We start from the raw sequence: 115,097 nt of genomic DNA on the forward strand, positions 1-115,097 counted from the left end.
GGTAGTGTGGGGTTTCCCCATGTGAGAGTAGGTCATCGTCAAGATTAAATTCCGAAACCCCTATCTGCGTATGCAGGTAGGGGTTTTGTTTTGTCCGCAGGAAAGTTCGTACAGCAACATCGGACGGCTCCCGGCTGTCACAGTCTCCCGACAATGCTAAGGTTCGGCCCTAGCTTTTGTATTTTTCCAAGGAAGCCTTTATGCCGGACGCGACGTCCCTCAGTGCTGGTTTTATGGTGGTTCACGGTAATCGCCTGGACGAGTTGCGCAGTCTGGTGGTCAGCTGGATGCGCCGCTACCCGTTGGCTCCCTTGGAAAATGAAATCGCCCTGGTACAGAGCAACGGCATCGCCCAGTGGCTGAAACTGGCTCTGGCTGAAGACCCTGAAGAAGACGACATGGGTGGCTGCGGCATTGCGGCAGCCATCGACGTTCAACTCCCAGGCAGCTTCATGTGGCAGCTCTATCGCATGGTTCTGGGTCGTGATGAAATTCCGGTCAAATCCCTGCTCGATAAAGCTCCACTCACCTGGCGTCTGATGCGTCTGCTTCCCCAGTTGATCAATCAACCGCACTTCGAACCGCTGCAACGCTTCCTTACCAATGACACTGACCTGCGCAAACGCTACCAGCTGTCCGAGCGGCTGGCTGATCTGTTCGACCAATACCAGGTATACCGGGCCGACTGGCTCGAAGATTGGGCGGACGGTCGTCATCAATTGCGAAACGGCCGAGGCGAAGCCAAGCCCCTGACCCCAGCCAACTGCTGGCAGGCAGAGTTATGGCGTGCTCTGTTGCTGGATGTGGGTGAGCAAGGCATGGCGCAAAGCCGTGCCGGTGTTCATCAACGGTTCATCGAGCGCATCAACAGCCTCGACGTGGCCCCCAGCGGATTACCTTCCCGGGTTATCGTTTTCGGGATCTCCTCTCTCCCGGCGCAAGCGCTCGAAGCTCTCGCCGGACTGGCGCGATTCAGCCAGGTTCTGCTTTGCGTACACAACCCATGTCGTCATCATTGGGCAGACATCGTCGCCGATAAAGACCTTCTGCGGCATCAATACAAGCGCCAGGCTCGCAAGAGCGGAATGCCTGTCGTGCTTGATCCGCAAACCCTTCACCAACATGCACACCCGCTATTGGCGGCATGGGGCAAGCAGGGGCGGGACTACATCAATCTGCTCGACAGCTACGACGATCCCAACAGCTACCGCTCGGCATTCCGTGATGGGCGCATCGACTTGTTCAGTGATAGCCAGCCACAAACCATGCTCAACCAGTTGCAGGACGACATCCTTGAACTGCGCCCCTTGAATGAAACCCGCGAGCTCTGGCCGGCTGTCGATCTCAATCAGGACGAATCCATTCGTTTCCACATCGCCCATAGCGCCCAGCGCGAAGTGGAAATCCTCCACGATCAGTTGCTCGCACGCTTCAGTGCCGATCCAGACTTGAAGCCTCGCGACATAATCGTGATGGTTCCGGATATCGACAGCTACGCTCCGCATATCCGTGCAGTCTTCGGTCAACTTGATCGCTTCGATCCGCGCTTCATCCCCTTCACACTGGCGGATCAAGGCCAGCGCGGTCGTGATCCACTGCTGATTGCTGTCGAACATCTACTCAAACTGCCCGACAGCCGTTTCCCCGTCAGTGAGATCCTCGATTTGCTGGATGTTCCTGCACTGCGCGCTCGCTTCGGTGTCGAGGAACGTGACCTGCCCACCCTGCATCGCTGGATCGAAGGCGCTGGTATTCGCTGGGGAATGAATGCCGAGCAGCGCGCGGGTCTGGGTTTGCCTCAAGAACTGGAGCAAAACAGTTGGCGTTTTGGCCTGCGCCGGATGCTGCTTGGTTATGCCGTCGGCAGCGCCGCTGCTTGCGAAGGCATTGAGCCTTACGACGAGATTGGCGGTCTGGATGCTGCGCTCATCGGTCCTTTGGTTGCGCTGCTGGACGCGTTGGAGATTGCCCATCAGGAACTGACTCAACCTGCACCGCCTAAGCAATGGGGCGTCAGGATGCAAGCTTTGGTGCAGTTGTTCTTCCAGGCCAGCAATGAACATGACGACTACTTGCTGGGTCAACTCGAAGAACTGCGGGAAACCTGGCTCGAGACCTGCGAATCAGTGGGCTTGCATGATGAGCTGCCCTTGACCGTGGTCCGTGAAGCCTGGCTGGCAGGCCTCGACCAGGGCCGGCTGTCCCAGCGTTTTCTGGCCGGAGCCGTCAACTTCTGCACCTTGATGCCGATGCGGGCGATCCCCTTCAAACTCGTCTGTCTGCTCGGGATGAATGACGGAGATTACCCGCGTGCACAACCGCCGCTGGACTTTGATCTCATGGGCAGTGATTACCGCCCGGGTGATCGTTCCCGGCGCGAGGATGATCGCTATCTCTTGTTGGAAGCCCTGTTGTCGGCACGTGACCAACTCTATATCAGTTGGGTCGGCCGTAGTATTCGGGACAATAGCGAGCGCCCAGCCTCGGTACTGATTGGTCAACTGCGCGATCATCTTGCCGGTGGTTGGCGATTACAGGTCGACAGTGAAAAGCTGCTGGAGTCCGTGACTCAGGAACACCCGCTGCAACCTTTCAGCGCTCGCTATTTTCATGAAGGTAATGACCTGTTCAGTTTCGCAAGCGAGTGGCAGGTGCTTCATCAAGCCAGTGAACAGGCAACGGACATCAAGCCCCTTGATGCCTATGTTCAGGAAGAGCCGCTGAGCCTCGGTCAATTGCAGGATTTCCTGCGCAATCCCGTGCGACATTTTTTCAGTCAGCGACTCAAGGTGTTCTTCGAAGCGGCTGAAGCCCCCTTGGCCGACGAAGAGCCCTTCGTACTCGACGCTCTCCAACGCTATAGCCTCAGTGACAGTTTGCTCGAAGCGGCGCTCGGGCAACTGGATCACGTCGATCATGCGCTTGAGGCCCAGGCAACGCGTCTGCAAAACAGCGGGCTCTTGCCCATGGCCGGTTTCGGCGAATGCCTGCAGCGAGAGTTGATCGAGCCGCTGCCAGATCTGTTGCAGCGTTATCAACAACTCCTTACGTTGTGGCCAACGCCGCTGACTAGTGCGTTGCCTGTGAATCTGGAACTGGAAGGCCTGCGCCTGGAAGGCTGGCTCAGTGGCCTGCACCAGCGTGCGGATGGTGGCCTGTTGTCGATTACCACGATTCCCAACAGCATTGGTTCGATCAAGACCCGCAAGTGGCATCGGCTGACGCGACCTTGGGTCAATCACCTGGTCGCTTGCGCCAGCGGCATGTCGATGACCACCGCGCTGGTCGCCAGTGACGACAGTCTGCTACTGGCCCCTTTGGAGCAGGGCGCTGCACGTCATGCCTTGAGTAACCTGTTGCAAGCATGGCAAACCGGCATGCGCCAACCCCTGCCGATTGCCGTGAAAACCGCCTTCGCGTGGCTCTCTCAAACTGACCCGGCCAAAGCCGACGCCGCTGCTCGCAAGGCCTATGAAGGCGACGGTCAAACCACCGACGGCGAACGCCGCGAAAGTCCGGCACTGGCACGACAGTTCGCTGATTACGACGCGCTGACCGCCGAGGAGACTTTCCCCGATTGGTGCAACGCTTTGTACAAACCGATGCTTGAAGCCCCCTGGCGTTCATTGACCAGCGAGGAGGCGCGCTCATGACCACGAAAACACCGCTGGCCCTGGCTTTTCCCTTGAGCGGCAGCCAACTGATCGAAGCCAGCGCCGGTACCGGCAAGACGTTCACCATTTCTGCGCTGTACTTGCGTCTGGTCCTTGGTCACGGTGGCGAATCGAGTGGGTTTGGGCGTGAACTCTTGCCGCCGCAAATCCTCGTGGTCACGTTCACTGATGCCGCGACCAAAGAGCTGCGCGAGCGTATTCGTACCCGACTGGCCGAAGCGGCCCGATACTTTCGTGACGAGACCCAGGCACCCGATAGCCTCATCGCGGAGTTGCGTGACCAGTACCTCCCGGAACAGTGGTCCGGCTGTGCAAACCGTCTGGACATTGCCGCGCAGTGGATGGATGAAGCCGCCGTCTCGACCATTCACAGTTGGTGCCAGCGCATGTTGCGTGAGCACGCGTTTGACAGTGGCAGCCTGTTTACCCAGACCCTGGAAACCGATCACAGCGACTTGCTGGGTGAAGTCCTGCGTGATTACTGGCGCCTGTTCTGCTATCCGATGCAAGGTGATGCGCTGAACTGGGTGCGGGGTAATTGGGGAGGGCCAGCGGCGTTATTACCGCGAGTACGTAGTTTATTCGCCAGTGAGCGTGACAGCACTGAAGGCAAGGAGCCTGCCGAGCTGATCGCCGAGTGCTTGCAGGAACGGCGACTGGCCTTGCTCGAACTCAAGATGCCCTGGCGCCAATGGGCGGACGAACTGCTTGCCATCTGTCACCAAGGTGTTGCGAGCAAAAGTGTCGATGGTCGAAAGATGCAGGCACGTTATTTCGAACCCTGGTTCGAAAAGCTCAAAGCATGGGCCGAAGATGAATCCCTTGAGCAACTGGATATCGGCACGGGCTTCACTCGCCTGACGCCTGACGGCATGGCCGAAGCCTGGAAAGGCGCCGCCCCCAGTCATCCGGGGCTGGACGCCATGCCCGGGCTCAAGGCCAGCCTCGACGGCTTGCCAACCCCCGACGCGGCCGTTCTGCAACATGCTGCGCAATGGGGCGGGGCACGGTTCGAAGAAGAAAAACGCCGCCGCGCGGAAATGGGCTTCGACGACATGTTGCTGCGGCTCGATGCGGCGTTGCAATCCGAGGGTGGTGAACGCTTGGCGACCTTGATCCGCGAACAGTTTCCGGTGGCGCTGATCGATGAGTTCCAGGACACCGACCCGGTGCAGTACCGGATTTTCGAAAGCATCTATCGCATCGAAGACAACAACCCTGAAGGCGGCCTGTTTCTGATCGGCGATCCCAAGCAAGCGATCTACGCCTTTCGCGGCGCCGACATCTACACCTACTTGCGAGCCCGCCAGGCCACCGCCGGCCGTCTGCATACCCTGGGTACGAATTTCCGTTCCAGCCATGGCATGGTCAATGCGGTGAACCATGTGTTCGAGCGCGCGGAGTCTCGTGAGCTGGGGCGCGGCGCGTTTCTGTTTCGTGAAAAGAACGGTGAGAACCCGGTACCGTTCCTGCCCGTCGAGTCCCAAGGGCGCAAAGAAGTTCTGCACATCGATGGCCAGCTCGTGCCGGCTCTGAACATCTGGCACCTGTCCGCCGATCAGCCGCTGTCCGGCGTGGAATACCGACAAAAACTCGCCGCCGCGTGCGCCAGTGAAATCACCGCGTTACTTAATGGTGGCCAGGAAGGTCGGGCAGGTTTCATTGAGAAGGACATGGACTTCCGGGGCCTGCTACCCGCGGACATCGCGATTCTGGTTCGCGACGGCAAAGAGGCCCAGGCCGTGCGGGGCGAACTGTCTGCACGCGGGGTGCGCAGCGTTTATCTGTCGGACAAGGATTCGGTGTTCGCCGCTCAAGAAGCCCACGACCTGCTGACCTGGCTCAAAGCCTGTGCCGAGCCGGATGTCGAGCGACCGCTGCGAGCCGCATTGGCCAGCATCACGCTGAACCTTTCCCTGGCGGAACTGGAGCGGCTGAATCAGGACGAACTGGCCTGGGAAGCGCGGGTCATGCAGTTCCGCGGTTATCGCGAGCTGTGGCGCAAGCAAGGCGTGCTGCCCATGTTGCGGCGCTTGCTGCATGACTTCCAGTTGCCTCGATCGTTGATCGCCCGCAGCGACGGTGAGCGGGTACTGACTAACTTGCTGCACCTGTCCGAGTTGTTGCAACAAGCCGCTGCGGAGCTTGATGGCGAGCAAGCGCTGATTCGTCATTTGTCCGAGCATCTGGCGTTGTCCGGTCAGGCCGGCGAAGAACAGATCCTGCGTCTGGAAAGCGACGAGCAACTGGTTAAGGTCGTGACCATTCACAAGTCCAAGGGCCTTGAGTATCCCTTGGTGTTTCTGCCGTTCATTTGCTCGGCAAAACCGGTGGATGGCAGCCGTTTGCCGCTGCATTACCACGATTTAAACGGCAAGGCGCAGGTGACCTTGAAACCGACTGCGGAGTTGATCGCCCTCGCCGATGATGAACGTCTGGCGGAGGATCTGCGTTTGCTCTATGTCGCCCTGACCCGGGCGCAACATGCCTGCTGGCTGGGTGTGACCGATCTCAAGCGCGGCAATAACAACAGCTCGGTGCTGCACCTTTCTGCATTGGGTTACTTGCTCGGCGGTGGTGCCCCTCTGGCCGAGTCCGCAGGTTTGAAACGCTGGCTCGAAGACCTCCAGCAGGACTGCCCGGCGCTTCTGTACGGTGATATGCCGCCAGCGACGGCCGAGCATTACCATCCGCCACGCAATGACGCGACGTTGCTTGCGCCGCTGATACCCAAGCGCAAGGCCAGTGAAAACTGGTGGATTGCTTCGTACAGCGCTTTGCGTATCGGCGACAGTCTGAGCGTGGGCAGTGACGAGGCCCCGGAGAATCCGCAGGCGCAAAAGCTCTTTGACGATGAACGTCTCGATCCGCAGGCGCCACGAGAAGTGGCCGTCGGTGGTGCCGATATCCATCGGTTCCCCCGCGGCCCCAACCCCGGCACCTTTCTCCATGGTTTGCTGGAGTGGGCCGGTGATGAAGGTTTTTCTGCTGCACCACAAGTCGTGGAAGATGCCATTGCCCGCCGCTGCAACCGCCGAGGCTGGGAAGGCTGGATCACCACGCTGAGTGATTGGTTGCAGCACTTGCTCAAGTCTTCGTTGCACCTCGGCGGGGGGCAGCCTCCGGTCGTGTTCGAGCAGCTCACTCAATACCGCGTCGAGATGGAATTCTGGTTCGCCAGCCATAAAGTCGACGTGCTCAAGCTCGATGAACTGGTGCGCCAATACACCCACAACGGCGTCGCCCGGGTCGCCGCTGAACCGGTCTCGCTCAACGGCATGTTCAAGGGTTTCATCGACTTGACGTTCGAACACGACGGCCGATATTACGTTGCCGACTACAAATCCAACTGGCTGGGCCCTGATGACGCGGCGTACACCGAGCAGGCCATGGAGCAGTCGATTCTCGACAATCGTTACGACCTGCAATACGTGTTGTACCTGCTGGCCCTGCATCGCCAGCTCAAGGCGCGGCTTGCCGACTACGATTACGACCGGCATGTCGGTGGCGCTCTGTATTTGTTCTTGCGCGGCACACGGGCATCCACCCAGGGCGTCTATTTCTCCCGTCCGCCCAGAGAGCTGATCGAGCGTCTGGATCGGCTCTTCCAGGGCAAGCCAGAACCCAAGGCCGAACCCGCCTGGGAACAGGGAGTATTGTTATGAGCCGCACCTTCGCCGATTTGCTGCCCACGTCATTGGCAGCCGAAACCATGGCGGATCTGGCACCCCTGAGTCGTGCCGATGACTTGTTGCTTTTACTCTCGCGGTGGGTCGAACGTGGCTGGCTGCGGGCGCTGGACAAAGCCTTCGTGGCCTTCCTCCACGAGCTTGCCCCCGACGACGATCCGTTGGTGTTGCTTGCCGCCGCATTGACCAGCCACCAACTGGGTCACGGCCATGTCTGCCTGGACCTGTTCGAGACGCTCAAAGAGCCGGATTTTGCCCTGTCGCTGCCACCCGAAGGCGATCTGCAAAGTGGCGCGATGCTGTTGCCGTCGCAACTGCTTGAGGCGCTGGATGGCGCCCATTGGTGCAAGGTCCTGGCGTCCAGCCGTCTGGTGGCTCTGGCGGTCGATGGTCGTGAGGCTGCGCAATCACGGCCCTTGGTGTTGTCGGGCAAGCGCCTGTACCTGCGTCGCTACTGGGTTTACGAAAGACGCATCGACAACGCCCTTCGCCTGCGCCTGGCTGAACACGAAACAACGCCGAATGACTTGCCCCAGCGACTCACTGGTTTATTCGGTCCAGCCAGGCCCGGCGAAGTGATCGATTGGCAGAAACTCGCCTGTGCCCTGGCTACCCGCAGTGCGTTCAGTATCGTCACCGGCGGCCCGGGGACCGGTAAAACCACCACGGTCGTGCGGTTGCTGGCATTGCTCCAGGCGCCAGCGGTGGAGGCCGGCAAACCGTTGCGAATCCGCCTTGCCGCACCCACCGGTAAAGCGGCGGCACGGCTGACAGAATCCATCAGCCAGCAAGTCCGGACGCTGGAAGTCGATGAAAACGTAAGAAACAAGATCCCCTCTGACGTGACTACCGTGCACCGCCTGCTTGGCAGTCGCCCCGGTACCCGGCACTTCCGTCACCATGCCGGTAATCGCTTGCCGCTGGATGTGCTGGTGGTGGACGAAGCCTCGATGATTGACCTGGAGATGATGGCGAACTTGCTCGACGCGATGCCGGCTCATGCCCGGCTGGTGTTGCTCGGTGACAAGGACCAACTGGCATCGGTGGAGGCCGGTGCCGTGCTCGGTGATTTGTGCCGCGACGCCGAGGCCGGTTGGTACAGTCCGCAGACGCGCCAGTGGCTGGAGACGGTCAGTGGTGAAAGCCTGCTGGCCAGCGGTTTGCAGGAAGACACTGACGCGACTCACCCCCTGGCCCAGCAAGTGGTGATGCTGCGTCACTCGCGCCGGTTCGGTGAAGGCAGCGGCATTGGCCAGTTGGCGCGATGGGTCAATCAGCAGCAACCGGAGGAAGCCCGCACGTTGCTGGCTGCTCGAAGTCACGCCGACGTGTTTTCCCTGCCCCTCAAAGGTGAGCACGACCGGGCGCTGGAACACTTGCTGCTCGAAGGCCATGGCGACGGACCGCAAGGTTATCGCCACTACCTGAGTGTGCTTCGCAGCCAGCGGCCACCGCTCGACAGCCTGCTCGAAGACTCCCGCTGGACCGATTGGGCGCGTCAGGTATTGCAAGCTTTCGACGCCTTCCAGTTGTTGTGCGCGGTACGCAAAGGGCCATGGGGCGTGGAGGGATTGAATCAACGTGTAACCGCCGCGCTGCTCAAGGCTCGAGTGATCGACAGCGACCAGCAGTGGTACGAAGGTCGCCCGGTATTGATGACGCGTAATGACTATGGCCTGGGGTTGATGAACGGTGATATCGGTATTGCCCTCAAACTGCCGGAACGTGATGGGCCTGAGGCTGGCAAGCACGTACTGCGTGTAGCGTTCCCGCGCAATGATGGCCAGGGTGGCGTGCGATTTGTTCTACCGAGTCGACTCAACGATGTCGAGACGGTTTATGCCATGACCGTACACAAATCCCAGGGCTCGGAGTTTGCCCATACGGCGTTGATTCTGCCGGATGCGCTGAACCCTGTACTGACCAAGGAGTTGATCTACACCGGGATCACCCGGGCCAAGAACTGGTTCACCTTGATCGAGCCACGGGCCGGAGTGTTTGAGGAGGCCGTGCGGCGCAAGGTCAAGCGCTTGAGCGGGTTGATGCTGGAGTTGGACGATGGGGTTGAGCCGAGCCATCGATAGGCTGGCGTGTACGCCGGAAACTGTCCGAAGTGCCGTAGTGCACCGCCTCGCTGGGGGGTAAACGCTATGCTATCGTTGCGACATTATTTCGTAACATCGAAGAGAATCCCCGCATGAAGGTGGCTGTCTGGACGACAGGGCGCGTCGTTAGCCGCAAGCAAGTGCTGCTCGCGGGGCTCCTCTGCTTGCTGACCGGTGTCGTGTTCGCTCAATCGGAAACCCCGGTGAGCATGGCCGACCAACGTGCCGGATCGGTCACTCAGGTTGTCCTCGGGATTCTCAGTTATGCGCGCTGGCCTGTTGAGCCTGCGCAACTGCGCCTGTGCGTGGTCGGCCCCACCGAATACACCGACGACCTGGTCAAGGGCACAACCCAAGCCACCGGCCGGCCCGTCACTGTGCGCCGGCTGTTGGCCGACAATCCGTCGATCGTCGGTGAATGCGATGCGGTGTACATCGGCAAATTGACCGACGACGAGCGCCGCCAACTCTTTGCTTCGCTGACAGGACGCCCGGTGTTGAGCATCAGCGAGAGCGATGATCAATGCACCGTCGGCAGTCTGTTCTGCCTCAGGGTCACTGATGATCAGGTATCTTTCGAGGTCAACCTCGATTCCGTCGCCCGTAGCGGCGTGCGCATTCACCCCAGTGTGCTGCAACTGTCCCGCCGCAAGCCGGCGGCGCCATGAGTCTATTCAAACCGGGTAGTCGTCCAACGTTGCGCTCGGTCATTGGCCGGGGACATTTGATCGTCGCCTTGGTCGCCGTGGCCATGGCCAGCGTCTCGCTGACACTGCTGGGTGTATTGGCGTTGCGGGTGTATGCCGACCACAACCTGCACCTGATCGCACGCTCGATCAATTACACCGTGGAAGCCGCGGTGGTGTTCAACGATAAAGCCGCTGCCACTGAGGCCCTGGCATTGATCGCCTCTACTGAAGAAGTCGCTGACGCCAGGGTGCTGGATGAAAAAGGCCGGTTACTGGCCCGTTGGCAGCGACCGGAAAGCGGCTTGCTCTCTGATCTGGAATTGCAGCTCGCCAAAGCCTTTCTGGAAAAACCCATCGACATGCCGATCGTTCATCAAGGTCGGGAAATCGGCAGCATTCAGCTCACCGGTCACGGTGGCAGCTTGATGCGTTTTCTGCTCAGCGGCCTGATGGGCATTATTCTGTGTACAGCCATCAGCGCCTGGGTCGCACTCTATCTGGCACGCCGACAACTTCGCGGGATCACGGGGCCTCTGCGAAGCCTGGCCGCCGTAGCCCACGCCGCCCGCAGCGATCGAGCCTTCGACCGGCGCGTGCCACCCGCCGATATCGCTGAACTCGACAACCTGGGCAACGACTTCAATGCCTTGCTCGATGAACTCGAGTCCTGGCAGACCCACCTGCAAAGCGAAAACGAAACCCTGGCGCACCAAGCCAGCCACGACAGCCTCACCGGATTGCCAAACCGTGCGTTTTTCGAAGGCCGTCTGATGCGTGCACTGCGCAATGCCCACAAGCTCAATGAGCGCGTGGCTGTGCTGTTTCTCGACAGTGACCGGTTCAAGGAAATCAATGACAGCTTCGGTCATGCCGCCGGCGACGCCGTGCTGGTTGCCGTCGCCAGCAGGGTTCGGGCGCAGTTGCGTGAAGAGGATCTGGTGGCGCGGCTGGGTGGTGACGAATTTGCGGTGTTGCTGACGCCGCTGCATAAAACCGAAGACGCCGAGCGGATCGCTGACAAGATCCTTGCCAGCATGGAAGAGCCCATCCCGTTACCGGGTCATACCCAGGTCCTGACTTCACTCAGTATCGGTATCGCCGTGTACCCGGATCATGGTGCCACCCCGGGCGCATTGCTCAATGCCGCCGATGCGGCGATGTACCAGGCCAAGCGCCTTTCCCGAGGTGCGCAGCACACGTCCGGGGCGGAGCACCCGGTCGCCCACGTACACACCAGGAGCTAAATTGCCGTGTTCTCAATTACCCAGCGTTCCCCGCGATTTTTCGCAATCACCTTGTTCATGGCCGTCCTGGCATTGACCGGGTGCCAGACCGCACCGCAAAAGGGGCTGACCCCGGCGCAAATCACTGTACTCAAACAGCAAGGCTTCGAGCTGACCGATGAGGGCTGGGCGTTCGGTCTATCCGGCAAAGTGCTGTTTGGCAGTGACGATGACAGCCTGAACGCCGCCAGTACCGGGATCGTCCAACAGATCGGCAAGGCCTTGCTGGGTGTCGGCATCGAGCGAGTGCGGGTCGACGGTCACACGGATGCCTCGGGCAAAGAGTCCTACAACGAACAACTTTCCCTGCGTCGCGCGAAAAGCGTCGGCAAAGTGCTGACCACGGTGGGCATGAAAGAAGAAAACATCCAACTGCGCGGTCTTGGCAGCAGTCAGCCGGTGACGTCGAACGACACCGCCTCTGGCCGCACCGAAAACCGCCGGGTATCGATCGTGGTGAGCGCCGATTAGTCGGCGAACAACATCTCCCGGCTTTCGCCCATCAACAGACTCTGATTCTGCTCGGTGACAGAACGGATGTAATCCCACAACAGGGTGATCCGCTTGAGCTTGCGCAGGTCCTCGCGGCAGTACATCCAGAACTGCCGCGTGATGTTGATCTCTTCCGGCAACACCGGAAGCAAGCGCGAGTCCTGCGCCGCGAGGAAGCACGGCAGAATCGCCAATGACCGTCCTTGCTGCGCCGCCACGAATTGTGCGATCACGCTGGTGCTGCGCAAGTTGGCGCTGGCGCCGGGCAACACATTCGCCAGGTACAACAGCTCCGAGCTAAACGCCAGATCGTCGACATAACTGATGAATGAATGCTTGCCTAAATCTGCCGGGCGGCGGATCGGCGGGTGCTTGTCCAGATAATCCTGCGTCGCATAAAGCTGCAGTTTGTAGTCGCAGAGTTTGCAGCAGACGTAAGGGCCATGTTCCGGGCGCTCCAGGGCGATGACGATGTCCGCCTCGCGCTTGGACAGGCTGATGAAGTGCGGCAGCGGCAGGATGTCCACCGAGATCGCCGGGTAGGCGTCGACAAAATGGCTCAGCTGCGGGGTGATGAAAAAACTGCCGAAGCCTTCGGTGCAACCCATGCGCACATGCCCGGACAGCGCCACGCCGGAGCCTGAAACCTGTTCGCAGGCCATGTGCAGCGTGCTCTCAATCGATTCCGCGTAACCGAGCAATCGCTGACCTTCGGTGGTCAGGACAAAACCGCTGGTCCGGGACTTCTCGAACAGCAGCGTACCCAATGCGGCTTCCAATGAACTGATGCGCCGCGACACGGTGGTGTAGTCCACCGCCAGGCGCTTGGCCGCCGTGCTGGCCTTGCGGGTGCGGGCGACTTCGAGGAAAAACTTGAGGTCATCCCAGTTCAATGAGCCTAACGACGTGATGTTTTTTTGCATGATGGACCGGCTTTTATGTGCGTTCTTATTAGAAGTTTGCACATCTATACTCCAAAAACAGTCCGACAACCAATTCGCGACACACGCCTCATCTCAAGGCTGCTTTCTCGCCTTGGCTCTCAAGATAGTTCTCTAGATAACAACAACGTCCCGGAGACCCAACATGAACGCATCGCTCACGCCAAACGAAACCACTGTGCAAACGGTCAAGCTGTTGATCGACGGCGAGTGGGTCGAGTCCCAGACCACCGAGTGGCACGACATCGTCAACCCGGCCACCCAGCAAGTGCTGGCCAAGGTTCCGTTCGCCACCGCGCAGGAAGTGGACGCTGCGATCAGCGCTGCCCATCGTGCTTTCCAGACCTGGAAGCTGACGCCGATCGGCGCGCGGATGCGCATCATGCTCAAGCTACAGGCGTTGATTCGCGAACACTCCAAGCGCATCGCCGTGGTGCTCAGCAACGAGCAGGGCAAAACCATCGCCGACGCTGAGGGCGACATCTTCCGCGGTCTGGAAGTGGTCGAACACGCTTGCTCCATCGGCACCCTGCAAATGGGTGAGTTCGCCGAAAACGTCGCCGGCGGCGTCGATACTTACACCCTGCGTCAGCCCATCGGCGTTTGCGCCGGCATCACCCCGTTCAACTTCCCGGCGATGATTCCGCTGTGGATGTTCCCGATGGCCATCGCCTGCGGCAACACCTTTGTGCTCAAGCCGTCCGAACAGGACCCGATGTCGACCATGCTGCTGGTGGAACTGGCGATCGAGGCCGGTGTTCCGGCGGGCGTGCTCAACGTGGTGCATGGCGGCAAGGACGTGGTGGACGCGCTCTGCACCCACAAAGACATCAAGGCTGTTTCCTTCGTCGGTTCGACTGCGGTCGGTACTCACGTCTACGACCTGGCCGGCAAACACGGCAAGCGTGTGCAATCGATGATGGGCGCGAAAAACCATGCTGTGGTTCTGCCAGATGCCAATCGCGTACAAGCACTGAATGCGCTGGTTGGCGCCGGTTTCGGCGCAGCGGGCCAACGTTGCATGGCCACGTCCGTGGTGGTGCTGGTGGGCGCGGCCAAACAATGGTTGCCGGACCTGAAAGCGCTGGCGCAAAAACTCACCGTGAATGCCGGCAGCGAGCCGGGCACTGACGTTGGCCCGGTGATCTCGAAAAAAGCCAAACAGCGGATCCTCGATCTGATTGAGAGCGGCATCAAGGAAGGCGCCAAGCTGGAGCTGGATGGTCGCGACGTCACCGTTCCAGGCTTCGAGAAGGGCAACTTTGTCGGCCCGACCCTGTTCTCCGGCGTGACCCCCGAGATGCAAATCTACACCCAGGAAATCTTCGGCCCGGTGCTGGTGGTCCTGGAAGTCGATACCCTCGATGAGGCCATCGCACTGGTCAACGCCAACCCGTTCGGCAATGGCACCGGCCTGTTCACCCAAAGCGGTGCGGCCGCGCGCAAATTCCAGACCGAAATCGACGTTGGCCAGGTCGGCATCAACATCCCGATTCCAGTGCCGGTCCCGTTCTTCAGCTTCACCGGTTCGCGCGGCTCCAAACTGGGCGACCTCGGTCCGTATGGCAAGCAAGTGGTGCAGTTCTACACTCAGACCAAGACGGTCACCAGTCGCTGGTTCGATGACGACAGCGTCAACGACGGTGTGAACACCACCATCAACTTGCGTTAAGGAGCGGGACATGAAAATCGCTTTTATCGGTCTCGGCAACATGGGCGCGCCGATGGCGCGCAACCTGATCAAGGCCGGCCACGCACTGAGCCTGGTGGACCTGAACAAAACCGTTCTGGCGGAGCTGGAACAACTGGGCGGCAGCATCAGCGCTTCGGCCCGTGAAGCGGCGCAAGGCGCGGAACTGGTGATCACCATGCTGCCCGCCGCTGTGCATGTCCGCAGTGTCTGGCTGGGTGAGGACGGCGTTCTCGCCGGTATCGGCAAAGGCGTGCCAGCCGTGGATTGCAGCACCATCGATCCGCAGACTGCGCGCGATGTGGCAGCCGCTGCGGCCAAGCAGGGCGTGGCCATGGCCGATGCGCCAGTCTCTGGCGGTACGGGCGGTGCGGCGGCGGGGACGCTGACTTTCATGGTCGGCGCCACGCCTGAACTGTTTGCGACCCTGCAACCGGTGCTGGCGCAGATGGGCCGCAACATCGTTCATTGCGGTGAAGTAGGCACCGGGCAAATCGCCAAGATCTGCAACAACCTGCTGCTGGCGATTTCCATGGTCGGCGTCAGTGAAGCCATGGCGCTGGGCGATGCCCTCGGCATCGACACCACCGTGCTGGCAGGAATCATCAACAGTTCCACCGGGCGTTGCTGGAGTTCGGAGATGTACAACCCGTGGCCCGGCATCGTCGAAACGGCACCGGCCTCGCGCGGTTATACCGGTGGTTTCGGTGCCGAACTGATGCTCAAGGATCTGGGGCTGGCCACTGAGGCGGCACGTCAGGCGCACCAACCGGTGGTGCTCGGCGCGGTGGCCCAGCAGTTGTATCAGGCGATGAGCCAGCGTGGGGAGGGTGGCAAGGACTTCTCGGCGATCATCAACAGCTATCGCAAACCCCAGTAAGAAGTTTTTCCGGGGAGTGTGATTAAAGGCTTTTGTGGCGAGGGAGCTTGCTCCCGCTGGTTCGCGAAGCGGACCTGATGCCCGTGAACGAGGTGCGTCAGATAAAACGCAGTTGCTGATTTTACGGCTGCTTTGCAACCGAGCGGGAGCAAGCTCCCTCGCCACAAGGAATGCGTATTTACCGGGAGACCACGTCGGGTGGTCTCCCGGTTTTTTGTATCAGGCAAACACGAAATACTTGCGCACGGTTTCAACCACTTCCCACGTGCCTTTCATCCCCGGCTCAATGACGAAAATATCACCAGCACGCAGATGGATCGGCTCTTTGCCTTCCGGGGTGATGATGCAATACCCCTCGCGGAAATCGCAGTATTCCCACTTCACGTATTCCACATACCACTTGCCCGGCGTGCAGATCCAGGTGCCCATGATCTTGCTGCCGTCTTCGCTGGTGTAGGCGTTGAGGTTGACGGTGTGCGGGTCGCCTTCGAGTTTTTCCCATTTGCAGGCGTCGAGCACCGGCAGCGGATGAGTGTCGCGAAGAACGGTAATAGGTGCGGTCATGTGGACTCCGGGGCAGTGGATTAGAGAACTGAAGCCGCACCCTATAGCGCCCCGCACTCGGTCAGTTGTCTGTGCTCGACACTCAGTTACCCAGAAGCGCTGTGCCGATTTGCCTGATCGGCTTCTAAATCCTCAAGGCGCATTATCTAAGGGCTAGGTTGAAAGTTATGAAGTTATAACTGTTTTCTTATCCGGTTTTTATTATTGGTACGTCTGTGCTGTCAGCCAGAAGTTAATACTTTCGAGCCTCTCTCTATTTAGCCGGCGATACAGTGTGCACCCCACCATACGCAGCCTTTGTTAAGTAAATAAGTCAAAAGGCATGGGGCTTCGCACCAATCGAGTGCGGTGCGCAGGCCTGTTAGGACGTCTGTCTCAAGTGGTTAAAAAACTTTGAATAGTTCGTTGACTCTCCCCTTAAGGGCAGAGTTTAGATTTCCGCCGCGTCAGAAGTTGCTGTGGGAAAAGTTACTTCTCACATACGGAATTTATGAAGCAATCACGATATAGGGAGATAGAGATGAACAATCCATTGGAGTTGGAAAACGTCATTGTCAGCACCCGCGAGATCCTCGCGCAACTGTTGGTAATGAGCGCCGATGATATCGATGAGAACAGCAGTATCGTCGAGGATCTCAGCGCCGATTCGCTGGACATCGTCGACCTGAGCTTTCAACTGGGCCGTCAGTATGGCTGCACCTTGCCCAAAACCAGCGTGCTCGATCACGCCGTCGCTGTCTGCGGCGACGCCGGCGAGTTCCTGGCCGGCGGTCGCATCACTGAAAACGGCAAGGCCTTGCTTGAACAGAGCCTCAGCGCCTACTCCCCGGATCAACTCCAGTCCGGTATGCAACCGGCGCAGGTATTTGCCGCCACCACCGTGCGCAACTGGGCGCAACAGTGCCGCAACCTCTTCAACTATCTGCCGCAGAACTGCCCCGATTGCGGCGCTCAAAAAGCCGTGCTGAACGAACGTCAGCAAGTGGTCTGTGACGCGTGCAGTGCGCGGCTGGTGCCGGCCGACGGCGACGAGGTTTCACGCCAACTGGTGGAGCAATTTGTGGCCACTCACGTCAAAGAGACGGTGTAGGAGTTCTCATGCGGGCACGAGAAGTCTATGTGACCGGATTCGGTCTGGTGGCGCCCATGGCACTGGACGCCGCCACGTTGTTCGAGCGGATCTGCCAGAAGCAGTCCTGTGTTCGCGAACATCCACGGTTCAAGGCGCTGGGCTTCAACAACAGCGCCGCCGGGTTTATCGATGACGGCCAGTGGCAGCAGATCGCCGCGGGTTTCGGCGGCAATGCTGCGCTGCATCCACGGCAAAGTGTGCTGGCCGAGTTCGTCGTTCGACAAGCCATTCAGCATGCCGGTCTGACCCCGACAGCCTTTGCTCACACCCGCAGTGGATTGTTCCTGGGTGCCAACAAGTACTGCGCGGACAGTCACGATCTGCACCGGGCCAGTCGCTGCATGGATGAGTCCGGGCGTGTCGATCTGGATCAACTGCTGGATAACCCGGCGGCGTCGAGCGCGGTCTTCGGGCGCCGGGTCGATCAGCAGACCCAGCACCTGGCCGAGATGCTCGGTATCCGCGATCACATTTCGACCCACTCCGATGCCTGCGCCGCCGGCACCATGGCGATCGGCAGCGCCTACCGGGCGATCGAGCGCGGTGAAATCGACCTGGCCATTTGCGGTGCCGTCGAACTGATGGCCAACGAGTTGCCGTACTACATGTTCAACAGCCTGGGCGCGCTGTGCCAGGCCGACCTGCCGGCAAGCGAGCAGAGTCGACCGTTCATGCCGGACCGCTGTGGCTTCGTGATCAGCGAGGGCGCAGCCATGATCATTCTCGAATCCGCCGAGCATGCGCAACGTCGCAAAGCCGCGCCGTTGGGGCGCGTGCTGGGTTACGCGAATATGTGCGAGGCACAAAAAATGACCTCCAGCAGCCGGGACGGCAGCAAATACGAGGAATGCATGGAAGCTGCAATCGAAGACGCCGGGCTGCTCAGCAGCGCCGTGCAACACGTCAACACCCATGGCACGTCTACCCAGGCCAACGACAGCTGCGAGGCTTTGGCCTTGCAGCGCGTGTTCGGCGAGTGCCAGGAACATGTGACGTTCACTGCCAACAAATCGGCCATCGGTCATTCCCTGGCGGGCAGCGGCGCGATTGAAGCGGTGCTGTCATTGATCAGCCTGCGGGACGGCGTGCTGTTGCCGACCTTGAACTACGATCACGATCGCGCCGAATACCCCTCATTGAAGTTTCTCAGCGAGCCGGTGCGTCAGTCGATCAATGTGGTGATGTCCAATTCGTTCGGGTTCGGCGGCGTCAACAGCTCGCTGGTTCTGGGGAGGGCATGACATGAGCATTGCCGTTTTCATCCATTCTGCCGCCGTGCTGAACGCCGCCGGCAGCGAATGTGCCGACCTGCTCGGAACGCCACCTTCGCCGCAACCGCTGGCATTTGACGCGACGCGACGGGCATACCCGCTGCCGACACCGCGTCTGGCCAGCGATCTGTTCGACCGCAAAATCCAGCGTAGCGTCGAACCACAAGGCCTGCGGCTTTTGCATTGCACGGCGCGCCTGGCGCCCGCGCTGGCGGCCCTGCAACTGCCTCCGGCACGGATTGCCCTGACGGCGGCCATTCCAGAAGTCGACGCGCCAAGCCCTTGCTGGGACGCGGTGCAAGCGATCGGCGAGCAACCGCAAAAGCCACTGGCGCAACTGTTGGCCAATACACCGCCGCTGCATGCCCTGATGCTGCTCAACAGCAGCGTGATGGCCTACGTGGCCGAAGCGTTGCAATGCCACGGGCCGATGGGTGGGTTCTGTTCCCAGGAAAACGCCGGGCTCGATGCCTTGATCGAAGCCTGCCAGCAAATTGTCGAGCAACGTGCCGAAGCGGCGCTGGTGGTCAGCAGCAGTCCGAACCTGACGCCCGCCCTGTATCTGCGTGAACCCTATCAGGCAGACGAGCCGACTTATGGCGAAGGCGCCGCGGCACTGCTGCTCGGCTCGACGCCTTCGCGCACCAACCCGAAGGCCTTGCGCATTGCCGGGTTCGCTCGGGGTTACAGCGCTGATCCGCAACGGGGCGCAGCGGTTGCCCGGCGGGTGATCGACCAGGCACTGAGCCTGGAAAAACTGTGCCTCGGTGACGTCCAGCAAATCGTCGCCAATCCTGAGGATGCGCAACTGATGAGCCTGTTCGCCGACCGACCGCAGGACGTTCGCAGCACTCATGCCATGACCGGCGATCTTGGCGCCAGCGCCTTGCTGACCGAAATCGCGCTGGCCTTGCACCTTACCCACAACGCTTCGGCGACACCGGGCTATACGCTGTTGGTCAGCCATAGCCGCGCCGGTCATTGGGGCGCCTTGCTGCTGGCCAGTGAAACCATGGAGAAGCACACATGAGTGCGACACGGATTGTGATTACCGGCATGGGCGCCGTGACCGGGTTCGGTTTCGAATGGCAGACCCTCTGGGAAAAAATGCTTGGCGCCGAACATTGCGTGCGTCCATGGCAGCCCGACGGGGTGGAAGACGGCACGTTCCCGGTGCGCTACGCCGCGGCCGTGGATATGAGCCTGTTGCCTGAGGCCCTGCAGGACCACCCGGCCTGGACCGTTGCATTGGAAAAACGCAGCCGTTTTGGCTGGGTGGCCGCCACCCAAGCGGTGAAAGACAGCGGACTTGCTCTTGAAAAGCTACGTGAAGCCGCCGTGCTCTGCGCTTCGGGCGCGCCCCAACACATGCTGGCCGACATGCTGTTGACCCAGGCACCGGATGGCTGCACCCCGGGCTGGCAACACCTGATGCCCCGCGCCGGGCAGGTCAGTACCGAGGGCTCGCTGCGTCAGAGCAATGATCGACTGGCTCGGGTGATTGCCGACGGTTTGGGTTGCGAAGGCCCGGTGATCAATATCAGCAGCGCATGCGCCGGAGCCTCCCAGGCCATCGGCAATGCTTTTCAGATGATTCGTCGCGGTGAAGTGAACGTGGCGATTGCCGGCGGCGCCGATTCGGTGCTGAACCTCGACACCATGGCCGCGCTGTACCTGCTCGGCGCGGCATCGAGCGAACAGCGCTGGGGTGTCGATTTGTGCCGGCCATTCGACCGTGATCGCAGTGGCCTGATTGCCGGCGAGGGCGGTGGTTTCTTGGTACTGGAAAGCCTTGAGCATGCGTTGGCGCGAGGAGCGACGCCGTATGCCGAAGTGCTCGGTTTCGGCAGCAGCCTGGACGCCTACAAAGTCACCGCCCCGCAACCCGAAGGTCGGGGCGCGGCGCTGGCGATGCAAGCCGCGCTGGACGACGCCGGCCTGCGTGCGCAACAGATCGATCTGATCAACGCCCACGGCACCTCGACGCCGCTCAATGATGTCGCCGAAACCCTGGCGATCAAAAGTGTGTTCGCCGAGCACAAGCACTACCGGTCCCTGGCCATCAGCGCCAACAAGTCGCAGTTCGGGCATTTGATTGCCGCCGCCGGCGCACCCGAATGCATGGTCACCGCGCTGGCGTGCCTGAACGATCTGGTCACTCCGACAGTGAACCTGCATGAGGTCGATGAGCAATGCGACCTGGACTATTGCGCCGGACAAGCGGTCAGCCGCCGGGTGGATTTTGCCTTGAGCAACTCCTTCGGTTTTGGCGGCCTCAACACTTCGCTGGCCTTGGGCAAATATCGGGAGCACGGACAATGACGGGCGCTACTGTGCGCGTTGCCATCGCCGGCAGCGGTTGCGTATTACCCAGCGGCTGGGGCGTGCAACGCTTTTGGTCAGCGGCCAGTGAAGCCCGCAGCGGTATCGCTTTGCTGCAGTCGAAACTGTTCCACAGTGAGCGCGTGACGGCGTTCGGGCATGTCAGTGATGAAGACCATCAAACCAGTCGCCAGGACGTGGCCCAGAACCTCCAGCGTTACTGCCCGCCGGCCGTGATCTGGGGCGTCAGCGCGGTGCGTCAGGCGTTGGTCGAAGCCGGGCTTGAACCAGGCAATGACGGGCTGCGCTACGGCCTCTATTGCTGCCAGGGCGGTTATACCCATCCGTCGTTGGCGGCCTATGGCGAGTTGCTCCACGAGTGCCGCGATGAGTCCGGTGCCGACATGCGGCGCCTTGCTCAACGGGTGTTGCGGGAGCGCGCGCTCGACCCGTTCCTGGTGCTCAAGAGCCTGAGCAACGGCTTGCTCGGGGTTGTCAGTCTGGCGCTGAAACTGGAGTGCGAATGCAACGCCTACATGCAAGGCGTGGCCGGCAATCTGGCGGCGTTGCGCGAGGCATGCGCGGCGTTGCAAAGCGGTCGTATCGATGCGGCGATTGTGGTCGGTGCCGGCAGTGAACTCGATCCGTTGGCGCTGGCCGCACTGGCCGAGGCTGGCGTGATCAGCACCGACGGTTCGCAAACCTTGCGTGCATTCGATCGCCAAGGCTCGGGTGGGATTGCCGGTGAAGGCGCGGCGGCATTGATTTTGCGCCGGGCCGACGACCTACCGGATGGGCCGCAGACCTGCCTGTCGGGACTCACCGCCCATCCACGACTGGGGTCGTTGAACCTGCCGGACAAACAGGTCGATCTGCTGGTCAGCAGCGCCAGTGGCGATCCGCACAAGGACACCGACCTGGCACGGACGCTGGCCCGCGCCGGTGCCTCGCATATCACCAGTAGCGTGCCGGTGACCGGCATTCTCAGCGGCGCGCCGAGCCTGGTCGACCTGATCCTGGCCCGTCATGCACTGCAGGACCAGCGTGTGCCGCCGATCATCGGGTTGCAGCAACCGGTGGAACCGCAGCTGCCGTTTGTGCTCGGTGAGGGCCGGGACGCGGTGCTGCGCGACTGCCTGATCATCAACCGTGACGACAACGGTTTCAGCGCCTGTTACCAGCTCGACTATCAGGCGGCCGGTCAGCCGTTTTGAACGTAATGAATCGCTTCTATTTTCTGATCAAGGGATATGACTTTTATGGATTACCGCGATTACGTACGACCTAAATTCGTTGAATTGATGCAGGCCCTGGGCCTGGAATGCCAGTTCCACCGGGCGCTGGGCAGCAAGCTGTTTTACCTCGACAAACAAGGCGCAGAGGTGACCGTCACCGACTTTCTGGGCGGTTACGGTGCGGCGTTGTTTGGCCACAATGACCCGCAGTTCGTCGACCAACTCTGCGGCCTGTTGCGCGCCGATGTGCCGTTCAATGCGCAGATGTCCGTGCGTGGCGCCGCCGGTATGCTGGGGCGCGAACTCAGCGAGGCGTTCAATCGGGAGTTGAACAACAACGAGCGCTACATTTCGACCTTCTCCAACAGTGGCGCCGAATCGGTGGAAATCGCCGTCAAGCATGCCGAATACCGCCGTCAGAAAACCTTGCAGAAGCAGTTCGACGAACGGGATTTCGCCCTGGCCAACCTGACCGCCAGCGACAAGGCCTATGTCGAACTGGACGTTGATGACCTCGACCTGCCGGCCGGATTACTGCCGGAAAATCTGTCTTACGTGACCGTGCGCCAAGTGGTGGAAGCGGTGCGTCAACACAACCTCGCGCAGTTGCATGTCGAGCCGGTATTCGTCGCCCTTCGCGGCAGCTTTCACGGCAAACTGGTGAACACCGTCCAGCTGACGTACGGCAAACAGTACCGTCAGCCGTTCGCCCGTTTTGGTCTTAACGTCGAGTTCATCGATCCGCAGCAACCCCAGCAGCTCTTGGATTTGCCGGCCCGCCACACGCGGCATTGGCTTAGCCTTGAGTGGAGCGGCGAGACCTTGCAGGTACGTCGTGACGCTTTCAGCGCGATCACGGCGGTGTTGCTCGAACCGATCCAGGGCGAGGGCGGCATCAACGAGTTCGCCAACGAGTTCTACCTGGGCCTGCGTCGCCTGTGCAACGAGCAGCAATGCCCGCTGATCATCGACGAAGTGCAATCGGGTTTCGGCCGCACCGGCACTTTGCTCGGCGCCAGCCATTTCAACTTGCAGGGCGATTACTACTGCCTGTCCAAAGCGTTGGGCGGTGGCCTGATGAAAATTGCCGCGACGGTCATCCGTGCCAGCCACTACGAAAACGATTTCAGCTACATCCACAGCTCGACCTTCGCCGAAGACGATGCCTCGTGCCATATCGCCCTGTCGGCATTGCGCCGCTTGTTTGCCAACGACAGCGCGATGCTCAAGGAGGTGAACAGGAAAGGCGAATACCTCAAGTCGTCATTGCTCGAACTCAAAGCCGCGTACCCGGACGTGATTGCCGACGTGCGTGGTCGAGGGTTGCTGCTGGGGTTCGAACTGCACGACTTGACCGGCACCAGTTCGCTGGTGCAGGCGTCGGCGCAGTACAACGATGCGCTGGGTTACATCATTGCCGGCTACCTGCTGCAATTCGAATCGCTGCGGGTCGCGCCGTCGGGCAGCAACGCCAACGTGATTCGCCTGGAGCCGCCGGTGTGCATCACCTTCGAGGAAATCGACGGCTTGATCGGCTCGTTGCAAAAGGTCTGCGACATGCTGCGTCGACGCGATGCCTTCCCGCTGGCGGCCGGGGTGTGTGCCGACAGCATCCCCGAAGTACCGGCCCGCGAGGTGAGCTTCAAGGAACCTGAAAACCTCCCAAAGCCTGACGAGAACGTTCGCGTGGTGGCGCGCGTGGCGTTCATCAATCACCTGATCGATTCAGACATGCTCAGTGATGTTGACCCGTCGCTGTCGACCCTCAGCGCCGAACAGAAGCGCGAGTTCATCAAGCGTATGGCCCCGGAGCGGCGTGCTGCGCCAATCGGCCCGGTGCTGATTCGTTCGAAACTTGGCACCGCCGTGGAATTCACCCTGTACCCGTTGTGCATGGACTCCGATGCCATGGCTGCGTACATCGCCAGTGGCGACCTGGACACCATCCGCGACGAAGTCAGTAATCGCATCCGTGATGCCCGGGCGGATGGCTACAGCGTGGCCGGTCTGGGCATGTACACCTCGATCGTCACCAACAATTGTCAGGCGCTGAAAATCCCCGACATGGCGCTGACTTCCGGCAATGCGCTGACCATCGGCATGGGCCTGGAAGCGATCGAGCAAGGTTGCAAGCAGCAAGGCCTGGAACTGAGCCAACAGACGGCGGCGGTGGTCGGTGCGGCGGGCAACATTGCTTCGACTTACGCTTCGTTGCTGTCCACCAGTGTCGAACACCTGATCCTCATCGGCAGCGGTCGCGACGGCTCACTGCGGCGCCTGGAGAAGACCGCCCAGCTGATTTACGCCGAGGCCGCCCGCGCGATTCTCAAAGGTGTCGCCGAGCACGACCGCCTCGCCAGCCGCTTGCAGAAACTCGACGGCATCGACGCGTTGTTACAGGCCCACGGTGCTGGCGCGGACCTCGGTTTGCGAGTGCAGCGTCTGGTCGAAGAGCGCCTGGGTGCGAATGCGTTCATCACGGTCAGCAATGATCTTGAGGTGCTGAAACAGGCGCGCATCGTGCTCTGTGCGGCGAATGCCCCTCAACCGTTTCTCGGTGCCGATCACTTCGCCGAAAACAGCGTGATCTGCGACATCGCGGTGCCGCTGAACGTCGATCAGAACCTCTCCGGGCAACGGGCCGACGTGTTGTACATGCACGGCGGGATTGTCCAGACACCGTTGGGCGATGGCCTGATTCGTAACGTGCGCGCCTACCTCAAGGAAGGCCAGTTGTATGCCTGCATGGCGGAGTCGGTGTTGATGGGGTTGTCCGGGATGAAACAGCACTACTCCTACGGCGATATCAGCCGCGAGCAAGTGCAGCAGATTCGTGCCCTGGCCGCGACCCACGGCTTCAGCCTCGCGCAGTTCAAGACTGACAACTCACTCTAAGGAACGGTCATGCCGAATAAAGTAGCAGTGGTGACCGGTGGCAGTCGTGGTATCGGCCGGGCGATTGTCCTGGCCCTGGCCGGCGCGGGCTATCAGATTGCATTCAGTTATGTACGCGACGAAGTGGCCGCCATGTCCTTGCGCGACGAGGTTCAGGCACTGGGCCTCGAGTGCCTGGCGCTGCAATGCGATGTCAGCAGCGGCGACAGCATCAAAGGCTTTTTCGAACGGGTCGACGAGCATTTCCAGCGCGTCGATCTGCTGGTCAACAACGCTGGCATCACCCGTGACGGGTTGCTGGCGACGATGCCAAGCCGCGACATCGTCGAGGTGATCCAGACCAACCTGATCGGCACCTTGCTCTGCTGTCAGCAAGTGGTGCCGGGCATGATGCGCCAGCGCAGCGGTTGCATCGTCAACATCAGCTCGGTGGCAGCGCAGAAACCCGGCAAGGGGCAAAGCAACTATGCCGCGGCCAAGGGCGGTGTCGAAGCGCTGACCCGTGCCCTGGCAGTGGAACTGGCGCCGCGCAACATTCGGGTGAATGCGGTGGCGCCGGGCATCGTCAACACCGAAATGAGCACGGCGCTGATCGGCAGCCAGGAACAGGAAATCCAGTCACGGTTGCTGATCAAGCGTTACGCCGAACCTCATGAGATAGCCGAGGCGGTGCTGTACATCGCCGATCGCGGTTTGTACCTGACGGGTGAGGTCCTGCCGGTCAACGGCGGGTTGAAGATGCCATGAGCCGGACCATTCTGATTACTGGTGCCGCCAAAGGCATCGGCCGGGCGGTGGCAGAAAATTTTGCCGCCGATGCCGGGCACCGCTTGATCCTGCTGGATCTGGATTTACCGGAACTGCAACGCTGGGTCGACGAGCAACACGGACAGATCAAGGCCCGTGTCGAAACCCATTCGGCGAACATTGCCGACCTGGAGGGCATGGAAGCCTTCTTCAAAATGCTCGCCAAACAGGTGGACTACGTCGATGTGCTGGTCAACAGCGCCGGCATCTGCAACGAGAACGAACCGGAAGATTTGCACAACTGGCACAAGGTGATTTCGGTCAACCTCAACGGTACGTTCTACGTCACTTCTTTGTGCCTGCCGTTGATGCCGGACCGCGGGCGGATCATCAACATGTCGTCGATCCTCGGCCGCGCCGGCAAGGTCCGCAACACCGCGTACTGCGCTTCCAAACACGGCATCGTCGGCATGACCAAAGCCCTGGCGCTGGACCTGGCACCACGGTTGATCACCGTCAACGCGATTCTGCCCGCATGGATCGACACGCCCATGCTGCAAGGTGAACTGGCGGCGCAAGCGGCCATTGCCGGGCTGACCCAGGAACAGATCCTGCGCAACGCCAAGAAAAAACTGCCGATGCGCCGCTTCATTCAAAGCGAAGAAGTCGCGGCGATGGTGCGTTACCTGGCCAGCCCCGAAGCGGGCGGGGTGACCGCGCAGAGCCTGGTGATCGACGGTGGTGTCGGGTTGGGAATGTAACCATGCCGGGATCACACATTAACCGCGCCGCGTGGGCGTTATTAGCCTGCATGGTCGCGCCGCCGGCGCTGGCTGAATTGACGGTCGACGACCTCAAGCCGGATTACGCCGACGCCGAGGTCGGCGTCGCCACCGCGTTGCGCCTGCACGGTGACGACCAGATCACCCAGAAGGCCATGTATTTCAAGGCCAACCTGGAAGACAACTGGGACGGTGGTTACTACAAGGCCAAAGGCCGGGTGCGTTACGACGCCCGGTATGACGGCAACAATCCGTACAGCGAACGGGCGCGGGACAAATACCGCTTCGACGCCGACTGGCGGCATTTGTACTGGGGCCAGTCGGTGGGCGACGGCGAGGTGACTGTCGGCTGGCAGCAAGTGGTCTGGGGTCGTGCCGATGAGTTGCGGGTGCTCGACCAGATCAACCCGGTGGACTATCGCGATGGCCTGACTCCGCTGCTGGAAGACAGCCGGATCGCGGTGCCCATGGTGCGGTTTGCGCAACCGGTGGGCGAGTGGGAACTGGAGGCGCTGTGGGTCACCGACTTTGTGAAAAACCAGCCGCCGGTGGCAGGCAGCGAGTTCGACGCGCCGCTGTTTGCCGCGCCGGATCCTCAGTATTTCCTGCTCGATTCCAAGCCCGGCTACGACGGTGACAAGGGCTTTTCGTATGGCCTGAGCGCCAACGGCCGGATCGGTTCGGTGGACACCAGTTTCGTCGCACTGAACGCGCGCCAGCAGGACCCGGTGTACGCCGTCGAAGGCCTGGCCGATGACGGCCGCACGCGACTGGAACGCCAGTTTCCCCGTTACACCATGGGCGGCGCGGGGCTGGCGATCGACGCCGGTCACAGCATCGTGGTGCGCAGCGAAATTGCCTGGTTCGACAACTGGCGGGTGACCAATCCGACCCGCGCTTACGGCGCCGACAGCACCTCGATGGTCAAGTCGTTGCTGGGCGTCGACTACTTGCTGCGTGACTGGCTGATTTCCGTGCAGTGGCAGCAACAGCAATTGCTCGACTGGCAGGACGGCATGCTGCAAGACAAGCGCGAGCACCTGTTCACCTTATCCGCCGAGGGCACCCATTGGCAGGACCGACTCAAGAGCCGGCTGGTGGTCGCCGCCTCGCCACCGTTTAACGACGATGCGCTGTTGCAAGGCATCTTCACTTACAAACCGGTGGACTGGATCAAGCTCGGGCTGGAAGTGGATGTGTTCTTCGGCAAGCCCGACAAGCCCTTCGGCGAGTATGACAACCGCGATCAAGTGCGGTTGTCCGCCGGTTACCTGTTTTAACCCTATGACGCCTGCGTGCCCCTGGCGCATGGGCTCGACCATATTCATCTGACGAAAAGGGAAGTTCCCATGTTGCCGCTATTCAAAAGTCTGACCGCCGCCGCATTGATCCTGAGCGGCGCTTGCGCCACCGCCGCCGACGGCAAGAATGCCGATGAAATCATCCGCCAGGTGCGGGATCGAAACGACGGCAAAAGCTTCATGTCCCAAGTGTCGCTGATCCTCCACGACAAAAAGGGCAATACCCGGGTTCGCGAGTTCACTTACCTGCAAAAGGATTACCCGGACAGCGACAAATTCAGCATGTATTTCTCCGCCCCCACTGACGTGCGCGACGTGGCTTTTCATATCGAAAACCCCCACGAAACCCTGGGCCAGGAAGACAGCCAGTGGATGTACTTGCCGGTCAGCCGCCAGACGCGGCGGATCTCCACCACCGACAAGCGCGGCTCGTTCATGGGCAGCGAGTACTCCTACGCCGACCTGGACAAGATCCGGGTCAAGGATTACACCCAGACGCTGGTCGGCGAAGAACAGGTCAAGGGCCGCGACTGCTACGTGATCGAGCGTGAACCGGCGTCGCCCGAGGTGCTGGCCAAGACTGGCTACAACAAGCTGAAAGTGTGGATCGACAAGCAGAATTTCCTGGTCATGCGCCAGGACTTCTTCGACGTCAAAGGCGTGCTGGTCAAGCAGATGCGCACGCAAAAGGTCGACACCATCGACTCGATCGACAGCATCGTGTTGAGCGAAACCGAACACTTCATCGACGGCACGCGTTCGGAGATGCGCTTCAACCACCTGCAATACAACGTGCAACTGGAAGACCGTTTGTTCACCCAGACCGCCATCAAGCGCGGGCTGAAAACCGGCGACGTGCCGGACTTTGCCGTGTCTGCCCGCTAAGCACCGATCCCGACGACCCTGGAACGCATGATCATGGAAAGATACCTGAACTTCGTCGAGCGCTATGCGCGGGCGATCGTTTTCCTGCTGGTGGCGGTCACGGCGTATTTCACCTATACACTGGGCTCGCTGATCTCCGACACCAACCCTTACTTGCTCAAGGAAACCCATCCGGCGCGCAAGACCATCATCGACTTGCAAAGCGAATTCACCGGCACGTTTGACTCGGTGATGGTGGCAATCAACAACCCGCAGACGGTGTTCAACAAGCCGACCCTCAACGCCCTGTTTTCAATGTCGCAATCGTTGCGCAAGATGATCCTGGCCAACGACGCCGACAAGGAACAGTTGACGCAAATCGTTGCGAAGCACCCAGACGACAGTCGTGCACAACTTTTGACACGCGACATTCTGGAGAACGGTTTTTCCCAGAACGACTACGCCCAGGCCAAGGCCCTGCGTGATTACGCCCAGAGCCAGAACTGGGATGCCCATGATCAGCTGTTCCTGACTTTTCTCGCCGAGCGAATCAACCCGATCCGTGAAATGGCGTCGATGGGCGACCTGGAAAACATCGTGCTGACCGGCGATGGCGAGTTGCTGATCCACAAGACCCTCAACGCCTACGACATGGACCCGGCGCTGGTCGAGTCGCAGATCATGGGCAACGAGCTGATGGTCGACGGGGTCGTCTCCAAGGACAAGAAAATCGCGATGCTGGTGGCCGAGCTGGGCACCAAGCAAGACGACGCCCAGGCGCAACTGCGCGCCTACCAGATCGTGCGCGGCATTGTCGCGGACTATCAGGCAGCGCACCCGGAGTTCAAGGATGAGATCTTCATTGCCGGCATGCCGATCTTCATCGCGGCCCAGCAGGAGATCATCGACCACGACCTGGCGGTGCTGTTCCCGATTGTCTTTTTGTTGATCACCCTGCTGTTGATTTTCTTCTTCCGCAAACCGCTGGGCGTGCTGTTGCCGCTGTTCAATATTCTGTTCTGCACCATCTGGACACTGGGCCTGATGGCTTTGTTGCGGGTGCCGTTCGACTTGCTGACCAGTGTCCTGCCGGTGTTTCTGTTCACCATTTGCTGCTCGGATGCGATCCATGTGATGGCCGAGTATTACGAGCAGAAAAACGCCGGTAAAAGTAACCGTGAAGCCAATCGCGAGACGCAACGGCTGATGGTGGTGCCGGTGGTGTTGACGACGGTGACCACCATCGCCACCTTCATGATTTCCACGACCAACAACATCGTCAGCATCCGCAATTTCGGCGTATTCATGTCCATCGGCCTGACGGCGGCGCTGATTATTTCACTGTTGCTGATTCCGGCCTGGATTTCGATCTGGGGCAAGGACCAGACTCCGAAAACCCTCGCTGCCGTGCACAAGGAATCGATCATTTCGCGTTATCTGGTGGCGTTCTGCGCGCGGTTGATCCGATGGCGCAAACCGATCTTGATCGTGACGCTGCCCTTGCTGATCTTGATGACGGTGTTCACCTTTCGCGTCGATATCGAAGACTCGGGCATCGCCTACTTCAAGCCCGAGAGTCATATTCGCGTTTCGGACGAGTTCATCAACCAAGCCGGGGTCGCGGGCACGGCACCGGGCTGGATCGCCATCGACAGCAAAGAGCCGCGCGGCGTGCTGACCACTGAAGTGGTGCAGTTCATCGACAAGCTCGACCACTTCATCAAGCAGCAACCGCACGTCAGTTACGGCTATTCCCTGGCGACTTACGTCAAGCGCATGAACCTGGTGCTCAACGACATGAACCCCGACTACTTGCGCGTGCCCCAGGCGCTGGAGCAGGTGACGTCGGTCAATGATGAGGGGCAGGTCGAGCGGTTCGAGGTGCCGGGCAATTCACTGATCGAGCAACACGTAATGCTGTTCGAGAACGGCGGCGGCTCGGACCTCAATAACGTGCTCAACGCCGACTATTCCAAGGCGTTGACGCTGTACACCATGACGTCGTCGGTGGCCAGCGACTACCAGGCCATGCTGGATCAGCTCGATGCCTGGTTGCTGGTGAACAAACCGGCCAATCTCGAAGTGACGCACGCCGGCACGCCGTTGATCTGGACCGGCGTGTTGCAGGAAATCACCCAGGGCCAGGTCTTGAGTTTTTCCCTGGCGTTGCTGGTGGTCACGCTGATGATGATGTATTGGCTCAAGTCGGTACGGTTGGGCGTACTCGGCATGCTGACCCTGTTGACCACCTCGGTGACAGTCTATGGCTTCATGTTCCTGTTCGGCATCGAGCTGAACATCGGTACGACACTGGTGACCTTCCTGGTGGTGGGTGTGGTCGATTACGCGGTGCACCTGCTGTCACGGATCAAACTGTTGGTGCAGCAAGGCATTCATATCGACGCGGCCATTTTGCAGGCGATGCACAGCGTCGGCCGTTCGACCGTGGTCAACGTGGTGATTTTCTCCGTGGGATTCATGGCGCTGCTGTTTTCCGACTTCAAGCCGATTGTCGATTTGGGCGCACTGGTGGCGATGGCGCTGTTTTCCAGCGGTGTCATGACCATTCTGCTGGTGACGCTGGTGTCGCCGTGGTTCTTCGCCGCGATTGTTCCGGTAGCGCCGCTGCCGGAAAAAGATCGAGCCGCAGGGAAGCCCGCCTTGATCTGACCTGATGACCGGCAGCGCAGGCGCGCCAGTGACATGCGAGGGATCATCCTGCGCAGCAGGGTAGTCAGTTCAGCGTAGTGCCCGGGTTTTTTTCGCCATAGCGGGCGATACGCTCGAACTGACATTCATCTCGGGCATCGTTGAGGTTGTTTTCGAATTCTTCGAGGCCGTTGTGCAGTTGCTGTAGAGCGCCGATCTGGGAGACCAGCTCGGCCTTTTTTTCGGCGATCGCTTTTTGCGCCATGTCCCACGGGAATTCGTCACCGTGGTAGTTGTTCAACATCAACCGCAGCTCTTTGAGCTTGAAACCCAGTTGCTGGGCGCACTTGATGAACGTCAACACCTCGACACTCTGCTGGCTGTAGATACGGTATTTGCCTTCACGCTTGGGCTCGGGCAATAGGCCTATTTCTTCGTAATGGCGAATGCTTTTGACTGTGGTGCCCGACAGCTGGGCGGCTTTGCCGATATACATAAAGATCCGTCTCGATGATCAAACAGGGCGTAGCGCGACCAGACCTCATGCCTGATCGGAGCGAATAATATAGTGAATAACATTCAATGGTTGCAGCGGCGTGTAAATGACGCGCACAGCCGACGAACGACCGCTTGAGAGGGGGACGTGAGGACGGGCTGACGGCGAGGGTGCGCCGTCAGCAGGCAGCGGAGGGTGCGTCAGCTACCGGCGGTAACCCGGGCCTGTTCGAGCCAGGCGTCACGCTGGGTCGACTTCGAACCCAGGATCGGCCCGAAAGTCAGGGTCTTCAACGGCTTGATGCCGCAGAACTCCAGGGTCGTCTTGCGCATCTGGTGCAGACCGGGCATGTGATAGACCCATTTGTAATACCAGGGCGGCGTGTCCATGGTCACCAGCAGATGCGCGGTCCGGCCCTTGAGCAGTTTGTCGGGGAAGGCCTTGCCCTCACGGTATTTGAAAGCAAAACCGGGCAGGAAAATGCGGTCGAGAAAGCCCTTCATCAACGCCGGTATGCCGCCCCACCAGATCGGATAAACGAACGTCAGGTGTTCGGCCCAGGTGATATCGGCCTGGGCTTGCAACAGGTCCGGCTCCAGCGGCTGGATAGTGTTATAGCCGTGGTGCAAGACCGGATCAAAGTCCAGCGCATCCAGACGCAGCAGGCGCACGTCATGTCCGGCATCCTTGGCGGCCTGGACGTAAGTTTCGCTCAACGCCCCGCAGAAACTGTCGGTGGAGGGGTGGCCCAGAATCACGAGCATTCGTTTGCTCATCGCGTGTACTCCTGAAATGAAGCCCGCAGCATAGAGTCTGCCCCTTACGGTAGAGTCAAGGCGTTCCCGGCGTCAGTGCCTCCAGCAAGGCCCGGGCGTAACCGGGCAGGCTGTCGACATCACGGGCACAGATTTTCAAGGTGCGGTTGGCCCAGTCTTCGGGAAGAGCGCGGGTCGTGACCCCTTGTACCTGTGGCCAGCGCTCGATGGCCACCCGCGGCACGATGGCCAGTCCTGCGCCGCGCGCAACCATGCGAATGACCCCGTCGAAGCCGTCGGCACGAATGCGGATCGGCATGCGCTGGCCAATGTGCAGGGCCTGTTCTTCCACGTGGATGGCCAAGGCACTGCTGGCGCCCAGGGCCACATAGTCGTGGTTCAAGGTGTCGGCGAAGGTCAATGATGGCTGGTCGGCCAAGGGATGATCAGGAGGCAGAATCAACACCAGCGGGTCCTCGCGAAACGGCCGGGTGTGCAGGTCATCGGTGTCCACCGCGTCGGACACGATGCCGAGGTCTGCCGCCCCTTGGCGCAACGCATGGGTGATGCGGGCGCTGGGCAATTCTTGAAGGTCGATGTCGAGGTTCGGATGCTCGCGCAGAAAGTCGGCGAGCAACTCCGGCAGGTATTCGGTGATCGCGGTGGTGTTGCACAGCAATCGCACCTGACCTTTGACCCCCTTGGCGTATTCGGCCAGATCCTGTTGCAGGCGCTCGGCTTGTTGCAGCAGGGCACGGGCGTGTTTCGCCAGGGCTTTGCCGGCCGGGGTGGGTGTGACACCGCGCCGGCCACGCTCAAGGAAGTCGATGCCGAGGGAGGATTCCATGGCCCGGATTCGGGCGCTGGCCGCTGCCAGGGATAAGTGGCTGCGGGCGGCACCGGCGGTGATGTTGCCGGTGTCGAGGATGTTCAGGTAGAGGCGCAGGTCGGTCAGGTCGAAGTGCATGGCAGCAACCTCTAAATATGTGTTGCCTGGAGGGGCGCCTTCGCGAGCAGGCTCGCTCCCACATTGGAATGCGTTTTAACTGTGGGAGCGAGCCTGCTCGCGAAGGCGTCAGTCGTAACGACGCAGTTGTCAGCCTCTTGTCAAGCAAGAGGCAGCCTCAGTATATGGCAGATTTTCAACCCGCCAATCCAGGCTCACCATGGCCCCATGAATACTCTCTCTGCGTTCTATCAAAACCTCGGTCTGACCCTTTCCTTGCTGGTGATCGCCACATTCCTGCTGGCTGGGATGATCAAAGGCGTGATCGGCCTCGGATTACCCACCATCGCCATGGGCCTGCTCGGTCTGGCTATGGCCCCGTCACAGGCTGCCGCGCTGCTGATCATCCCGGCAACCTTCACCAATGTCTGGCAACTGGCATTCGGTGGGCATTTGCTCGGTTTGATCAAACGGTTGTGGCCGATGCTCCTGGCGATCTTCATCGGTACCGGGGCAGGCACGGTGTGGATCGGCATGGCCGGTGGTCAGTGGGTGGTGCGGGCGTTGGGCGGGGCGCTGATGCTTTATGCACTGAGCGGTCTATTCCTGCCGGCCTTGCGCGTGGGGGGGCAGAGCGAACGCTGGCTTGGTCCGCTGTGTGGAGTTGTGACGGGCGTCATCACTTCGGCCACCGGCGTCTTCGTGATTCCGGCGGTGCCGTATCTGCAAGCACTGGGCTTGAGCAAGGATGAACTGGTGCAGGCCCTGGGCCTGTCGTTCACCGTCTCGACCCTCGCCCTGGCCGCCGGCCTGTTATGGCGCGGCGTCCTTGGCGGTGGTGAACTGAGTGCGTCGTTGCTGGCGTTGATTCCTGCAGTGCTCGGCATGTTGCTCGGCCAATGGCTGCGTCAGCGGATCAGCGCCGTGCTGTTCAAGCGAGTGTTCTTCATCGGCCTCGGTGTGCTCGGCGGCCATTTGCTAATCAACGGGTAGCGGAGGACGGGCTAAGCATCTCGATGGCGCGGATATCAAAATCCCGTTCCAGGTATTCCATGCGCATGTCGCGGAACTGCTGCATGTGCGGCAGGTTCGAGTGCACGTCGAGGTGCGCCTGGGACTGCCAGATCTCGTAGAAGATAAACAGGGTCGGGTCCTGTTTGTCGCGCAGCATGTGGTACTCGATGCAGCCGGGCTCGGCGCGACTCGCTTCTACATGGCCGCTGAAAAACGCTTCGAAGGCGTCGGATTTTTCCGGGCGGGTCTTGGCGTGCAGGATGAAGCCTTGCAGTTCACTCATCAAAAATCTCCTCAAGTTCAGAATCGGCGCAAGTTTATGGCAATAATCTCCTGTCTATTCGTGCGTATTGGTCAAATGTATTTTGCGAATTCAGCGCTTATTCCGCGCGAGGCAGCTCGTTACTCTGCCGCCATCGAATTCCTGACCTTCCGAGATTTCTCATGAAAAAAGTTCTGTTGCTCAATGGCGGCAAAAAGTTCGCCCACTCCGATGGCCGCTACAACACCACCCTGCATGAAGCCGCGTTGAGCGTGCTGGATCGCGGGGGCATCGATGTAAAAGCCACCTTCATCGACGAGGGCTACGACGTTGCTGAAGAAGTCGCCAAATATCTCTGGGCCGACGTGATCATTTATCAAATGCCCGGTTGGTGGATGGGCGCACCGTGGACGGTGAAGAAGTACATCGACGAAGTCTTCACTGAAGGCCATGGCAGCCTTTACGCCAGCGACGGCCGCACCCGTTCCGACGCCTCGCAAAAATACGGCAGCGGCGGTTTGGTGCACGGCAAGCAATACATGTTGTCGCTGACCTGGAACGCACCGCAGCAAGCCTTTGACGACCCGACCGACTTCTTCGAAGGCAAAGGCGTGGACGCGGTGTACTTCCCGTTTCACAAGGCCAACGAATTTCTCGGCATGAGCGGTTTGCCGACCTTCCTGGCGGTCGATGTGATGAAACGTCCGAATATCGAGGCTGATGTGGCGCGCTATGAGCAGCACCTGACCGAGGTGTTCGGCCTCAAGGCGTGAGCTCGGTTACTATCGATACCTGAAGCCAGAACCTGTAGGAGCCAGGCTTGCCGGCGAAGGCGTTTTAGCGGACGCCTTCGCCGGCAAGCCAGGCTCCTACAGAGGCCGGCGCTGAATTGATCGATGAGGGGCGTCCGTGAAAGCCAGATCCGATGAGTTGCAGATTTTCGTCTGCGTGATTGAGTGCGGGTCGATTTCCGCGGCGGCCGAACAGGTTGGGCAGACGCCTTCGGCGGTCAGCCGCACGCTGTCGCGGCTGGAGGCCAAGCTCGATACCACGCTGATCAACCGCACCACGCGGCGCATGGACCTGACGGAGGAGGGCAAGTATTTCTTCGAGCACGCCAAGCTGATTCTCGATCAGATGGACGAGCTCGAAGAACGCCTGACCTCACGCCAGCAAACCCCGTCCGGGCGTCTGCGGATCAACGCCGCCTCGCCGTTCATGCTGCACGCCATCGTGCCGTACATCGACGAGTTCCGCCGCCTCTACCCCGACATTCAGCTCGAACTCAACAGCAACGACCTGATCATCGACTTGCTGGAACAAAGCACCGATATCGCCATCCGCATCGGCGCACTGGCCGATTCAACCCTGCACGCACGCTCACTGGGTTGCAGCCCGCTGCACATCCTCGCCAGCCCGGCGTACCTTGAGCAACACGGCACGCCAACGGCGGTTGCAGACCTGGCCGGGCATGCGTTGCTGGGCTTTACCCAGAACGAGGGCCTCAACCAGTGGCCGCTACGGTATGTGCACGGTGATCGCTGGCCGATTCAGGCGTCGATCAGCGCCTCCAGCGGCGAGACGATCCGGCACCTGGCGCTGGAAGGCCAGGGGATTGCCTGTCTGTCGCACTTCATGACGATCGACGACATTCGTGCCGGTCGCTTGCAGGTGCTGCTGGCGGATTTCAACAGCGGCTATCGCCAACCGATCAACGCGGTGTACTACCGCAACTCGCAACTGGCCCTGCGCATTCAATGCTTCCTGGACTTCATTCAGGGCAAGTTGGCGGCTTATGCGAATGCGGACTTCACAGGCTGATTCGTGATCCCTGCGCAAGAGTGATTTGGGTCAGCGGGTCTGTTTCACCACGGGACGGTCCTCGATACTCAATGCATCACTTATTCACGCAGGGAGTTTCTCCATGAACGTATTCGTTACCGGCGCTGCTGGTTTCATCGGCGGCTCCATTGCCACCGGTCTTGTCCGTGCGGGCCATAAAGTCACCGGCCTGGTTCGCAACGCCGACCAAGCCACTGAACTGAGCGCAATCGGTATCATCCCGGTGATCGGCACTCTTGACGACAGCGCACTACTGGCTGAACAGGCCCGCGCCGCCGATGCCGTGATCAACGCTGCGAGCAGCGATCATCGTGGCGCGGTGGAAGCCTTGCTCAATGCGTTGCGCGGCTCCCACAAAGTGTTCCTGCACACCAGCGGTTCGAGCATCGTCGGCGATGCCTCCGGCGGTAAAGCCAGTGACGTCATCTACTTCGAAGACAACCTGCCGGAACCGACCGTCGACAAGGCTGCCCGCGTGGCCATCGACAACCTGATCCTCGCCGCGGCGAAAGACGGCGTGAACTCGGCCGTGATCTGCAACACCCTGATTTACGGCCACAGCCTGGGCGTCAATCGCGACAGCGTGCAATTGCCGCGCTTGCTCAAACAGGCGCGTAAAAGCGGTGTGGTCCGACATGTCGGCACGGGTCAGAACATCTGGTCCAACGTACACATCGAAGACGTGGTGTCCCTGTATCTGCTGGCACTGACCAAAAACGTCCCGGGCACGTTCTACTTCGTCGAAAGCGGTGAAGCGTCCTTCATCGACATGACCACGGCCATGGCTGAAGCCCTGAAACTGGGCAAGGCGCAAGACTGGCCGTTGAAAGACGCCGAAGCCGAATGGGGTTATGAAATGGCCAACTATGGCCTGGGCTCCAACAGCCGGGTGCGCGGCAAGCATGCGCGTGAATTGCTGGGCTGGGAGCCGAAACGGACGTTGGTGGTTGAATGGATTCGGGACGAGATGGTTTGAGTTCGCTTTAGACCGCGTCGCTGCAATCGCGAGCAGGCTCGCTCCCACAGTTTGATCTTCACAGGACACAGATTTTGTGTGTAACGGAGATCCACTGTGGGAGCGAGCCTGCTCGCGATTGCGTTTTCAGCAACTCAACAACTGGCCGGGTCGCCCCCGATTCCGTAACATCCGCACCCTCTCTCCCTGTCGTGTTCGATCCTCCATGAAACCAAAACGTCTGCGCGCCGATGTCCTGGCCGGACTCACCACTTCTTTCGCCCTGCTCCCCGAATGCATTGCCTTCGCGTTGGTGGCCCACCTCAATCCGCTGATGGGGCTTTACGGCGCGTTCATCATTTGTACCCTGACCGCGCTTTTCGGCGGGCGGCCGGGGATGGTGTCCGGTGCGGCGGGTTCGATGGCGGTGGTGATCGTCGCGCTGGTGGTGCAACACGGCGTGCAGTATCTGCTCGCGACCGTGTTGCTCGGTGGCCTGATCATGCTGGCGTTCGGGCTGCTGAGGCTTGGCAAACTGGTGCGCATGGTGCCGCACCCGGTGATGCTTGGGTTCGTCAACGGCCTGGCGATCATCATTGCGCTGGCGCAACTCGAACACTTCAAGGATGGCGAAACCTGGCTCAGTGGCACGCCGTTGTACCTGATGACCGGGTTGGTGGTGTTGACGATGGCGATCGTTTACCTGCTGCCGCGCCTGACGCGTGCCGTGCCGCCGGCGCTGGTGGCGATCCTGAGTGTCGGGCTGGCGGTGTATCTGCTCGGCCTGCCGACGCGCACCTTGGGCGACATGGCGCACATCGCCGGCGGCTTGCCGACGTTCGCGCTGCCAGACATTCCCTGGAGCCTGGACACCCTGCGCATCATCGCCCCCTACGCGATCTTGATGGCGCTGGTCGGCCTGCTGGAAACCCTGCTGACCCTGAACCTCACCGATGAGATCACCGAAAGCCGTGGCTTCCCGGATCGCGAGTGCGTGGCGTTGGGCGCGGCCAATATGGTCTCGGGGTTTTTTGGCGGCATGGGTGGCTGCGCGATGATCGGTCAGACCGTCATCAACCTCAGTTCCGGTGGTCGTGGCCGGCTGTCCGGGGTGGTGGCCGGGGTGCTGATTCTGCTGTTCATTCTGTTTCTGTCGCCGCTGATCGAGCGCATCCCGTTGGCCGCGCTGGTCGGCGTGATGTTTGTTGTGTCGCAGCAAACGTTCGCCTGGGCGTCGTTGCGGGTGGTGAACAAGGTGCCGCTGAACGATGTGTTGGTGATTGTGGCGGTCACAGTCATCACCGTGTTCACCGACCTGGCCACTGCCGTGTTGTGCGGGATCATCATCGCGGCGCTCAATTTTGCCTGGCAGCAGGCGCGCGAGCTGTATGCCGATGCTCATCTCGAAGCTGACGGAAGCAAGCACTATCACCTGCATGGCACGTTGTTCTTTGCCTCGACTACGCCGTTTCTCAATCAGTTCGACCCCGCCAACGATCCGCCTGTCGTGACCATCGACTGCCGCCACCTGAGTTTTGTCGACTATTCGGCCATCGCCGCGCTGAAGACTTTGCGTGAACGCTACGCCAAGGCCGGCAAGCATCTGCGGGTGCTGCATTTGTCCGAGCGCTGCAAGAAGCTGCTCAAACGTGCCCGCGTGAATCACGACTGAAATCAACGCAGGCGCGATGTAAATCCGCCTGCCTGATTTTCATATCCACCGACCTGGCATACCTCTGCGCGACATCCCTTACCTCTGCACGAAAATAACTTTCACCTCGTTTGAATGTCACGCCTCGAAATGATTTAAGAGTTTCACAATCCATTCGACGTGACCCTTTCGAGGAGTACCGCATGACCCTGTCCTTCGGCTATTGGCTGCTGGTGTATGCCGCCATCGCCATCATTGCCCTGATCGTTCTGATCGCCCGTTACCGACTCAATCCGTTCATTGTCATTACCCTGGTCTCCATCGGCCTCGCGCTGCTGGCGGGCATGCCAGCGTCCGGGGTGGTCGGCGCTTACGAGGCCGGGGTTGGCAAAACCCTGGGGCACATTGCCCTGGTGGTGGCGCTGGGTACGATGCTCGGCAAGATGATGGCCGAGTCCGGCGGCGCGGAGCAGGTGGCGCGGACCTTGATCGACCGTTTTGGCGAGAAGAACGCGCACTGGGCGATGGTTTGCATCGCCTTTCTGGTCGGGCTGCCGCTGTTCTTCGAGGTCGGTTTTGTATTGCTGGTGCCGATCGCCTTTACCGTGGCCCGGCGGGTTGGCGTGTCGATCCTGATGGTCGGTTTGCCGATGGTCGCTGGCTTGTCGGTGGTGCATGCGCTGGTGCCGCCGCACCCGGCGGCAATGCTGGCGGTGCAGGTGTATGGGGCGTCGGTCGGACAGACCTTGATGTACGCGATTCTGATCGGCATTCCGACCGCAATCATCGCCGGTCCCTTGTACGCCAAGTTCATCGTGCCGCGCATTCAACTGCCGGCGGAGAACCCGCTGGAGCGGCAGTTCCTCGACCGTGAACCGCGCGACAGCCTGCCGGGTTTCGGCATCACCATGGCGACCATTCTGTTGCCGGTGGTGCTGATGCTGATCGGTGGCTGGGCCAACCTGATCTCCACGCCGGGCAGCGGTTTCAACCAGTTCCTGCTGTTCATCGGCAACTCGGTGATCGCGCTGCTGCTGGCGACGTTGCTGAGCTTCTGGACCCTCGGCATCGCCCAGGGCTTCAGCCGCGAATCGATCCTCAAGTTCACCAACGAATGCCTGGCGCCAACCGCCAGCATCACCTTGCTGGTCGGTGCCGGCGGTGGCTTGAACCGGATCCTGGTGGACGCCGGCGTGACCAACCAGATCGTCAGCCTGGCCGATGAATTTCACCTGTCGCCGCTGATCATGGGTTGGCTGTTCGCGGCGTTGATGCGCATCGCGACCGGTTCCGCCACCGTGGCGATGACCACGGCCTCGGGCATCGTCGCGCCGGTGGCCATCGGTCTGGGGTATCCGCACCCCGAGTTGCTGGTGCTGGCGACCGGCGCCGGGTCGGTGATTTTTTCCCACGTCAACGACGGCGGCTTCTGGTTGATCAAGGAATACTTCAACATGACCGTTGCCCAGACCTTCAAGACCTGGACGGTGCTTGAAACCATTATTTCGGTGGTGGCTTTCGCGCTGACCGTGGGTCTTTCTTACTTGATCTAACCGGAGCCGCCTGCCATGGACATCCTCTACCAGATCCGCGCCCGCCAGGATTCCTTCAGCGCCGGTGAAGGACGCATCGCGCGGCTGATGCTCAACGACGTCGGCTTTGCCTCCGCCGCCAGCCTCGATGAGCTGGCGCAGAGGGCAGAGGTCAGCACCGCCACGCTGTCGCGGTTTGCCCGCACGGTGGGCTGTCGCGACCTGCGTGATCTGCGCCTGCAACTGGCCCAGGCCAGCGGCGTCGGCAGCCGCTTCCTTGACCCGGCGGGGACGCCGGATCAGTCGGCGTTCTATGGGCAGATCGTCGGCGATATCGAGTCGACCCTGCGTCAGCATCTGTCGGCGTTCGACGAGTCGCGGTTCGCCGATGCCGTGAAACTGCTGGGCAAGGCGCGGATGATTCATGCATTCGGCCTGGGCGGTTGTTCAACCTTGTGCAGCGATGAGCTGCAAGTGCGGCTGGTGCGATTTGGCTACCCGATTGCGGCGTGCCACGACCCGGTGATGATGCGCGTCACCGCCGCCAGCCTTGATGCCGAACGCGCGGTCATTGCCTGCTCGCTGACCGGCATCACCCCCGAACTCATCGACGCCGTCGAACTGGCCCGCAACTACGGTGCACGGATTATCGCCATCACCCGGGCCGACTCGCCGCTGGCGCAATTGGCCGATGTGCTGCTGCCGCTGCAAGGCGTCGAAACCTCGTTTATCTACAAACCGACGGCGGCGCGCTACGGCATGCTGCTGGCCATCGACGTGCTTGCCACCGAGCTCGCGCTGGCCAACCCTGAAGACAATCAAGAACGTCTGCGGCGGATCAAACTCGCCCTGGACGATTACCGCGGCGGCGACGATCGTTTGCCGCTGGGAGACTGACATGATGTACGACACGCTGATCCGCAACGCCTTGGTCATCGATGGCAGCAACAGCCCCGGTTACCCCGCCGATGTGGCGATTCAGAACGGCCGAATCGCGCGCATCGGCGACTTGCATGAGGCGACCGCCCGCGAGGAAATCGACGCTGCCGGCCGCGTGCTGGCGCCGGGTTTTATCGACGTGCACACCCATGACGACACGGTGGTGATCCGCCAGCCGCAGATGCTGCCCAAGCTCAGCCAGGGCGTGACCACGGTGATTGTCGGCAACTGCGGGATCAGCGCGTCACCGGTGAGCCTGCGTGGCGATCCGCCCGATCCGATGAACCTGCTCGGCACTTCGGCAGCCTTCGTTTATCCGACGTTCAGTGATTACCGCGCAGCGGTCGAAGCGGCGAACACTACGCTGAACGTCGCCGCGCTGGTGGGCCACACCGCGTTGCGCAGCAACCATCTCGACGACCTGTATCGCACCGCCACGCCTGATGAAATCAGCGCGATGCGCGAGCAGTTGCGTGAAAGTCTTGAGGCGGGCGCCTTGGGGTTATCCACCGGTCTGGCCTACGCCAGCGCGTTCTCGGCGTCCACCGACGAAGTGATGCAACTGACTGAAGAGCTGACGGCGTTCGGCGCCGTGTACACCACCCATTTGCGTAGTGAATTCGAACCGGTGCTGGAGGCGATGGACGAGGCGTTCCAGATCGGCCGGCATGCGAAATCCCCGGTGATCATTTCTCACCTCAAATGCGCGGGGGCCGGTAACTGGGGGCGCAGTCCGCAATTGCTGGCCTCGCTTGAGGAAGCGGCGAAAACTCACCCGGTGGGCTGCGATTGTTATCCCTACGCGGCGAGTTCTTCGACCCTGGACCTCAAGCAAGTCACCGACGCCCATCGCATCACCATCACCTGGTCCACGCCGCACCCGGAATTGGGCGGCCGCGACTTGATGGACATCGCCGCCGAATGGAGCGTGCCGTTGCTTGACGCTGCACGCCGTCTGCAACCGGCCGGCGCGGTGTACTACGGCATGGACGAGGCCGATGTGCGAAGAATCCTCGCCCATCCCTTGTCGATGGTGGGGTCCGACGGATTGCCGGAAGATCCGTTCCCGCATCCGCGCTTGTGGGGCGCTTTCCCACGTGTGCTCGGACATTTCAGTCGCGACGTCGGCCTGTTTCCGCTGCATACCGCCGTACACAAAATGACCGGATTGTCGGCGGCACGTTTTGGCTTGAAGCAAAGGGGTGAGATTCGTGAAGGGCATTGGGCGGACCTGGTGTTGTTCGATCCGCTGAGCATTCGCGACGTGGCGGACTTCAGTGACCCGCAACAGGCGGCCGAGGGGATTGAAGGTGTATGGGTCAACGGCGTGTTGAGTTACAGCGATGGCCAGGCGAACGGGAAACGGGAAGGACGGTTTCTGGCGCGGGAAGGGGATTTGCGTGACGGGTTTCAGTAGTTATTCCGAGAAATACGTCACAGTGATGGCACATTGCAATTAAAGAAAGCCAGCGCCAAGCCGAAGCGCTGACATCCAGCCCAACTTCAACGGGTGTCTTTTCAGTCAGGGAGCAACCCAATGAGCTTCGGCAAAACCACCTCGATCCTGCGGATTTTCGACGAGGCCAAGGCATTGGAATTCTACGTCGACTTTCTGGGGTTCACGGTCGACTGGCAGCATCGCTTCGAGCCGAATTCCCCGCTGTACCTGCAAGTCTCCCGTGGCGAATGCGTGCTGCACCTGTCCGAGCACCATGGCGACGGCACGCCGGGTTCGGCCCTGCGCATCGAGACCGATGAGCTCGAGGCCTTCCAGCAGCAACTGCTGGCGAAGGCGTATCCGTTTTCGCACCCGCAGATCCAGGCCATGCCCTGGGGAAGCCAGGACATGACCATCAGTGATCCGTTCGGCAACCGGTTGGTGTTTACCAACGCGATCTGCCTGTAAAAAGCTTCATCAGTTCCTCCAAATCACCCGTGAGCGTTACGGACGGATAAACGCTTCGTAAAAATGACGAAGCCCTTTATTTAAAGGGCTTCTGCGGGGCTGGAGAGCGGCGGTGCTTTAAACCCTGAAGTGACTGACCATCATCTGCAACTGATTCCCCAACCGCGCCAGCTCAACGCTGGACTTGGCCGTTTCATCGCTGGCGGCGGCGGTTTGCTCCGACACGTCGCGCACGTTGATGATGCTGCGGCTGATTTCTTCGGCCACGGCGCTTTGTTGCTCGGCGGCGGCAGCGATCTGCTGGTTCATCGACTGGATGTTGGACACCGTGCGGGTGATGTTTTCCAGCGACGTGCCAGCCTTGCGGGTCAAGGCCACGCTGCTGTCGGTCAGGGCGCGGCTGTTGTTCATCACGGTCGACACTTGTTGGGTGCCATTCTGCAGACCGGCCACCAGGCCTTCGATTTCTTCGGTGGACTTCTGTGTGCGCTGGGCCAGACCACGGACTTCGTCGGCCACCACCGCAAAACCACGACCGGCTTCACCGGCGCGCGCGGCTTCAATGGCGGCGTTGAGGGCCAGCAGGTTGGTCTGTTCGGCGACGGCCTTGATCACGTCCATGACGCTGCCGATCTTGTCGCTTTCCTGTTGCAGCACACTCATGGCTTCGGTGGAGCGCGCCACTTCAGTGGCCAGGCGTTCGATCTGGGCGATGGCTTCGTTGACCACTTTATCGCCTTCGCGGGCTTCACCATCAGCGGCGGCTGCGGCCAGGGAGGCTTCTTCGGCGTTGCGCGCGACTTCCTGCACGGTGGCCGTCATCTCGTGCATGGCGGTGGCCACTTGATCGGTTTCGATCTTCTGGCTGTTGACGCCGGCACTGGTTTGCTCGGTGACGGCGGACAGTTCTTCCGCGGCGCTCGCGATCTGGGTGACACCGTCGCGGATGCCGCTGATCAAGTCACGCAGGGTCACGCCCATGCGTGCGATGCCTTGCTGCAACACGCCGAGTTCATCGCGGCGCGTCACTTTGACGTCCTGGGACAGGTCGCCGCTGGCGATGCGTTCGACCACGGCCAGGGTGTCGCGTAGCGGGCCGGTGATCTGACGGGTGATGATCACGGCTGCAATGATGCCCACCAGCAATGCCAGCAATGTGCTGATCAACTGCAGTGTGCGCGCCTGGGCGCTTTCGGCGTCGCGACGGTCGAGCTGGATCTGATACAGCTGCTCGCTCAGGGTCACGATGGCGGCGCCCTGGTCGGTCATTTCCTTGCGCGCCTGCACGGCATCGCTGTTGGCGGCTTTATAGGCGATCAACGCGCTACGGTAATTGCCAAGTGCGGTTTCCAGCTGACGCAGGGCATCTTGCTGGGTCTCGGCGAAATGCACGTTCAGCGGTTTCAGGCTGGCAATTGCTGAATCCAGTTGGGTGACGGCTTTTTGCTCGGTCTCGGCATTGGTGGTGGCGGTGTAGCCGCGCACTTCGTAGCGGGCCAGGATGAACGCTTCCTTGGCGGTGGTGACGGCCTGGAACTGTTCGAAACGCTGGTCACTCAGGGCCATTTGTTGCACGCGGGTGCTGATGGCGTCGATTAGCGTGCTGGCTGTTTCAGCGTTGGCGGCCATGGTGTCGCGGGCGCTGTTGCCGGTGCGGTAGGCGCTGCGCATCTTGTTCAGCGACGTCTTGTAGGCGTCGATGTAAGTGCCTTGCTCTTTGAGCAGCTTGAGGTTTTCCGGGCTCTTGAACTTCGACAACAGCGATTGTTGCTGAGCGGAAAAGGCGTCAAGGGTGGTCTGTACGTTCTGAGCGGCGGTTTCGTCGCCGTTGGTCAGCATGTATTGCAGGCGAACCACACGAAGCTTGGTCAAGCCGGAGTTGAGCTGGGTGATGTCGCTCATCCAGTTGCTGCGGTCAATCAAGCCGCCCAGGCTCGTCCAGCCGGTCAGGGCCAGTACGCAGGTCAGTGCCAGGACCAGGCCGAACCCCAGGCCCAGTTTCATGTTCACGCTGATGTTGCCGAACCAGCTATTCATCAAATTCCTCCAGGAACGTTGCGCTTTCGATCGTCAGTTGGCTGGAAGATTGTTGTTTTTTTAGGTGCCAGCAAGGGTGTGTAGCAGGCCTGTATCGGCAGCAATCGCGAGAGCTGAAAGGTTTTTGTCGGACTGATTCTGTAACAAGGTTTTTGTGAGCGGCTTAAGCTTTTTTTCACATGGGTTTCACCGGCTGCCGACGCGCGCCTCTCTACCCTCGCGGCTTCGAATAACAATGGTGCATGCCGGCGAGGCGGCTTGATGTGGAATTGAGACTGAGTCTGTTCGGGATAAAACGCTCAATTAACCTGAGCTGTTTGACCCGCCATCGAAACACCGTAGTGGTGCTGGCCTCGGCGCTGCTGGTCATTCCAGTGATCGTATGGCTGTTGCAGCCGGCCGCTGTGCCGGACCTGGCCCATGGCAATGTGGCGGGCGCACGAACGTTGGCCACCGAATGGGCCAAAGGCGACGTCATCGTGCTGGTCCGCCATGTCGAGCGCTGCGATCACTCGAAAGCCGCGTGCCTGAGTGGCAACGATGGCATTACCGATCGCTCGCGCAGCGTCGCGGTCAGTGTCGGTGCGCGGTTCGAACAGTTGGGGTTGGACAAGACCGATATCTACAACAGCCCGATGATGCGCACGTCACAGACGGCCGGCTACATGTTCAACAAGGTCGGTGTGGGCGAGGACTGGCTGGTGAGCTGCAAGGGCACGATGCTGCGCGACGCCCTGGCGCACAAAGTGGCGGGTCGCAATTTGATCCTGGTGACCCACAGCGAATGCATGGCGCAACTTGAAAAAGACCTCAAGGTGTCGACCTCCACGCTCGGTTATGGCGCTTCATTGTTTATTTCCGCCAGAAAACCTCTGACACCGAAAATGCTCGGCTTCATTGAAGCCTCTGACTGGCGTTCGGTGACCACCGAATGAATTTTTCCTATGGATCTGGACAGACGATGCTGACTTCTTCCCGCAACCGCTTTTACTGGGCGAACTTCGGTATCCCGTTGGCCTGCGCGGCCCTGGTTTTCCTGATGTTCGACATGACCCGGATCGACATCGCCTTCAGTAATCTTCTGTTTGATCCGGTCGCTCAGATCTTCCCGCTCGACAAGGTTCACTTCTTCGAAAAGCTCACCCACAAGTGGGCGCGCATCATTCCGAACTGGACCGCCGAGATTGCCTTGATCGGTGCGATGCTGTCGTTTGTCTGGCCGCTGATCAACACTTCAAAGCATCCTCGCCTCGGTGGTTTTCTGGAACGGAGCAAGGCGGCATCGGTGTTGCGATTTGCCAACGAACATCGTCGGGATTTTCTGTTCGTCGTCTTCGCATTTGCCATCTGCACCGGCGTGATCCATTTCCTCAAGGCGCACACCAGCGTGTACTGCCCGATCGAAACAACCCTCTACGGTGGGAAATTGCCCCACGTGGAGTGGTACAACAACTTCCAGCTGTTCAGGGAGGCCGGTGATGGCCGTTGCTGGCCGGGTGGCCATGCTTCCGGCGGTTTTACCATGCTCGCGCTGTATTTCGTGGCTCGCCGCTACCGCTGGCGCTACTCCAAGGCGCTGATGTACGGAGCGTTGCTGCTCGGTTTCGTCTATGGCACGACACGTGTCCTGCAAGGCTGGCACTACATGTCCCACACCTTTTGGGCCGGGATCTTCGTGTGGCTGGCCTGTTTGCTGACGGCGTTGCCATTTTACGGACGAGCGCTGCTGGAGATGCCGGTGCTGCAAAAGGCTGAAGCGCCAACCGCCGAGCCGCTTATTGGTTCACAAAGTAGTAAGCCTGACGCCCCACCTTCATGCTCTTGAGCACTTTCAACGGCGCGGCCGGTTCGACTTCACCAGACATGACCACCACGTTGCTGGGTGAGGCCGCCAGAAACTCATGCAGTTGCGCCTCGGTGTCCAGGCCCTTGAGCACTTGTCGGGTGTAGAACACGCTGGCACCGCCCACCCGTTCGTTGGCCTGGAACAGGGCGATGTGTTGCCCGTTGGCCTGCATCGTCTGGATCTGTGCAGTCAACGGCAGGAAGGACAGTTTGCGGTCCGCATGGGGCAGCGCCCATTGAGCGGCGGCCAGGTAGCTGCCGATCACCAACGCGATCACGCCAATGGCTGCGCCGCGTCGATGCCGTGCGATGTGCCCCAAAAGGTTCGAGGCCCCTTCGCGCATCTTCAGCCGCTCGAACAGAACGCCCGCATACTCCGCCGCAATCACCGCCGCCGCAGGCGTCATCGACATGAGATACACCGTGCGCTTGCTCGACGCCAATGTCAGCATCACAAACTGCGCCACGATCCACAGGGTGAAAAACAGCAAGTAACGATTGGCCATCAGGCTTTTGCGAAAATGCCACAGCCCCAGGTACACCAGAATATTCCACGGCAGAAACGCCTGGGGCAGCTTGGCCAGATAGTAGTAGTACGGTTCGTAATGCCCGGCCTCGACAAAGGATCCACTGAAGCGCCCGACACTGTTGGTCAGCAGCACTTCCCCCACGGCATGCGCGCCACCACGCTGGTACAGCACGGCGAGCCAAATCATCAGCGGGATCAATCCAGCCAGTGTCAGTAAACCGGGACGCAACCAGTCGTGGATTTTCAGGCGCCTGTCCATCAAGGTCTCGGCCAGCAGATAGGCGAAAATCACCACGCCCGGCATCGCCAGGCCGAGGACGCCTTTGCTCAGTGTGGCGATAGCGATTCCCGAGGCGAACAGCAGCGCGTTGCCGGGCGTCGATTGACGTTGCCCCTGAAAGAACGCCAGCAACGCCAGGGTCACGCCGAGGGAGAGCAACGCGTCTTCACCGACGCCGCGTACGTTGCTCCAATAACTGGCCATGGTTGCCAGAAAGATTCCCGCCGTCCAGGCAATCGCCTTGGGCCGGCCGAACCGCCGCAGCATCGCGTACAACAGCATCACGCTGAACAGCCCGGCGAACGCCGAGGCCAGTCGCACCGCCCACGGCGTGCCGCCAAATGCACGGATGGCGCCGGCATCGAGCCACAAGCTCAAAGGTGGTTTTTCCAGAAACGGTTCGCCGAACAAACGGGGCGTTACCCAGTCGTTGTCCAGGTGCATCTGCATGGCGATCCCGGCCACCCGGGCCTCGGTGGACCCTTGCAGTTGATGATTGCCCAAGGCAAAGAAAAACAGCAGGGCGGCCAGCAGGAACAGTGAAGTGGCGGGACGCGACATAGGCTTCTGGCTACCGAGCAGGTGGACCGGGAAGCCCGAGCATACGGTGTGAATCCTTAATGAATTGTGAACGGCCGCGAAATATTACGAGAGGCGCCTGGACCAGCGCTGTTCCGGGGTTTCAAAGCGATCATTGATCAACGCGGTCAACACGTGATCCTGCCAGCGCCCGGCGATACTCAGGTAGGCCTTGGCGTAGCCTTCACGTTCAAATCCCAGACGCTCCAGCAGCCGCGCGCTGCGTTCGTTGCCGGGGATGTAATTGGCCATGATCCGGTGCAGTTTCTGCTCATCGAACATGTAGCCGATGCCTGCTTCCAGTGCTTCCTGCATCAAGCCCTGGCCCTGACGGGATTCGTCGATGTGGTAACCGAGATAACACGCCTGAAACGCTCCGCGAGTGATGCCGCTGAAATTGCAGGCGCCGATCATCTGGCCGTTGTCCGGGTCCAGCAGCGCGAAATGCACCGCCAGGCCGGCCTCGAACGCACTGGCTTGCACCTCAAGGCGCGGACGAATGTTTTCTGGGCTGTGGTAGTCGGAAGGGCGAATCGGCGACCACCGGGCAAGGTGCCTTTGGTTGCGCCGGTAGAAATCGCTTTCCAGCGCCGCCTGTTCGGGGGCGAGCACCGCCAGCGTCAAGCGTTTGCAGGGCAGGGACAACAACGGCATAGGGCGCTCCGGTTCGGGGGGATCGTCGCGCAAGCATTACGCGACCAGCGGAAAAACTCTGCAGGCCGTTATCATCGATGCTGTACAGGCGCAATTCATCGGAATGGGCGCTGGCCTGTACCTTGACCACCGCCATGATGCCAACAAGCGGCTCTGCACTTCGATGTAGCGCTGGACAATGATTGCATCGGTGAGAAACGCCGTGCCGTAAGGGCTGAAACGCAGGTCGGTGCAGTGGTCTTCCAGTTCCGAGGTCAGCAACACACTGACACCGATGCTCGTCAGTGCGGTGACGAAAACTCCGGCAAACCTCCGCCCAGCACCTCGTCCAGTCCTGGCACGCCGGTGGCAGACATCGAGGGTACACACAATAAGGTGGTTGGGCGTGATTGGCGACAGTTCCAAAGAAAACACTGGGTGACACCGACCGCCGCTGGTCGATCAAAAGGCAAAAAAAAGCCCGCGGGAGGGCGGGCAAACCGTAGTTTCTTGAATGAGCGGGAGCACTGTACCGGTTGGGGGGAGGTGGTGGGGTGAAGAAAAGTTCATGTGTGGATGGACCGCGTTACCCGCTTAGGGTAAATGATCTGCCGCAAAGTCTGCCTCGGAGCGAGCCTGTAACCGGCCCTTGCGGCAGGCCTGCTGGAATCGCTCAAAGTCTTGCTCATTCTGCGTTGCATAACTTTTCGCATACTTGAACAGCGCGTCGGCCAGCGCATCGCTCTTGCCGATGTAACCGCTGATCTGCGCGGCCTGCCCGGACGATTTGGCATGCGCGCGAGCGAGGGCTCGACCACAGACGCGACCATACGCGGCGAAGGTGTCCGCATCGAACGTCTCGAGTTCGGCCGAGATTTTCATGTCGCGCAATTGCCGCACGTAGAAGTGTCGACCGCTGGGGCCGGTGGTCCAACCGAGAAACAGGTCACTGGCCGATTGCATCAATCGTTGACCCTCAACCACCCGCTGACCGTTATGCCGCACTGTTGATTTCGTCTTCACGTAATCAGCCAGCACCGAGCGCCGTGCTTCCTTGAATTGCAGGAACAGCGGGAATTCCTGATCGTCGGTCAGCAAGACCACCAGACAACGGGTGCCAACACTGCCGACACCCACCACTTTGAACGCCATGTCCTGGGCGTGAAAACGTGAAAACAACGCCCGTCGGTCAGCCTGCAGCGTGCCGGGATACTCGCGCATGAAGGCGTCGTAGATTGGCCGCCAATCCGAGTGGCGTAGCCAGTCATCATCGGCATCCAGCAATGTGGTGTTTTTGTGCAGGTGGAAAATTTCCGGCAGGTCATCGCGAATGATCAGACGACCATGGGCGTCACGTTCGCTGATTTTCGGCAGTAGCTCGGCGTGGGATCGGCCCTCGGCCTTTTCGATGGCACGCTCGATATGCTCCAGCGTTTTTTTGTTCGCCTGCTTGCGCAAGTCGTCGTAACAGATGGACTCGTACCAGGTTTCCAGCGAGCTTTGTTCGGCGCACTCGAGCATGGTTTCCTGATAAGCGCTGACCACTTCGCGGCTGACCGTCTCTTCGATCGTTTCGCCATGACGCAGATCGCGGGCGGCCACTACGATACTCGCCACCAGCCTTTTAACGTCCCACTCCCAAGGGCCGGGATGGACCTCGTCGAAGTCGTGGACGCCGAACAACAGATTGCGTTCGGGCGTGGCGAACCCGCCGAAATTCATCAGGTGGCAATCGCCGCAGATGGGCGATGTCAGTCCCATGGTTGGCGTTGCGGCGAGGTCGTGAGCCTGCAACAGCGCGTTGCCGCGATAGAAGGTGAAGGGGGAAACGAGCATTCGACCGTAGCGTAATTCGACCAGGGATTTGATCCGGCCCTCGCTGGACGCTTTGATCAGCGGGAGTGGGTCGCGGCTCATTTTTCCCGTTGACGCTTGAGTATTGCGGGGGCAGTTCTTGCGCGCATCCTTGCCTTGCTTCAAGCGGTCTTTGAGGGTGGTCATGGGGGCTCGTTTGATGGGGGCGTATGCGGATTGAGTGTAGAAGGCCTTTGCCGGATCACCCGTAGTTTGGGCAGCGGCTAATCTATCCTTCAGAGACCTGTTCGATGTGGCGGCCCGGAAACAAGGAGGCCTGTGCTTTCCCTGCTGATTTCACTGCTGTTGGCCTTCCTTATCGGTTGGGTATCCCAGCGCATGGGCATGTGCCTGGTCAATGCCACCGGGTTGTTGCTCAGACGCCGGCCGACACTGTTTGTGTCGCTCATCTCTTGCGGTCTGTTCGGCCTGTTACTGGCACCGTTTTACCGGCTGTTTGGCATCAGTCAGCCGTTGTTCGTTCCTGACGTCGGCTACGTGTCGCTGGTCGGGGGCGGGTTGCTGTTCGGCATCGCCTCGGTGCTCAACGACGGTTGCAGCGTCGGCACCCTCACCAAACTCGCCAGCGGCAACCTCAGCAAAGCCTTCACGATTGTTGGCTGGGTGGTGGGGATCGTCCTCTGGTATCACCTGAACATGCTGACCGAACACAAAACCCTGCAAATGCCGACGATCTCCAGCCACCAATACTGGCTGACCATCGGCATCGTGCTGATGGCATTACTCTTCCTGATCCGCGTTCACGGCGACAAACACCTGGTGCTGTCCAGCATGCTCCTGGGCGCTTTGACCAGCGCCCTCTACACCTTCGAACCGCTGTGGACCCCGAGCGTGTTCTTTTACGACCTCTCGCAAATGTTCTGGGCCTCGGGCGACGGCTCACTGACCAGCCAGCGCGTCGCGGTGTTCGTCATGCTCATGGTGGGGATGCTCAGCTACACGTTGCATCGACGGACGTTCAGCTATCAGCGGTTTGAATGGCGGGCCGCGGGGAAGCATTTACTGGCGGGGGTGCTGATGGGGATTGGTGCGTCGATGATGTTGGGTGGAAATGATTCGCAGATTTTGCTGGTGTTTCCGACGATGACTTGGGTGGGCGCGGTGCCGTTGGGGGCGATTGTGGTGGGGATATTGGTGGGGATTGGGGTGAGGCGGGTGAGGGGGCGGATTCGTGAGACTAGAAGTTGAGTTGGCTTTAATGTGCCGTATACAATACATTTGTCTTTCAATGTTGCGGTAACGACACATGGATTACGCTCTGCTAATTTCCCGTCTCGGCAACCAAATACGCGAAAAGCGTATGAATCGTGGCCTGACGCAAGCTCAGCTTGCCGAGCTCGCAGGACTGACACGATACAAAATCATTGCCGTAGAGAAGGGGACCCTTTCTGTAGGAATGATCGCCTATGCGCGGATGCTGGCAGCGCTGGATTGCGAATTAGCGGTCATTCCGGCAGCTATGCCGACGCTTGAAGAGCTTGGGGGGCTGTTCGAATGAAAATGACTTCTCTTAAAGTCAGCACGCCAGAGGGGAACAGCGGCAGCATCCTCACCAGTGCTGAGGATTTCCTGTTTCGCTATGACGAAGATGCATTGCCCCCCATGGCAATCAGTTTGTCGATGCCTGTACGCCCCGACGAGTTTCGCCGCCGAGACCTGCACCCGATTTTCCAGATGAACCTGCCGGAAGGTTATGTCCTGGAACAACTACGTAATCGCCTGGCTAAAACCGTCAACGTCGATCCGATGCTGTTGTTGGCACTGTCTGGTAGCAGTTCGCCAATCGGTCGGGTTCAGGTGCATTCCGAAACGGTCGATTCTTTGCTTGCCGGACAGCAGTTTCCCGGGGAAAGGCTCGATGAGATTCTGACGTGGGACGGTGCCGAAGATATCTTCGCTGACCTGCTCGATCGTTACATCCTGCGGGCGGGCATTTCGGGTGTTCAACCTAAAGTGTTAGTGCCTGAACAGCAGGAAACGGCCTTGCCGCGAGTCACCTCGAAAACCTCGGACTTGATCATCAAAAGTGGTCGAGAGGAGTTTCCAGGCCTGGCGATCAACGAGTTCCTTTGCATGTCCATTGCCAAGGAAGCAGGTATTCCCGTTCCGGAGTTTTTCCTGTCCGATAATGCACAGCTGTTTGTCATGCGGCGCTTTGACCGAGACGATCAGCAAAACCCGATCGGTTTCGAAGACATGGCTGCGTTGATGGGGCTTTCGGCCGATCAGAAATACAGCAAAAGTTACGCGGCAATCGCCAAGGCGGTACGGCTGTTCTGCCCCGCTAAACATCAGCGAACTTCCCTTGATCAACTGTTCGATAGCGTCGCATTGAGCTGCATCGTCGGAAACGGTGATGCTCACTTGAAGAATTTTGGCTTGCTCTACTCGGAACCTACGCAACGCGATGCGTGCCTGGCACCGGCTTACGACATCGTCAACACCACGGCCTATATCCCCGAGGATGTATTGGCGCTGGATCTGGCGGGTAACAAGTCTTTGTTCGCCTCCCGGCAAGGGTTGCTGGAGTTTGCACATACGTGTGAGATCGAACGGCCAAAGGAGCGTATTCAGAACTTGCTTACTGCACTCGAAGTGGTGCTTGAACGTTACCCGCAGCATCGGGAGCGAGCACCTCATGTTGTCAGTGCCATTCAACAAGCGGCTGCGCCATTTGCGCTGACGTTCGGGTAATGCTTGTTTTGGGTTACGGCCGAAAAAAGAATATTGGCTTTTTCAATGACTCAACAGTAAGTTACACAAAGTGAAACCTTCTGTAGAGTCATGGGTATGCATCCACACTCAAAATCCACCCAGCCAATGGGGCGGCTTCTCCGAAAACTGACCCGTCTGGCCAGCGAAGAACGCTACCTGTTCACCCCCGAAGATCTCAGAGGGGTGGTGCCCGATATTTCCGAAGGTGCTTACAAAACCTTGTTGAGCCGCGCAGCTTCGGAAGGTCATCTGACTCGGGTGTGCAGAGGGCTTTACCTGTTTGAAGCGGCCAAACCGTCTAGCGGATTGGTGCTGTTTCATGCCGCTGCCAGGCTACGTGCCAAGGAGTTCAACTACATCAGCCTTGAAACGGCATTGAGCGATAGCGGCGTTATCTCTCAGATCCCCATCAATTGGATCACGCTGATGTCTTCCGGTCGCAGCAGCACCATTTCATGCGGACGCTGGGGCACCATCGAATTCGTGCACACCCGCCAGAAACCTCAAGATCTGGTTGGCCTGGTTCACTATGACGCGCGTTGCCGCCTATGGCGGGCAACACCGCAACAAGCATTGCGGGACATGAAGGCCGCGAAACGAAACATGGATTTGATCGATTGGAGCGTCGCCAATGAGTTTGTTTGATGAACTGGTAGATGAAGCACTTAAACACAAACAGGATCTGGCGCCATTGCGGGTCGTGGTGGAAAAGGAATTGCTGCACCACGACATCATGCTCGCACTGAGCTCTGCCGGCATGCTCGCCAAACTCACCTTCATCGGTGGAACCTGCTTGCGTGCCTGTTACGGCTCAAACCGCTTGAGCGAGGATCTGGATTTCACTGGTGGCGCTGACTTCAATCGCGAGAGTCTGACTGAGCTTGCTCACGTTCTTGTCTCAACGCTGAAAACCAAATATGGCCTTGAAGTTGAAGTCGGTGAACCTGTTCGTGAGGAGGGGAATGTTGATACCTGGAAGCTGAAGGTTCAGACCCGACCCGGGCGCAAAGACCTTCCGGCGCAACGCATCAACATCGATGTGTGCTCCATTCCGAGTTATCAGCCACAACCCATGTTGCTGCTGAATCCGTATGGCGTCGACATGGGCACGAGTGGCCTTATTTTGCAGGCAGAAACGCGCGAAGAAATCTATGCCGACAAAATTGTGGCTTTTGCTCTGCGCCCTAACCGAATCAAGAACCGGGATCTCTGGGACATGGTCTGGCTACGTCAGCAAGGTGTAACGCCGCAGCTGGATTTGATTGGGAAGAAACTCAGCGATCATTGCTGTGGGCAGGATGAGTTCTTGAGGTTGTTCAAGGAGCGTTCAGAGCAGCTCGATGCAGATCCGAAAGTGGTGCTCGAATTCCGCAAGGAAATGAATCGGTTCCTGCCAGCAGACTTGGTCGCTCAAACCGTCAATGACCCGGCGTTCTGGACGTTTTTGGTCGGACATATACGTGAATTGTATGTGACGACGGAGAAAGCGTTGACCGGAATGGATAGCGCTCAGGGGTTTGGTTTCAAGATGTAAAGTCCAGTAGTCATAAACAATGGGCGATCTCAGGGAGATCGCCCATTTTTTTATGCCGAAACTTGAGCCTGCAATCGACGGCCGACCACATCCATCAAATCGCAGCCATCGCGCAGCGAAGTCACCAACACCCGCGCCAGTTCACTGTGAACCCCCTCGTTCACAGCAAAACTCTCCAGCAATTGAGTTGCCGTGCGAATTCGGTAATCCGCAGTTTCGTGCAATACGTCCAGCGGTGCTTCAGTGTCGATCAGCAGCGACGCGATGGTGCAGTCGATGCCGGTGACAGGCATGTATCGATCCATGACAAAACCTCCATTTGGTAAAAGAGCGCGACCACTCAGTGGTGGCGGGCGGACGGAATTTCGGACACGCCATCGGGCGGGTCGAGGTTGTCCAGCGCTCGGTTTACCAACAGTTCGCCCAGCACCGCCAACTGCTGAATCGCCAGTGCCACGTTACGGCGCGAGCCTTCGAGGTCGCAGGCCAGGTCGGTGGTCATGACGTTGAGTGAGGTGAGGGTTTCGCAGGCGTGAGCGAGCAGGGTTGGCGTGTCGACGGCGGGGAGGAGGGTAAAGACGTGACTGATGGGATCGGGGTGGTTCGGGTTGCGCAGGCGTGCGCTGATGATGCGTTCGGTGGTTTCGGAGAGTTGGCTTAAATCGGGTGCGTCTGCTTCTGAAAGTGCGGCAGATTCGGGCGGATTTGGGGTGATCTTTTTCATGATGGAGCTCCTTGCGTTGGTGGGAGCTGCCAGTCCCCTGCTGTCAAACAGGATTGGGTGGCGGCTGTACGCGGGTTGACAGACCGGAAACGCAAGCATCCAGTGCACCCGAAGATGCCCCACGCACAGCCACCAGAACGGAACTGCACACGTGAAAGGATGCCGTTTTATCCGGAGGAGTGAAAGCTTGCGGTTCTTCAGCCTGTCAAAGCCGATCGCTGATTTGCAGCGATACCTGAAGGCTATCGATGCAGAACCGCTTCCGCCAGTTCATGAAAGCCGATACGAGTTGCGGGAAGTTTCCTAGGACGGACTACACGCCTCTCAGGCCCGCGTTCATACAAATAAAAAAAGCCCGGCGCTTGGCCGGGCTTCTTTATCAGAACCGTGAGTTAACCTCGTTTGGCTTCAGCTTCCATCATCACGAGGTTTTGCTGCTTGGTAGCCTCCGTCAGCACTTCACTGTAGACACGCTTTTTCTGCTCCGACTTGGCGTTACGAATAAAGTCGGCAAAGGGGCTCTTGGTGCCCTTAGTAAAACCTAGCTTGATCGATATCATGAATGTGCTCCTGATCCTAACCCGAGCTGAGCCATTAAATCGGCTCGCGTGTGTCGCTCAGGGATATGGTAGTCAATTTTATCGACCCCAGCTTTGTAGAGACGTCCCGAATTGTCGATGTGCTTGAGTAGCAAATCCACGTGAACGTTTCCGCCGTACTCTAGCTTAAGAGCATTTACCACGTCACGTGCGGCGAAATATTGATCGACGAAATGCTCTGGCCGAATTCTTCTGCCTTCGGCTTCTTCACGGGCTTTGACGAATTCCCATGCCAAGAGCGGATTTTGGTAGACGTAAAGGATTTGCACGAATCTACCCCTTCCAAGGGATCGCTCCACATTCCTTCTCGCCACATCAATATTAGAAAGTGTTCCATCCAGTACAAAAGACTGTCTCTGGTCGAAAGCACAATCTAGAATTTTTTCGACCAAAATCGACACTCCGCTTTGGAAAACCCAGGCGTTTCCTCCCGCATAGTCAGTAAATTCGCTGCGTAGCTCATCAGGGTCAATTCTAAGGATTGCTGTATCAGCAAATAGATTCACTAAGGCAATTGATGCCTCTGTCTTCCCTGCTCCTGGTGAGCCAGCCATAAATACTGACACGGGATCTTGCTCCGGAGGGTACAACAATTTGTCGGTCCGGCGCCTAGCTATGGCTTTCTTATTCGATCGCGCAAAATAGATAGCTTCGTCTCGCATGAGCTGTTCAGCAGGAGTCATTTGTTCATTCCTGTGCTAAGCAAAATGTCAGGGGGAACAGAAAACGACGACGAATCTGTTTGGACGAAAGAATAACGATTTGCTTGCAAAGCTCCAGTTCATGGCAATCGCCAAAACTTGAAGGAAATCTCCTAGGACCGTATACCGACGTTGTGCAGGCTCTCCAGTTACCGAATGCTCAATACACGATAACTTCACCCCTCCGCAAAACCCACCCAGCCTCCCCAGCCATCAACCGATACTGAACCTCGCGCATCTTCCCCGTCCTCCCGGCCCCGGCGTCCGCACTCTCATAAACCGGAAAGCGCCGCACCAGCACATTTTCCACCACCGCAAACTCATCCTCGCCCTGATAGCCCTCGGCTGCTTTGGCGTCCTCACTCACCGGCGGAAGATAAATCTCGCTGAGCGATTTTTTGCGATTCGCCGAATAGGCGACGAGTTCACCCGGCAATCCGCGTCCCGGTGATCGGGCAAAGACGTAAAGCTCTGGCGAGCCATCCCGATCAAGGTCCGCCACCTCGGCCCGGACGACGTTTCCCGTCAATGGCCGTGTGAAGTCTGAATTATCGGTTTCCAGCCCTTGAGGTGAAATACGCAGCACACGGTGGTCATCGATCCCCTCCGTCGTCACATGAAACCGGATGCCCTGTAATTCAAGCGTCTGGTCAAACGGCCGAGTGCTGTCCGAGGTGTCAGCGGGGCTGAGGTTCAATGAAAGGTTGTAGTTCGCCACCTCATTGCGTCGTGCGGCGTTGCGCATGAGGTACACCTGAACCGTGTACTCACCATCGGCGGGTAACGGACCCATGAAATGGTTGCCCATGATCGAGCCGTTGAACAGCGCGTAGTCCGCGCCTTTGGCGGTGATGTTGAAGTAGGCAGATGTATTGGAAGGCTTGAGGTCGACGGTCAGTATTTGGCCCGCCTTTGCACTCACTCGGTATTGCGCGGTGAGCGGGCCCTGGATGGACTGGTTGAACTCGACAGCGTCGGCGCCTTTTTCGAAAGTGACTCGTTCGACTCGTGGCGTAACTTTAGTGGCCGCTTGTGCAGACAGGGAAACAATGGCCGCAAGCGCGGCGGCAAGCCAGATGTTCATGTTTGATTTCCTGCAAGCGCGACAGCGCCCAATAGCCCGACCCAAATTGATTACAGCTCATCTGATCATATCGTGTGCTTGAAATGATGCTCCCAAGGCTTCACGCCAGCGCGCCGGTCTGATTCGCGAAGCTGAGCTGAAGCGTCGATGATGAGGAGGGCTTGAAGCCTGGCGTGAGTTCCGGCGCAGACGGAGTTTGCGGGTCAGAAGTGGCAATTGTATGACGGCCTGTAACTGATAACTGCCGTCAAATAAGTGACGATTTTGGGGGCGAATTACCGCTCGGCGATAAATTAGACAAAGTATTGACAGTGCCAATCTGATCTCCCATTATCGGCCGCGTTTTGATGGCCTTGCGCCACAAAGTTGGCGGACTTCAACCACTCGTATCCGCTCTAATGTTCAGGGAGAGATTTCATGTTTGTTGAGCGAATACTGGTGACTGGCGGTGCCGGTTTTATTGGGTCGCACCTCGTAGAAGCCTTGCTGGGCAAGGGCTACAAGGTTCGCGTGCTGGATAATTTGTCGACTGGAAAAGTCAGCAATCTGCCGATGGACAATGCCAATCTGAACCTGGTCATCGGTGATGTCGCGGACGGCGCCGTAGTGGCACAAGCCATGCGCGATTGCGGTGCTGTCGTTCACCTGGCCGCAGTGGCCTCGGTGCAAGCATCGGTGGATGATCCGGTCAGCACCCATCAAAGCAACTTCGTCGGCACCCTCAACGTGTGCGAAAGCATGGTGAAGGCCGGGATCAAGCGCGTGGTGTTCGCGTCCAGCGCTGCTATCTACGGCAACAACGGCGAAGGCACGGCGATTCACGAAGACACGCCAAAATCCCCGCTCACGCCGTATGCCAGCGACAAACTGGCCAGCGAGCAATACCTCGATTTCTATCGCCGCGAACATGGTCTGGAGCCGATGATCTTTCGGTTCTTCAACATCTTCGGCCCACGCCAGGATCCGTCATCGCCGTACTCCGGCGTGATCAGCATCTTTACCAAGCTGGCCTTGGCCGAGCAGTCGGTGGCGATTTTCGGCGACGGTTCGCAGACCCGCGACTTCGTCTATGTCCAGGACCTGGTGAGTATTCTCGTGCAGTCCCTGGAAGTCAGTGAACCGAGCCCCGGCGCGGTGAACGTTGGCCTGAGTCGTTCCACCAGCCTCAACGATCTGATCGCCGAATTGGGCACCGTCACCGGCAGCCCGTTGAAGGTGATTCATCACGCGCCACGTCAAGGCGACATTCGCCATTCGCGCGCCAACAACAGTCGCCTGCTGGAGCGTTTCAAGCTCCCGGAACCGACCGCCATCGGCAAGGGGCTGTCGCAGCTTATTCGCAGCCTGTAACCCGGCCGGTTCCACTGTCCGACATCCAAGCAGTATCGGTTCAGTCCATTCAAGAGTGAGTTATGGAAATCGTTTTTCGCAGGACGCGTGTCCGCGCGGCCGCTAAACGGCTGCTCGCCGCTTTAGCGTTGTTCGTGAGTGGGCCCGCTGTTCAGGCCGCAGCATTGCCGCAACCCGCCAGCGTGGTTTTCTGGTACGCCGATCAACCACCCATTTCCGAGTTGGCTCAGTTCGACTGGTCAGTGGTCGAGCCGGGGCATCTGACCGCGGGCGACGTCAAAACCCTGCGCAAGTTGGGCAGCCAGCCGTTCGCCTACCTGTCGGTGGGCGAGTTCCATGGTGGGAAGGCCGAGCTCGAAAAGGCATCCCTCACGGGAGCGGTCAGCCCGGTGCGCAATGGCGCGTGGGACAGCCAGGTCATGGACCTCGCGGCACCTGCCTGGCGTGAACATTTGTTCGGCCGAGCCAAGGCGTTGCAGGCTGAAGGCTACGCCGGGTTGTTCCTCGATACCCTCGACAGCTTCCAGTTGCTGCCGGAGTCGGCACGAGAAACTCAGCGTGTTGCACTCGCCGGTTTCCTGCGGGAATTGCATCAGCGTCAGCCAAACCTGAAGCTGTTTTTCAACCGTGGCTTCGAAGTGCTGCCCGACCTCAATGGCGTGGCCGCCGCCGTGGCGATCGAATCGATTCATGCCGGTTGGGACGCTTCCGCCAAGCGTTATCGCCCGGTACCGGAAGCCGACCGCGAATGGCTGGAAACCCAGATCCAGCCGTTGCGCGCCAAAGGTATTCCGCTGGTAGCGATTGACTATCTGCCGCCGGAGCGCCGCGATGAAGCGCGCAAACTGGCCAAGCGTCTGCGCGATGAGGGCTTCATTCCCTATATCGGCACGCCTGAGCTGGACTCGATGGGCATCAGCAGCATCGAAATCCAGCCGCGCCGAATCGCGATGCTTTACGACCCGCGCGAAGGCGATCTGGTGCGCAACGCCGGGCACACCTTGCTCGGCGGTTTGCTCGAATACCTCGGCTACCGGGTCGATTACCTGCCGGTCGACGGCTCGCTGCCGGAGCACCGTTTCAGCGGTTTGTACGCCGGGATCGTGACCTGGATGACCAGCGGCCCGCCGCAGGACGCATCGGCTTTCAATAGCTGGATCGGCAAACGTCTGGACGAACAGGTGCCGGTGGTGTTCTTTTCCGGCCTGCCGATTCAAGACCCGCTGCTGCTCAAGCGCCTGGGCCTGAATCGCTCGGCGCCGATTGGTACTCAGGCCTTGACCATCAGCTATCAGGACAAGGCGCTGATCGGCGCTTTCGAAGCCCCGGTGCAGCCCCGGTCCCGTGACCTGACCGCAATCTCCCTGCTGCCCAAAGGCCCGAAAGCCGCGTTGCTGCTGACCGCTGCCGACGGTCAGACATTTGCCCCGGTGGCGACGGCCGAGTGGGGCGGTGTTGCCCTTGCGCCATACATTCTCGAAACGAATAACGAGCGCAGCCGCTGGATTCTCGATCCGTTCGCTTTCCTCCAGGCCAGCTTGCGCCTGCCGGTTCAGCCACGCCCCGACACCACCACCGAAAACGGCCGCCGCATCGCCACCGTGCACATCGACGGCGATGGTTTCCCGTCGCGCGCTGAAGTGCGCGGCACGCCGTATGCCGGCAAGCAGGTGCTCGACGATTTCATCCGGCCCAACCCGTTCCTGACTTCGGTGTCGATCGTCGAAGGCGAGATTTCACCGCGCGGCATGTTCCCGTTCCTGGCGCGCGAACTGGAACCCATTGCCCGTGAGTTGTTTGCCAACCCGAAAGTCGAAGTCGCCACCCACACCTTCAGCCATCCGTTTTTCATGCAGCCGGAAGTGGCGCAGAAACGTGAGAACTTCAACCCGGAATACGGCTTGAAGATGGCCATTCCGGGCTACGACAAAATCAATTTCCGCCGCGAGATTTTTGGCTCGCGCGACTACATCAACCAGCAGCTCACCACCCCGGAAAAACCGGTGAAGCTGGTCTTCTGGCCGGGCGATGCCTTGCCCTCGGCAGCGACCTTGAAGCTGGCCTACGACGCGGGCCTGAAAAACGTCAACGGCGCCGAAACCATGCTGACCAAGGCCAACCCGTCGCTGACCGGCCTCAATCCTTTGCTGCGTCCCACCGAAGGCGGCCTGCAGTACTACGCGCCGATCATCAACGAGAACCTCTACACCAACCTGTGGAAGGGGCCGTATTACGGTTTCCGCGATGTGATCGACACCTTCGAACTCACCGACAGCCCACGGCGCTTGCGCGGCCTGCACCTGTATTACCACTTCTATTCGAGCACCAAGCAGGCCTCGATCAAGGCGATGAACGAGATCTACGGCTACATGAAGGACCAGCAACCGATGTCGCTGTGGATGAGCGACTACCTCGATCGTGTGCACGGTTTGTATCAGGCCAGTCTGGCGCGCACCGCCGAGGGTGACTGGCAGGTTCGCGGCATGGACGCGCTGCGCACCCTTCGACTCGACCCGCAAATGGGCTGGCCGGACCTGCTGCGTTCGCAAGGCGTTGCCGGTGTTCGTGACTTGCCGCAAGGCCGGTATGTGGCGTTGAGCAGCGACCAGGCGTTGCTGGTGTTGCGTCCCGACCGGGATGAACGGCCGGCGCTGGAGGAGGCCAACCTGCCGTTGGTGGACTGGAAATATGTGGATGAGAAACACGTGAGCTTTTCGTTTGCCGGTCAAGTGGACCTGAGCTTCTCCGTGCGCTCGGCGAGCAGTTGCCGGGTGGAAGTGGACGGGCAAACTTTTGCAGGCAAGGCATCCGCCGGTCTGTGGACTTTTCAATTACCAATGAAGCAGGTGAGTCATGGTCAGCTCTACTGCATCTAACGCCTCAGCAACTAAAAGCCGCCGCCTGCTCAATCCCTGGGCATTGGCGGTGGTGGCTGTGGCCGTGGGGGGCCTGTTGTGGCTGACGTTCCAGCGCGAAGAAGTGTTCCAGCCGGACGGCCGTGAGCCCGATGCGGTCTCGGCCAATTACGCCGAATTGCTGCTGGCCGCGCACCCGGATGACGATCACCTGCGCTTGCAGCTGGTCGATCTGCTGATCCGTCTCGGCGACTACCCGAAAGCGCGCCTGCACCTTGAGAACTGGCCGAAACCGGTCGTTGAGTTGCAGGCCTATTACCGGCTGGAACTCGATGCATTGGAAGCGGCGAAAGCCGATGATCCGATCGCGCAGAAAGCCTTGATCGAACGCCTGCAAAGCTTCGATCACCGTCTGTTGCCGCTGCCGCAATTGCACAACCTGGCCAAGCTGGCGTTGACCTTACAGGCGCCAGCTTTCGCTGCCAGCGTCTACGAAGAAATCGCCGATCGCGACCCGGCCCAGCGCATCGCTTCGCTCAAGTCCGCCGCGCAGTGGTACCTGGCCGGTGAGCAACCTGGTCGCGCCGCCGACATTTATCTGCTGCTCAAACAGGACAGCCAACAAGCGTCCGAGCGTCGCGAATACGCGCAACTGGCGTTCAACAGTCTGTTGGCCGCCGGTCGCGGTGAACAGGCTGCGCGCGTACTGGCCGATGAAGTGGATCAGCTCAAGGATCCGCAAACCGATTCGCCGTGGCTGGAGCAGGGCGTCGACGTTGCCGTTGGCAGCAAGCGCTTTGATCTGGCGCAGCGCTTTCTGGATCAGTGGCGCGTGTTGCAGCCGGACAACCCACAAATCCTGCGCAAGGAATTCAGCATGCGCCTGGCCCTCGGCGATTTGGCCGGTGCGTGGGACAGTGGTCAGCAGCTGGTGGCTGAGCACCCGGATGACTTGGCATTGCTCGAGCAAATGGGGCATCTGGGCGAATGGCGTGGCGACAGTCAGGCCGCCTTGGGTTACTGGATTCGTCTGCTGAAACTGCACGAAGACCCGCAAACCCGTGAACACGCCTGGCGTCTGGCGAGTCAGCAGTTCGACTTTGACCATGCGATTCCCTTGCTCGCCGAGATCATGGAGCAACGTGCGCTGACCGACGTCGAACTCGATGCGCTGATCTACGCTCACGAATCGCGCGGCACACCGGCCCAGGCCGAAGCCTGGTTGCACGCCTACTTGCGCAAGTACCCGGCGCATCGCCTGGCCTGGACACGCCTGCTGCAGAACCTGGAAAACACCGGGCAGTTCGCACAGAAAACCGAGGTCTATCAGCGCTACTCGAAACGCTTCGCGCTGACGACGACCGAGCGCATCGACTGGGCCAATACCGACCTTAAGCTGTTTGATAATCAGGCGGCGTGGGAGGTATTGCAGGTTGATAACCGCAAGATCACCGATGAGGGTTACTGGCGCTTGCGTGCTGCGCTGGCGTGGGATCTGGAGCTCGATGACGAGCTGCAGTTTTCCCTGGAGAAACTCCTCGCGCTCAAGGGTTCGCTGAACAGTGGCGACGAGAGTCAGTTGATCACGATGTACCGCACCAGCGATCCGAAGCGGGCGCTGACCATGATGGTCGGCAGCTGGAAGCGCACCCGGGATCCGCAGCGTCTGGTTGAATCCTTGCAGCAAGCCCAGGAATTGCAGGACTGGCCGCAAGTGGTCGCGCTGCTCAAAGACGCCGAGCAATACCCGGAAGCCAACGAGCAAGCACAAGTGCTGGCGATTCGCGGTGCCTTGGCGGTGCAGCAGGGAAATATCGACGAGGCGCAGCGTTTGTACCTGTTGGGCCTGTCGCGTTTCCCGGATGACAACCTGTTCCGCGAGCGCCTGATGTGGCTGTACGTTGATCAAGGCAACACCGCCGCGCTCAAGCCTTTGCTGACGGAATGGAAACCCCAGGCGCGTCAGGACCGAATCCTCTGGCTGCCGTTCGCCAGTGCCAGCCAGATGCTCGGTCGCGATACCGAAGCGTTGGCCTGGTATCGGATGTACCTCAAGACCAGTCCGCAGGATTGGCTGGTGCGTGCGGCCTACGCCGATGCATTGGAAAGCGCCGGTTATCAGGACGCGGCCCAACGGTTGCGCCTGAAGCTGCTGCGCAGCCCCGAAGGCGAAAACATTCAGCCATCGTCCCAGCGTTATGCGATCTGGTTGCGCTTGATGGCCAGCAGTTATTCGCCGGCCAAGGCACAGCAGGAGGTGGCGAAGTGGAAAGACGGCTCGCCGGCCATGCTGCAATTGTGGTTCGAGCGGTTGCTGGCGCGTCTCGACGCGACGAACCAGGAATCGCAGAAAGACCAGTGGCTGGAGTGGGCGCGCAGCCAAGGCTTGAAGGTTCAGCGTTACGAAGAAATCCAGCAAGCCTTGCGCAGCCGCAACAAGGCGCAAGTCGAAACGCTGTTGGCCAGTAGCGACCTCAACCCGGCGCAACGCGCCCAGGCCTTGAGTCGTCTCGGCCGCTTCGACGAAGCTCTAGACCTCAGCCAGTCCGCGCTGGGTGACGATCAACCGGCTGCCGTGCGCGAGCAGTTGCGCCGTCAGGCTGCCGAGTTGCAGGAATTGACGCCGCAGGGCGCGCAGCTGTCCTGGCATCAACAGGATTTCGGTGGCCTGGAATTCAACGCCCCGCGCCTGCAAATCGCGCACAACCTTGGCGCTCAGTGGTACGCCAATCTTGAGTTGGAGAATGGCACCTACAACAGCGATCAGCTGATCGAATCGCGCATGGGCGATGAGCGCAACGCTGCGCTGACCCTGCAACGTTCGGTGGAAGACGGCGGCTACAAACTGTTCGCCGACACCAGCCAGCGCAAGGACGACGACCGCACCGGCCTGGGCCTGTCCCGGACCTGGCAGTTGAGCGCCAGCGACCAGATCGAGACCGGTCTGGACTGGCATCGCAAAAGCGAAGACAGCGGCCTGATGCGCGCTTTCGGCCAGCACGACAGTGTGTGGGTCGGCGGTCGTCACGGGTTCTCGGCGCGGGATCAGATCAGCTGGGAAGTGGCGCAGAAATCGTTCTCGACTCGTGCGGGCGATTCCTTGGGCAACGGCCAGGCGCTGAAGATGGAATACAACCACACGCTGGAATTCGCCGGACCTAACTGGACTGTTCGCAGCGGTGTCGATTATCAGCACAACAACGTCAAGGACCGCACGCTGGAGTACCTGTCCAGCGCCAACGACGGTCCGGTGAAAAGCGTTGATGACTCGGACGATCCCGCGATCGTGACGGCCAACGATCTGCTGCAAAGCCGTTACGGCCAACTGTATGTCGGTAGCTCATGGCGTCGCGGCTTGCCGGGCGCCCTGGTGCGTACTCGCCCGCAATACACCTGGCTGGTGGACGTGACGGCGGGCTGGCAATGGCTGGATCAAACCTTCAACTACGGCATCAACACCGGGATCGGCGTCGAGGTGCTGGGCGGTGACGAATTGGCCCTCACCGTTGGCTACCAATCCGCGCCACAAGGCGGGGACGGTCAGGCGGGCGGAACACTGGGTGTGAGCTACGGCGTGCGATTCGGACGCTGATCATGAAATGTTTACGGGAGAAAAACTGATGCAAGCAATTCGTAATCTGAGCCTGGCTCTGGCAGTCCTGTTCGTCGCCGGTTGCGCCAGCTTTACCGGCGACACCAGCCCGAACTTTGCGCGTACTGCGAAGTGGGGCACCGTGCCGATGATCAACTACTCGCAAACTCCGCAAGCCGGCGAGCGTGCCGAGCAGATCCTGCTCAGCGTGCTCAGCAGCCACGGTCTGCAACCACGTGTTTACCCGGTCAGTACGCAGGGCGAACAAGCGCTGATGGACGACAACGAACGCTTGGCCGGCGCCCTCGATTGGGCACGTGATCAGAAGCTTGATTACGTGGTCGCCGGCAGCGTTGAAGAGTGGCAGTACAAGAACGGTCTGGACGGCGAACCGGCAGTGGGCATCAGCCTGCGCGTGCTCGAGGCCAGCAGCGGTCGTGTGCTCTGGAGCAAGAGCGGCGCGCGTGCGGGCTGGTCCCGTGAAAGCCTCGCCGGCACCGCGCAAACGGTGCTCGACACACTTGTTGGCGCCCTTCGGTTCGAGTGAATGCAATGAATTCTCCTCACATGGATTACAGCCTCGCGCCGCGTGCCAGCGGCCCGGTGTCTTGGCTGGAAACGCTGTTGGTCACCGGCGCGGCGATTGGCCTGGGCTTGTGGCTGACCCCGCAAGACCCGTTGCAAATGCACGCCGGTTTTCCCTGGCCGGTGCTGGCGCCGCTGCTGTTGGGTGTGCGCTACGGTTTCGTGCGCGGCTTGCTCAGCGCCAGTCTGCTGGTGATGGCGTTGTTCGCCCTGCGCTACAGTGGGCATGAAGCCTACGCCCAGCTTGATCCGTCATTCATTGTTGGCGTGCTGGTCAGCGGCATGCTGGTGGGCGAGGTTCGCGATCTGTGGGAACGGCGCTTGCAGCGTCTGCAGATGGCCAACGATTACCGCCAGTATCGACTCGACGAATTCACCCGCGCGCACCAGATTTTGCGGGTCTCCCACGACCTGCTGGAGCAGCGCGTGGCGGGCAGCGATCAAAGCTTGCGCAGTTCCTTGCTGGGCTTGCGCGACAAACTGCGGGTGATGCCGGACGAAGGCGATGCACTGGCCGCGCTGGCCGAGCCGATCGTGGCCATGCTCGGTCAGTACGGTGCGCTACGCGTGGCCGGGCTGTATCGCGTCGATGAACGCGAAGAGAACGTGTTGCCCGAAGCCTTGGCGACCATCGGCGTCATGGGGCCGTTGGGCACCGAAGACGGTCTGGTCAAGCTGTGCCTGGAACGCGGTGAGCTGGTCAGCGTGCGTCAGGAACTGATTGATGCCGGCAGCTCGGCGCAATTCTCGTCATTGCAGGCCTGCATTCCGCTGATCGATGCCGAAGGTCGTTTGCTGGCGATTCTGGCGGTGCGGCAGATGCCGTTCTTCGCCTTCCAGGATCGCACGCTGAGCCTGTTGGCGCTGCTCGCCGGGCACATCGCCGACCTGCTGCGCCGCGACCCGCAAGTGCTGCAACTGGCCGACGCCGATGCGCAGCAGTTCACGCTGCAACTCAAGCGTTCGCTGGTGGATGTCGAGCAGCACAAACTGGCGGCCGGCCTTTTTGCCTTCGAATTGACCCGCCCCAACGATGAGCTGTCGCGTCTGTTCGAGCGCAGCCAGCGTGGCCTCGACCTGCAATTGCCGCTGCGTAATAACCGCGATCATCAGCTGTTGCTGGTGCTGTTGCCGTTGACCAGTCCGCAAGGCACCGAAGGTTATCTGGCGCGGATGAACCTGATGCTGCACGAGCACTTTGGCATTGAAAGCAGCCTCGACAGCCTCGGCGTGCGCGTGTTGCCGTTCAACCTGGAGCCTGGCTGTGAACGCAACGGGCTGCGTAATTTCCTGTTCAACGAGTGTGGCCTGAATGATCAGCAAGTGGCTGTTTAGCGGAGCCTTGTTGTTAGAGGCGGGCAGTTGGGCCAGCTTGTGGCTTGCGGCGCCCGAGTTGCAACAATTGCTGGTGTTCACCCTCAGCCACGGCCTGGCGTGCGTGATGTTGTGCGCGGCCGTGTGGCTGTTGCTGCCGGCGCGCTACCGTTCGCCGCTGCCGTGGAGCCCGCTGTTTATCTTCAGCCTGGCGTTCTTCGTGCCGGTGCTCGGCGCGGTCGGCGTGGTGGCGGCGATTTTCCCGGCGCTGTACCTGCCGCGCAAACGCGACAAGCAAGCGTGGCAAGCGGTGGGCATCCCGAAACTGCCGTTCCGCGCGCAATTGCAACTGCACTCGCCGATCTTTGCCGATGGCGGTTTGCAGGACGTGTTGCGCCATGCCCCGGATCCGGATCAGCGTCTGGCCGCCCTCTTGGCGACTCGGCGCATGCCCGGCAAAGAAGCGGTGCCGATCCTCAAACTGGCCCTCGGTGACCCGAGTGACGATGTGCGGCTGCTGGCGTATTCGATGCTCGACAAGCAGGAAAGCGACATCAACCTGCACATCCAGATCGCGCTCGGCGAACTGGTCAACGCCAACGCCAAAACGGCGGGTGCGCTGCACGGCCGGCTGGCGCGCTGGTATTGGGAGCTGGCGTATCTGGGCCTGGCGCAAGGCAGCGTGCTTGATCACGTGCTGACCCAGGCCAGCGAACATGCCGAGCAAGGCTTGAAAGCGGGCGAGGGCGGTGAGCTGTTCCTGCTGGCCGGGCGCATCGCGCTGGAGCGTGGCGATGTCGAGCGTGCCGAAGTGCTGCTGAGTCAGGTTCAAGAGAACGGCATGGGCGCGGCGCAGGTGCTGCCGTTTCGCGCCGAGCTGGCGTTCGAGGCCGGTCGTTACCACGAAATTCCCGGTTTGCTCGCCCGTCTTCCCGAGGAAACCCGTCAGCGGCCGCCGTTCGCCGCATTGGTCAGGAGCTGGACATGAGTCACAAGGAACAGGCACCGGTTGCCGACATCTGTCTGCTGCTCGAAGGCACCTGGCCTTACGTGCGTGGCGGCGTTTCCAGCTGGATTCACCAGATGATCCTCGGCCTGCCGGAACTGACCTTTTCGGTGATGTTCATCGGCGGCCAGCGTCAGGCCTATCCGACCCGGCGCTACGAAATACCGGCCAACGTGCTGCACATCGAAGAAGTGTTCCTCGAAGATGCGACCCATCCGACCAACACGCACGTAGAGCCGCGCGAGGCTGACCCGCAGCAATTGCAGGATTTGTATCGCTTCCTGCATCACCCGGATGCGCCAGACCCGGCCCTGGGCGAACGCTTGCTCGACTGCATCGCCCAGGGCCACATGACCCTCGACGACGTGCTGCGCAGCCGCGCCAGTTGGGAGTCGCTGAGCGAAGGCTATCGCCAGCATTGCGCCGATCCGTCCTTCGTCAATTATTTCTGGACCTTGCGCGCGATGCAGTCGCCGTTGCTGATGCTCGCCGAAGCCGCGCAACGGATGCCGAAGGCGCGGGTGCTGCATTCGATTTCCACCGGGTACGCGGGCTTTCTGGGTTGCATCCTCAAGCAGCGTTGGAATTGCACCTACTTGCTCAGCGAACACGGGATCTACACCAAGGAACGCAAGATCGACCTGGCCCAGGCCAGCTGGATCGCCGAGAGTTCCGGCCAGGCGCTGAACCGCAGCCTCGATGCCGGCTCGGGTTACATCCGAACCTTGTGGGTGCGTTTCTTCGAGCGCATTGGCCAACTGACCTACAACAGCGCCGACAACATCATCGCGCTCTACGACGGCAACCGTCAGCGCCAGATCAAGGACGGCGCCCTCGCGACCCGTACTCAAGTCATTCCGAATGGCATTGACCTGCCGATGTGGACCGCAGCGCTGGAATCCCGCGCTCACGGCATTGCGCCTGTGGTCGGTTTGATCGGCCGTGTAGTGCCGATCAAGGACGTGAAAACCTATCTGCGTGCGATGCGCGGCGTGATCAGCGCCATGCCGCAAGCCGAGGGTTGGATTGTCGGCCCGGAAGAGGAAGATCCGGAATACGTCAGCGAATGCCGCAGCCTGATGGCCAGTCTGGGCCTGGAAGGCAAGGTGCATTTCCTCGGCTTCCAGCGCATTCAGGACATCCTGCCCAAACTCGGCCTGATGGTGCTGACCTCGATCAGTGAAGCGCAGCCGCTGGTGATCCTCGAAGCCTGGGCCGCCGGTACGCCGGTGGTCAGCAGCGACGTGGGTTCGTGCCGCGAGTTGATCGAAGGCGGCAGTGCCGAAGACCGTGACCTCGGACACGCCGGCAAAGTGGTGGCGATTGCCGACCCACAAGCCACGTGCGCCGCGATCCTTGAACTGTTGCGCAGCCCGCGACGCTGGCAGGCCGCCCAGGCCAGCGGCTTGTTGCGGGTCAATCGTTATTACACCGAAGCCTTGATGCTGCAGCGTTACCGCGACCTGTATCAAGCCGCCATGGAGAACAGCTAAATGGCCGGTATTGGCTTTGAACTGCGAAAAATCCTTTCGCGTGATTCCTACACGGCGACCTTGCACGCCTACGTCTACGCCGGGCTGATCAGCTCCGGGCCGTGGGTGTTGTCGATCATCAGTGTCATGCTGGTGGGCATCATCAGCATCGGCCTGTTGCTGCCGAACATGCTGGTCGGGCAGTTTCTGGTGACGGTGACGTACCTGATGGCCACCTCGTTGATCCTGACGGGCGGCTTGCAGCTGTTCTTCACGCGCTTCGTCTCCGACCGCTTGTTCGAGCACAAGTACGATCAGATCCTGCCCAACCTCTTGGGCGTGTTGTTGCTGGTCACCCTCGGCGCCGGGTTGTTGGGGATCGTCGTGCTGGGCTTGTTGTTCGATGAGCCGCTGATTTACCGCGTACTGGTGTTGGCGAACTTCGTGGTGCTGTGCAACTTGTGGCTGGTGATCATCTTCCTCTCGGGGATGAAGGCCTATAACCGCATTCTGCTGGTGATGCTGGTGGGTTACACGCTGATGGTCGCGAGCGCCTACCTGTTGAGCTTTTTGCAGATGCCGGGCTTGCTGCTGGCGCTGTTGATCGGGCACAGCACGCTGCTGTTCCTGTTCCTCTACGACATCCTGCGCGAGTACCGCGCCGAGAAACTGATCGCCTTCGATTTCCTCGACCGGCGCAACGTTTTCCTCAGCCTGCTGGCCACCGGTTTCTTCTACAACCTAGGGATCTGGATCGACAAGTTCCTGTTCTGGTTCAATCCCGGCACCTCCAACGAAATCGTTGGCCCGCTGCGCGCTTCGATCCTCTACGACTTGCCGATCTTCCTCGCGTATCTGGCGATCATCCCCGGCATGGCGGTGTTTCTGGTGCGCATCGAGACCGACTTTGCCGAGTGGTACGACCGCCTGTTCCGGGCGATCCGCGAAGGTGAAACCCTGCAACACATCGGGCAACTGAAAACCGAGATGACCTTGTCGATCCGCCAGGGCCTGCTGGAAATCTGCAAGGTGCAGGGGCTGACGGCGGTGCTGTTGTTCCTGTTCGCGCCGCGCCTGCTGGAATGGCTGGGTATCTCCAGTTATTACCTGCCGCTGTTCTACATCGACCTGATTGGTGTGAGCATCCAGGTGGTGTTCATGGCGTTGCTCAACGTGTTCTTCTACCTCGACAAGCGCACCGTGGTGCTGGAGCTGTGTGTGCTGTTTGCGGTGTTGAACGCGATGCTGACGTTGTTCAGCATGTACCTGGGGCCAAGCTTCTTCGGGTATGGGTTTACGCTGTCGTTGCTGATTTGTGTATTGCTGGGTTTGCACAGGCTTTCGACGGCGCTGGAAGATCTGGAGTACGACACTTTCATGCTGTCTCGCTGACGTTACGGTTCAGGCAAAAAAGGCACTGGCGATCATCGCCAGTGCCTTTTTTTTGTCCGACTGACGTCACTTGTCAGCCGGAGTTGCGCTGCTAGGCTTGTTCAGCCGGACCTTTCCGGCATGCCCATTATCTGCTTCAGACTGTAGAACGTTGTTCGCGGGGACCACATGTTTTTCAACTGGAGGTTTTCCCATGAGACTGCAGCTATTCAATGCCGCGATCATTGTCGCCAGCATGGCGGCCACCGACCCGTCTCTCGCCGGTGAAGCATCGACCGCATCAGCTTCACCCGACAAGACCCCGTCCACCCACGCAGCAAAACAGGAGATCAAGCTCACCCGCCTCACCCCCGAGTATTGGCGCGTCACCTTCCACAACCCGCCGTACAACATCTACGGCCCCGAGACCATGCCGCAACTGAATGAGGTCGTCACGGCCATCGAGACCGATCCGAAAGTGGTGGTCGTAGTCTTCGACAGTGACGTTCCAGACTTCTTCCTCACCCACTACGACTTCGTCCCGCCGCTGACCGACACCACCAGCCTGCCCAACGGCCCCACCGGCCTGCCACCGCTGCCCGATATGCTGGTTCGCTTGAGCAAGGCACCCGTGGTCTCGATAGTGTCCATTCGCGGTCGCGCCACCGGCGTCGGCAGCGAACTGGCCCTGGCCAGCGACATGCGTTTCGCCAGCCGTGAAAAAGCCATCCTCTCGCAATGGGAAATCGGCGCCGCCCTGGTGCCCGGCGGCGGTCCGATGGCACGCCTGCCACGGCTGATGGGCCGTGGGCGCGCGCTGGAAGTGCTGCTCACCGGCAACGACATCAATGGCGAACTCGCCGAACGCTACGGCTACGTCAACCGTGCGCTGCCCGATGCCGAACTCGATGCATTCGTCGACACCATGGCCCGGCGCATTGCCCGGTTCGACAAACAGTCGATCGCCGACATCAAGCGCCTGGTCGACGCCGCCAGCCTGCCACCCAACGAAGCCATCGCCGCCGAATGGGACGGTTTCATCGGCTCGGTCAAACGCCCGGCGGCGCAGCAACGCATCACCCAACTGATGGAGCTTGGCCTGCAGAAAAAAGCCGATGTCGAAAAACGCCTGGCGCACTACACCGGCACCCTGGGCGAGGCCTCGAAATGAGTTCGCCGTCGTTCAATCCTGATCAGGAGTCACTGTCATGAGTGCTGCACTGGAAACCGTTCTCTACACCGCAAAAACCCACACAGTCGGCGGCCGCACCGGCACCGGCAAATCCAGCGACGGCGAGCTGGACGTCAAATTCAGCTCGCCCGGCTCGGGCAAGCCGGGCACCAATCCGGAGCAACTGTTTGCGCTGGGGTATTCCGCCTGCTTCATCGGCGCGATACAGGTGGCGGCGGGCAAGATGAAGATCAAATTGCCGGAAGACACGTCGGTGGATGCCGAGGTCGATCTGGGCAAAACCGGCGCTGGGGATTTTCAATTGGCGGTCCGGTTGAACGTCAACTTTCCCGGGTTGGAAGAGAGGGTGAAACGGGAACTGGCTGAGGCTGCGCACGAGATGTGCCCATATTCGCGGATGACGCGGGGGCATGTGTCGGTGGATTTGAAGGTGCTTTGAATCCCCGCCACCCACCGGACTAATGTGGGAGCGAGCCTGCTCGCGAATACGGTTTGTCATTCAACAACAATGTCGACTGATTCGCCAATTTCGTGAGCAAGCCCGCTTTCACAGGGGTATCAACTGCGTGGTGAAGATCTCGGCACTTCAACGTTATCCAGCATCCGATTCACCGCCAGTTCAGCCAGCATCACAATCTGCTGAATCGCCATCGCCGTGTGTCGATGCGGACCTTCCAGATACCCCGCAAAATCACCCGCCATCACACTGGCCTGGGCCAACGATTCACAGGTATGGGCGAGCAGGTCTTCGTCCTTGATATCCGGCGCAACGAGAAACATCGTGCTCGGCTTGCGGATCATGGGGGATTTCAGGGCGCAGGGGTTCAGGTAGTGATCGAGCGCACGGTCGGCGGCTTCGTGGAGTTTTTTTGAATCGATGGATTCGTAGGGGGAAACGTCGTCCGGGGCGGGCGGGTTTGGTGTTTCTTTGATCATGGTGTAACTCCTTCTGCGTAATGGAGCTACCAATCTTTCGTTCCAAGCGAAAGGGTGGCAGCTATGCGCGGGCTGGAAACCGAGGCAGAAGGAGCCCGGCAGACCCGAAGGTCTCCCTCGCACAGCCGCCATAATGGAGAACTGCAATCAAAAAATCGCCGCAGTATCCCATTTGTTGAGCTGTTACGCCTTCAATACCTCGGGTTTCCAGGCCCGGTCGCTGATGTGCAGCGACCCACAAAGCCTATCCGCTGCGCTTCCTACCCGACAACCGCCGGAACCTGTCGGAAACGTCCCTGAAAATCACAGCGTCTGTAGGACCCAACCCGGATTTTTGTTTAAAAATGCTTCCAGGGTCAGAAGTTTCTGTCGGCCCCTGGCCTGGTTCGAAGCCCCTGCGCGAAATTTCAACCCGCCCACATTCCAGCACTCCCACGACTTCGTATAACTACCAAGCGAAGGCGAGCCGCTTATTCGGCTTATGATCCTGCGTAAACGTCGTTTAAATAAGGAGGTCCCGATGGCCACTGCACATGTTTTCATCGCCGTCAGTCTGGACGGCTTCATCGCCCGGCCAGATGGCGACATCGACTGGCTCCTGCAACGTGATGATCCAACTGAAGATCATGGCTACTCTGCCTTCATCGCCGACAAGGAGGTCATCGTGATGGGGCGGGGAAGCTATGAGAAGGTGCTGACCTTCGACACATGGTTTTACGATCGGCCCGTCGTGGTGCTTTCTGCACAGCTGGCCAATTCGCCGGTGCCCGAGGCCCTGAAGGGCAAGCTGCGTTTCTCGAACCTTGCCCCCAGGGACGCGATGGCGGAACTGGCGAGGCAGGGCGTGCATCGGGTCTATGTCGATGGCGGGCAGTTGGTGCAATCCTTCCTGCGCGATGGATTAGTCGCCGATATGGTGATTACCACTGTGCCCGTGCTGATCGGATCGGGAAGGCCATTGTTCGGAGCCCTTCAGCAGGACATTGGATTGAAACTGGTATCCAGCCGCAGCTTTCCTTCAGGTCTGGTGCAGTCCACCTATCGGTTGGCGCCATGACCCGCTCATAGTGCTAACGAGGTGGCAGGCACGCGTTTCAGGTCGCTTTGCAGCCGCCACCACCCATCCGACAGGCCCACAGGAAGGGGGTGCACTGATTCTCGCGGTGTTGACGGGACAGAACGAGAACTGGCGTATACGAGCGCATGAGCATGTGACGCGCTGGATTTTCAGACACAAAAAAAGACGTCCGTGGACATCTTTTTTCGTTGAAGTGGTGGGCCGGGGTAATTTGAAACGGTAATTTATCCTATTGATTATTATCGTTAATATTAGTTTTGTATTTTGATTGGAATACCAATTGGAATACCTCACGAAATAGCATTCCATTGACCCTCGCTTGTATTCGATCTGAAAACCTTGCTTCGCATCCATGATAAGCAGTGATCTTCTTACAGCGGTCGGGACAACAGGTAGCAATCGATCCGAGTCGGAAGGTGGCGACAGGCAGAAACCGGCCGATTCTGTTGAAAAAGTCGGCCATGGTTTGCGCATCAGAAAAGTACGCGTCCGAGATTGAAATTTTTACTTTTGGCAGGGGCTTCCGGATTCGGACTTCACGTAGCCGCGTGCAAAAAAGGCGTTTTCACCAGTCAATGATCAGGCAGTATGGGCAGACCGACTTTTCCAACAGAATCGGCCAAAAGCTGTCAGTCAGAGGTGCAAGATTTGGGTTCTAGCCCACCTATTTTTTGACAGGCAAGCCACCGTTAGCTGCGCGGGTTTGTGTCAGCCAAAAAACTTGGACGGAGCGACATCATATTGCTATCTTTCGTCAAGATTTAAGTTCAGAGTAAAAACGTAATGTTGGAATTGGTCTCATCGACAGAACACGTCAGCATGCAATCAGCTCTTTGGAATGGAGCCAATGTATAAAGCAAATCAATGGAATGTTGCCCGTGACGAATATCAATCTCATCTATCCTGAGTCATCTCCGGCCAAGCTTTGGGTAGATATCAACCGCCCTTTATCGCTTGCTCTTCAAGCTGAATTGATTCATAGAGGGTACGAGTTGCGGCAGGTGGACGCGGGCCTTCAGGCGCTTTGTTCAGAAAAATCGAACATTCCTACGTTCAATGAGCTTTTGACGCAACTGTTGGATGACGAAGTTACTCGTAGGAAAATTCCACTAAATACATTAGTGCGGCTGGATATGTTTATGGAGGCCTCTGAATGAACGCTAACTTCGTTGTGGGAAGCCTGCTGCCATTCGGTTTTCATCGGCTCGACGATCAGTCCGTTGTAGCCGTTAGTGCTGCAGGTGACCATGCCTTTTTGACGCAACAGGAATTGTCGGCTCTAGTCCAAGCACCTGAAAAATTAGAGTTCAAAAAGCGCGCGGAACTACAATCTAAGTATTTTTTGACCGGAAAAAGTTCTTTCGGAACTCTAGAGCTATTACGATCACGAATAGCGGCCCGGAAAGAAACTGTATTGGCAGGTCAGTCTTTGCACATAATTGTGCCTACCCTTCAATGCGAACATTCTTGTCAATACTGCCAAGTCAGCAGACGTCTTGAAGATGTGGGTCATTCAATGACCCCAATTCAGATTGATGCTGCTTGCGCGACTATTTTTCAAAGTCAGGCCAATGCTCTGACAATTGAGTTTCAAGGTGGCGACCCGCTGCTCCGTTTCGATCTTATTCAACGAGCAATTGATCTTATTCAAAAGATGAATCTGGAACACAAGCGCCGTATTCGTTTCGTGGTTGCATCAACGTTGCACCAATTAACCTCTGGAATGTGTGAGTACTTTAGAAATAATCAGGTCTACCTCTCAACGAGCCTTGACGGCCCGGCGACGTTGCACAATAAAAACCGCCCATTACCATCGCGTGATTCGCATGCCCGGACTTTGGCAGGAATCGAGCTGGCACGGCGTATCATGGGGCCACACGCGGTTGCAGCATTGATGACCACAACTAAAGCCTCTCTTGCGTACCCTGAGGCCATTGTGGATGAGTATGTAAAAAATGGATTCACCGAAATTTTCATACGACCGTTAAGCTTGTATGGATTTGCCAAACGCAACATCAAGCATTTGGGATACATCCTTCCAGAGTTCACAAACTTCTATCAGAAAGCTTTGCATCGTGTCTTAGAATGGAACGCCAGAGGTACTGAGTTGCGTGAAGGTACCGCTGCACTAATTTTTAACAAACTTTTATCACCCTTCGATGCGGGTTACGTCGATTTGCAAAGCCCGACAGGGTCTGGCCTTGCTGTTCTGGTCTACAACTACGATGGTTATGTCTATCCAAGCGACGAGGCACGGATGCTCGCCGAAACGGGAGATTGTTCTTTGCGTTTAGGTTCTATTGGTGAGTCCCTTGCACAGTTAATGACTTCTCCTGTCATGAGGCAGCTGATAGAAACAAGTATTTCTACTCAAGCAGTGGGCTGTGAAATTTGCGCGTTCAATAGTTTTTGCGGGCCTGATCCAGTGGGGGCGCAAGCTGAGTTTGGTGACATGAGGACTGTTGCTTTGCTTACTGAACACTGCAAACGATATAAATGGCTCTTCGAATACTTTTTTCGTAAGTTACGAACTGCCGACGACGATTTTCTCGATATTGCCTATCGCTGGGCTCACCCCGCTGGATATTCTGATGCGTAAGGTCCGTGTACGAACGCATGGCGTTGGATATCGAACAGTAGCTAGAGTCATTTCGCTCGAGAATTTGAGCGCGCAGTGGCGACCCGAATTGAGATTTTTAGTGAGGGCCGCAGATGCGGAGGGGATCACCAAAGTTGCGCAACTGCGTAGTGCTGGGCTAACCAACCTAATTTTACTGACACCTAATCTCCATGCCGCAGGCCAATGGCAGGCAGAGACTGTGGTTGAAACCGGCGGCATTCTGATGGACGAAGACGTAGTAGCCGTCGCCGACCACATGAATCACGCGCATGTTCTATTTCGGTATACAGACCAGCACCACACTGTTTTCCTCACCAATCGGTGCAATAGCTATTGCCTAATGTGCTCGCAGCCCCCGACAAAACATGACGATAGCTGGTTGGTGAACGAGGCGGTAGAAGTCGCCAATCATATAGCTAGCTCTCCGCATACATTGGGATTTTCCGGAGGAGAGCCTTTGTTGCTGGGTGAGCATCTGCGTCTAGTGCTTGATACCTTTGCTCATCAACATCCTAGCACTCGGTACGACGTGTTGAGCAACGGCAGGCTGTTAGCTGATCCGATCTATGCTGAGCACATGTTAAAGGGGTTGAGTGAGCGCGTGACATGGATGGTGCCGCTCTATGGGCATGCTGACTTTCTACATGACTTTGTCGTGCAGAGTCCGGGGGCATTTGAGGAGACACTGGCTGGTCTATTGAATCTTCGTCGATTTGGGCAAGCCGTTCAGTTGAGAATCGTGCTGATTCGCCCTGTTTTGGAAAACCTTGCAGCGCTTTGCGAATTCATTGGTCGTAATTTGCCTTTCGTCCGTGAGGTCGCATTAATGGCATGTGAACCCATTGGCTTTGCTTTGGCAAACCCTGAACTGACCGACATTGACCTTCGAGACTGGAGCACGGAGCTCAGTCACGGCTTCAGGACACTGAAGCGAGCGAAGGTACCTGCCATTTTGATGAATGCCCCACTCTGCGCTCTGCCACAAACTCTGTGGCCGTATGCACACAAAAGCATCTCCGATTGGAAACGTACGTTTGCTGAGGACTGTGCTACGTGCAGAGTGAAAACAGAGTGTGCAGGCCTTTTCTCATGGCATCACCCAGGTAAACATTCGATGAAAATCCAAAAAATTGAAGGGATTATCAATGTCTAAATTCATCACGTCGCTGTCAGCATTCATTGCCGGAACTTCTTTGGTGAACACGGATGTGCAAGCCCTGGAGCAGGGGCTGAAGAACCCTTTCGGCAGCAGACTCGATCCGGTCAGCTTGCGTCCGCTTAACATGCCCGGCGATAACCTATACGCAGCCCATCGATCCCACTCGTCACATTCCTCGCATTCATCTCACAGTTCAGGAAGCGGTTCCTACTCTGCTCCAAGCCGGACTTACACGGCTCCAAGTAAGACTTATTCCCCCCCTAGTCCTGCCTATTCAGCACCAAAAACACCTTACTCGAGCAACTTTGGAACGAGCGGTTCGAACAGTCTTGGTGGTTCCACCGGTAGCCGCAATCCTGTAGACGCAGGAAGGCCTTCGACAGTCAGCCCCATCAGCTCAGATTTCGATCCTAATAATAAAAAACTCATGGAGCTAATTCGGCGCGTACAGATGGGTTTGATTATCAAAGGTTATGAACCTGGCACCATAGACGGCGTGATGGGCGAGCAAACTCGTTTGGCACTGAAATTATTCCAGTCTCATAACAGCTTGCCTGCAGATGGCATGATGGGTACGCAAACACTGAACGCCTTAGGCGTGATTGTTCCCAAATGAATCATAAGGTCTATAGATATATTCGATTTTGGGCTCCCGTGATATCCGTGATCGGACTGGGCTTCATTGTCTTCCATGATTATGTTCGACCGCTTATTGCCGAATATAGTCACGGTGATGAGTACAAGCGACTCGCTTTAGAGTGCGACCTGGCAATGCATGAGGAAGCTGCGCTACGGGGATTGATCGGAAATGATCCACAGTCCGAACGTCTCAGGTTAAGTGCAGACGTTGGGATGATGGTCTGTCACGACTACGACATACTTCGTAAACAGCTATTAATTCAGGGTCTATCAGAAGACCAACTGGCGATGTTAGGCCTGGAGGTACTTGAAGTAGAACAAATCACGGTACAGCAGATGGTCGATGCTCATCGCATGGATAGATTTTAATATGAGGAAGTCGATTCTTACGTATTTTATTTTCCTCTCCTGGATTAGCCATCTGCAGGCGTCGCAACTTAACCATGAAGATCAACTTCTGAGGAAAGTGCTCACTGCCTATCGTGTTGAGCCCATGACTACCAGGCCGTTGTTCATGGGGCCGAAGGAAAAGTTAGGGCAGATGCTGTTTTTTGATCCCGTCATGGGGGGGCCAAACAACACGACTTGCGCGACTTGTCACGTCCGTAGCAAAGGCAGTGTTGACGGGTTGCCTATGGCTGTGGGTATCGGCTCAAGCGGAGTGGGAGAGCAAAGGCTTCAATCTCCAGAAGCTTTTGTCATACCCAGAAATGTGCTCCCGTTTTTTAATCGTGGAGAAAGCGATTTTACCGCTCTATTTTGGGATGGACGAGTACAGATGGGTGAAAATGGGAATTTTGAATCGCCTATGGGTAATAAACTGCCAAAGGGATTCGAAAATCTACTTGCCGTCGCAGCAAGCTTTCCCCAAGTTGAACCTGATGAGATGCTGGGCCGATCTGTACGCCGCGGAGGTGAGAACCAAGCCACCTACCATGCGGATCTAGTCGATATGACAGTCGACCCTGACAACTTTCAAGAGCGGACATTGAATGTTTATAGTAATTTGGTTAAACGTTTGTTAGGCACTTCGGCCGCCTCGACCCCTATGCAATCAGAATATAGAAAACTCTTCCAATCAGCTTATCCGGCTACAAGCGAGTTTGATATTACTCATATTGGCAATGCCTTGGCAGCTTACATTTCCTTGGCGTTTCAGCTTAAGCCAGCAGCTTGGGATAGCTATGTAAGAGGAGAAATCTCCGCTTTATCCCAGCAGCAAAAAAAAGGAGCGATGATTTTCTTCGGGAAAGGGCGCTGTGCGGTTTGTCATACAGGTGAGGAGTTCTCGGATTTTAAATATCACGGACTTGCCGTGCCGCAACTCGACGTTGGCAAACACGGAGGTTATTTAGATTATGGAAGGGCAAAAGCGACGGGGTTGGCCATAGATCGCTTTCAATTTCGCACTCCACCGCTACGTAATGTTACGCGCACTGGGCCATGGGGGCACAACGGTGTATTCACATCCTTGGAAGAAGTCATTAGTCATCACTTCAACCCCATTCCATTAATGTTTGCCGCGCAGAAAGGCCGACCTCGCGAAGCGGAACTCGCGGGGCGGCTGCTGAGGTACCGCTCCCCCATCCTTGCCGAGATCTACCCGATGGCGCCAAACGACGTGGGGGCAGTCGTCGCGTTTCTAGAGGCACTGCAATCAGATCCTATTTTGTCAACTGATGAAGCTCTGCCTAAATCAGTCCCCTCAGGGATGAATCAGTTCATTGTTGAATGAATCGTACTGCGCAGAACCGAAAACGTCATCGTCCAGGGGACTTTCAGGAAGCGTTTGAGGCCGGTTTTCTGCTGCGTTTGCAGCAGACGCTGCTCAACCTTCGTGAAGCTGCTGTATCCCGATCAACAAGTTTCGATGCTTGAGACTTTGCTTTTCCCGCCAAACCCTCTGATCAAGCGATCTTTGATCGCGCCGATCGGAGGGTTCACTCGCTTTTTGTCGAAGGCACTTCGTTCCATCCTTCCATTTCAAATTTGATTAGCGTCACTCCTCTTTTACCCATCAGTAATTGCCCTCAATCTCTGTCAAGTGCAACGCAGTTTCAGCATTAGAACCGAGCTTGTCGTAGAACTATGTCTAGAGATGTGGCGACTCCGGCGACAGCGGCGACAACCCATGCAGCACGGGGCCTGGAGCGTGGCGACAAAAGTGGCGACAGTCGCCACTTTTTGCACGCTTTGGCCGTGACGCTTGACCGTCTTTTCGAGTGGGTATAAAAATTGGTGCACGGACCGCTGTTGTTGACAGCACCAGCCCAGGTAGCCAGAACCTTTAAGGCTACGCCACTTGCGTGGTGGTTCTCCCGAAGTGCGATTAGCGTCCGGCGGCTCGCACGGTCACTCCCCAAGAGTGATGGATGCCCACTCGACTGATCTGCCCTCTGCGGCAGACGATGAACCTTCCTCGCTGCGCTGCAGCAACCTCACCTTTCGGCACACTTCGTTGCGCCAGACTGCGCCCGTCTCTTTCTGCTGGAAAGAGACGGGCGCTCGTACCACTGCTGCAAACCACGCCGTACAAGGCATTGCCGCAACTCTCCTCGTGACAATCGGCCTGACAAATCTGATTCGTCGCCATCCGCATCGATACAGGCACCGGTGCCGCAGCCTTTGGAAGGGCTGCACCTGACTGACAGTCAGGCATGCCCCAGGTGTCCATGTCGTTGCCTTCTCCTGCTCAGGATCTCCAGGTGCCGAACTCGTCAGTCGGCACAGCCTCCACCCGCCCGCATCTTCGGATGCGACTAAGGAGGCCAGATTCATGGGTTCATGCCCTCGCTCCCGGTCGTAAGGAGCCGTGTGTTCCGCGTCAGTGAACACCCTCACAGGCCGCAGGGGCCTTGATCCCTGATAACACTCAACAGCCGTGGCGGGACTACGTGAGGACAACCAGCAATTACCGAGGAGAGGGCCCATGCAGCAGTTAGATCCGAAGCTTGAACTACCACGACCGCCTCGACCGCTGATTGAGTCAAACCCCGTGGCCGAGCCTTATCCGGTCCAGGCACTGGGTGGAATTCTTGGGCCTGCGGTTGAGCGCATGGCCGAGGTCATCGGCGTGCCCCAGGCACTGGCCGCACAATCGGTCTTGGCTGCCTCGGCGCTAGCCACTCAAGGTCATGCGGGCTTGCAACTCGATGGACGAAATTACCCCCTGTCGCTGTTCCTGATTACAGTGGCCGCGTCAGGTGATCGCAAGACCGCGGCAGATCGTTTTGCATTGCTGCCAGCACGGCAATGGGAGCGTGAGCAGTGGCAGCGCTACCGTGAACAACTCGCCCGGTACCGTGTCGCGCAGCGGCAGGCGCAGCGTATCAACCCTGGCTATCCCGACCCCACAAACGGCGTACCGCTTGAAGCGGAGCCCTCTGCACCTAGGCTGATCACCACGGATCCGACTATCGAGGCCTTGATCAAGGGACTCTGCCATGACTTGCCGAGCATGGGCCTGTTCTGTGACGAGGGGGGACAATTCCTCGGTAGCAGCACCATGAGTCGAGATAACCGTTTGAAAGCGGTTACGACCTTGTCGTCACTCTGGGACGGCAGTCCGATAGATCGCGCGCGGTCCATGGTGGGTGAAAGCTTGCGAGCTTACGATCGACGCTTAAGCCTGCACCTGATGCTGCAACCGTATCTAGCCATGCAGTTACTCAGTGACCCGTTGCTGCTGGGGCAAGGCATTCTCGGTCGCTGCCTCATGACCTGGCCCACCAGCCTGGCCGGACAACGCAGTTACCAGGCTGTCGACTTGTCCAAAGACCCCGCCCTAAAGCGATATCACCACCGTCTTTCGGCCCTGTTTCATCAGCCTTGGTCGCTTTCCGCTGACGGTGCCTTGCGGCTGTCACCGCTGAGCCTCAGTCCACTGGCTCGTCGTCGCTGGATTGATCTGCATGATGCCATCGAGGCCCAGTTGGGTGAGTTTGGCGAGTTGGCCAGCGTACGGCCTAGCGGATCGAAGGCCGCCGACAACCTGCTGCGCGTCGCCGGCAATCTGGCAGTCGTGGAGGAGAGCAGCGTCGTGGAGGTCGATCATATCCAACGGGCCTCGGCCTTAGTCGGCTATTACCTCTCCGAGATCCAGCGCCTGACCGAACAGGAACCGGTGTGCCGGGTAAAAGAGGAGGCAGACCGGCTGCTGCGCTGGCTGCAGGTCAAAGATTGGAAGCGCTTCAGTATTCGGGAGCTGAATCGCAATGGTCCCCGATTTGCCCGTAAGAGCAGTCGCCATGCCGCCAAGCTGTTGGTCGAGTTGATTGATCATCAGTGGCTGAGCACCGACGGTTGTACCTTCGAGGTGCGCCATGTTCAATCTTGATGAAGCGCTGCGCAACCACCTGGCTCAGCGCCAAAAGGAGCCGAAAGCGCGGTTTGTCGCCGCGACTGTCGCCACTTTGTCGCCACGCTCAAAGCCAGGCAGGACAAGGGTTGTCGCCGGTGTCGCCGGTGTCGCCACCACCCATAAAGCTATCACCTCGCCGACAGCCATCATCCAATGGTTGAAAGAGGAGGGCGCGCATCTCTACGTCTCCGATAACAGGCTGTGTTTTCGTCCGACGGATTGGGCCCAGCTCGCCATCGTGAGTGCGTACTGGCAAGCCCTTTTGCATGATCTCGCTGCAGTCGATCAGGAACAGAAAAATGGCTCGGGTCGGTAAGCGAGCGGGACGTAATTTTGGCTTCGGTCGCCAGCTCAGCTATGCCGGAACGCAAGCACTGAGAGATCTGTTTGGCGACGGCCATTTTGCTACCGTCAAAGCCCATAGCGATCGCTGGCAGGCATTCGTGCGTTGGTGTCGATCCGAGGAAGGGCCAAGGCTCAATGACGCGCGACAGATCGACTGCGAGATCCTTATGCGGTACGCCTTCCATTTGCGCGAGCAGGTTGATCAGGGCAACGTCGGCATCGCCACCGCACAGAACCGCCTGTCCAGCGTGAACCGAACGATGGCCGCGCTGCGCGGTGATCAGTACGTCAAAATCCCCAGTCCGAGCAAGGCGCTTGGCTTGCAGCGCTCAGGTGTGCGTAGTGAGGCCCCGCAAGGCCAAGACCGTGTCCAGGTCGAGTTGATCACACAGGCGTTGTCAGAGCGAGGCCAGCAATCGAGGGTGAGTGCCATTGTGCTCCTTGCTCGGGAGACCGGCATGCGCCTGCGTGAAGCGATCTTGGCGGACTTGCCCCGGCTGCAACGTGAGGCTCGGCAACTGGGCAAGATCAATATCCAGGACGGCACCAAAGGCGGTCGATCAGGCGCATCTGCACCGCGTTGGATTGCGGTCACGGATCAAGTTCGTGGCGCCCTCGACAGGGCCAGCGAGGCTTCACCCAAGGGCAGTCGGAATCTGTTAACACCTGATGAAAGCTACAAAGATTTCTTACAGACAATCGTGCGACCGGCACGGGACATCCTGCATGAGCATGGATTGAAAGGCTTTCATGAACTGCGGGCGGCTTACGCCTGTGAGCGCTATGAGCAACTGACCGGCTTCTCCGCGCCCATCAATGGCGGTCGTGGTCATCGAGACGATCGAGCACTCGATCAGCGTGCACGCCAGCAGATCAGCCACGAGTTGGGGCATAACCGCATCGACGTGGTGAGTGCCTACATCGGAGGTCGTTGATGAAGTCCGAGTTCGATATGGCGTTGTTTCTGAGTCCCGTGCTCAAAGGTGCGCATGCCACGCGGCAGCGGCATATCAGGCAGGCAGAAAGGATGCACAAGGCGATTCGTGAGCGCTGGAGTTGTGCGACCCCCTGGTCCTGGAAGGAAAAGCACACCAGATGGTTTTTAGAGCACTATCTGCGTTGCTCAGCACCAGCGACCGTCTATTACTATGAGTTAACAGCAGGGCTGATCCGCCGCAGAAAGGCGCAACTCGTGGTTGTCTGATAGACGCTTTTAAGCGTGAGCCCCTGAGTATGGGAATGCGGAGCCTTCCCATACTCAGGGGCTTGGCCGAAGAAGCGCAGGCATGCGGCAGATTTAGCGACAGTCGCCACTTCAGTCGCCCTGCTGCACGACACGGATTGTCGCCGGCTCAGCGTATCGGCACGACGTTACGGTCCCTGGTTTGATTGATGGCGGATGCCGACAGGCTGCCGGTGGCTGCCTTCTGGATATGTTCACTCCACCAGGCCATCATCGGACGCCGGCGTTCGATGTAATCCGCCCGGTTGTAGGCGCTTCGAACTTCGTCTTTATCGACATGCGCCAGCGCGACTTCGATCAGCTCCGGATCCCATCCATGTTCGTTCAGAATTGTGCTGGCCATGGAGCGCATTCCGTGGCTGACCAAGCGGTCCTGAAAACCCATTCGTTTCAACGCCATGTTGGCTGTTTGGCTATTCGCGTGGGTGCGCGGGTTTCTATCTGACGGGAACACATATTCCCTGTGGGCGCTATGGGGCTTAAGCGTCTCCAATAACGAGAGTGCATGTTCGGTCAGCGGGATTGTGTGCGGACGACGCTTTTTCATTCGCTCCGGAGGGATGGTCCAGAGGCGTTTGTCGAAGTCGATATCTGCCCATCGGGTGGTCGCCGCTTCGGAGGGGCGGGTCATGGTGTGCAGCTGCCATTCGATCAGGCAGCGGGTCGTCCGCTTGATGCTGGCGTTCGCGATTTCCATCATGAGCTCGGGAAGCTCATCAGCTGGTAGCGCGGCCATGTTCTCTTTTTTGGGTTTCTTGAAGACCGCTCGAATGCCGCTGAGAGGATTGGCAAAGATCATTCCGGAATTGACCCCGTAGGTCATGATCTCGTTAAGGCGCTGGCTTACCCGCTTCACGGTCTCGAGGCTACCTTTGGCCTCAATCGGCCGAAGGAGCTTGATGACCATCGGGGCATTCACTTCTGATAGCGGCGTTGATTTCATGCTCGGAAATACATGCAGCGTGAGTGAGCGCCAGATGTCTTCGGCATACGCCGGGGTGACGGAATCCTTCTTCAATTCGAACCACGCGGTGGCTACGTTCTCGAACGTATGTTCCGTTTCCGCTCGTTTGGCTTCCTGCAGTTCATTACGCTGAGCTTTGGGGTCGATGCCCTGTGCAAGCAGCTCTCTAGCCTCAACGGTTTTCTTCCTGGCTTGCGCAAGAGAAACCTCGGGATAAGAGCCGAGTGCCATGTTGATTCGATTCTTGGTGACGGGATGCCGGTAGTTGAAATTCCACTGCATCGAGCGATTGACTCTGACACGGAGCTGAAGCCCGTCGCCATCGGTGAGGACGTAATCCTTGTCTCTCGGTTTGATCGCCTTGAGCTGGCGGTCGGAGAGGCGGGTGGTTTGAGCGCACATGAGAAGTACTCCATGACACTTTTTGGTATTCCCAAGATTAGCCCTGGGTAGCCGGGAATACCATTGGGAATACCAAATCGCCTGGAACTCTAAAAACCTCGAAAGCCCCCAATAGCCCTGAAACCCCCGTATTCACTGGATTTCAGGCACAAAAAAAGACGTCCGTGGACGTCTTTAGATGATGAAGTGGTGGAGCCGGGGGGATTTGAACCCCCGTCCGCCAGTACTCCGCTGTCGGTACTACATGCGTAGCCGTTTCTATTAAGTTAACCCTCAGCGACCCGAAGGGCAGGGTGCTTTGGGCGAGTTGTGTAAGTTTTAGCCGCTTCGTCCACAACGTACTGCACGGCGATTCTGTTCTATATGACAATCACTTTGGGTTTACAGACATCCCCTGATGATTGCTGGACCCGAAGGTACCAGGAGGGAAGGGCTAAGGCTGCTTACGCAGCGAGAGCGTATTCCCCGTAGGTTTCGTCATTGGCAACTATAGAAAGTTGCAACAGTGGATTTACGAGTTCTGTTACCAACTCGGCATGCACCTAAAGTTTCGCAACCGGCGTCGAATCCTAAACGGCCCCGAGCCTGTTGCTCGGTGAATCAAAGTGAGCAACAAGCCTGCGCATTGTACGCCAACACGCGTGAGAAGGCCAACCCGAAGGTTGGCCGCGAGTGGTTATGGGTTGGGTTCGCTGCTCAGTTTGTCAGCGCCAATGCCTGGATGGCCTCGGTGGCGCATTTTTTGTCGTCCCCGGCGGCTTTTGAGGTTTTGGCGCTGGCCAGCAGTCTTTTGATCTCCGGTGCGTTGGTGGAGGTCGCTGGTAGCGCATTCACTTTGGCTTCGAGTTCCTGCAGTTTGCTCGTGCAAAGGTCGTTGTCCGCTGCAAATACGGGAGAGGCCAACACTGCAGCAGACATGAACAAACACGCGAGTGCGGTACGTTTCATGGATATCTCCTTGTACTGATGGTCTCGGTGCTGCCGTATGAGCGGGCGGCTCGGGCCAGTCCGAAAAATAAGCCACGACTGATTGGGGCCTACCTAAAAGACTACGACACCGCGCAGAAATTCGGTTTTTACAGAATGGCTATGAAAAAACTGTTTGATAGTCGATGGGTGCAGTGGCACTAAAAATGGGGGCAATTGCCTCTGTATCGCGGGTGGGGTTGTGTAAGTTTTAGCTGCTTGAACCGGCGTCAAATCCTGAACGGCCCCGAGCCTGTTGCTCTGTGATTCAAAGTGAACAACACGCCCGCGCCGTGCGCGCCACCGCGGTGGATAAGGCCAACCCGAAGGTTGGCCTGGTCACACGGGATTACTTGTTGGTTGGGTTTCGCGTTTGAATTTTCTCAAGCAAACCGCTAGTGATTCCAACGCACCCCTTGTCGTCCCCTGCGGCTTGGGCTGCTTTTGCTTTGTCCAAACCGGCTTGTACGTTGTCCTTGGCGTTTTCTGATGTGGCGGGATCAGAGTCCAGTACCTGCTGAATTTGGCTTATGTTTTGTTTGCAAAGGTCTTTATCTGCCGCAAACACCGGCGAGGCCAACAGTGCGGTGGTGATGAACAATCCAGCAATTGCAGAGTGCTTCATGGGTATCTCCTTGCGCATGAGGGCTCGGTGCTGCCGGTGAAGTAGGCTGCTGGCCGAGGTGGTTATAAGCCCGTTCACAGGGCCTAGCTAAATGACTATAGCCGCATGCTGGAGTTCGGTTTTTTTTTGAAGGCGTGTCGAGAAGATTGGCGCAACAGCGGTGCATGAAAAAGGGGCGAAATCGCCCCATTTTCACCAAAGTGCCCTCAAGCCGGACGCACTTGCGTCACCCGATCCACCAAGTAAACCAGACCGTGATAGTCGATCCCGCCATGTTGGCTCAGGCCGATTTCGCAGGTGCGGCTGGTGGAAATGCCTTCTGCGCAGAACTGCACGGCGTCTTTCAGGCTGCGCAGTGAGTGAGCGTTCAGTTCGGGGGTGGTGAAGCCCTTGTCCCCCGCAAAACCACAGCAGTGAATGCCCTCTGGAATGACCACGTTTTTGCTGCATTTACGCGCCAGATCAATCAGCGCCTGACTCTCGCCAAGGTGCTGGGTGCTGCAAGTGACGTGCACGGCGATCGGCGCTTCCTGCGGTGTGAAATCCAGGCGATCCATCAAATGCGTACGGATGAATCGCACCGGGTCGTAAAGGTCGAGTCGGACTTCGCCCAAATCCTGAACCAGCCGTAACGTGCACGGGCTGGTGTCGCAATAGATCGGATCGAGCCCGCCGCGACTGGCGTGCAGCAATGCGCCGATCAGTTCCTGGCGTTTGTGCTCGGCCTGTTCCGCATAACCTTTGGAGGCAAATGGCTGACCGCAGCAGAGGCTGTCCTGATTGTCGGGAAAGACGACCTGGTAACCGGCTTTTTCCAGCAGCCCACGGGTTTTGTCGTACAGCGACATCTGCTCTTTATCACCCGCCGCCGGGCCCATGACCCGCGAGACGCACGCCGCCAGATACACCACACGAGGGCGTTGGTCCGATACGACCGGGCTGAAGCGAATGGCTTTTTCTGGCTGCGGCATAGCGTTGGTCCATTGCGGGACCTGACCTTTGGACAACTTGGTCAACGTCGCCGACAGCTTCGCCAGACGCGGTGCGCCCAGCAGCATCCGCGCACCGTTGGCGACATGCAGGGTGAAACGCGCGCCTTGCAGTGCCGTGGCGAAATTGCCTTCAAGCCAGTTGGCGGTTTTCGTATGCGTCGCCTTGCGGCCGCGAAGCTTTTTCACCAGCTCGCCGGTGTTGATGCCTACAGGGCAACGTTGCGCACACAAACCAGTGGCGGCGCAGGTGTCGATACCTTGGTATTCGTAGGCGGCTTCAAGTTCGGCGGTGTCGACGCCTGCGCGTTTCTTCGCCTGAATATCGCGCCAGATCACGATGCGCTGGCGCGGGCTCAGGGTCAGCCCTTTCGACGGGCAGACCGGTTCGCAGAAACCGCACTCGATGCACTTATCCACAATCTCGTCGGCGGCCGGCAGCGGTTTCAGGTGCTTGAGGTGGATCTGCGGATCTTCGCTGAGCACCACGTCCGGGTTGAGGATGCCATTAGGGTCGAGCAGCCGTTTGAGTTGCCACATCAGTTGATAGGCATCGCTGCCCCATTCCAGCTCGACAAAGGGCGCCATGTTGCGGCCGGTGCCGTGCTCGGCCTTCAACGATCCGCCAAACTCCACCGCCACCAACTGCGCCACGTCGTCCATGAATGCCTGGTAGCGTGCGACTTCTTCCGGGTTGTTGAAGCCTTGGGTGAAGACGAAGTGCAGATTGCCTTCCAGGGCATGGCCGAAGAGGATCGCCTCGTCGTAGTGATGTTTGTCGAACAGCTCGATCAGGCGGTTAACGCCAATGGCCAGCTGTTCCACCGGGAAGGTCACGTCTTCGATGATCACCGTGGTGCCGGTTTTGCGCACCGCACCGACGGCTGGGAAGGTGTCTTTGCGGATCGCCCAAAGTCGAGCGTTTTCCACGGGGTCCTCGGTGAAGTCGACTTGTTTTTCCACCGGGAAAGAAGTCAGCGACGCCATGATCTGCGCCAGTTGTTCCTGTAGCAAAGTGGACGATGCGGCGCGGGATTCGATCAGCAAGGCGCAGGCATTGTTCGACAGCTGTTGTACGAAAGCGGGCATGCCGGGTTTGTCCTGCACCGAGCGCAGGCTGCGACGGTCCAGCAGTTCCACGGCGGACACCGGCTGGCTTTTCAGCACGGTGACGGCGTTGCAGCAGGTCTCCACATCCGGAAACACGATCAGCGACGAAGCCTTGTTCGGGTGGTCGATGACCGTGTCGTAGGTCACCGCGCTGATGAAGCCGAGCGTGCCTTCGGAGCCCACCAGCAAATGGCTCAAGATATCCACAGGCTCGTCAAAATCCACCAGCGCATTGAGTGACAGGCCGGTGGTATTTTTCAGGCGGTACTTGTGGCGGATTCTCGCAGCCAGTTCGGCATTGGCGCGGGTTTCGCGGCCCAATGTCGCCAGACGTTCAAGCAGCGCGGCGTGGCTCTGGTGAAACGCGGCAACGCTCGCCGGATCTTCGGTATCGAGACGGCTGCCGTCGGCCAGGACCAGACGAATACCGGCCAGCGTGTGGTAGGTGTTCTGCGCGGTGCCGCAGCACATGCCGCTGGCGTTGTTGGCTACGATACCGCCGATTTTGCAGGCGTTGATCGAGGCCGGATCTGGACCAATCTTGCGCCCGAACGGCGCCAGCCAGGCGTTGGCCTGCGCGCCGATCACGCCCGGTTGCAGGCGGATTTGCGTGCCTTGGCCGCGGATCTCGCGACCGTTCCAGTTATCCCCAAGCACGATCAGCACCGAATCGCTGATGGCCTGGCCGGACAGGCTGGTACCAGCCGCACGGAAGGTCACCGGGACCTGGTCACGTTGCGCCAGTTTCAGTAGCGCCACCACTTCGTCTTCGGACTCGACACGGATCACCAGTTTCGGAATCAGTCGATAAAAGCTGGCGTCGGTGCCGAAGGCCAATGTCGACAATGGGTCGTCGAAGCGCCGCTCTTGGGGGATCAGTTGCTGCGCATCTCGCAGGAAAGCCGCCGGTAGAGTCATTGGTCCTCCAGAATCAAAACCACCAGGTCTTTCGGACCGTGCGCACCGTAGGCCAGGACTTGCTCGATGTCGGCCGTTTTCGATGGGCCGGACACCAGCAGGGCGTTGGTCGGCATGCCTTGCGCCCAGTTGAATTCCTGTTGGACCTGATAGAAGTTGTCGCGAATTTCACTGGCCTTCAGCAGGGCAAAATGCACGGGCGGAACCAGGCTCATCAAGCGCGGTTCCTCCCGTGTTGGCCAGAGAATCAGACTTCCGGTGGCGGCAATTGCGCCGAGGGTGGTGGTCAGGCTGGCCGGGGTGTCGTTGAACAGCTCGGCTTTCCACTCTTCAACCGGACGGTCGTAGGACTTGAGTGTCGGCAGATCAGGGTTGTTCGCCCAGTGTTGAGTGACGCGTTGCCCATGAGGCGTAGTCGGCGCGATCAACAAGCTCGGCAACTGACGGTCTCGCAACAACTGTGCGAGCAGCGCCGGCCAACCTTCGCCGGACGTGAGGTGGATCTCGGTGTGCACCGCTTCCATCAGTTTGCGCAATTGCGGGATGCGTTGCTCGGCGGTGTAGGTGTAAGGAGCAGTCACCAGCTCGACGTCGAATTCGTCGGGCACGGGCGTGGTGCCTGTCAGACTTTTCCGTAGCTTGGCGAGGATGTTTTGCTTGGCGCTCATCAACGATCTCCCTGTTTGGCCAGATGCTCACGGGCCATGTCATGCAGTGAGCGGGCAGCGGGTTTCGGTGCGCTGTGGTTTTGCGTCCACGGGCCAACATTGTTCGGTGCCAGGGCACGCAGTCGTGTGGCGACAAAGCCGAACAGACGATACAGCGTCGGCGAGCTGTTGAGTCTGGCCCAGGCGTTCCAGATAAAACGTTCCTTGCGCGAATATTTGCTGCCCTGACCGCGCATGACTTGATGCGCACTGTCCGGGGCTTTGACGTTCTCTTCCCGCAGGCGACGCAGCAGTGCCGGGATCGGAATTTTTACCGGGCAAACTTCACCGCAAGCACCGCAGAGCGACGATGCGCTCGGATGGTCCGGGACGTTCGCCAGGCCGACCATGTGCGGGGTGATGATTTTTCCGATAGGCCCAGGGTAAACCTCCCCATAGGCGTGACCGCCAATTCGGGTGTACACCGGGCAATGATTCATACAAGCACCGCAGCGGATGCAGTTCAGGGTCTGGCGCAATTCGCTGTCGGCGAAGGCCTGGCTGCGACCGTTGTCGAGCAGGACCAGATGCACTTCCTGCGGACCGTCGAGTTCATGTTCCTTGCGCGGGCCGGAGATCATGTTGACGTAGGTGGTGATCGGCTGGCCGAGGGCCGAGCGGGTCAACAGCGATAGCAGCGGGACCACGTCGCGCAGGTTTTCCACGACTTTTTCGATGCCGGTCACCGCGATGTGCACCGGCGGCACCGTGGTGGTCATGCGGCCGTTGCCTTCGTTTTCCACCAGCAGCAAGGTGCCGGTTTCGGCCACGGCGAAGTTGACGCCAGAAACGCCGATGTCCGCTTCGAAGAATTTCTGTCGCAAGACTTTGCGACCGATCTGAATGAGTTGGTCAACGTCCTTGGTGTACTCCACGCCAAGTTTGTCGTGGAACAAGGACGCGACCTGACCGGCATTCTTGTGGATCGCCGGCATAATAATGTGTGAAGGCTTCTCGTGATCGAGCTGGACGATGTACTCCCCCATGTCCGACTCCAGGCATTCAATGCCTTGAGCTTCGAGGACATGGTTCATCTCCATCTCTTCGCTGACCATCGATTTGCCCTTGATCACTTGCCGCCCCTCGTGAGCGCGGATGATCGATAGGACGATGCCATTGGCCTCGTCCACCGTTTCCGCCCAGTGCACTGTCACACCGTTGCGGGTCAGGTTCTGTTCCAGCTGCTCGAGCAGGTCGGGCAACTTGGATAACGCACGGGCACGGACTGCATTGCCCAGCGCTCGTAAATGTTCTCTTTCATGGGCATCGCTGAAGGACGCTGCCCGTTTTGTCATCAGAGAATCCATCGCAGTACGAAAGTTGTTTCGCAGCTGCTTGTCACCCAATGCCTTGTGAGCCCGGGTGCGAAAGTCTTCTTCCACGGCAACCGTAGGAATAATCGCGGAAGCGTTCATAGAACACCTCCGGTTCGCTGCCAAAGGAAACTGGCCAGGTGTTGGCCGCGCAACGCTTCCTTCTGTTTCTCCAGCGAGCCGTTGATGTTCATCAGGCAACCACAATCGGCACTGAGAACCTTGTGTGCGCCGGATTCCTTCAACGACCTTGTCTTGTCAGCCACCATCGCGCCGGAAATATCTGGCATACGGACGCTGAACGTTCCACCAAAGCCACAGCATTCACTTTCGTGGCTGTGGTCGACTCGCTCCACGTTGCTCAGTTGCGACAACAACTCGCGACCATGCAAGTGGGTGTTCATTTCACGCCGTGCCGAACACGAGGTGTGCAACGCCACTTTTACCGGCTCGCCGCCGTCCTTGAGCTGCACCTTGCAGACAAACAGCAGGAACTCGGCCAGTTCGTAAGTCCGGGCCGCCAGCGCCTGAACCTGCTTCAACGTCTGCGGCTCGTCCTTGAACAAGTCGGCGTAGTGTTCGCGCAACATCCCGGCACAGGATCCCGACGGCACCACCACCGGGTAATCCCCGGCGAACAGCGCCAGTTGCGAGCGCGCCACGGTCCTTGCCTGCTCGGTGTAACCCGAGGTGTAGGCCGGTTGTCCGCAGCAGCTCTGCCCTTGCGGGTACTCGACACGGATACCTTCGCGTTCCAGCAAGTGAATCGCGTCCATCCCGGCTTCGGGGTAGAACAAGTCCACCACGCAGGTCCCGAACAGGTAGACCCGTGACGGTTTCTCGCTGGGGTATTGCCGAGGCTCGGGCAGTGGCGGGGCGACGCGGGTCGCATTCGGCACGGCGTTGTAAAAAAGCTCGCTCATCAGGCGTGTCTCCGGGTGGACCCGGTTATCCGTCTGCTGAGGCTGCTGAATATAGAGAGGGAAACTTTCAGCAGCCTTACAGACCGGGTTGTGAATAGCTGACGCCGGAATCGTGGTCCGGCGTCGGTTTTTTCGATGTGGCTTGTAGTCCCTAGTGCACCAACATGCCAGTGAGCCAGTAGGCTTGGATGTAGGTGATCAGGCCGACGATGGTTGCAAAGAACAGACTGTGCTTGAGGGTGAAGCGGAACAGGTCCGATTCCTTGCCCACCAGACCGGTCGCGGCGCAAGCCACGGCGATCGATTGCGGCGAGATCATCTTGCCGGTCACGCCGCCGCTGGTGTTTGCCGCCACCAACAGCACATCGCTCACGCCGATCTGGTGCGCGGTGGTTGCTTGCAACGAACTGAACAGCGCGTTGGACGAGGTATCGGACCCGGTCAGGAACACGCCCAGCCAGCCGAGGAATGGCGAGAAGAACGGGAATGCCGCGCCAGTGCCTGCCAATACCAGTGCCATGGTCGAAGACATGCCCGAGTAGTTGGTGACGAAGGCGAACGCCAACACCATGCCGATCGACAGAATCGGCCAGCGCAGCTCGTAGAAGGTCTCTTTCAAAGTGGTAAGACCAGTTTTGATGTTGATCTTCAGCACCAGCATCGAGATCAGCGCGGAGAAGAAAATCGCCGTGCCGGTCGCGGAAATCGGATCGAGTTTGAACACCGCTGTAATGGCTGTCGGCGCAGTCACGATCGGTGCGACCTTGATCACCATCTGATCCAGGTGCGGGATGGCGAAGTTGAACACCCAGCTATACATCGAACCGCCGGCGGCGAACATGGCCTTGAACGGTTTCAGGGTCCAGATGGTGACCAGCACGGTGAGGATCAGGAACGGCGACCAGGCTTTGACGATTTCGAACAGGCTGTAAGGCGACGCCACGCTGGTGCGCGGCTGACCGAAACCACCGGCGCTGGCGGTCACAACGGAGGCCGAGACGGCACCGGCGATGTGTTGGCCGGCGGCGCGTTTTGGCTGCCAGACTTTCAGGAACAGCGTCAGGGAAATCAGGCTGGCCAGGGCCGAGGTGATGTCCGGCAACTCAGGGCCGATGAAGTTCGACGTGAAGTATTGGGTGATGGCAAAGCTCAAGCCGGCCACCAGCGCAGCAGGCCAGGTTTCCCGAACGCCGCGCAGGCCGTCCATCATGAACACCAGCCAGAACGGCACGAACAGCGACAGCAACGGCAGTTGGCGGCCGGTCATGGCGCCGATCTTGAACGCGTCAATGCCGGTCACTTGCCCGGCCACGATGATCGGAATCCCCAGGGCACCGAAGGCCACTGGCGCGGTGTTGGCGATCAGGCACAGGCCAGCGGCGTACAGTGGGTTGAAGCCCAGTCCTACAAGCAGCGCGGCGGTAATCGCTACCGGTGCACCGAAGCCGGCGGCACCTTCCAGGAACGCGCCGAAGCAGAAACCGATCAGCAGCACCTGCAAACGCTGGTCGTCGGTGATCGACAATACCGAGCTGCGGATCACTTCGAACTGACCACTCTTGACCGTCAGTTTGTAGAGGAACACGGCCGCGACAATGATCCAGGCAATCGGCCACAGACCGTAGGCAAAGCCATAGCCTGCGGCGGCGAAGGCCATATCGACCGGCATCTGGAAGGCAAAGATCGCAACGGCGATGGACAACGCCAGGGTGATGCTGCCGGCCACATGGCCTTTGAGGCGGAACACCGCCAACGCCAGGAAGAAAAACACGATGGGAATAACGGCCGCGAGCGCGGAGACGCCAAGGCTGCCGAGCGGGGTATAGAGCTGTTGCCAGGTTTGCATATGGGGTGGCCCCTAATTGTTGTTGGTCAGGCACTGGTCAGCGTTCTTGGATAATTGGTAATACCAATTTACAATCGCTGTTGGCTAGGGTAAAAGCCTTGTATGCGGTGTGTCAATTTGTCGCCCTAAAACTTTTGTCGAATAAGTGCTGAATCGTGGGCGTGATCCGCTTTAACAAATGCCGTCTGGTAGGTGCTGGCACAGCGCCGATAGGCCAGAATAGAGGGCCCGGCGAGCCGTCGGGACCGTGGAGAATTGAGTTATGGGGTTTGATCAGATTCGTCAGCGCCGTTTGTCTGACGATATTGTCGAGCAACTCGAGGGGATGATCCTCGAAGGCACGTTGAAGTCTGGCGAGCGCTTGCCGGCCGAGCGCGCGTTGGCCGAGCAGTTCGGCGTGTCACGCCCCTCGTTGCGCGAGGCGATTCAGAAACTGGCGGCCAAAGGCTTGTTGGTCAGTCGCCAGGGCGGCGGCAATTATGTGGTGGAGTCGCTGGGTTCGACCTTCAGCGATCCGCTGTTGCATCTGCTGGAAAGCAACCCGGAAGCCCAGCGCGATCTGCTGGAGTTTCGCCATACGCTGGAGGCGTCCTGCGCCTATTACGCGGCACTGCGCGCCACGGATGTCGATCGCGAGCGGCTGACGGCGGCATTCAATGAATTGCAGGACTGCTACACGCGTCACGATGAGGTGAGCCGGGCGGAAGAGGGCGCGGCGGATGCGAAATTTCACTTGGCGATTGCCGAAGCCAGTCACAACGCTGTGTTGCTGCACACCATTCGCGGGCTGTTCGATCTGCTCAAGCGCAACGTGGTGACCAACATTGGCGGCATGTATAAGCAGCGCACGGAAACCCGTGACATGCTGATCACGCAACATCGGGAGTTGTACCTGGCGATTATCGAAGGGCGGGCGGAACAGGCGCGAGAAGTCTCCAGCCGACATATTTTGTATGTGCAGGAAGTGCTGGAAGAAGTGCGTCAGGAAGTGCAGCGCATGGCCCGGGCGGAGCGGCGCAAGGGGATGTAGCCATGATCGTTCCCCGCTCCGCGTTGGAATGCATCCCGTGACGCTCCGCGTTACAAAGCGGACGCAGAACGTGCACTGCTGCATTTCCACGCAGAGCGTGGGAACGATCATCAGACCGAAAGATTAATCTTCCTTGCCCTTGTTGCGCACCGCACGCTGCAACTCGCGACCGGCGTCGCGTTCGCGTTCGGTATCACGCTTGTCGTATTCCTTCTTGCCCTTGCCCAGAGCGATCTCGCACTTGACCATGTGCTTGCTCCAATACCAGGACAGGCACACGCAGGCATAGCCTTTTTGCTGCACGGCGGCGGCCAGCTTTTCAAGCTCGCGGCGGTTGAGCAACAATTTGCGGGTGCGGGTCGGATCGGCGATGACGTGGGTGCTGGCGGTCATCAGCGGCGTAATGTGGCTGCCGAGCAGCCAGGCTTCGCCATCCTTGAGCAGCACGTAACTGTCAACCAGTTGCAGCTTGCTTGCCCGCAGACTTTTTACTTCCCAGCCGGCCAGGACCAGACCAGCCTCGAACTTATGCTCGATGAAGTAATCGTGTCGCGCCTTTTTGTTTTGCGCGATGGTCCCTGTTGGGTGTTTCTTCTGTTTAGCCATAGGGGCGGCATTATAGGGAGTTGCACGCGAGTCGGCTACGGTATCGCTACGTGCTTGAGCAGGTTGATCGAATCCCGGACAATGCGGCCTCTTTTTTGAACGCTTGGGCGTGATAACGATGTCGACAGACAAGGTTTCTGTCCACGGCAGTTGGGCTAGCCGCTGGGTCTTCATACTCGCCGCGACCGGTTCGGCCGTGGGCCTGGGTAGTATCTGGAAATTCCCGTACATGGTCGGCGTCTACGGCGGCGGCGCCTTCGTGCTGATGTTCCTGGCCTGTATCGCGCTGATCGGCGTGCCGGTCATGCTGGCCGAAACCCTGATCGGCCGCCGCGCGCGGCAGAGCCCGGCCAACGCCTTGAAGGTGCTGGCGGTGGAAGCAGGGCATTCGGGCAAGTGGTCCTGGGGCGCATTCGCCGGGATGATCACGGCGTTGCTGATCCTGTCTTTCTATAGTGTGGTCGGCGGCTGGTCGCTGGATTACATCATCGACATGGGCCGTGGCGACTTCCAGGGAGCAACGCCCGATCAGGTCGGCGCGTACTTTGGCAATGTGATCGCCGATCCGTGGCGCCTGACACTTTGGCACACGATTTTCATGCTGCTGTCTGCCGTCGTCATCGCCAAAGGCGTGGTCGCCGGGCTTGAACGCAGCCTGCGGATCATGATGCCGCTGCTTTTCGTGATGATTCTGGTGCTGCTGGGCTACAGCATGACCACCGGGCATTTCATGGAAGGCGTGCATTTCATGTTCGACTTCCACCCTGAAAAAGTCCTCGACGGCTTGTTGCCGGCCATGGGGCACGCGTTCTTCTCCCTGAGTGTGGGCGTTGGTTCGATCATGATTTACGGCGCTTACATGCCCAAGCATTCGTCGATCTCCGGCACCGTGGTCGGCGTGGCGCTGCTCGACACCTTCGTTTCCCTGGTGGCTGGTCTGGCATTGTTTCCGATTGTGTTCGCTGCGGGCTTGAACCCGAGCGAAGGCCCGGGCCTGATGTTTGTCAGCCTGCCGTTTGCCTTCGGTAACGTAGCGTTCGGCCAGTTGATGGGCGTAGTGTTCTTCGTACTGGTCGCGGTGGCTGCCTGGAGCTCGGCGATTTCTCTGCTCGAGCCGATGGTGGCTTACCTGGTCGAGCGTACGAAAGTCAGTCGCGCCTGGGTGACTTTCTGGCTGGCGTTTATCTGCTGGTTCGTGGGGTTGGGCACGGTGTTTTCCTTCAATATCTGGAAGGAAGCCAAATTTTTCGTGAACGAAGGCGGGATGTTCCATCTCTATCAATGGGGTGCGGCAGGTGGCCTGGACTTCTTTGGCGTGATCGATTTCTTCACGTCGCGGATCATGTTGCCACTCGGTGGTTTGTGTTTCGTGGTGTTTGCGGGCTGGGTGATGGGGCGTGAAGCGGTGCGCGACGAGTTGTCGGTCCGCAACCCTGCGCTGTTCGCCCTGTCCTTGTTCTTGATGCGCTATGTGGCGCCCATCGGCATTCTCGTAGTGTTTGCCGCACAGCTGTGGAAGTGACGCTGACATGACGACACACATTCAACGTTCGGCTCTGCTGCCTTACCCGGCGCAAGCGCTGTATGACCTGGTCAACGACGTGGCGCGTTACCCGGAATTTCTGCCGTGGTGTTCCACCGCTGAAGTGCTGGAAAGCACTCCCGAGCACATGCGTGCCAGTGTGGGCGTGGCCAAGGGTGGGTTGAGTCAGCATTTTGTTACCAGAAACACTTTAGTGCCCGGCCATTCAATCGAGATGAACCTCGAGGAAGGACCTTTCACCCAGTTGCATGGCATTTGGGTGTTCAAGCCGTTGGGCGAAAAGGCCTGCAAGATCAGTCTGGACCTGTCCTTCGATTACGCCGGGCCGATTGTTCGCGCAACCTTGGGGCCGCTGTTCAATCAGGCCGCAAACACGTTGGTGGACGCGTTTTGCCAGCGCGCCAAACAAATGCATGGTTGAGTCGAAGGTTGACGTCGAGGTGGTCTACGCCGCAGTTGATCGTCAGGTGCTTCTCGCAGTGTCGGTGCCAGCAGGAACGACGGTGCGCGCGGCTTTGCTGGCGTCAGGCGTTGGCGAGACCTTCGCGGAGCTGGATCTGACCCATTGCCCGGTGGGGATTTTCGGTAAAGTAATTACTGATGCGGACACTCGTCCTGTCCAGGCGGGTGATCGCATCGAGATTTACCGGCCATTGCTGGCAGATCCGAAAGAGGTTCGTCGGCTGCGTGCCGCCAAGGCTGCTGAGGCCAAGGCCCGGAATCAGTAAGCCGCCCAAGCGCCAGACAATAAAAAACCCGGACATGCCGGGTTTTTTATTGCGTCGCAAATTATTGCGGCGAGGTTTCCAGCGGTTCTGGCGTCGGGACCGGAACGGTTTCTACACCGTCTACGTCCTTCTGGATCTGGTCCAGCAACGAGCCTGGCTTGACCGGTTTTTCCGGTTTCGGCTTCTCGGCGTTTTCTGCTGGTGCAGTGACTGTTGTGCCACTGTCCTTGCCGAGAATGGCTTCGTCGCGGCTCACGCCTGGCATGAAATCACCAGAGAGGCTGACAAGTTGGTCATTTGGGTTGAAGATAACGCTAATGCGTTCCTGTTGGCGTTCACCGCCACCCGGTTGCAGGCTGTACAGATAATCCCAGCGATCGGCATGGAACGTGTCGGTCAGCAGAGGGTTGCCCATGATAAACCGTACTTGCTTACGGGTCATTCCCGGGCGTAACTGGTTTATCATGTCCTGCGTGACGACATTGCCCTGCTGGATGTCGATTTTGTAAACCCCGGGGAATGAACAACCGGCGAGTGCGAGCAGTCCCACAAAGGTGAAACTGGTTAGCAAGAGCTTGGTGTTTTGCATCGGTGGGCGACTTCCACTATCTTGGCTGGGACAACGTAAACGCCGATCATACCCGCATTAAGAGAAGCTGCGAAGCAGCATCGCGAGAAAGCTGACCATGGTTGAAAATAGCGAACTACGCAAAGCCGGCCTCAAAGTGACCCTTCCACGGGTCAAAATTCTGCAAATGCTCGATTCCGCCGAGCAACGCCACATGAGTGCCGAGGATGTTTACAAGGCGCTGATGGAGGCTGGTGAGGACGTCGGTCTGGCCACGGTTTACCGTGTACTGACTCAGTTCGAGGCAGCTGGCCTTGTGGTGCGGCACAACTTCGACGGAGGCCATGCGGTCTTCGAGCTGGATGACGGCAAGCATCACGACCATATGGTCAACGTCGAAACCAGCGAAGTGATCGAATTCTTCGACGAAGAAATCGAGCGTCTGCAGAAAGCCATCGTCGATAAGTACGGCTTCGAGATGGTTGATCACAATCTGGTGCTGTACGTGCGCAAGAAAAAGTAAGCATGTCGCGCGAATTTTACATTCGCGAAACGAGCGAAGGCGACCCAAGGGTCGCCTTCGTGCTTTCTGCCGTCCTTAAATTTTTGCGGTGACGACCATTTTTTTCGCGTGAGCCAGGGATTCCTTGGTCAGATCGATGCCACCCAGCATCCGCGCTACTTCTTCGACGCGATCATTCTTGCTCAGTTTGGAAACAGCCGTGTGGGTCGCCTCTTCGCCGCGCACCTTGTGCACGAATAGATGTTGATGGCCCTGGGCGGCCACTTGCGGCAAGTGGGTCACTGTCAGCACCTGTCCGCGTTCACCGAGGCGACGTAGCAGTTGGCCAACGATCTCGGCGGTGGGGCCTCCGATGCCCACGTCCACCTCATCGAATACAAGTGTCGGCACTCGTGAGGTCTGCGCGGTGATCACCTGAATAGCCAGGCTGATTCGTGACAGTTCGCCACCCGAGGCCACTTTGGCCAAGGCTTTTAATGGCTGACCGGGGTTGGCGCTGACCAGCAGCTCGACCTGCTCCAGTCCATTAGGCAGCAGTTCGTCGCTGCTGTTAGGGCGTAATTCGATAGTGAAGCGCCCGCCGGGCATGCCCAGTCGCTGGATTTCCTGTTCCACGGCGCTGGCCAGGCTGTTCGAGGCTTGATGGCGCAGGTCGCTTAGTTCTCGAGCCTTCTCCTGATAATGACGGGCATAAGAAGCCAGCTCATCGCTCAGTCGCTCGATGGATTCATCGTTGGCGTTCAGGGTTTCGATTTCATCCAGCAAGCGCTGCTGCATCTCGGCGACTTCGGTCGGCTGGATGCGGTGCTTGCGCGCCATGGTGTAGATCGCATCCAGGCGTTCTTCCAGGTATTGAAGGCGTGCCGGGTCGGCGTCGAAGTTGTCGAGAAAGCGGTTGAGCTCGCCCACGGCTTCTTCGACCTGTATCTGTGCGCTGGTCAGCAGGCTGCTGGCTTCACCCAGTGCGCCGATCGAGTTATTGACGCTCGATAGACGATTGAGGCTGGCGGTCAGCGCGTTCAGGACATTCCCGGAATCACTTTCGCTGCATTGCTCGACCACTTGCCGACAGATACCCAGCAGGGTTTCTGCGTTGGTGAGGTTCTTGTGCTCCTGTTCCAGGTGTTCCAGCTCGTTTTCGCCGAGGCCTAGGTTTTCCAGCTCTTCGAGCTGATAGCTGAGCAATTGATGGCGAGCGCGCTGCTCGTCGCCGGAATTGGAGAGGCGCTCCAGCTCCTGGCGAGTCTGGCGCCAGCGTTGGGCGGCCAGATGCACCTGGCGGGCAAGATCAGTGGCGCCGGCGTATTCGTCGAGCAAGCGGCGGTGAGTGTCGGTCTTGAGCAGGGATTGGTGTTCGTGCTGGCTGTGGATATCGATCAGCAGTTCGCCGAGGGCTTTGAGGTCGCCGAGCGGGCAGGGCGTGCCGTTGATATAGCCACGAGAGCGTCCTTCGGCGGTGATGACCCGTCGCAAGATGCACGGGCCGTCGCTTTCCAGGTCGCGCTCTGCCAGCCAGGCGCTGGCTTCCGGGATGTCGACCAGGTCGAAGGTTGCAAGGATGTCGGCCTTGTCGGCGCCGGGACGGACCACGCCGCTGTCGGCACGGTCGCCCAGGGTCAGGCCGAGGGCGTCGAGCATGATCGACTTGCCGGCACCGGTTTCCCCGGTTATCACGCTCATCCCGCGATCGAGCTCGAGATCGAGATGTTCAACGATGGCGTAGTTATGTACGGACAGGTGCACCAGCATAAAGGCCGCTCCCAGGCTTTAGGTCTGGTTATTTATACAGTGTTTTATTTGCGGCTGACAATGCCCCTGAAGTGCTCGATCGCCTCGGTCTGACGAAATGCCTGGTCGTCGCGTAATCACAATGCAGCGTTTTTTGTAGGGTTAATCGCAACCCGCCCCTTGAAGCTGATTTTTGCGGCCCCATATACCGGGACAGAAGCGCGAGTTGAGCTCGCGGACGTTATTGAAAGGAGAATTCTATGGCTGACGAACAGACAGTGGATACGCAAAATCTAGACGCCGATCAGGCTGCCCCGGATTCGGGTGATGAACTGGCGGCTCGCGTACAAGTGCTCGAGGAGCAATTGGCTGGCGCTCATGATCAAGCTTTGCGTGTAGCGGCTGATCTGCAGAACGTCCGCCGTCGAGCCGAGCAGGACGTAGAAAAAGCGCACAAATTCGCCCTGGAAAAATTTGCTGGCGATTTGTTGCCGATCATCGACAGCCTGGAGCGTGGCCTGGAGTTGTCCAACCCGGATGACGAAAGCATCCGCCCAATGCGCGAAGGCATCGAGCTGACCCTGAAAATGTTCCAGGACACCCTGAAGCGTTATCAGTTGGAAGTGATCGATCCGCATGGCGAGCCGTTCAATGCCGTTCAGCACCAGGCAATGGCCATGCAGGAAAGCGCCGACGTTGAGCCGAACAGCGTGCTCAAGGTGTTCCAGAAAGGGTATCAGCTCAACGGTCGTCTGCTGCGCCCGGCCATGGTTGTGGTGAGCAAGGCCCCTGCGCCAGTTTCGCCTTCTATTGATGAGCAGGCTTGAAATTAGCCACAAGGCCCCCATTTAGAAGTCAAGCGTTTAAGTGCTACCGCAGTTAGCCACCACTGCTGCGGCAACCAAATCCAAAAGTTTCGGGAGAATAAACATGGGCAAAATTATCGGTATCGACCTGGGGACTACCAACTCCTGCGTCTCCGTGCTTGAAAACGGCGTAGCCAAAGTTATCGAAAACGCTGAAGGCGCGCGTACCACGCCGTCGATCATCGCTTACGCCAACGACGGCGAAATCCTGGTTGGCCAGTCCGCCAAGCGTCAAGCTGTGACCAATCCGCATAACACCCTGTACGCGGTGAAGCGTCTGATAGGTCGTAAGTTCGACGAAGAAGTCGTACAGAAAGACATCAAGATGGTCCCGTACAAAATCGCCAAGGCTGACAACGGCGACGCATGGGTAGAAGTGAACGGCCAGAAAATGTCGCCGCCACAGATCTCGGCTGAAATTCTGAAGAAAATGAAGAAGACCGCCGAAGACTACCTCGGCGAGCCAGTGACCGAAGCGGTCATCACCGTTCCGGCTTACTTCAACGACAGCCAGCGTCAAGCCACCAAAGACGCCGGCCGTATTGCTGGCCTGGACGTAAAACGTATCATCAACGAACCAACCGCGGCCGCTCTGGCCTACGGTATGGACAAGGCGAAGGGCGATCACACCGTGATCGTTTACGACTTGGGCGGCGGTACCTTCGACGTTTCCGTGATCGAAATCGCTGAAGTCGATGGCGAGCACCAGTTCGAAGTATTGGCCACCAACGGTGACACTTTCCTGGGCGGTGAAGACTTTGACATTCGTCTGATCGACTACCTCGTCGACGAATTCAAGAAAGAAAGCGGCATGAACCTCAAAGGTGACCCGCTGGCCATGCAGCGCCTGAAAGAAGCCGCTGAAAAAGCCAAGATCGAACTGTCCTCGAGCATGTCGACTGATGTGAACCTGCCGTACATCACTGCAGACGCCACCGGCCCTAAGCACTTGAACGTGAAAATCTCCCGCGCCAAGCTCGAAGCGCTGGTAGAAGACCTGGTTCAGCGCACCATCGAACCTTGCCGCATCGCGCTGAAAGACTCCGGTATCGACGTTGGCGCCATCAACGACGTGATCCTGGTGGGCGGTCAGACCCGTATGCCACTGGTTCAGAAGTTGGTGACCGAGTTCTTCGGTAAAGAAGCACGTAAAGACGTGAACCCGGACGAAGCCGTTGCCATGGGTGCTGCTATCCAGGGTGCCGTACTGGCCGGTGACGTGAAAGACGTTCTGCTGCTCGACGTCAGCCCGCTGACCCTGGGTATCGAAACCATGGGTGGCGTGATGACCGCGCTGATCGAGAAAAACACCACGATTCCTACCAAGAAATCGCAAGTGTTCTCGACTGCCGACGACAACCAGGGCGCCGTGACCATTCACGTGCTGCAAGGTGAGCGTAAGCAAGCGGCACAGAACAAGTCCCTGGGCAAGTTCGACCTGGCCGAGATTCCACCAGCACCACGTGGCGTGCCACAAATTGAAGTGACCTTCGACATCGACGCCAACGGTATCCTGCACGTAGGCGCCAAAGACAAGGCCACCGGCAAGACTCAGTCGATCGTGATCAAGGCCAACTCCGGTCTGTCCGAGGAAGAGATTCAGCAGATGATTCGCGATGCTGAAGCCAACGCCGAAGAAGACAGCAAGTTCGAAGCGCTGGCCGCAGCCCGCAACCAGGGCGATGCACTGGTTCACTCGACTCGCAAAATGGTCGCTGACGCCGGCGATAAAGTGACGGCTGAAGAGAAGACTGCAATCGAAGCCGCTGTTGTTGCTCTGGAAGCCGCTGTCAAAGGCGACGACAAGGCTGCAATCGAAGCCAAGGTTGAAGAGTTGTCCAAAGTCTCCGCTCCAGTGGCGCAGAAGATGTACGCCGAACAGGCCCAGCCTGCCGAAGGCGCGGCACCTAACGACGAAAAAGCCGAAAAAGCCGACGACGTTGTTGATGCCGAGTTCGAAGAAGTCAAAGACCACAAGTAAGTTGTTGGTCGCCCGGTTGACTGCCTTCTGGCGGTGACTGGTAGGATGTCGCCGCGCGGGAGCTTGCTCCCGCGTTGGCGTGTCTGGAGTTAGCGAATTTTTACAGCATGCGACAACGCTCGAATGCTGGCGGTATGGCCGGGAATGCTCCTGCTTCTCGAGCTGAAAGTACCGCATTGAATCAAAGACCAGGATCGTTGAATTGACGTGAGTTGGGTCCGGGCCTGTATTGGGGCTCAACGAGTTTGGCGAGGCTCAGGAGGGGTTTGCCGGACGTCCTTAAGAGTGCAAAGACTTATGGCAAAGCGTGACTATTACGAAATATTGGGTGTTGAGCGTGGGTCAAGCGAAGCAGACCTGAAAAAGGCCTACCGTCGCCTGGCGATGAAGCATCACCCGGACCGTAATCCCGATGACAAAGCGTCGGAAGAGATGTTCAAGGAGGCCAACGAGGCCTACGAAGTACTGTCCGATTCCAGCAAACGCGCGGCCTACGACCAGTACGGTCATGCCGGCGTCGACCCGAGCATGGGTGGCGGCGGTGCCGGATTTGGCGGTCAGAACTTCTCCGACATCTTTGGTGATGTCTTCAGTGACTTCTTCGGTGGTGGTCGCGGCGGTGCCCGTGGCGGCGCTCAGCGCGGCAGCGACTTGCGTTACACCCTGGAGCTGAACCTGGAAGAAGCGGTGCGCGGCACGACCGTGAATATCCGCGTTCCGACACTGGTCAACTGCAAGCCCTGCGATGGTTCGGGTGCCAAGAAAGGCTCCTCGCCAGTGACCTGCCCGACATGCGGCGGTATTGGCCAGGTGCGCATGCAGCAGGGCTTCTTCTCGGTGCAGCAGACCTGCCCGCGTTGCCATGGCCAGGGCAAGATCATTTCCGACCCGTGCAACTCCTGCAACGGCGAAGGCCGCGTCGAAGAGTACAAAACCCTCTCGGTGAAAGTACCGGCCGGTGTGGATACCGGTGATCGCATTCGTCTGTCCGGCGAAGGCGAGGCGGGTGCGCAGGGTGGACCGACGGGCGATCTGTACGTGGTGATCAATGTGCGCGAGCACGCGATCTTCCAGCGCGACGGCAAGCACCTGTTCTGCGAAGTGCCGATCAGTTTTGTTGATGCTGCACTGGGCGGCGAGCTGGAGATTCCGACCCTTGATGGTCGAGTCAAACTGAAAATCCCTGAAGGGACCCAGACCGGCAAGCAGTTCCGTGTTCGCGGCAAAGGCGTTGCGCCTGTGCGTGGCGGTGGAGCCGGTGACTTGATGTGCCGTGTGGCGGTCGAAACTCCGGTCAACCTGGGTCGTCGTCAGCGCGAATTGCTGGAAGAGTTCCGCAGCTCGCTGGCGGATGACAACAGCCATTCGCCGAAAACCACCGGTTGGTTCGAAGGCGTGAAGCGCTTCTTCGGCGATTTGTAAGGAGACAGGCATGCGACGTATTGCAGTGATGGGCGCCGCCGGGCGCATGGGCAAAACCCTGATCGAGGCCGTGCAGCAACAGCAGGGCGCGGGTCTGACGGCGGCCATTGATCGTCCGGACAGCTCGCTGGTCGGCGCAGATGCCGGCGAACTGGCTGCGCTGGGTCGTATCGGAGTGCCGCTGTCGGGTGATCTGGATCGCGTGGTCGACGAGTTCGACGTGCTGATCGACTTCACGCACCCGACGGTGACGCTGAAGAACCTCGCGTTCTGCCGCAAGCATCACAAGGCGATGATCATCGGTACCACCGGTTTCAGCGTTGAGGAGAAGCAGTTGCTGGCGGAAGCGGGCAAGGACATTCCGATTGTCTTCGCGGCCAACTTCAGCGTCGGCGTTAATCTTTGCCTGAAGCTGCTCGACACCGCTGCCCGGGTGTTGGGTGATGATGTCGATATCGAAATCACTGAAGCCCATCATCGGCATAAAGTCGATGCGCCGTCCGGTACTGCCGTGCGCATGGGTGAAGTGATTGCCGATGCGCTGGGGCGTGATCTGAAGAAGGTGGCGGTTTACGGTCGTGAAGGCCAGACCGGCGCCCGCGCTCGCGAAACCATCGGCTTTGCCACGGTGCGTGCCGGTGACATCGTCGGTGATCACACCGTGCTGTTCGCCGCTGATGGTGAGCGTGTCGAGATCACGCATAAGGCGTCCAGTCGCATGACCTTTGCCAAGGGTGCGGTACGTGCCGCCTTGTGGCTGGATGGGCGCGAGCCGGGTCTTTATGACATGCAAGACGTGCTCGACCTGCGTTAAGAAGTGCCTGAAATCGGGTTCAAACACGGCGTTTGAGCCCGGTTTTACTCCGCCAAGCGACGTCCTGTCGCATTCTCCGGCCTTTAAGGCTCATTGGCGGTAGACCGAAAATGCCTTTTTCTGTAAGCTACAGCTTTAGTGTGTTCACTAAAAGCGCGCAGAATAATTCAGTGAATGAGCGGGGTGACGTGTCCATACGTCACTCCGCTTTTTTACACCTGCGATCGCCCTTTCAGGCTTTATTTACGGGAGGTCTTCTTGACTAAGCCAGCCATACTCGCCCTTGCTGATGGCAGCATTTTTCGCGGCGAAGCAATTGGAGCCGACGGTCAAACCGTTGGTGAGGTGGTATTCAACACCGCCATGACCGGCTATCAGGAAATCCTTACCGATCCTTCCTACGCCCAACAGATCGTTACCCTGACTTACCCGCACATCGGCAACACCGGCACAACGCCGGAAGACGCCGAGTCCGACCGCGTATGGTCCGCTGGCCTGGTCATCCGTGACCTGCCACTGGTTGCGAGCAACTGGCGTAACACGATGTCCCTGTCCGACTACCTGAAAGCCAACAACGTAGTGGCAATCGCCGGTATCGATACTCGCCGCCTGACACGCATTTTGCGTGAAAAAGGTGCGCAGAACGGCTGCATCATGGCAGGTGACAACATCTCCGAAGAAGCCGCCATCGCCGCCGCCCAGGGTTTCCCTGGCCTCAAAGGCATGGACCTGGCGAAAGTCGTCAGCACCAAAGAGCAATACGAGTGGCGCTCGACTGTCTGGGATCTGAAAACCGACAGCCACGCGACCATCGAAGCCTCCGAGCTGCCCTACCACGTGGTTGCCTACGACTACGGCGTCAAGCTGAACATCCTGCGCATGCTGGTCGAGCGCGGTTGCCGCGTGACCGTGGTGCCGGCTCAGACTCCAGCCGCTGACGTTCTGGCGATGAAGCCGGACGGCGTGTTCCTGTCCAACGGCCCTGGAGACCCGGAGCCTTGCGACTACGCGATCCAGGCGATCAAGGACGTGCTCGAAACCGAGATTCCGGTCTTCGGCATCTGCCTCGGTCACCAGCTGCTGGCCCTGGCCTCCGGTGCCAAGACCCTGAAAATGGGCCACGGCCACCACGGTGCCAACCACCCGGTCCAGGATCTGGATACCGGTGTAGTGATGATCACCAGCCAGAACCACGGTTTTGCGGTAGACGAAGCGACCCTGCCGGCCAACGTCCGCGCGATTCACAAATCGCTGTTCGACGGCACCCTTCAAGGCATCGAGCGTACCGACAAAAGCGCCTTCAGCTTCCAGGGTCACCCTGAAGCCAGCCCTGGCCCGAACGACGTAGCGCCATTGTTCGATCGCTTCATCAACGAAATGGCCAAGCGACGCTAATCGCTCGCCTTGATGTTGCAAAGCTTGAGGGGCGGTCCCGAACATCGGCGGCCCCCTCAAGGCTTCACAGATTGAACAAGACGGCTTGCCGACTGACCTGCGGATTTGAGTGACAAACCCATGCCAAAACGTACAGACATTAAAAGCATCCTGATTCTCGGCGCTGGCCCGATCGTGATCGGCCAGGCCTGCGAATTCGACTACTCCGGCGCCCAGGCCTGCAAAGCCCTGCGCGAGGAGGGCTACCGCGTCATCCTGGTGAACTCCAACCCAGCGACCATCATGACCGACCCGGATATGGCTGACGCCACCTACATCGAGCCGATCAAATGGCAGACCGTTGCCAAGATCATCGAGAAAGAGCGTCCGGACGCGTTGCTGCCGACCATGGGTGGCCAGACTGCTCTGAACTGCGCCCTGGACCTGGAGCGCGAAGGCGTTCTGGAGAAGTTCGGCGTAGAGATGATCGGTGCCAACGCTGACACCATCGACAAGGCCGAAGACCGTTCGCGCTTCGACAAGGCGATGAAATCCATCGGCCTGGACTGCCCGCGTTCGGGTATCGCCCACAGCATGGAAGAGGCCAACGCAGTGCTCGAGAAGCTTGGCTTCCCGTGCATCATCCGTCCGTCCTTCACCATGGGCGGCACCGGTGGCGGTATCGCTTACAACCGCGAAGAGTTCGAAGAAATCTGCGCCCGCGGTCTCGACCTGTCGCCGACCAAGGAACTGCTGATCGATGAATCCCTGATCGGCTGGAAAGAGTATGAGATGGAGGTTGTCCGCGATAAGAAGGACAACTGCATCATCGTCTGCTCCATCGAAAACTTTGACCCGATGGGCGTGCACACCGGTGATTCGATCACCGTTGCTCCGGCACAAACCCTGACGGACAAGGAATACCAGATCATGCGTAACGCCTCTCTGGCGGTACTGCGCGAGATCGGCGTGGAAACCGGCGGCTCCAACGTCCAGTTCGGCATCTGCCCGGACACTGGCCGCATGGTAGTCATCGAGATGAACCCGCGTGTATCCCGCTCTTCGGCACTGGCCTCGAAAGCCACTGGTTTCCCGATTGCGCGTATCGCTGCCAAGCTGGCGATCGGCTACACCCTGGACGAGCTGCAGAACGAAATCACCGGCGGCGCTACTCCTGCATCCTTCGAGCCGTCCATTGACTACGTCGTGACCAAGTTGCCACGCTTCGCCTTCGAGAAATTCCCGAAAGCCGACGCGCGCCTGACCACTCAAATGAAGTCGGTCGGTGAAGTCATGGCGATCGGCCGGACCTTCCAGGAATCCCTGCAGAAAGCTTTGCGCGGTCTGGAAGTGGGCGTTTGCGGCCTGGACGAGAAGCTCGACCTGAGCAATCCGGAAAGCATGAGCATCCTCAAGCGCGAACTGACCGTGCCGGGTGCCGAGCGTATCTGGTACGTGGCTGACGCGTTCCGCGCCGGTCTGTCGGTCGAAGACATCTTCGGCATGAACATGATCGACCCGTGGTTCCTGGTGCAGATCGAAGACCTGATCAAGGACGAAGAGAAGGTCAAGACCCTGGGTCTGGCTAGCATCGACCGCGACTTGATGTTCAAGCTCAAGCGCAAAGGCTTCTCCGACATGCGTCTGGCCAAGCTGCTGGGCGTGACCGAGAAGGCGCTGCGTCGCCACCGTCACAAGCTGGAAATCTTCCCGGTCTACAAGCGCGTTGACACCTGCGCGGCCGAGTTCGCCACCGACACCGCGTACATGTACTCGACTTACGAGGAAGAGTGCGAAGCCGCACCGACGGGCCGCGACAAGATCATGATCCTGGGCGGCGGTCCTAACCGCATCGGCCAAGGCATCGAGTTCGACTACTGCTGCGTACACGCGGCACTTGCCCTGCGCGCCGACGGTTACGAGACCATCATGGTCAATTGCAACCCGGAAACCGTTTCGACCGATTACGACACCTCCGATCGCCTGTACTTCGAGCCGGTGACCCTGGAAGACGTGCTGGAAATCTGCCGCGTCGAGAAGCCAAAAGGCGTGATCGTCCAGTACGGCGGCCAAACCCCGCTGAAACTGGCTCGCGCCCTGGAAGAAGCTGGCGTGCCAATCATCGGCACCAGCCCTGACGCCATCGACCGTGCCGAAGACCGTGAGCGTTTCCAGCAAATGGTTGAGCGCCTGAACCTGCGTCAGCCGCCAAACGCCACCGTGCGTAGCGAAGACGAAGCGATTCGTGCTGCCGCCAAGATCGGTTACCCGCTGGTGGTTCGTCCGTCCTATGTTTTGGGCGGTCGTGCGATGGAAATCGTCTACGAAGAAGAAGAACTCAAGCGCTACCTGCGCGATGCGGTGAAGGTGTCCAACGACAGCCCGGTGCTGCTCGACCACTTCCTCAACTGCGCCATCGAAATGGACGTGGATGCGGTCTGCGACGGCACCGACGTGGTGATCGGCGCGATCATGCAGCACATCGAGCAGGCCGGCGTTCACTCCGGTGACTCGGCGTGCTCCCTGCCGCCGTACTCGCTGCCTGCGCACATCCAGGACGAGATGCGCGAACAGGTCAAGAAAATGGCCCTGGAACTGGGCGTTGTCGGCCTGATGAACGTGCAGTTGGCGCTGCAAGGCGAAGACATCTACGTCATCGAAGTCAACCCGCGCGCTTCCCGTACCGTACCGTTCGTGTCCAAGTGCATCGGTGTTTCCCTGGCCATGATCGCGGCACGCGTGATGGCCGGTAAAACCCTGAAAGAAATCGGCTTCACCAAAGAAATCATCCCGAACTTCTACAGCGTGAAAGAGGCGGTGTTCCCATTCGCCAAATTCCCTGGTGTGGACCCGATCCTGGGCCCAGAGATGAAGTCCACCGGTGAAGTGATGGGCGTGGGTGACACCTTCGGCGAAGCGTTCGCCAAGGCACAGATGGGCGCCAGCGAAGTGCTGCCGACCGGCGGCACCGCGTTCATCAGCGTGCGTGACGACGATAAGCCACTGGTTGCAGGCGTGGCCCGTGATCTGATCAACTTGGGCTTCGAAGTGGTAGCCACTGCCGGTACTGCCAAGCTGATCGAAGCCGCAGGCCTGAAAGTGCGCCGTGTGAACAAGGTGACCGAAGGTCGTCCGCACGTGGTCGACATGATCAAGAATGACGAAGTCACCCTGATCATCAACACCACCGAAGGTCGTCAGTCGATTGCTGATTCGTACTCCATTCGTCGTAATGCCCTGCAGCACAAGATCTACTGCACCACGACTATTGCTGCTGGCGAAGCCATCTGCGAAGCGCTCAAGTTCGGTCCCGAGAAGACCGTACGCCGCTTGCAGGATCTACACGCAGGATTGAAGGCATGATCAAGTACCCTATGACCGTCCAGGGCGCGAAAGCCCTGGAAGAAGAACACGCTCACCTGACCAAGGTCGTCCGTCCGAAGCTCAGCCAGGACATCGGCACGGCCCGCGAGTTGGGTGACTTGAAGGAAAACGCCGAATACCACGCTGCCCGTGAGCAGCAAGGGATGGTCGAGGCGCGGATTCGTGACATCGAGGGCCGGATTCAGAATCAGGTGATCATCGACGTCACGACCATTCCTCACACCGGCAAAGTGATTTTCGGTACCACCGTTGAAATCGCCAACGTCGAGACTGATGAAAGCGTCACTTACCACATTGTGGGTGAGGATGAGGCTGACTTTAAACTCGGCAAGATTTCGGTGGGCTCACCACTGGCCCGCGCCTTGATTGCCAAGGAAGAGGGTGACGTGGTTGCCGTGAAAACGCCTGGCGGCGTTATCGAGTACGAGATTGTCGAAGTACGCCACATCTAAACGCAGGCGCCCGCTCCGTGCGGGCTCCATGCTTTGGCAGCTCACTCAGATGTTGTGGGTGGGCGGCTTGTGGCTGTTACACATCGGTCTGCTGCCGGTGCTGGGCCAGATTGGCCTGGCGCCGCTGCTGATTGACGAAATTGCAGGCATGCTTGATGCGCTGATGGTGGGTTTCGCCACAGCGTGTGTGATTTTTCAGGCTTTGGTGCTGATTCATGCCGAGGGCCTTGTCAGTCTATGGCGCGATATTCGTGGGCAACTGCTGCTGATGGCGCTGTATGCGTGCGGTATGTTCTTCGCGGTGCGCGTCGGTTGGCCGGATGCCGTGCGCTGGCAGGTGTTCAGTTACCTTGTTCTGGGCTTTTCCGGGGTGGTGCTGGTGTTGCAGCCGGTGCCAGGATGGAGTGGCAGGGTGCGCGAAGCACACCCTTGACCCTTGCCATCACTTGAAGCGATGAACGTTCGACAGCTGCTTGTTGACGCTGAAGTTCTTGCGGTAAATCAGTGCCATCTTGCCGATGACCTGAACCAGGTCCGCTTTGCCGACCTTGCACAGTTCTGCAATGTTCGCCAGGCGCGACTCGCGATCGAGGATGTTGAGCTTGATTTTAATCAGCTCGTGATCCGCCAAAGCGCGTTCAAGTTCGGCTAACACACCTTCAGTCAAACCGTTGTCAGCCACAATCAAAACTGGTTTCAGATGATGGCCAATGGATTTGTACTGTTTCTTCTGCTCTTGAGTGAGCGGCATAATCTGACCCCTGCGTCTGATCTTGTAAAAAGCGGCGGCCAGTTTACCCGAGCGAGTCCGGGACCGCCCAGTTAATCACGACCCGTTTTATTTTCGAGGTGGCCCGTGGCCCGTTCCAAGACAAGCCTTAAATGGCTGCAAAGACATGTCAATGATCCCTATGTGAAGCAGGCGCAGAAGGATGGTTATCGCTCGCGTGCGAGTTACAAGCTTCTGGAGGTCCAGGAGAAATACAAACTGATCCGTCCGGGTATGAGCGTTGTCGACCTGGGAGCGGCGCCCGGCGGCTGGTCGCAGGTCACTAGTCGGCTGATCGGTGGTCAGGGGCGACTGATCGCTTCGGACATCCTGGAAATGGACAGCATTCCGGACGTGACTTTCATCCAGGGTGACTTCACCCAGGACGAAGTGCTCGCTCAGATCCTCGAAGCCGTGGGTAATTCGCAGGTGGACCTTGTGATTTCCGATATGGCCCCCAATATGAGTGGTACGCCTGAGGTGGATATGCCCAAAGCCATGTTTCTATGTGAGCTGGCTCTTGATCTGGCGGCTCGGATACTCAAGCCGGGTGGTAATTTCGTGATCAAGGTGTTTCAGGGCGAAGGGTTTGATGCTTACGTGAAGGACGCTCGTCAGAAATTCGACAAGGTCCAGATGATCAAGCCGGATTCTTCCCGCGGCAGTTCTCGCGAGCAATACATGCTGGCTTGGGGCTATCGTGGCCGTAGCGAGTAAATCGAGGTTTTTTTGCGGGTCGATAGGATTTTCGTATTTCGCCCCGTGAGCATTAGCGAATATTGTGTAGAAAG

98 protein-coding genes, 1 other RNA gene and 1 pseudogene are annotated in these 115,097 nt (G+C 58.9%); 70 read left to right on the plus strand and 30 right to left on the minus strand.

Annotation, left to right across the window (positions count from 1 at the left end; genetic code table 11):
• The first annotated feature begins 200 nt into the window (after positions 1 to 200).
• From recC to FBY01_RS23580, 6 genes are all read left to right on the plus strand, one after another.
• Entirely contained in the window at positions 201 to 3,653 is a 3,453-nt protein-coding gene (recC, locus tag FBY01_RS23555; protein WP_145309841.1) for an exodeoxyribonuclease V subunit gamma, read from the plus strand.
• Complete coding sequence (gene recB, locus FBY01_RS23560; protein WP_145309839.1) at positions 3,650 to 7,339, plus strand: exodeoxyribonuclease V subunit beta; 3,690 nt, start codon at positions 3,650 to 3,652, stop codon at positions 7,337 to 7,339. Before recC ends, recB begins: the two co-directional genes overlap by 4 nt.
• A complete protein-coding gene (gene recD, locus FBY01_RS23565) occupies positions 7,336 to 9,447 on the plus strand; it encodes an exodeoxyribonuclease V subunit alpha (RefSeq protein WP_102595236.1) in 2,112 nt (703 codons plus the stop codon). The genes recB and recD overlap by 4 nt, the downstream gene beginning before the upstream one ends.
• Positions 9,448 to 9,560: 113 nt before the next feature.
• Positions 9,561 to 10,136, plus strand: a complete 576-nt coding sequence (locus FBY01_RS23570; RefSeq protein ID WP_145309837.1) for a YfiR family protein — start codon at positions 9,561 to 9,563, stop codon at positions 10,134 to 10,136.
• Complete coding sequence (locus FBY01_RS23575; protein ID WP_145309835.1) at positions 10,133 to 11,401, plus strand: diguanylate cyclase domain-containing protein; 1,269 nt, start codon at positions 10,133 to 10,135, stop codon at positions 11,399 to 11,401. Before FBY01_RS23570 ends, FBY01_RS23575 begins: the two co-directional genes overlap by 4 nt.
• Positions 11,402 to 11,407: 6 nt before the next feature.
• Positions 11,408 to 11,911 (plus strand): OmpA family protein, encoded by a 504-nt coding sequence (locus tag FBY01_RS23580; RefSeq protein ID WP_010463740.1) that lies wholly within the window; start codon positions 11,408 to 11,410, stop codon positions 11,909 to 11,911.
• Here the strand turns inward: FBY01_RS23580 and FBY01_RS23585 are convergent.
• The gene (locus tag FBY01_RS23585; RefSeq protein ID WP_010463739.1) at positions 11,908 to 12,855 is read right to left on the minus strand and encodes a LysR family transcriptional regulator; all 948 of its coding nucleotides are present in this window, start codon (positions 12,853 to 12,855) and stop codon (positions 11,908 to 11,910) included. The genes FBY01_RS23580 and FBY01_RS23585 overlap by 4 nt on opposite strands.
• A gap of 163 nt (positions 12,856 to 13,018) precedes the next feature.
• On the opposite strand from FBY01_RS23585, the gene FBY01_RS23590 reads away from it, so the two are divergent.
• Positions 13,019 to 14,545 carry a CoA-acylating methylmalonate-semialdehyde dehydrogenase gene (locus FBY01_RS23590; protein ID WP_010463738.1) on the plus strand — a complete coding sequence of 509 codons (1,527 nt, stop codon included), beginning with the start codon at positions 13,019 to 13,021 and terminating at the stop codon, positions 14,543 to 14,545.
• Between the two features lie 10 nt (positions 14,546 to 14,555).
• Positions 14,556 to 15,443: a 3-hydroxyisobutyrate dehydrogenase gene (gene mmsB / locus FBY01_RS23595; RefSeq protein ID WP_077747330.1), complete on the plus strand. Its 888-nt coding sequence runs from the start codon at positions 14,556 to 14,558 to the stop codon at positions 15,441 to 15,443.
• 219 nt (positions 15,444 to 15,662) lie between these two features.
• Here the strand turns inward: mmsB and FBY01_RS23605 are convergent, their stop codons facing one another.
• Positions 15,663 to 16,007: a cupin domain-containing protein gene (locus FBY01_RS23605; protein WP_007946320.1), complete on the minus strand. Its 345-nt coding sequence runs from the start codon at positions 16,005 to 16,007 to the stop codon at positions 15,663 to 15,665.
• 520 nt (positions 16,008 to 16,527) lie between these two features.
• Between FBY01_RS23605 and FBY01_RS23610 the strand changes: the two genes are divergently transcribed.
• The 11 genes from FBY01_RS23610 (at position 16,528) to FBY01_RS23660 (ending at position 31,226) form a co-directional block, all read left to right on the plus strand.
• Positions 16,528 to 17,097 (plus strand): acyl carrier protein, encoded by a 570-nt coding sequence (locus FBY01_RS23610; protein WP_145309833.1) that lies wholly within the window; start codon positions 16,528 to 16,530, stop codon positions 17,095 to 17,097.
• Positions 17,098 to 17,105: 8 nt separating this feature from the next.
• The gene (locus FBY01_RS23615) at positions 17,106 to 18,380 is read left to right on the plus strand and encodes a beta-ketoacyl-[acyl-carrier-protein] synthase family protein (protein ID WP_145309831.1); all 1,275 of its coding nucleotides are present in this window, start codon (positions 17,106 to 17,108) and stop codon (positions 18,378 to 18,380) included.
• Between the two features lies 1 nt (position 18,381).
• Positions 18,382 to 19,440: a beta-ketoacyl synthase gene (locus FBY01_RS23620; RefSeq protein ID WP_145309829.1), complete on the plus strand. Its 1,059-nt coding sequence runs from the start codon at positions 18,382 to 18,384 to the stop codon at positions 19,438 to 19,440.
• Positions 19,437 to 20,732 carry a beta-ketoacyl synthase gene (locus FBY01_RS23625; RefSeq protein ID WP_145309827.1) on the plus strand — a complete coding sequence of 432 codons (1,296 nt, stop codon included), beginning with the start codon at positions 19,437 to 19,439 and terminating at the stop codon, positions 20,730 to 20,732. Before FBY01_RS23620 ends, FBY01_RS23625 begins: the two co-directional genes overlap by 4 nt.
• The gene (locus tag FBY01_RS23630) at positions 20,729 to 21,946 is read left to right on the plus strand and encodes a beta-ketoacyl synthase N-terminal-like domain-containing protein (protein WP_145309825.1); all 1,218 of its coding nucleotides are present in this window, start codon (positions 20,729 to 20,731) and stop codon (positions 21,944 to 21,946) included. Before FBY01_RS23625 ends, FBY01_RS23630 begins: the two co-directional genes overlap by 4 nt.
• Before the next feature lie 45 nt (positions 21,947 to 21,991).
• Positions 21,992 to 24,862, plus strand: coding sequence for an aminotransferase class III-fold pyridoxal phosphate-dependent enzyme (locus FBY01_RS23635; protein ID WP_145309823.1), 2,871 nt, complete (start codon positions 21,992 to 21,994; stop codon positions 24,860 to 24,862).
• Positions 24,863 to 24,871: 9 nt separating this feature from the next.
• Positions 24,872 to 25,609 (plus strand): 3-oxoacyl-ACP reductase family protein, encoded by a 738-nt coding sequence (locus FBY01_RS23640; protein WP_010463726.1) that lies wholly within the window; start codon positions 24,872 to 24,874, stop codon positions 25,607 to 25,609.
• Positions 25,606 to 26,370 carry an SDR family NAD(P)-dependent oxidoreductase gene (locus FBY01_RS23645; protein WP_010463725.1) on the plus strand — a complete coding sequence of 255 codons (765 nt, stop codon included), beginning with the start codon at positions 25,606 to 25,608 and terminating at the stop codon, positions 26,368 to 26,370. The genes FBY01_RS23640 and FBY01_RS23645 overlap by 4 nt, the downstream gene beginning before the upstream one ends.
• A gap of 2 nt (positions 26,371 to 26,372) precedes the next feature.
• Positions 26,373 to 27,671 (plus strand): DUF1302 family protein, encoded by a 1,299-nt coding sequence (locus FBY01_RS23650; protein WP_145309820.1) that lies wholly within the window; start codon positions 26,373 to 26,375, stop codon positions 27,669 to 27,671.
• Positions 27,672 to 27,740: 69 nt separating this feature from the next.
• Positions 27,741 to 28,577, plus strand: a complete 837-nt coding sequence (locus tag FBY01_RS23655) for an outer membrane lipoprotein-sorting protein (RefSeq protein ID WP_010463723.1) — start codon at positions 27,741 to 27,743, stop codon at positions 28,575 to 28,577.
• Positions 28,578 to 28,610: 33 nt separating this feature from the next.
• Positions 28,611 to 31,226 (plus strand): RND family transporter, encoded by a 2,616-nt coding sequence (locus FBY01_RS23660; protein ID WP_145309818.1) that lies wholly within the window; start codon positions 28,611 to 28,613, stop codon positions 31,224 to 31,226.
• Between the two features lie 64 nt (positions 31,227 to 31,290).
• Here FBY01_RS23660 and FBY01_RS23665 read toward each other — a convergent pair whose 3' ends face one another.
• From FBY01_RS23665 to FBY01_RS23675, 3 genes are all read right to left on the minus strand, one after another.
• Entirely contained in the window at positions 31,291 to 31,701 is a 411-nt protein-coding gene (locus FBY01_RS23665) for a MerR family transcriptional regulator (protein WP_010463721.1), read from the minus strand.
• A gap of 200 nt (positions 31,702 to 31,901) precedes the next feature.
• Positions 31,902 to 32,477: an NAD(P)H-dependent oxidoreductase gene (locus FBY01_RS23670; protein ID WP_077747337.1), complete on the minus strand. Its 576-nt coding sequence runs from the start codon at positions 32,475 to 32,477 to the stop codon at positions 31,902 to 31,904.
• Between the two features lie 55 nt (positions 32,478 to 32,532).
• Positions 32,533 to 33,423: a LysR substrate-binding domain-containing protein gene (locus tag FBY01_RS23675; RefSeq protein ID WP_010463719.1), complete on the minus strand. Its 891-nt coding sequence runs from the start codon at positions 33,421 to 33,423 to the stop codon at positions 32,533 to 32,535.
• Positions 33,424 to 33,630: 207 nt separating this feature from the next.
• Between FBY01_RS23675 and FBY01_RS23680 the strand changes: the two genes are divergently transcribed.
• On the plus strand, positions 33,631 to 34,395 hold the full coding sequence (locus tag FBY01_RS23680; protein ID WP_145309816.1) for a sulfite exporter TauE/SafE family protein: 765 nt from the start codon (positions 33,631 to 33,633) through the stop codon (positions 34,393 to 34,395).
• Here the strand turns inward: FBY01_RS23680 and FBY01_RS23685 are convergent.
• Positions 34,385 to 34,699: a putative quinol monooxygenase gene (locus tag FBY01_RS23685; RefSeq protein ID WP_083375099.1), complete on the minus strand. Its 315-nt coding sequence runs from the start codon at positions 34,697 to 34,699 to the stop codon at positions 34,385 to 34,387. The genes FBY01_RS23680 and FBY01_RS23685 overlap by 11 nt on opposite strands.
• Before the next feature lie 161 nt (positions 34,700 to 34,860).
• Between FBY01_RS23685 and FBY01_RS23690 the strand changes: the two genes are divergently transcribed.
• The 8 genes from FBY01_RS23690 (at position 34,861) to FBY01_RS23725 (ending at position 43,503) form a co-directional block, all read left to right on the plus strand.
• Positions 34,861 to 35,451, plus strand: a complete 591-nt coding sequence (locus FBY01_RS23690) for an NAD(P)H-dependent oxidoreductase (protein ID WP_010463714.1) — start codon at positions 34,861 to 34,863, stop codon at positions 35,449 to 35,451.
• 136 nt (positions 35,452 to 35,587) lie between these two features.
• Complete coding sequence (locus FBY01_RS23695) at positions 35,588 to 36,499, plus strand: LysR family transcriptional regulator (protein WP_145309814.1); 912 nt, start codon at positions 35,588 to 35,590, stop codon at positions 36,497 to 36,499.
• A gap of 103 nt (positions 36,500 to 36,602) precedes the next feature.
• Positions 36,603 to 37,496 (plus strand): NAD-dependent epimerase/dehydratase family protein, encoded by an 894-nt coding sequence (locus tag FBY01_RS23700; protein ID WP_145309812.1) that lies wholly within the window; start codon positions 36,603 to 36,605, stop codon positions 37,494 to 37,496.
• Positions 37,497 to 37,701: 205 nt separating this feature from the next.
• Positions 37,702 to 39,147: a SulP family inorganic anion transporter gene (locus FBY01_RS23705; protein ID WP_145309810.1), complete on the plus strand. Its 1,446-nt coding sequence runs from the start codon at positions 37,702 to 37,704 to the stop codon at positions 39,145 to 39,147.
• A gap of 182 nt (positions 39,148 to 39,329) precedes the next feature.
• Positions 39,330 to 40,679, plus strand: coding sequence for a gluconate:H+ symporter (locus FBY01_RS23710; protein ID WP_145309808.1), 1,350 nt, complete (start codon positions 39,330 to 39,332; stop codon positions 40,677 to 40,679).
• A 15-nt stretch (positions 40,680 to 40,694) separates the two neighbouring features.
• On the plus strand, positions 40,695 to 41,555 hold the full coding sequence (locus FBY01_RS23715) for a MurR/RpiR family transcriptional regulator (protein WP_077747344.1): 861 nt from the start codon (positions 40,695 to 40,697) through the stop codon (positions 41,553 to 41,555).
• Between the two features lies 1 nt (position 41,556).
• Complete coding sequence (locus FBY01_RS23720) at positions 41,557 to 43,014, plus strand: amidohydrolase family protein (RefSeq protein WP_042932401.1); 1,458 nt, start codon at positions 41,557 to 41,559, stop codon at positions 43,012 to 43,014.
• A gap of 120 nt (positions 43,015 to 43,134) precedes the next feature.
• Complete coding sequence (locus FBY01_RS23725) at positions 43,135 to 43,503, plus strand: glyoxalase superfamily protein (protein WP_010463700.1); 369 nt, start codon at positions 43,135 to 43,137, stop codon at positions 43,501 to 43,503.
• 117 nt (positions 43,504 to 43,620) lie between these two features.
• Here the strand turns inward: FBY01_RS23725 and FBY01_RS23730 are convergent, their stop codons facing one another.
• Positions 43,621 to 45,540, minus strand: a complete 1,920-nt coding sequence (locus tag FBY01_RS23730) for a methyl-accepting chemotaxis protein (protein WP_145309806.1) — start codon at positions 45,538 to 45,540, stop codon at positions 43,621 to 43,623.
• Positions 45,541 to 45,803: 263 nt separating this feature from the next.
• Between FBY01_RS23730 and FBY01_RS23735 the strand changes: the two genes are divergently transcribed.
• Both FBY01_RS23735 and FBY01_RS23740 read left to right on the plus strand, forming a co-directional pair.
• The gene (locus tag FBY01_RS23735; protein ID WP_145309804.1) at positions 45,804 to 46,475 is read left to right on the plus strand and encodes a histidine phosphatase family protein; all 672 of its coding nucleotides are present in this window, start codon (positions 45,804 to 45,806) and stop codon (positions 46,473 to 46,475) included.
• Between the two features lie 26 nt (positions 46,476 to 46,501).
• Positions 46,502 to 47,365, plus strand: a complete 864-nt coding sequence (locus FBY01_RS23740) for a phosphatase PAP2 family protein (protein ID WP_145309802.1) — start codon at positions 46,502 to 46,504, stop codon at positions 47,363 to 47,365.
• Here the strand turns inward: FBY01_RS23740 and FBY01_RS23745 are convergent.
• From FBY01_RS23745 to FBY01_RS23760, 4 genes and pseudogenes are all read right to left on the minus strand, one after another.
• Complete coding sequence (locus tag FBY01_RS23745; RefSeq protein ID WP_145309800.1) at positions 47,316 to 48,755, minus strand: glycosyltransferase family 39 protein; 1,440 nt, start codon at positions 48,753 to 48,755, stop codon at positions 47,316 to 47,318. The genes FBY01_RS23740 and FBY01_RS23745 overlap by 50 nt on opposite strands.
• 84 nt (positions 48,756 to 48,839) lie before the next feature.
• A complete protein-coding gene (gene rimJ / locus FBY01_RS23750) occupies positions 48,840 to 49,427 on the minus strand; it encodes a ribosomal protein S5-alanine N-acetyltransferase (protein WP_010463690.1) in 588 nt (195 codons plus the stop codon).
• 58 nt (positions 49,428 to 49,485) lie between these two features.
• A pseudogene (locus FBY01_RS31960) lies at positions 49,486 to 49,724 on the minus strand (RAD55 family ATPase); the annotation flags it as partial.
• Between the two features lie 276 nt (positions 49,725 to 50,000).
• Complete coding sequence (locus FBY01_RS23760; RefSeq protein WP_145309798.1) at positions 50,001 to 51,407, minus strand: DUF2252 domain-containing protein; 1,407 nt, start codon at positions 51,405 to 51,407, stop codon at positions 50,001 to 50,003.
• A gap of 132 nt (positions 51,408 to 51,539) precedes the next feature.
• Here FBY01_RS23760 and FBY01_RS23765 point away from each other — a divergent pair, with 132 nt between their 5' ends.
• The 5 genes from FBY01_RS23765 to FBY01_RS23785 all read left to right on the plus strand — a co-directional run bounded on the left by FBY01_RS23765 (position 51,540) and on the right by FBY01_RS23785 (position 55,530).
• A complete protein-coding gene (locus tag FBY01_RS23765) occupies positions 51,540 to 52,469 on the plus strand; it encodes a YeeE/YedE thiosulfate transporter family protein (protein WP_010463686.1) in 930 nt (309 codons plus the stop codon).
• 58 nt (positions 52,470 to 52,527) lie between these two features.
• The gene (locus FBY01_RS23770) at positions 52,528 to 52,779 is read left to right on the plus strand and encodes a helix-turn-helix domain-containing protein (RefSeq protein WP_010463684.1); all 252 of its coding nucleotides are present in this window, start codon (positions 52,528 to 52,530) and stop codon (positions 52,777 to 52,779) included.
• On the plus strand, positions 52,776 to 53,975 hold the full coding sequence (locus FBY01_RS23775; protein WP_145309796.1) for a type II toxin-antitoxin system HipA family toxin: 1,200 nt from the start codon (positions 52,776 to 52,778) through the stop codon (positions 53,973 to 53,975). The genes FBY01_RS23770 and FBY01_RS23775 overlap by 4 nt, the downstream gene beginning before the upstream one ends.
• Before the next feature lie 90 nt (positions 53,976 to 54,065).
• On the plus strand, positions 54,066 to 54,641 hold the full coding sequence (abiEi, locus tag FBY01_RS23780; protein ID WP_256664492.1) for a type IV toxin-antitoxin system AbiEi family antitoxin: 576 nt from the start codon (positions 54,066 to 54,068) through the stop codon (positions 54,639 to 54,641).
• A complete protein-coding gene (locus FBY01_RS23785) occupies positions 54,628 to 55,530 on the plus strand; it encodes a nucleotidyl transferase AbiEii/AbiGii toxin family protein (RefSeq protein WP_145309794.1) in 903 nt (300 codons plus the stop codon). The genes abiEi and FBY01_RS23785 overlap by 14 nt, the downstream gene beginning before the upstream one ends.
• A gap of 50 nt (positions 55,531 to 55,580) precedes the next feature.
• On the opposite strand, the gene FBY01_RS23790 is transcribed toward FBY01_RS23785, so the two are convergent.
• From FBY01_RS23790 to FBY01_RS23805, 5 genes are all read right to left on the minus strand, one after another.
• Positions 55,581 to 55,835, minus strand: a complete 255-nt coding sequence (locus tag FBY01_RS23790) for a hypothetical protein (RefSeq protein WP_145309792.1) — start codon at positions 55,833 to 55,835, stop codon at positions 55,581 to 55,583.
• Between the two features lie 35 nt (positions 55,836 to 55,870).
• Positions 55,871 to 56,254 carry a DUF6124 family protein gene (locus tag FBY01_RS23795; RefSeq protein WP_145309790.1) on the minus strand — a complete coding sequence of 128 codons (384 nt, stop codon included), beginning with the start codon at positions 56,252 to 56,254 and terminating at the stop codon, positions 55,871 to 55,873.
• 392 nt (positions 56,255 to 56,646) lie between these two features.
• Positions 56,647 to 56,814: a hypothetical protein gene (locus FBY01_RS31600; protein ID WP_172792220.1), complete on the minus strand. Its 168-nt coding sequence runs from the start codon at positions 56,812 to 56,814 to the stop codon at positions 56,647 to 56,649.
• A complete protein-coding gene (locus FBY01_RS23800) occupies positions 56,811 to 57,536 on the minus strand; it encodes a zeta toxin family protein (RefSeq protein ID WP_077747356.1) in 726 nt (241 codons plus the stop codon). The genes FBY01_RS31600 and FBY01_RS23800 overlap by 4 nt, the downstream gene beginning before the upstream one ends.
• 178 nt (positions 57,537 to 57,714) lie before the next feature.
• The gene (locus tag FBY01_RS23805) at positions 57,715 to 58,638 is read right to left on the minus strand and encodes a hypothetical protein (protein WP_145309788.1); all 924 of its coding nucleotides are present in this window, start codon (positions 58,636 to 58,638) and stop codon (positions 57,715 to 57,717) included.
• Positions 58,639 to 59,055: 417 nt separating this feature from the next.
• Between FBY01_RS23805 and FBY01_RS23810 the strand changes: the two genes are divergently transcribed.
• From FBY01_RS23810 to FBY01_RS23855, 10 genes are all read left to right on the plus strand, one after another.
• Complete coding sequence (locus FBY01_RS23810) at positions 59,056 to 59,988, plus strand: NAD-dependent epimerase/dehydratase family protein (RefSeq protein ID WP_010463668.1); 933 nt, start codon at positions 59,056 to 59,058, stop codon at positions 59,986 to 59,988.
• Between the two features lie 62 nt (positions 59,989 to 60,050).
• On the plus strand, positions 60,051 to 62,864 hold the full coding sequence (locus FBY01_RS23815) for a bifunctional glycoside hydrolase 114/ polysaccharide deacetylase family protein (RefSeq protein ID WP_145309786.1): 2,814 nt from the start codon (positions 60,051 to 60,053) through the stop codon (positions 62,862 to 62,864).
• Positions 62,842 to 66,435, plus strand: coding sequence for a tetratricopeptide repeat protein (locus FBY01_RS23820; RefSeq protein WP_145309784.1), 3,594 nt, complete (start codon positions 62,842 to 62,844; stop codon positions 66,433 to 66,435). Before FBY01_RS23815 ends, FBY01_RS23820 begins: the two co-directional genes overlap by 23 nt.
• Before the next feature lie 28 nt (positions 66,436 to 66,463).
• The gene (locus FBY01_RS23825) at positions 66,464 to 66,982 is read left to right on the plus strand and encodes a hypothetical protein (RefSeq protein WP_010463662.1); all 519 of its coding nucleotides are present in this window, start codon (positions 66,464 to 66,466) and stop codon (positions 66,980 to 66,982) included.
• Positions 66,983 to 66,987: 5 nt separating this feature from the next.
• Positions 66,988 to 68,355: a PelD GGDEF domain-containing protein gene (locus FBY01_RS23830; RefSeq protein WP_145309782.1), complete on the plus strand. Its 1,368-nt coding sequence runs from the start codon at positions 66,988 to 66,990 to the stop codon at positions 68,353 to 68,355.
• Entirely contained in the window at positions 68,333 to 69,322 is a 990-nt protein-coding gene (locus FBY01_RS23835) for a lipopolysaccharide assembly protein LapB (RefSeq protein WP_145309780.1), read from the plus strand. Before FBY01_RS23830 ends, FBY01_RS23835 begins: the two co-directional genes overlap by 23 nt.
• Positions 69,319 to 70,833: a GT4 family glycosyltransferase PelF gene (pelF, locus tag FBY01_RS23840; protein ID WP_010463656.1), complete on the plus strand. Its 1,515-nt coding sequence runs from the start codon at positions 69,319 to 69,321 to the stop codon at positions 70,831 to 70,833. The genes FBY01_RS23835 and pelF overlap by 4 nt, the downstream gene beginning before the upstream one ends.
• Complete coding sequence (pelG, locus tag FBY01_RS23845; RefSeq protein WP_010463655.1) at positions 70,834 to 72,204, plus strand: exopolysaccharide Pel transporter PelG; 1,371 nt, start codon at positions 70,834 to 70,836, stop codon at positions 72,202 to 72,204.
• Positions 72,205 to 72,397: 193 nt separating this feature from the next.
• Positions 72,398 to 73,354, plus strand: a complete 957-nt coding sequence (locus FBY01_RS23850) for an enoyl-CoA hydratase/isomerase family protein (RefSeq protein WP_172792225.1) — start codon at positions 72,398 to 72,400, stop codon at positions 73,352 to 73,354.
• 37 nt (positions 73,355 to 73,391) lie between these two features.
• A complete protein-coding gene (locus tag FBY01_RS23855) occupies positions 73,392 to 73,814 on the plus strand; it encodes an organic hydroperoxide resistance protein (protein ID WP_010463651.1) in 423 nt (140 codons plus the stop codon).
• Positions 73,815 to 73,933: 119 nt separating this feature from the next.
• On the opposite strand, the gene FBY01_RS23860 is transcribed toward FBY01_RS23855, so the two are convergent.
• Complete coding sequence (locus FBY01_RS23860) at positions 73,934 to 74,311, minus strand: DUF6124 family protein (protein ID WP_145309778.1); 378 nt, start codon at positions 74,309 to 74,311, stop codon at positions 73,934 to 73,936.
• A 520-nt stretch (positions 74,312 to 74,831) separates the two neighbouring features.
• On the opposite strand from FBY01_RS23860, the gene FBY01_RS23865 reads away from it, so the two are divergent.
• The 11 genes from FBY01_RS23865 (at position 74,832) to FBY01_RS23920 (ending at position 85,716) form a co-directional block, all read left to right on the plus strand.
• Positions 74,832 to 75,368 (plus strand): dihydrofolate reductase family protein, encoded by a 537-nt coding sequence (locus FBY01_RS23865; protein ID WP_077747361.1) that lies wholly within the window; start codon positions 74,832 to 74,834, stop codon positions 75,366 to 75,368.
• Positions 75,369 to 76,267: 899 nt separating this feature from the next.
• A complete protein-coding gene (locus FBY01_RS23875; RefSeq protein WP_141234448.1) occupies positions 76,268 to 76,546 on the plus strand; it encodes a hypothetical protein in 279 nt (92 codons plus the stop codon).
• Positions 76,543 to 77,988: a His-Xaa-Ser system radical SAM maturase HxsB gene (gene hxsB / locus FBY01_RS23880; RefSeq protein WP_145309776.1), complete on the plus strand. Its 1,446-nt coding sequence runs from the start codon at positions 76,543 to 76,545 to the stop codon at positions 77,986 to 77,988. The genes FBY01_RS23875 and hxsB overlap by 4 nt, the downstream gene beginning before the upstream one ends.
• Positions 77,981 to 79,162 carry a His-Xaa-Ser system radical SAM maturase HxsC gene (gene hxsC, locus FBY01_RS23885; RefSeq protein WP_095145086.1) on the plus strand — a complete coding sequence of 394 codons (1,182 nt, stop codon included), beginning with the start codon at positions 77,981 to 77,983 and terminating at the stop codon, positions 79,160 to 79,162. The genes hxsB and hxsC overlap by 8 nt, the downstream gene beginning before the upstream one ends.
• Complete coding sequence (gene hxsA, locus FBY01_RS23890; RefSeq protein ID WP_095145085.1) at positions 79,155 to 79,784, plus strand: His-Xaa-Ser repeat protein HxsA; 630 nt, start codon at positions 79,155 to 79,157, stop codon at positions 79,782 to 79,784. The genes hxsC and hxsA overlap by 8 nt, the downstream gene beginning before the upstream one ends.
• A complete protein-coding gene (locus FBY01_RS23895; protein WP_095145084.1) occupies positions 79,781 to 80,176 on the plus strand; it encodes a TIGR03982 family His-Xaa-Ser system protein in 396 nt (131 codons plus the stop codon). The genes hxsA and FBY01_RS23895 overlap by 4 nt, the downstream gene beginning before the upstream one ends.
• The gene (locus tag FBY01_RS23900) at positions 80,151 to 81,542 is read left to right on the plus strand and encodes a His-Xaa-Ser system-associated MauG-like protein (protein WP_237885442.1); all 1,392 of its coding nucleotides are present in this window, start codon (positions 80,151 to 80,153) and stop codon (positions 81,540 to 81,542) included. Before FBY01_RS23895 ends, FBY01_RS23900 begins: the two co-directional genes overlap by 26 nt.
• A gap of 1,194 nt (positions 81,543 to 82,736) precedes the next feature.
• Entirely contained in the window at positions 82,737 to 84,143 is a 1,407-nt protein-coding gene (locus FBY01_RS23905) for a YfjI family protein (protein WP_073452169.1), read from the plus strand.
• Positions 84,130 to 84,483, plus strand: a complete 354-nt coding sequence (locus FBY01_RS23910) for a hypothetical protein (RefSeq protein WP_095145082.1) — start codon at positions 84,130 to 84,132, stop codon at positions 84,481 to 84,483. The genes FBY01_RS23905 and FBY01_RS23910 overlap by 14 nt, the downstream gene beginning before the upstream one ends.
• Positions 84,467 to 85,447: an integrase domain-containing protein gene (locus FBY01_RS23915; protein ID WP_145309843.1), complete on the plus strand. Its 981-nt coding sequence runs from the start codon at positions 84,467 to 84,469 to the stop codon at positions 85,445 to 85,447. Before FBY01_RS23910 ends, FBY01_RS23915 begins: the two co-directional genes overlap by 17 nt.
• Positions 85,447 to 85,716 (plus strand): hypothetical protein, encoded by a 270-nt coding sequence (locus FBY01_RS23920; protein WP_073452175.1) that lies wholly within the window; start codon positions 85,447 to 85,449, stop codon positions 85,714 to 85,716. The genes FBY01_RS23915 and FBY01_RS23920 overlap by 1 nt, the downstream gene beginning before the upstream one ends.
• Before the next feature lie 148 nt (positions 85,717 to 85,864).
• Here FBY01_RS23920 and FBY01_RS23925 read toward each other — a convergent pair whose 3' ends face one another.
• From FBY01_RS23925 to FBY01_RS23965, 9 genes are all read right to left on the minus strand, one after another.
• Positions 85,865 to 87,121 (minus strand): integrase domain-containing protein, encoded by a 1,257-nt coding sequence (locus FBY01_RS23925; protein ID WP_073452177.1) that lies wholly within the window; start codon positions 87,119 to 87,121, stop codon positions 85,865 to 85,867.
• Positions 87,122 to 87,308: 187 nt separating this feature from the next.
• Positions 87,309 to 87,702: a transfer-messenger RNA gene (gene ssrA, locus FBY01_RS23930) on the minus strand.
• 115 nt (positions 87,703 to 87,817) lie between these two features.
• The gene (locus tag FBY01_RS23935; protein WP_083375057.1) at positions 87,818 to 88,069 is read right to left on the minus strand and encodes a hypothetical protein; all 252 of its coding nucleotides are present in this window, start codon (positions 88,067 to 88,069) and stop codon (positions 87,818 to 87,820) included.
• A gap of 367 nt (positions 88,070 to 88,436) precedes the next feature.
• Entirely contained in the window at positions 88,437 to 88,712 is a 276-nt protein-coding gene (locus FBY01_RS23940) for a hypothetical protein (protein ID WP_083375056.1), read from the minus strand.
• A gap of 206 nt (positions 88,713 to 88,918) precedes the next feature.
• On the minus strand, positions 88,919 to 91,729 hold the full coding sequence (locus FBY01_RS23945; RefSeq protein ID WP_145309774.1) for an FAD-binding and (Fe-S)-binding domain-containing protein: 2,811 nt from the start codon (positions 91,727 to 91,729) through the stop codon (positions 88,919 to 88,921).
• Positions 91,726 to 92,397: a lactate utilization protein C gene (locus FBY01_RS23950; RefSeq protein ID WP_077747379.1), complete on the minus strand. Its 672-nt coding sequence runs from the start codon at positions 92,395 to 92,397 to the stop codon at positions 91,726 to 91,728. Before FBY01_RS23950 ends, FBY01_RS23945 begins: the two co-directional genes overlap by 4 nt.
• Complete coding sequence (locus FBY01_RS23955) at positions 92,397 to 93,851, minus strand: LutB/LldF family L-lactate oxidation iron-sulfur protein (RefSeq protein WP_010463552.1); 1,455 nt, start codon at positions 93,849 to 93,851, stop codon at positions 92,397 to 92,399. Before FBY01_RS23955 ends, FBY01_RS23950 begins: the two co-directional genes overlap by 1 nt.
• Positions 93,848 to 94,672, minus strand: coding sequence for a (Fe-S)-binding protein (locus tag FBY01_RS23960; protein WP_010463550.1), 825 nt, complete (start codon positions 94,670 to 94,672; stop codon positions 93,848 to 93,850). Before FBY01_RS23960 ends, FBY01_RS23955 begins: the two co-directional genes overlap by 4 nt.
• 151 nt (positions 94,673 to 94,823) lie before the next feature.
• Positions 94,824 to 96,518 (minus strand): lactate permease LctP family transporter, encoded by a 1,695-nt coding sequence (locus FBY01_RS23965; RefSeq protein WP_077747381.1) that lies wholly within the window; start codon positions 96,516 to 96,518, stop codon positions 94,824 to 94,826.
• Positions 96,519 to 96,780: 262 nt separating this feature from the next.
• Here FBY01_RS23965 and FBY01_RS23970 point away from each other — a divergent pair, with 262 nt between their 5' ends.
• Positions 96,781 to 97,548 carry a GntR family transcriptional regulator gene (locus FBY01_RS23970; RefSeq protein WP_010463546.1) on the plus strand — a complete coding sequence of 256 codons (768 nt, stop codon included), beginning with the start codon at positions 96,781 to 96,783 and terminating at the stop codon, positions 97,546 to 97,548.
• Between the two features lie 123 nt (positions 97,549 to 97,671).
• Here the strand turns inward: FBY01_RS23970 and smpB are convergent, their stop codons facing one another.
• On the minus strand, positions 97,672 to 98,154 hold the full coding sequence (gene smpB / locus FBY01_RS23975) for an SsrA-binding protein SmpB (protein ID WP_007900551.1): 483 nt from the start codon (positions 98,152 to 98,154) through the stop codon (positions 97,672 to 97,674).
• Between the two features lie 118 nt (positions 98,155 to 98,272).
• Here smpB and FBY01_RS23980 point away from each other — a divergent pair, with 118 nt between their 5' ends.
• The 3 genes from FBY01_RS23980 to FBY01_RS23990 are packed head-to-tail and all read left to right on the plus strand — an operon-like array spanning position 98,273 to position 100,425.
• Positions 98,273 to 99,676 carry a sodium-dependent transporter gene (locus FBY01_RS23980; protein WP_010463541.1) on the plus strand — a complete coding sequence of 468 codons (1,404 nt, stop codon included), beginning with the start codon at positions 98,273 to 98,275 and terminating at the stop codon, positions 99,674 to 99,676.
• 7 nt (positions 99,677 to 99,683) lie between these two features.
• On the plus strand, positions 99,684 to 100,118 hold the full coding sequence (locus FBY01_RS23985) for a type II toxin-antitoxin system RatA family toxin (RefSeq protein ID WP_010463538.1): 435 nt from the start codon (positions 99,684 to 99,686) through the stop codon (positions 100,116 to 100,118).
• Complete coding sequence (locus tag FBY01_RS23990) at positions 100,111 to 100,425, plus strand: RnfH family protein (protein WP_102593595.1); 315 nt, start codon at positions 100,111 to 100,113, stop codon at positions 100,423 to 100,425. Before FBY01_RS23985 ends, FBY01_RS23990 begins: the two co-directional genes overlap by 8 nt.
• Before the next feature lie 61 nt (positions 100,426 to 100,486).
• Here the strand turns inward: FBY01_RS23990 and FBY01_RS23995 are convergent, their stop codons facing one another.
• A complete protein-coding gene (locus FBY01_RS23995; RefSeq protein ID WP_010463534.1) occupies positions 100,487 to 101,014 on the minus strand; it encodes an outer membrane protein assembly factor BamE in 528 nt (175 codons plus the stop codon).
• A gap of 97 nt (positions 101,015 to 101,111) precedes the next feature.
• Here FBY01_RS23995 and fur point away from each other — a divergent pair, with 97 nt between their 5' ends.
• Positions 101,112 to 101,516, plus strand: a complete 405-nt coding sequence (gene fur, locus FBY01_RS24000) for a ferric iron uptake transcriptional regulator (protein ID WP_003197684.1) — start codon at positions 101,112 to 101,114, stop codon at positions 101,514 to 101,516.
• Positions 101,517 to 101,591: 75 nt separating this feature from the next.
• Here fur and recN read toward each other — a convergent pair whose 3' ends face one another.
• Entirely contained in the window at positions 101,592 to 103,265 is a 1,674-nt protein-coding gene (recN, locus tag FBY01_RS24005) for a DNA repair protein RecN (protein ID WP_145309772.1), read from the minus strand.
• Between the two features lie 239 nt (positions 103,266 to 103,504).
• Here recN and grpE point away from each other — a divergent pair, with 239 nt between their 5' ends.
• The 8 genes from grpE to FBY01_RS24045 all read left to right on the plus strand — a co-directional run bounded on the left by grpE (position 103,505) and on the right by FBY01_RS24045 (position 113,970).
• Entirely contained in the window at positions 103,505 to 104,071 is a 567-nt protein-coding gene (gene grpE / locus FBY01_RS24010; RefSeq protein ID WP_077747384.1) for a nucleotide exchange factor GrpE, read from the plus strand.
• 103 nt (positions 104,072 to 104,174) lie between these two features.
• Positions 104,175 to 106,091 carry a molecular chaperone DnaK gene (gene dnaK, locus FBY01_RS24015; protein ID WP_077747385.1) on the plus strand — a complete coding sequence of 639 codons (1,917 nt, stop codon included), beginning with the start codon at positions 104,175 to 104,177 and terminating at the stop codon, positions 106,089 to 106,091.
• A 297-nt stretch (positions 106,092 to 106,388) separates the two neighbouring features.
• Positions 106,389 to 107,513, plus strand: a complete 1,125-nt coding sequence (gene dnaJ, locus FBY01_RS24020) for a molecular chaperone DnaJ (RefSeq protein WP_010463516.1) — start codon at positions 106,389 to 106,391, stop codon at positions 107,511 to 107,513.
• A 10-nt stretch (positions 107,514 to 107,523) separates the two neighbouring features.
• The gene (dapB, locus tag FBY01_RS24025; protein WP_010463514.1) at positions 107,524 to 108,327 is read left to right on the plus strand and encodes a 4-hydroxy-tetrahydrodipicolinate reductase; all 804 of its coding nucleotides are present in this window, start codon (positions 107,524 to 107,526) and stop codon (positions 108,325 to 108,327) included.
• A 258-nt stretch (positions 108,328 to 108,585) separates the two neighbouring features.
• Entirely contained in the window at positions 108,586 to 109,722 is a 1,137-nt protein-coding gene (carA, locus tag FBY01_RS24030) for a glutamine-hydrolyzing carbamoyl-phosphate synthase small subunit (protein WP_010463512.1), read from the plus strand.
• Positions 109,723 to 109,842: 120 nt separating this feature from the next.
• The gene (gene carB, locus FBY01_RS24035) at positions 109,843 to 113,064 is read left to right on the plus strand and encodes a carbamoyl-phosphate synthase large subunit (protein WP_010463509.1); all 3,222 of its coding nucleotides are present in this window, start codon (positions 109,843 to 109,845) and stop codon (positions 113,062 to 113,064) included.
• Entirely contained in the window at positions 113,061 to 113,537 is a 477-nt protein-coding gene (greA, locus tag FBY01_RS24040; protein ID WP_010463507.1) for a transcription elongation factor GreA, read from the plus strand. The genes carB and greA overlap by 4 nt, the downstream gene beginning before the upstream one ends.
• Positions 113,538 to 113,565: 28 nt before the next feature.
• Entirely contained in the window at positions 113,566 to 113,970 is a 405-nt protein-coding gene (locus FBY01_RS24045; protein WP_145309770.1) for an MFS transporter, read from the plus strand.
• Positions 113,971 to 113,979: 9 nt separating this feature from the next.
• On the opposite strand, the gene FBY01_RS24050 is transcribed toward FBY01_RS24045, so the two are convergent.
• Positions 113,980 to 114,288, minus strand: coding sequence for a YhbY family RNA-binding protein (locus tag FBY01_RS24050; RefSeq protein WP_008057408.1), 309 nt, complete (start codon positions 114,286 to 114,288; stop codon positions 113,980 to 113,982).
• A 105-nt stretch (positions 114,289 to 114,393) separates the two neighbouring features.
• Here FBY01_RS24050 and rlmE point away from each other — a divergent pair, with 105 nt between their 5' ends.
• Positions 114,394 to 115,023, plus strand: a complete 630-nt coding sequence (gene rlmE / locus FBY01_RS24055; RefSeq protein ID WP_008005470.1) for a 23S rRNA (uridine(2552)-2'-O)-methyltransferase RlmE — start codon at positions 114,394 to 114,396, stop codon at positions 115,021 to 115,023.
• The last annotated feature ends 74 nt before the right edge of the window (positions 115,024 to 115,097 follow it).

This window comes from Pseudomonas sp. SJZ077 (genome assembly GCF_007993905.1).
In the GTDB taxonomy this organism is placed as follows: Bacteria; Pseudomonadota; Gammaproteobacteria; order Pseudomonadales; family Pseudomonadaceae; genus Aquipseudomonas; species Aquipseudomonas mandelii.

Bases quoted from the DNA above. Each gene is read 5' to 3' on its own strand.
- recC (WP_145309841.1), top strand. From the start codon at position 201: ATGCCGGACGCGACGTCCCTCAGTGCTGGTTTTATGGTGGTTCACGGT.
- recB (WP_145309839.1), top strand. From the start codon at position 3,650: ATGACCACGAAAACACCGCTGGCCCTGGCTTTTCCCTTGAGCGGCAGC.
- recD (WP_102595236.1), top strand. From the start codon at position 7,336: ATGAGCCGCACCTTCGCCGATTTGCTGCCCACGTCATTGGCAGCCGAA.
- FBY01_RS23570 (WP_145309837.1), top strand. From the start codon at position 9,561: ATGAAGGTGGCTGTCTGGACGACAGGGCGCGTCGTTAGCCGCAAGCAA.
- FBY01_RS23575 (WP_145309835.1), top strand. From the start codon at position 10,133: ATGAGTCTATTCAAACCGGGTAGTCGTCCAACGTTGCGCTCGGTCATT.
- FBY01_RS23585 (WP_010463739.1), bottom strand. From the start codon at position 12,855: ATGCAAAAAAACATCACGTCGTTAGGCTCATTGAACTGGGATGACCTC.
- FBY01_RS23590 (WP_010463738.1), top strand. From the start codon at position 13,019: ATGAACGCATCGCTCACGCCAAACGAAACCACTGTGCAAACGGTCAAG.
- mmsB (WP_077747330.1), top strand. From the start codon at position 14,556: ATGAAAATCGCTTTTATCGGTCTCGGCAACATGGGCGCGCCGATGGCG.
- FBY01_RS23605 (WP_007946320.1), bottom strand. From the start codon at position 16,007: ATGACCGCACCTATTACCGTTCTTCGCGACACTCATCCGCTGCCGGTG.
- FBY01_RS23610 (WP_145309833.1), top strand. From the start codon at position 16,528: ATGAACAATCCATTGGAGTTGGAAAACGTCATTGTCAGCACCCGCGAG.
- FBY01_RS23615 (WP_145309831.1), top strand. From the start codon at position 17,106: ATGCGGGCACGAGAAGTCTATGTGACCGGATTCGGTCTGGTGGCGCCC.
- FBY01_RS23620 (WP_145309829.1), top strand. From the start codon at position 18,382: ATGAGCATTGCCGTTTTCATCCATTCTGCCGCCGTGCTGAACGCCGCC.
- FBY01_RS23625 (WP_145309827.1), top strand. From the start codon at position 19,437: ATGAGTGCGACACGGATTGTGATTACCGGCATGGGCGCCGTGACCGGG.
- FBY01_RS23630 (WP_145309825.1), top strand. From the start codon at position 20,729: ATGACGGGCGCTACTGTGCGCGTTGCCATCGCCGGCAGCGGTTGCGTA.
- FBY01_RS23635 (WP_145309823.1), top strand. From the start codon at position 21,992: ATGGATTACCGCGATTACGTACGACCTAAATTCGTTGAATTGATGCAG.
- FBY01_RS23640 (WP_010463726.1), top strand. From the start codon at position 24,872: ATGCCGAATAAAGTAGCAGTGGTGACCGGTGGCAGTCGTGGTATCGGC.
- FBY01_RS23645 (WP_010463725.1), top strand. From the start codon at position 25,606: ATGAGCCGGACCATTCTGATTACTGGTGCCGCCAAAGGCATCGGCCGG.
- FBY01_RS23650 (WP_145309820.1), top strand. From the start codon at position 26,373: ATGCCGGGATCACACATTAACCGCGCCGCGTGGGCGTTATTAGCCTGC.
- FBY01_RS23655 (WP_010463723.1), top strand. From the start codon at position 27,741: ATGTTGCCGCTATTCAAAAGTCTGACCGCCGCCGCATTGATCCTGAGC.
- FBY01_RS23660 (WP_145309818.1), top strand. From the start codon at position 28,611: ATGGAAAGATACCTGAACTTCGTCGAGCGCTATGCGCGGGCGATCGTT.
- FBY01_RS23665 (WP_010463721.1), bottom strand. From the start codon at position 31,701: ATGTATATCGGCAAAGCCGCCCAGCTGTCGGGCACCACAGTCAAAAGC.
- FBY01_RS23670 (WP_077747337.1), bottom strand. From the start codon at position 32,477: ATGAGCAAACGAATGCTCGTGATTCTGGGCCACCCCTCCACCGACAGT.
- FBY01_RS23675 (WP_010463719.1), bottom strand. From the start codon at position 33,423: ATGCACTTCGACCTGACCGACCTGCGCCTCTACCTGAACATCCTCGAC.
- FBY01_RS23680 (WP_145309816.1), top strand. From the start codon at position 33,631: ATGAATACTCTCTCTGCGTTCTATCAAAACCTCGGTCTGACCCTTTCC.
- FBY01_RS23685 (WP_083375099.1), bottom strand. From the start codon at position 34,699: ATGAGTGAACTGCAAGGCTTCATCCTGCACGCCAAGACCCGCCCGGAA.
- FBY01_RS23690 (WP_010463714.1), top strand. From the start codon at position 34,861: ATGAAAAAAGTTCTGTTGCTCAATGGCGGCAAAAAGTTCGCCCACTCC.
- FBY01_RS23700 (WP_145309812.1), top strand. From the start codon at position 36,603: ATGAACGTATTCGTTACCGGCGCTGCTGGTTTCATCGGCGGCTCCATT.
- FBY01_RS23705 (WP_145309810.1), top strand. From the start codon at position 37,702: ATGAAACCAAAACGTCTGCGCGCCGATGTCCTGGCCGGACTCACCACT.
- FBY01_RS23710 (WP_145309808.1), top strand. From the start codon at position 39,330: ATGACCCTGTCCTTCGGCTATTGGCTGCTGGTGTATGCCGCCATCGCC.
- FBY01_RS23715 (WP_077747344.1), top strand. From the start codon at position 40,695: ATGGACATCCTCTACCAGATCCGCGCCCGCCAGGATTCCTTCAGCGCC.
- FBY01_RS23720 (WP_042932401.1), top strand. From the start codon at position 41,557: ATGATGTACGACACGCTGATCCGCAACGCCTTGGTCATCGATGGCAGC.
- FBY01_RS23725 (WP_010463700.1), top strand. From the start codon at position 43,135: ATGAGCTTCGGCAAAACCACCTCGATCCTGCGGATTTTCGACGAGGCC.
- FBY01_RS23730 (WP_145309806.1), bottom strand. From the start codon at position 45,540: ATGAATAGCTGGTTCGGCAACATCAGCGTGAACATGAAACTGGGCCTG.
- FBY01_RS23740 (WP_145309802.1), top strand. From the start codon at position 46,502: ATGCTGACTTCTTCCCGCAACCGCTTTTACTGGGCGAACTTCGGTATC.
- FBY01_RS23745 (WP_145309800.1), bottom strand. From the start codon at position 48,755: ATGTCGCGTCCCGCCACTTCACTGTTCCTGCTGGCCGCCCTGCTGTTT.
- rimJ (WP_010463690.1), bottom strand. From the start codon at position 49,427: ATGCCGTTGTTGTCCCTGCCCTGCAAACGCTTGACGCTGGCGGTGCTC.
- FBY01_RS23760 (WP_145309798.1), bottom strand. From the start codon at position 51,407: ATGACCACCCTCAAAGACCGCTTGAAGCAAGGCAAGGATGCGCGCAAG.
- FBY01_RS23770 (WP_010463684.1), top strand. From the start codon at position 52,528: ATGGATTACGCTCTGCTAATTTCCCGTCTCGGCAACCAAATACGCGAA.
- FBY01_RS23775 (WP_145309796.1), top strand. From the start codon at position 52,776: ATGAAAATGACTTCTCTTAAAGTCAGCACGCCAGAGGGGAACAGCGGC.
- abiEi (WP_256664492.1), top strand. From the start codon at position 54,066: ATGGGTATGCATCCACACTCAAAATCCACCCAGCCAATGGGGCGGCTT.
- FBY01_RS23785 (WP_145309794.1), top strand. From the start codon at position 54,628: ATGAGTTTGTTTGATGAACTGGTAGATGAAGCACTTAAACACAAACAG.
- FBY01_RS23790 (WP_145309792.1), bottom strand. From the start codon at position 55,835: ATGGATCGATACATGCCTGTCACCGGCATCGACTGCACCATCGCGTCG.
- FBY01_RS23795 (WP_145309790.1), bottom strand. From the start codon at position 56,254: ATGAAAAAGATCACCCCAAATCCGCCCGAATCTGCCGCACTTTCAGAA.
- FBY01_RS31600 (WP_172792220.1), bottom strand. From the start codon at position 56,814: ATGATATCGATCAAGCTAGGTTTTACTAAGGGCACCAAGAGCCCCTTT.
- FBY01_RS23800 (WP_077747356.1), bottom strand. From the start codon at position 57,536: ATGACTCCTGCTGAACAGCTCATGCGAGACGAAGCTATCTATTTTGCG.
- FBY01_RS23805 (WP_145309788.1), bottom strand. From the start codon at position 58,638: ATGAACATCTGGCTTGCCGCCGCGCTTGCGGCCATTGTTTCCCTGTCT.
- FBY01_RS23810 (WP_010463668.1), top strand. From the start codon at position 59,056: ATGTTTGTTGAGCGAATACTGGTGACTGGCGGTGCCGGTTTTATTGGG.
- FBY01_RS23815 (WP_145309786.1), top strand. From the start codon at position 60,051: ATGGAAATCGTTTTTCGCAGGACGCGTGTCCGCGCGGCCGCTAAACGG.
- FBY01_RS23820 (WP_145309784.1), top strand. From the start codon at position 62,842: ATGGTCAGCTCTACTGCATCTAACGCCTCAGCAACTAAAAGCCGCCGC.
- FBY01_RS23825 (WP_010463662.1), top strand. From the start codon at position 66,464: ATGCAAGCAATTCGTAATCTGAGCCTGGCTCTGGCAGTCCTGTTCGTC.
- FBY01_RS23830 (WP_145309782.1), top strand. From the start codon at position 66,988: ATGAATTCTCCTCACATGGATTACAGCCTCGCGCCGCGTGCCAGCGGC.
- FBY01_RS23835 (WP_145309780.1), top strand. From the start codon at position 68,333: ATGATCAGCAAGTGGCTGTTTAGCGGAGCCTTGTTGTTAGAGGCGGGC.
- pelF (WP_010463656.1), top strand. From the start codon at position 69,319: ATGAGTCACAAGGAACAGGCACCGGTTGCCGACATCTGTCTGCTGCTC.
- pelG (WP_010463655.1), top strand. From the start codon at position 70,834: ATGGCCGGTATTGGCTTTGAACTGCGAAAAATCCTTTCGCGTGATTCC.
- FBY01_RS23850 (WP_172792225.1), top strand. From the start codon at position 72,398: ATGAGACTGCAGCTATTCAATGCCGCGATCATTGTCGCCAGCATGGCG.
- FBY01_RS23855 (WP_010463651.1), top strand. From the start codon at position 73,392: ATGAGTGCTGCACTGGAAACCGTTCTCTACACCGCAAAAACCCACACA.
- FBY01_RS23860 (WP_145309778.1), bottom strand. From the start codon at position 74,311: ATGATCAAAGAAACACCAAACCCGCCCGCCCCGGACGACGTTTCCCCC.
- FBY01_RS23865 (WP_077747361.1), top strand. From the start codon at position 74,832: ATGGCCACTGCACATGTTTTCATCGCCGTCAGTCTGGACGGCTTCATC.
- hxsB (WP_145309776.1), top strand. From the start codon at position 76,543: ATGAACGCTAACTTCGTTGTGGGAAGCCTGCTGCCATTCGGTTTTCAT.
- hxsC (WP_095145086.1), top strand. From the start codon at position 77,981: ATGCGTAAGGTCCGTGTACGAACGCATGGCGTTGGATATCGAACAGTA.
- hxsA (WP_095145085.1), top strand. From the start codon at position 79,155: ATGTCTAAATTCATCACGTCGCTGTCAGCATTCATTGCCGGAACTTCT.
- FBY01_RS23895 (WP_095145084.1), top strand. From the start codon at position 79,781: ATGAATCATAAGGTCTATAGATATATTCGATTTTGGGCTCCCGTGATA.
- FBY01_RS23900 (WP_237885442.1), top strand. From the start codon at position 80,151: ATGCTCATCGCATGGATAGATTTTAATATGAGGAAGTCGATTCTTACG.
- FBY01_RS23905 (WP_073452169.1), top strand. From the start codon at position 82,737: ATGCAGCAGTTAGATCCGAAGCTTGAACTACCACGACCGCCTCGACCG.
- FBY01_RS23910 (WP_095145082.1), top strand. From the start codon at position 84,130: ATGTTCAATCTTGATGAAGCGCTGCGCAACCACCTGGCTCAGCGCCAA.
- FBY01_RS23915 (WP_145309843.1), top strand. From the start codon at position 84,467: ATGGCTCGGGTCGGTAAGCGAGCGGGACGTAATTTTGGCTTCGGTCGC.
- FBY01_RS23920 (WP_073452175.1), top strand. From the start codon at position 85,447: ATGAAGTCCGAGTTCGATATGGCGTTGTTTCTGAGTCCCGTGCTCAAA.
- FBY01_RS23925 (WP_073452177.1), bottom strand. From the start codon at position 87,121: ATGTGCGCTCAAACCACCCGCCTCTCCGACCGCCAGCTCAAGGCGATC.
- FBY01_RS23935 (WP_083375057.1), bottom strand. From the start codon at position 88,069: ATGAAACGTACCGCACTCGCGTGTTTGTTCATGTCTGCTGCAGTGTTG.
- FBY01_RS23940 (WP_083375056.1), bottom strand. From the start codon at position 88,712: ATGAAGCACTCTGCAATTGCTGGATTGTTCATCACCACCGCACTGTTG.
- FBY01_RS23945 (WP_145309774.1), bottom strand. From the start codon at position 91,729: ATGACTCTACCGGCGGCTTTCCTGCGAGATGCGCAGCAACTGATCCCC.
- FBY01_RS23950 (WP_077747379.1), bottom strand. From the start codon at position 92,397: ATGAGCGCCAAGCAAAACATCCTCGCCAAGCTACGGAAAAGTCTGACA.
- FBY01_RS23955 (WP_010463552.1), bottom strand. From the start codon at position 93,851: ATGAACGCTTCCGCGATTATTCCTACGGTTGCCGTGGAAGAAGACTTT.
- FBY01_RS23960 (WP_010463550.1), bottom strand. From the start codon at position 94,672: ATGAGCGAGCTTTTTTACAACGCCGTGCCGAATGCGACCCGCGTCGCC.
- FBY01_RS23965 (WP_077747381.1), bottom strand. From the start codon at position 96,518: ATGCAAACCTGGCAACAGCTCTATACCCCGCTCGGCAGCCTTGGCGTC.
- FBY01_RS23970 (WP_010463546.1), top strand. From the start codon at position 96,781: ATGGGGTTTGATCAGATTCGTCAGCGCCGTTTGTCTGACGATATTGTC.
- smpB (WP_007900551.1), bottom strand. From the start codon at position 98,154: ATGGCTAAACAGAAGAAACACCCAACAGGGACCATCGCGCAAAACAAA.
- FBY01_RS23980 (WP_010463541.1), top strand. From the start codon at position 98,273: ATGTCGACAGACAAGGTTTCTGTCCACGGCAGTTGGGCTAGCCGCTGG.
- FBY01_RS23985 (WP_010463538.1), top strand. From the start codon at position 99,684: ATGACGACACACATTCAACGTTCGGCTCTGCTGCCTTACCCGGCGCAA.
- FBY01_RS23990 (WP_102593595.1), top strand. From the start codon at position 100,111: ATGGTTGAGTCGAAGGTTGACGTCGAGGTGGTCTACGCCGCAGTTGAT.
- FBY01_RS23995 (WP_010463534.1), bottom strand. From the start codon at position 101,014: ATGCAAAACACCAAGCTCTTGCTAACCAGTTTCACCTTTGTGGGACTG.
- fur (WP_003197684.1), top strand. From the start codon at position 101,112: ATGGTTGAAAATAGCGAACTACGCAAAGCCGGCCTCAAAGTGACCCTT.
- recN (WP_145309772.1), bottom strand. From the start codon at position 103,265: ATGCTGGTGCACCTGTCCGTACATAACTACGCCATCGTTGAACATCTC.
- grpE (WP_077747384.1), top strand. From the start codon at position 103,505: ATGGCTGACGAACAGACAGTGGATACGCAAAATCTAGACGCCGATCAG.
- dnaK (WP_077747385.1), top strand. From the start codon at position 104,175: ATGGGCAAAATTATCGGTATCGACCTGGGGACTACCAACTCCTGCGTC.
- dnaJ (WP_010463516.1), top strand. From the start codon at position 106,389: ATGGCAAAGCGTGACTATTACGAAATATTGGGTGTTGAGCGTGGGTCA.
- dapB (WP_010463514.1), top strand. From the start codon at position 107,524: ATGCGACGTATTGCAGTGATGGGCGCCGCCGGGCGCATGGGCAAAACC.
- carB (WP_010463509.1), top strand. From the start codon at position 109,843: ATGCCAAAACGTACAGACATTAAAAGCATCCTGATTCTCGGCGCTGGC.
- greA (WP_010463507.1), top strand. From the start codon at position 113,061: ATGATCAAGTACCCTATGACCGTCCAGGGCGCGAAAGCCCTGGAAGAA.
- FBY01_RS24045 (WP_145309770.1), top strand. From the start codon at position 113,566: ATGCTTTGGCAGCTCACTCAGATGTTGTGGGTGGGCGGCTTGTGGCTG.
- FBY01_RS24050 (WP_008057408.1), bottom strand. From the start codon at position 114,288: ATGCCGCTCACTCAAGAGCAGAAGAAACAGTACAAATCCATTGGCCAT.